The sequence below is a fragment of the Halostella salina genome, assembly GCF_003675855.1.
GTDB classification, from domain to species: domain Archaea; phylum Halobacteriota; class Halobacteria; order Halobacteriales; family Natronoarchaeaceae; genus Halostella; species Halostella salina.
The window spans coordinates 111,369-217,379 of record NZ_RCIH01000007.1 but is presented as its reverse complement, the minus strand read 5'-3'; the positions used below and the strand labels follow the sequence as shown (position 1 = coordinate 217,379).

The window sequence follows — 106,011 nt, the reverse complement described above, 5'->3', positions numbered from 1 at the left end:
ACCCGTGGGAGGACTTCTGGGACACCTTCAGGTCCAGCTCGTCGCTGACCGTCTCGGCGTCGTCGGCGAAGAACTCGTAGAAGTCGCCACACTGCATCGCCAGCAGGTCGGCGTCGGTCTCCTCCTTCAGGGCGAGGAACTCCCCGACGATCCCCGTCGCCTCTGTCATGTCTCTCCCTCTGGTCCGTCGCGGGCTAAAACCCTGCGGGTTTCCACAGGCTATATTCCCCCGGGTGGTCGTAGTGGCCACCGGTGCCACCGAAACGGGCGGGCGTCCGGGCGGGGTTCGCAGGCATGGTGTTTGCCCTCCTGCTGTCGGTCGGGGCGGGGTACGCCACGTCGTCGGTAGACCGGGCGGACGGCCCGCTGGTCGACGTCGGCGGCGGACTCGCCGACGCGGTCGGAAACGCCGTCGGGAGCGTCGTTCGGGGTGTCGTGCCCGACGTGGCCGCCGAGATGCTGTTCATGCTGCTTCCCGCGTGGGTCGGCTACCCCGAACTCGGCGCGCTCTCGGCGCTCGTCGCCACGCTGGTCGGGTGGGCGGTCGCCGAGGCGCACTGGGCCGGGTGGACCGTGGAGGCGGCGGTCGACTGGGTCACTGCGCTCCGCGGCGAGTGAGACAGCGCCGCGGTTCACTCCCCGACCGCGCGGTCAAGCGCCAGCACGCGGTCGACCAGTGTCCCGGCGTCGGGCGCGAGTAGCTTGACGATGGCCTCCTTGCCGACCTCGCCGGCGTCGGTGACTGCGACCGGCGTGTCCGGCACCGACTCGAACGCCCGTCGGGTGCCCCAGCCCATCGTGCTCCCCTCCCGCGTCTTCACGTCCTCCGGTTCCGCGCTCCGGTCGTACGCCGCGACGGTCCAGTCCAGACCGGCCAGCGCGTCCGCCACCGCGTCGTCGAACCGGCAGTTGACCGCGTAGCGCAGGCCCGGGTCGAACTCGCGGGCGGCGAGCAGGAACCGCGCGACGTGGCTCGACGCGCCGAAGCGGACGCCGCGGTTCGGCGCGACGCCCGAGAGGGTGCGGGTGATCCGTCCCTCGACTGCGGCCGTCTCCGCGACAGCCTCCGCGCGCGGCGTCGCGCCGACGACGTTCATGCCGACTTCGGGAACCAGCCGGGACACGTCGGCCTCGACGAACGCGTCGACGACCTCCGAGACGGCGGCGGCTGTCGGCTGGCGGTCGGCCCGCTCGCGCAGCGCCGCGAGGCCGTCGACCGCGCCCGGCCCCTCGCCCACGTCGTTGTGGTAGCGGACCGCCCGCTCGACGAGGGCGACGGCGCGGTCGACCGCTTCGGAAACCGAATCGCCCGCGGCAAGTCGGCCCGCGACCGCCGCCGAGAGCGTGCAGCCGGTGCCGTGCGTGGCGTCGGTGTCGATCCGCGGCCCCTCGAAGGTCTCGACGCCGTCCTCGGTGGCGAGCACGTCCCGGACCCGGCCGTCCCCGACGTGCCCGCCCGTCACGAGCGCCGCGTCGGCTCCGAGGTCCAGCAGTTCCTCGGCGGCTGCCGTCTGGTCGACTTCGTTGTCCGGGTCGATCCCGGTCAGAACGGCCGCCTCGTCGGCGTTGGGCGTCACCAGGGCAGCCTCGGCGACCAGTTCCTCGTACGCCCGCTCCGCCTCGCGTTCGAGCAGGCGGTCGCCCGACGCAGCGACCATCACGGGGTCGACCACCGCCGGCGCGTCGGTGTCGGCGACGCGCTCTGCGACGGCCTCGACGACCGGCGCGGTCGCGAGCATCCCCGTCTTCAGCGCGCCCACGTCGAAGTCCCGGACGACGGCGTCGTACTGCGCCGTCACCTCCTCGACGGGGAGGACGTGGGTTCGCTCGACGCCGCGCGTGTGCTGGGCGGTGACCGCCGTCACGGCGCTCGTGCCGAACGCGCCCGCCGCCTCCATCGCCTTGATGTCGGCCTGTACGCCCGCGCCGCCGCCCGAGTCGCTCCCCGCGACCGTCAGGGCGACCGGTCGGTCCATGGGTGCCGATGTTCGCATACGCGGTGGTATCACTTGGTAGTACAAAGCGGTGGTGGGATCGTGCTGTCGGGCCCGGATGGTCCGAGGGCGGCTACTCCCCGGCCAGCCGTTCGTACACCGGCCACGACGAGTCGCCGTCCGGTTCCGGGACGCGCTCGCCGTCGGCGACGACCCCCTCGCCGTCCGTGACTCTCCCCACATCTGCAGCCGCCAGCCCCTCGCCCCGGAGGGCGTCGAGGACGCGGTCGGCGGCCTCCGGCGGGGCCGTCACGAGCAGCGTGCCGGAACTCGTCGCGCGCCACGGGTCGAAGTCGAGGGCGTCCGCGACCGCTCGCACGTCGTCGGGCAGCGGCACCGCGTCGCGCTCGAACTCGACGCGGACGCGGGCCGCGCCCGCGAGTTCGTGGAGCGCGCCGTGGAGGCCGCCCTCCGTCGCGTCGTGCATCGCGGTGACCGGCCCGGCGGCGGCCGCGGCGACGGCCCCGCGGACGTGGTCGACGCCCGGGAGACGGGCGGCCGCGGCGTCCACTGCGGCGTCGTCCGCCGGGATCTGGTCCGGGTACAGCGACGCGAACATCGCGGCGGCCTCGACGCCCGCGCCGGTCGTGACGAGCAGGCGGTCGCCCGGCCGCGCGCCGTCCGGGCGCACCACGTCGTCGTGGTCGCCGACGGCCATCGCGGTCGCGCCGCCGACCCAGGGGAACGAACAGCCGGCGTAGCGCGCTGTGTGGCCCGTGACGACGGCGGTGCCGAGGTCGGTGAGGGCCTCGTCCATCGCGCCCCACACCGCGGCGAACTCGTCGTCGTTCATTTCGGGCGGCAGGTGGAAGGCGACCGAGAGATGCGACGGCGGCAGGCCGGAGACGGCCACGTCGGCCAGTATCACCCCGAGCGCGAAGCGGGCGGCGCGCTCCCACCCCAGGTCCGGGAGGACGGAGACGGGGTCAGTCGCTGTCACGACCGCCGTGCCGTCCGCGTCGATCACGCCGAAGTCGACGCCGTGGCGCGGGCCGAGCGCCACGTCCGCCCGGTCCGCCCCGAGCCGCGGGTAGATGTACCCCTCGAAGAACTCGCGGTCGACCTTCCCGGTGCCGGCCATACCGGCGGTCGGACCGGCGGCGACAAAGGGATGCTGGTCGCGGGCGGCCGGCACGGGGCGGTCGCCCGCCCGACACCGGGGGCGACGGTTTTGCGCCTCCGTGTCGTACGACGGTCATGGTGGACGAAACGACCGAACGGGAGATACTGCTCGCCGCGGCCGAACGACCTGACGATTTACCTACGGAACTGGCCGACGCCGTCGACGCCGACCCGGGGACCGTCCGCGACGTGCTCGCACGCACCGACGTGGACGAGGAGGTCGAGTCGGTCGCCGAAACGGACTGGTCGGACCCCGACCGCTGCCCGTTCTGCGGCGGGGCGCTTTCCGACCCCGGTGCCGGATTCGTGGACCACATAGAGGAGTCGCCGGACTGCGCCGAGCGGTTCGACCAGTGGCGCGACGCCATCGCTGGCGACGTCGGCAGCGAGTGGGGCGGCTGACCGCGACGGGCGAGCGACGCAGGTTTATGTAGGGTGACGCAGCCACCTCGGGCCCCGTGGCCCACCGTGCCCTCGTCGCCTACGAGCGCCCCGACGGCGACTACGACCTCCACCGCTCGCGCTGGGGCGGCACCGATTGCTCGCTCGCCCGCCGGATCACCGCCGGGACGCCGTTCGGCGGGCCCGGAGCCGCCAGCAGCCGCCGGAGTCCGGGGCCGCTCACTGGTTCCGCACCCGAAGCTGATCCCCGCCCCGTGGAGCGCCGGCCGACCGCCGTCGGCCGCGACTTCGACGGCGTCGTCGACGCGGTCGACCTCCGAACGCACGAGGCGCTGTTCGTCGTCGCTCCCGACTACAGGGTGACGGCGTACCTGCCGCTGTGGTTCGGTCTCCCCGGCGTCGCGCCCGACGTGTCGGCCGGCGCGCTCGTCGCCGTCGATCCAGACGGCGGGCCGTACGGCGGTCCGCGGGTCCGGCGCTGGTTCCGCGCGACGAAGGGCGTCGTTGCCGACCTGACCGACCGCGGTGCGCTCACCCGCGACGAGGCGGTGGCCTACCTCGCCGAGCGCGTTAGGCGACGCGCGGGCGACCGGCGGGAGGTGATCGCCGTGACGTAGCCCGAACGCGGGCCGCTTTTGGTCGCTCGCCCCCTACGCCGGGGCAGTGACTGCAAGCGGCCGACGTTCGACCGACGTGACGCTCCGGAACCCCAGCGCCGAGGAGGCGCTGGCGACCGTCGAGGACGGCGTCGCGGCCGGCGCGCTCGTCACCCTGTTCGGCCGGTGCACCGTCGACTACGACGGCCGCGCCGCCAGCCAGCTCGGCCCGGGCGACCGCCACGTCATGCTCAAGCCCGACGGGACGATCCTCGTCCACACCGACGAGGGACAGAAGCCCGTCAACTGGCAGCCGCCGGGCTGTACCCACGAGCCGTCGCTCACGGAGGCCGGCGAGCTCCGCGTCCGGAGCGTCCGCTCGTCGCCCGACGAGGAGCTGGTCGTCGCGTTCGAGCGCGTCGACCAGGTGTCCGCGTTCGACCTGACCGACGGCCACGAGCTGGCGGTCGAGGGGACCGAGGAGGACCTCCGGCAGCGGATCCTCGCGGACCCCAAACTGATCGAGGACGGGTTCGCGCCGCTGGCGACCGAGCGCGAGACGCCGGCCGGCGCGGTCGACATCTACGGCGAGGACGCCGACGGCCGGACCGTTGTCGTCGAACTCAAGCGCCGCCGCGTCGGCCCGGACGCGGTCGGCCAGCTCGGCCGCTACGTCGACGCGCTGGAGCGCTCGCTCCACGCCGACGCGAGCGTCCGCGGACTGCTCGTCGCCCCCTCCGTCACGGACCGCGCGCGGCGGCTGCTGGAAGAGAAGGGGCTGGAGTTCGTCGCGCTGTCTCCGCCGTAACTGTGGCGAGGGGCGGGTACCGTCGGGGCGTCAGTACCCCTCGCCGGCGGGGCTGGCGTCGAGCACTGCCACCCCGCCGAGCGAGAGCGCGTTCGGGTGGTGGCCGTCGAGCGGGTCGCGGTAGCCGGTCGGCTCCAGCACGGCGGCGACGACGGCCTGGTCCTCCGCGAGCGTCGGCATCGCGTCGGCGACGGCGTCGACGCCGTGGTCGCGGCAGTAGACGCCGACCGGTTCCCACGTGTGGCCCTCGTAGCGGCGGAACGCGACAGTGACTTCGTCGCCCGCTTCGAGCAAGCCGTCGCCCTCGTCGCGGTCGACGGCAGCGTCGTTCCGGTGACACCGCGCGCAGGGGACGCTGCCCCGCGCGTAGTCGGGGTCGACGCCGAGGCCGCCCGCGACCGTCCCGGTGAGTTCGCGGGCCAGGTCGTCGGGGTTCACGGCGGATCCGTCGGGGCGGGACGGGCAAGTGGCTGTCGGACCGCTACTCCAGTTCCCGCTGGAGTTCGTCGAGCAGCCGCAGCGCCTCCATCGGCGTCGTGTCGGCGACGTTCGTCGCGCGCAGCCGCTCGGCGACGGACAGCGGCACGTCCGGGTCGCCGTCGGTCGCGACGGCGGGGTCGTCGTCGGTCGTCCGAGCCGGGGCTTCGCCGGCGGCGTCCGCCGGCGGCGCGGTCCGCGAAGTCGCATCGCCGTCGGCCGGGCCCTCGTCGTCGAGCAGGTCACGCGCTCGGCCGACCACGGCGTCCGGCACGCCGGCCATGCTGGCGACCTCGACGCCGTACGAGGCGGTCGCTGCCCCCGGCCGGATCTCGTGGCTGAATGTCACCTCGCGGTCGCCAGCGTCGTCCGGGCCGTCCTCGGCGTTGCCAACGCGTTCGGCGGCGAAGTGGCGGTTGAACGCGCCCGGCAGGTCGGCGGCGACTTCGGTCAGGTCGTGGTGGTGCGTCGCGAACAGCGTCGTCGCGCCCACCTCGTCGTGGAGGTACTCCGTGACCGCCCGCGCGATGGCGTAGCCGTCGGTCGTGCTCGTGCCGCGGCCGACCTCGTCGAGCAGCACCAGCGAGTCCGGGGTGGCCGAGCGCAGGATCTCCGACAGCTCGGTCATCTCGACCATGAACGTCGACTGCCCGCCGGCGATATCGTCGCTCGCGCCGACGCGGGTGAACACGCGGTCCACGATCCGGAGTTCGGCCGACTCCGCGGGGACGAAGCTCCCGACCTGTGCGAGCACGGCGATCAGCGCGACCTGGCGCATGTACGTCGACTTGCCGCTCATGTTCGGCCCCGTCACGACCGCGACCCGGTTTTCGCGGTCGAAGGCGGCGTCGTTCGGGACGAACGACTCCTGGGTCCGCTCGACGACGGGGTGGCGACCGCCCTCGATCCGGATCCGGTCGTCGACCAGCTCGGGGCGGACGTAGCCGTACCGGGCGGCCACCTCGGCGAGCGAGACGAGCGCGTCGAGTTCCGCGACGGCGTCCGCGAGCCGCTGGATCCGCTCGGACTCGGCGGCCACGTCGCCCCGCACCTCGCGGAACAGCTCGTACTCCAGCTCGTCGGCGCGCTGCTCGGCCCGGATGATCTCGTCCTCCCGTTCCTTCAGTTCGGGCGTGTAGTAGCGCTCGGCGTTCTTCAGCGTCTGCCGGCGCGTGTAGTCGTCGGGTACGCGGTCGAGGTTGGCGTCGGTCACCTCGATGTAGTAGCCGTGGACCGAGTTGTGGCCGACCTTCAGCGAGTCGATGCCGGTGCGCTCGCGCTCGCGCGCTTCGAGGTCGTCGACCCACGCCTTCCCCGAACGCTCCGTCTCGCGCAGGTCGTCGAGTTCGTCGTCGTACCCCTCGCGGATCAGGTCGCCCTCCGTGATCTCGGCGGGCGGGTTCTCGCGGACGGCGTCGCCGATCAGCGTCCGCACGTCGGCGAGGTCGTCCATCCCCTCGCGGAGGTCACGGAGGGGGGCGCAGTCGGCGTCGGCGAGGTGCTCCTTCAGGTCTGGAACGGTTTCGAGCGTCTCCTGCAGCGACCGGAGGTCCCGGGCGTTCGCCCGGCCGCGGGAGATCCGGCCGACCAGCCGCTCGATATCGTACACGTCCCGCAGGCGCTCGTGGAGGGCCTCCCGCGTCCGGACGCGCTCGGTCAGCTCCGCGACGGCGTCGTGGCGCGCCGCGATCCGGTCGCGCTCGATCAGCGGGCGGCGGAGCCAGTCCTTCAGCTTCCGGCTGCCGACGGCGCTGGCCGTCTCGTCCAGCACGTCGACCAGCGTCGCGCCCTCCGCCCCGTGGACGCCGCGGCGCTCGAACAGTTCGAGGCTCTCCAGGGCGACGGCGTCCAGCAGCATGTACTCGCGCGGGTCGTACCGCGTCAGGTGGTTGAGATAGCCGAGGTGACCGTCCTGCCCGCCGCGGGCGTACTCGGCGTACGCGAGCAGCGCGCCGCAGGCCCGGATCTCGGCGTCGGCGGCCAGCAGGCGGTCCGGCGAGCCGAAGTAAGCGCCGACCTTCTCGCGGGCGGCGTCGCTCTCGAAGACGGCCTCGTCGTACGGCGTCACCATGCAGTCCGCGTCGAACGCCTCCCTCGCGCCGGTCCGCACGTTCGGGCCGACGATGGCCTCGGGCGGCGCGAAGCGGCTCACCTCGTCGGCGACCGTCGCGGTCGAGTCGGCGCTCGTCACGTAGAAGTCGCCCGTCGACACGTCGAGCAGGGCGAGCCCGTACTCGGCGTCCCCGCCCGCGCCGGACTCCGTCAGGCAGGCGACGAAGTTGTTGTCGTCGGTGTCGAGCAGTTCGTCCTCGGTGAGCGTGCCGGGCGTGACGATCCGCGTGACGGCGCGGTCGACGACGCCGGTCGTCTCCTCGGGTTCCTGCACCTGGTCGGCGACGGCGACGCGGTAGCCCGCGTCGAGCAGCGTCTCGATGTACGACTCGGCGTTGTCCATCGGGATGCCGGACATCGCGTACGTGCCGGTGCTGTCCTCGCGCTCGGTGAGTGTGATCTCCAGCAGGCGGGCGGTCGTCTCGGCGGCCTCGCAGAACGTCTCGTAGAAGTCCCCGACCTGAAACAGGACGAGCGAGTCGTCGTAGCGCGCACAGAGGTCGTGGTACTGGCGCATCATCGGCGTCAGGTCCTCGACCCGCTCGGCCATCTTCTCGGGGGGTCCCAGCGCCGGGTCCATGGGAGATTGCCGTGCCTCCGGGGGGATATACCTCTCGGAACCGCCGGCCTCCCGGTCGGGCGTCAGCCAGTAGACCGTCGCTCCGTCGACCACCGCCGTGTGCGACCGCTGCACGCCCCCGAAACCCGCAAAAGCGTTCGGCGGTTACGACCGACAATGACCGACACCGCCGCGACACCGGCCGACGCCGACTTCGACACGCCCGTCAGCGTCGACACCGGCGAGGAACTCGACGCGCTCCTCGACGCCCACGACCTCGTCCTCGTGGACTTCTTCACGAAGGGCTGCACGCTGTGTCAGGCGGTCGAACCCGTCGTCGGCACCGTCGCCCGCGCGACCGACGCCGTCGTGGTGATGTGTAACCCGCAGACCGACCTCGCTCTCATCGACGAGTACGACGTGCGGAGCGTCCCGACGCTCGTCCTGTTCGCGGACGGCGAGGCGGTCGCCCGCCACGCCGACGGGTTCGTCGGGGCCGAGGAACTCGTGGGGATGGTTGAGCGACATGCCCCCAGATAGACACTTCTCGCCGTCGCGGCCGTGCGCCCGGCGCTCACACCCGGCCCGCGTTCTTGTGTCGCCGCGGGCTACGTGAATCCACGATGAGCGACGCCCAAGATCCGGCCACTGTCACCGTCTACTCCGACTACGTCTGCCCGTTCTGTTACCTCGGGCGCAAGTCGCTGGCACAGTATCAGGAGACGCGGGACGGCGACCTCGCGATCGACTGGCACCCCTTCGACCTCCGCGCGGGCAAGCGCGGCCCGGACGGGGCGATCGACCACTCGGTCGACGACGGCAAGGACGACGACTACTACGAGGAGGCCAAACGGAACGTCCAGCGCCTCCAGGAGGAGTACGGCGTGGAGATGACGACCGAGATCGCGACGGACATCGACTCGCTGGACGCGCAGGTCGCGTCCTACTACGTGCGGGAGCACTACCCACAGGAGACGTGGCTGACCTTCGACTGGGCGATCTTCGACGCGCTCTGGCAGGACGGTCGTGACATCGGCGACGAGGCCGTGCTCACGGAACTGGCGGCCGACAGCGGGGTCGACCCCGACGAGGTGCGCTCGGCGATCGCCGACGATCAGCTCCGCGAGTCCGTGCGGGAGCAGTTCGACGCGGCGCGACAGCAGGGCGTCAGGGGCGTCCCGACGTTCGTCTACCAGGGTCACGCCGCGCGCGGCGCGGTCCCGCCAGAGCAGCTGGAGCGACTCGTCGAGGGCACGACGGCGTAGCGGTCGCGACACCGGCGACCGGCGTCAGGCCGGGTCGGAGAGCGAGTAGGTCACGCCGGTCGCCGCCGAGGACGCTTCCCAGAGCCTGCGGGCGGTCGACTCGTCGTACGACCGGTCGCTGGACCGCTGTTTCTCCGGGTGGCCGCGCATGTTCATGAACCCGCCCGGGCCGACGTAGTCGCCGCCGTCCACGGCCGGGTCGGTCGCCGCGTACAGCAGCGGAAGCGCACCGGCGGCGGGCGACTGCCCGAGGGTCGCGTTCGCGACCTTCATCAGCAGCAGGCGAAGCCGCGACCCGCTCATCTCCGGGCCGCGGCGCTGGAGGTTCGTGTCCGCGTACCCGGGGTGGCAGGCGACGCTCCGCACGTCCGCGTCGTCGGCGTCGCCCCCGCCGAGGCGACGGTCGAGTTCGTACGCGAACAGGACGTTCGCGAGCTTGCTCTGGGCGTACGCCTCCCACTTGTCGTACGACGCCTCGCCGTGCAGGTCGTCGAAGTCGATCCGGCCGCGCTCGTGGACGCCGCTGCTCTGGGTGACCACGCGGGTCTCGCCGGGCGTCTCACGCAGGTGCGGGAGGAGCAGGCCGGTCAGCGCGAAGTGGCCGAGATGGTTGACGCCGAACTGCCGTTCGAAGCCGTCGGCCGTCTCGCGGCGGGGGATCGCCATCACGCCGGCGTTGTTACAGAGGACGTGGAGCGGGAGGTCCTGCGCCTCGAACCACGCCGCGAACGCCCGGACGGAGTCGAGATCCGCGAGGTCCAGTTCGCCGACGGTCAGCGACGCGGCGGGCACGTCCTCGCGGACGTCCGCCTTGGCCGACTCGGCGCGCTCGACGCTCCGGCAGGCCATCACGACGTGTGCGCCCTTTCGGGCGAACGCTCGCGTCGCCGCGAGACCGACGCCGCTGTTCGCGCCGGTGACGACCACCGTCTTCCCGGACTGGTCCGGCATCGAGGACACGTCCCACGACTGGCTCATACGGACGCTTCGACCCGAAAAACAATCGTTCTGACGCTTGCGGTAGCCGTCACCGCGGCGGGGACTCCGACGCGCCCGGCCGACGGCGGTTACTCGATCTCGATGGTCCGGCCGCGGGCGGTCGCGCGCTCGACGACCGGGAGCCGGACTTCGAGGACGCCGTTCTCGTAGGAGGCGGCGATATCTTCCTCGACGATCTCCTTCGGCATCCGGAAGCTACGGTGGTACGTTCGCTTCCGGCCGCGCGCATCATCCTCGTGCTCGGCCGAGACGTTCAGCCGCCCCTCGTACCAGTTGACGGTGATCTCGTCTCGGTCGAACCCGGGCAGCTCGACGCTGAGGACGAAGTCGCCGTCCTCCTCGTACAGTTCGGCGTCGTTGTCTCCGACCTGCCCGAACAGCCGGGACGGCAGGTCGAGGCTCTGCGTCCAGGAACTGACGGGACTAGTCGGGAGTGCCATCGGCATCACCCAGTCAACGATATGCTCGCGGTTCGTAATAAATCTAATGGAAAATATAGGAACGAAATACAGGATTAAAATACTACTGCGGAGGGTTCAGGAGAAAGAAGCTGTTGCCCCTCGGACTCCGTCCGACTATCCAAATTATTTAACTGTTTGGGTGGCGTATCGCCGAACGGTCATGTCCCCGACCTGGCTCTACGGCGCGCTGGCGCTGGCGGTCGCGCTCCAGGCCGTCGCCGTGCTCCTGGGGCTGTGGGTTCGCCGTAGGCGGGAGCGCACCCGGGACGGCGACCGGTCGGAGGCCGCGGTCGCCTGTCCCGACTGCGGCGCGGAGAACGAGCCCGGGTATCGGTTCTGTCGGCGCTGCGTCGCCGAACTGCCCGGCGCACGCCCGACGACGCCGGCCGGCGGCCCGCCCGCGACCCGCGGGCTGGTTTGACCCTGCGCGTCCCAACGCTTTTGCCGATACGAGCGTAACGGACTGAGCGGTTAGCCCGTATCCGACGATGAACGACGACGACAGCCGCGACCGCGGCGTGCTCACACCGGCCGACAGGGCGTTCCTCCGGGGGGAGGCGACGCTCCGGAGCGAACAGTCCGCCTACGACGCGCGATACCGCATCCGTCGGCGGCTCAGAAACGCCGTCCTCGACCTCGCGCTCCTGTTCGAACGGATGGAGTCCCGCGACCGCGAGCGCGTGTTCGCGGACGACGACCTCGACGACGCGCTGGTCGACGCGCTCGCACTCCTGTACCGTGGCGTCGGCGACGGCGACCGCTCGCGGCGGGCGACGTTCGTCGAGGCGGTCCACCGCGCCGAACGCCAGTGCGGGGCGACCGCCGTCAGCGCCACGTTCGAGGTCGAGCGGACGACCGCCTCGGTCGACGAGACCGTCGAAAAGATAGCGCAGGGCGCGTACCGGGACCTCACCGAGGCGGAACTGCGCGCGTTCGCGCATCACTGCGGCGAACGCGAGGACGTGGACGTCGACGACCTCAGATGACGTCGTCGAAGTCGGTGTGGCCGTTGATCTCGACGCCGTCGTCGGTGATCTCGGCGAGGAACACGCCGTTGCCGGAGCCGGTGTCGCGCTCGGCGGCGCTCTTGACCGACCGAGCGGCGACGGTCTTGGCTTCCTCGTTCGAGAGCCCCTCCTCGTACTCCTGTTCTAAGACGCCGTAGGCGAGCTGCATGCCCGACCCGGTGACGGTGTAGTCGTCGGCCATGACGCCGCCAGCGGGGTCGATCGAGTAGACGTGGTGGCCCTCGTCGTCGACGCCGCCCAGAATGGGGTTGATGGCGAAGAACGGGCCGCCGCGGGCGAAGTTGCCCGCCAGCGTGGCCAGTGCGTTGATGCTCATCGACTCGCCGCGGCGCGCCTCGTACAGGTTCGCTTCCGCCCGCAGGCTCTTGATGAACGACTGCGCGCCGCCCACGGAGCCGACGAGGGTTAGCGCCGCCGTGTCGTGGATCTGTTCGACCTTCTGGACGTTCTTGTTCGAGACGAACCGGCCGCCGAGACTGGCGCGCATGTCCGTCGCGATGACGACGCCGTCCGCCGTGACGAGGCCGACCGTCGTCGTCCCCGTCTTGTTCACGTTGTCCAGGTCGTCCGCGGACAGGTCGTTCGTCGGGATCTGCCCGACTTCGGGTTCGGTCGGTCCGGGCCGTCCGCCGTCGATGCCGTCGGTGGTGAAATCGTCGTGCATGGTCAGTCCTCCGTCAGGAGGTCGAGTTCGGCGAGGTGCGATTCGACGCGGTCCTCGTCGAGTTCGTCGTACGCCTCGGTCTCGACGTCGACCGTCGCGACGCCGACGCCGCTCGGCTCGAAGCCGTCGTCGGTGACGGAGGCCAGCGCCTCCAGCGCGAGGTCGATGCCGGCGTCCAGGTCGGCCGCCTCCTCGTAGTTGTCCTCCAGGTACTCCTGGATCTCGCCGCGGTCGCGGCCGACCGCCAGCGCCTTCCACTCGTTGGGCGTGCCGCTGGGGTCGGTCTCGAACAGGCGCGGCTCGCCGTCGTCGATGCCGGCGATCAGCAGCGCGACGCCGAACGGGCGCGCGCCGCCGGTCTGGGTGTACTGCTGGATGTGGTCGGTGACGCGCTTGGTCAGCGTCTCGACGCCGACCGGCTCGCCGTAGCGGATCTGCTCGACCTGCGCCTGCTGGCGCGCGAAGTCGATGAGCTGGCGGGCGTCGGCGACGTGGCCCGCGCTCGCGATGCCGACGTGGTCGTCGGCCTTGTGCAGTTTCTCGATGCTGTTCGGTTCCATCAGCTCCGAACGAAGCTGTTTGTCGACGGCGAGGACGACGCCCTCGCTCGTCCGGACGCCGATGCTCGCCGTCCCGCGCTTGACCGCCTCGCGGGCGTACTCCACCTGATAGAGGCGTCCGTCCGGCGAGAAGATAGTGATCCCGCGGTCGTAAGCCTGCTGTTGCGATTGTCCTTGCATGATAGGAGCCGTTTGACCTTCACCTCGGGTAACGGTTGCGCTATTCAAGTACCTTTTGCCCAAGCTGGCTAACTCTCGGTCGTTGTTAGTCTACTTCGAACTAACCCGAGCGGTGGGGTCGTCGGACTACCCTCCCTAGGGGCCGGACGGACAAAAGCCCGTTTCCCCCTGCAAGGTTGGCCGATTGGTGGCGCTCGTCGGTTCCGGTGCGTCGCCTCGACTGGAGTGACCTGTCGTACCGGCTGCCCGTCGTGGCGTCGTCGACTGCGGTCGGCGGTTCGCCCTGGTATCGACGGCTGATAAGTTATGAAGATAATTTTTGCTGGGCCAAAAAATCCATCATGTTGTCAACGCTGCGGTTCCCGGTGTGTTGGCTAAACTGAACTGGGATAAGATTTTAGTGGAAATCCGTCGTAGACGGTTGTGGAGGTGGGAGTGAGATGAGCGTACAACGCGACGACCGAACGGCTGCGGCCGGACGGCCGCTGGACGTATCGCGCTACGACCTCGTTCTGGCCGTCATCCCGGCGGCGCTTTGCTGTGCGCTGCTGGTCGGCCACCTGCTCTCGCTCTCGCCACGGGTCGCCCTCGTCGGCGGTGCGGCGGTCGGGCTGCTCGCCATGGTCGACGGCCTGTTCCGCCATCCGCCACACGGCGGCGACCCGGTCTGAGACCGACGGAACCGACGTACCGGACGGATTCGGACGGTTCGTAACCGTGTTTCTCCGATAGCGGCGCAACCCGTTCGTCAGCGGAACCGCCGCAGCACCGGCGTTCGCTCGGCGACGAGGGCGTCGACCAGTTCGACCGCCTCGTCGGCCTCGTCGCGGGAGACGCCGTCGCCGTAGCGGGCGCGTTCGTGGAGGCGGGCGACGCGCCGCGCGCGGTCGTCGAGGCCGGCGAGCGACAGCGCCTCGACGTACTCCCGCGGCGTCTCGCCGGGGCGGCGAGGGCGGTACTCCTGCGCGAGCAGGGTTTCGAGCCGTTCGCCGGCCCGCTCGGCGGCGGCGTCCGGCGTCGGTGTCTCGCCTTGCCAGTGGAGCCGCAGCCCCCGGTATGCTCGTCCCGTGACGCCAGCCCGGTGTGCGCCCGCGAACAGGCCGACCCCGACGAACAGGCCCCAGGCGACCGTCTCCGGCGACGGCGGCTCCGGGAGCGACGGTCCGCCGTCGTCCCCCGTCCCGCCGCCGTCGGCCGGTGACCGGCCGGTCGTCGCCGACGCCGTCTGACTGTCGACGGGGGTTTCCGTCCCGTTGTCGCTGCTGTTGTCGATCGCGGGCAGGTTCCCCGACCCGTCGCTGACCGTCCCGTTGTCGAGCGGGGTTCCGTTGGTGGGATCCGAATCGTCGGGGGTTGACGTGGTCGTCTCGGTCAGCGGTTCCCCGGCGCTCTCCGCGGTGTCGACGCCGTCACCGCCCTCCTCCCGGGCCTCCTGAATCCGCTCGGTCTCCGCCTCGGACCGCTCGCTGCTCGGCGTGGGGTCGAACCGCATCCAGCCGTGCTCCGGGAAGTACACCTCGACCCATGCGTGTGCGTCCACGCCGCGGACGACGTACGTGTCGTTCCCGACCTCCTGTCCCGGCGTGTAGCCGGTGACCATCCGCGACGGGATGTCCTGAGTCCGCAGCATCGCGACCATCGTCGTCGCGTAGTACGTGCAGTAGCCGGCGTCCATCTCGAAGAGGAACGCGTCGGCGATGTTCCCGTCCGGTCGCTCCACGTCCAGCGAGTACTCCTTTGTCCGTTCGAGATACCGCTCGATAGCGACGGCCTTGTCGTAGGGGTTGTTCGCGTCCCCGACGACCTCGTCGGTGCGCTCGCCGACCCGGTCGGGCGTGTCGTCCGGGAGCTGCGTGTAGTCGCGCTGTGCGACGTAGTCCGGGTACTGCGTCCCTGCGCTTCGCAGTTCGCCGGCGGTCGGCCAGAGTACCTCGCTCTCGACGGTGTAGGAGTCGCCGGGCGTCAGCGTGGCGTCGGTCGCGAGCCCGCCGTGGTCGGTGACGGTCGCGAGGTCGGCGGCGTCGCCGCCGACGGAGACGGGGCTGGCGGCGGCGGGCATCGCCCGCATCGGCGACTCGACGGTGACCCGCTGTTCGACCGTCCGCGACGGGCCCGGCGGTTCGAGAAGCTGGCCGTCGTACGCCGTCGACTTCCCGGACCGGATCCAGCCATTGCCGGTGAAGCGGTCGTACGTGGCGACCCGCCAGTACGAGCTGCGGTCGCTCTCGACGGTGAACCGGACCTGCGGCGACAGCTCCGTCTCCCCCTGGATCGCCATGCGGTCGGTCGCCTCGGCGAGACCACCGGCCCCCGCCGCGCTCCCGCTGCCACCGGGCACCAGAAACAGCGGCTTGCTGCCGTCGCCGCCGACCGCCGGCACCCACAGCGACGCGACAGCCATGACGACGACCAGTACGACCAGGAGGTCGGCCTGCTCGACGCCCCCGCCGCGCCGGTCGAGTTCGCCGAACCCGACGGCGGCGACGGCACCGAGCACGCCGAACAGCGTGACAGCGATCCCGGCGTCGCTGGTCAACACGAGCACCAGCAGTGCGACGCCGCCAGCGGCGACCGAGAGGACGTACCGGCGGCGGACGGCGAGGTACGCGGAGAGAAACACCGGGGCGGGCGCGAAGCCGATCGACCAGACGTCGGCCATCGTCAGCCGGAGGACGGAGTAGCCCGTCAGCAGCGCCACGGCGTCGGAGATGATCCGTCCGGTCCCGTTCACCACGACCGCCAGCCCGCCCGGCGTCACGACGAGATAGTACGCGTAGCCGGCGGCGGCGAGTCCCAGGGCCACCACCGCCGCCGTCCGCTCGCCGACGACCTGCGCGACCGCCACGCCGAGTAGCGCCGCGCCGGCGACGACCGGAAAGAGGAGGCTGCTGTCCCCGACGACCGTCGCCAGGTCGTGCAACACGGCGACGTACGACGCGGTGAGCGCGGCGACGCCGCCGAGCGCGAGGAGGCGGTAGCCCGACCCCCCGTCACGCTCGCGACCGACGCCGGTCCGCGTGCTCATGGCGTCACCTCCTGGCCCGTGGCGGCGTGAGCCGTCGGGCTTCCGGCGACGAGCGCGTCGAACGTCGTGTGCCGGTCGCCGAGGGTGACGGCGGTCCCGCCGTCGCCCGCTGTGACGACGACTTCCGCGTCCTCGCGCCGCTCCGGCGACACCGTCCCGGGACCGGTGCGAGCAAGCAGAGAGAGGACGGCGGTGCGGTGGTCGGGACCGTCGCCGGCGTCGACGGTTCCGTCCGGGGCGTCGACCGCGACCGGGACGCCGCGGTCGAGCAGGGCGAGCGCGACGCTGGCCGCCGCCGACGCCATCTCGTCGGCGCGGTCCCCCCCGTCGGTCTCGGCGACGACGCGGACGGCGTCGGGGTCGTCCCCGGCGAACTCCCGGACGAGCAGGTCGCCGTCCGGCCGCTTCGCGCTCGACTTCCAGTGGATATCGCCGCGGGCGTCGCCGCGCTCGTACTCGCGGAGGCGGTCGAACCGCTCCCGCCCCCCGGCGGTCGCGGCGGCCCCGAACGGGAGGGAACCGCGCGCCAGCCCGTACACCGGCGGGTACGCCAGCAGCGTGTCAGTGTCCCGGTCGTCGAAGGTGCGCCGGGCCAGCCCGAGCACGTCGGTGACGGTCACGGACGCGGGGCCGATCCGGTGCTCCCCGCGTGCGTCGAGCGTCACGTCGTAGCTGACGGTCCCGCCGACCGTCGCCTCCCGCTCGACCGTCCTGTCGCCCAGTCCGGCGTCGGTCCGGTCGGTGAGGCCCACCGCGGTTGCGTGCTCGCCGTCGACTTCCACGGTCACCGTTCGCGTCTCGCCGACGAACCCGCCCTCGGGGACTTTCCGGCGCACCGACGGCCTGTCGGCCCGGACGACCTGGACGACGGCGGCGGCGAGCGCGACGAGCGCGGGGACCATGACGGCGTTCAGCGAGCGCGCGCCGTACGCCGTGGCCATCGCCAGACAGCCGGCGACCAGCCCGACCACCGCCCAGCCGCGTCGCGTGAGCATCAGTCCACCCGGACCGACTCCAGCGCCTCGGCGACCACGCGAGCGCCGGCGTCCGCGTCGCCGTCGGCGACCCGGATCCGGTGGGCGAGGACGGTCGGGGCCTCCGACTGCACGTCGTCGGGGATCACGTAGTCCCGCCCGTCGAGGACGGCTCTCGCCTGTGCCGACCGGAGGAGCGCGATGGACCCCCGCGGACTCGCGCCGAGCTGTGCGTGCTCGCGGGTGTAGCCGGCGAGCCGGCTCGCGTACTCCCGGACCGGCTCGTTGACGGTCGCGTTCGCCACGGTCGCCCGGGCGCGCCGGACCGTCTCGACGTCCGTCACCGGCTCCAGCTCCTCGATGGGGTGGCCGCCGACGACGCGGTCCAGCATCTTCGCCTCCTCGTCCTGGTCGGGGTAGCCGAGATGGATCTTCTTCGTGAACCGGTCGACCTCCGCCATCGGGAGTTCGTACGTGCGGCCGCCCTCGACGGCGTTCTGCGTGGCGACGACCGTGAAGGGGTCCGGCAGCGGCCGGGTGTCGCCGTCGACGGTGACCTGTCCCTCCTCCATCGCCTCCAGCAGCGCGCTCTGGGTCTTGGGCGGCGCGCGGTTGATCTCGTCGCCGAGCACGAAGTTGGCGAAGACGGGTCCGGGCTGGAACTCGAACTCCCGGGTCTTCTGGTTGAACACGTTGACGCCGGTGATGTCGGAGGGCAGCAGGTCCGGCGTGAACTGCACCCGGCTGAACGAGCAGTCGATCGAGCGGGACAGGGCCCGCGCCAGCATCGTCTTGCCCACGCCGGGCACGTCCTCGACCAGTACGTGCCCGTCGGCGAGGACGGCGGTGAGGACGTGCTCTATCTCGTCGTGGTGGCCGACGATCACCTCCTCGACGTTGTCGATGATCGCGTTGCTCGCTCGGGCGGCGGCGTCCACCGAGAGCGGGGCCGGGTCGGCGGTCTGGGTCCGCTGTCCTGCGTCGGATCCGTGTGCGTCAGTCATGGTGAGCGTGGCCGGCGGGCGGCACGCCGAGGGTGGGAACCGCCCGAATATCGTGTCGTTCCCTAGCGCGGCGAGGCTTGTAACGTTGCTGTTCGTAGATCGTTGACGTGTCCGTCGCGTCCGGGGATCACCACTCCTTGCAGTCGGCACACACCAGCCGGTCGCCGTCGCGCCAGCGTCGCTCGACCGCGTCGCCGCAGTCCGGGCAGGCTGTACCGTCGGGCGACCAGCGGTAGGTCGAGGTGGCGGGATTCGGTGTGTCGTCAGGTGTGGCCGGGTCCGCGGCGTCGTCCGGCTCCGACCCGTCGCCGTCGAAGTCCGTCAGCGAGGCGTCTTCGGTCACGGCCGACCCCTTGGCACGGGACGCTCTTAGTGGTGCGGGAAGCCGAACCACACAAGTATGGTCGTCCCGAACCGACGCCCATGGTTTCGATCGTCGACAACCTCACCGAGATGGTGTCGCTGTTCAGCGACGTGGCGACCTCCGACCCGCTCTCCGCGGTGCTGCTGGCGGTCGGGGCGCTGTTCGTCGCCGCGCCGTCGGCCGCCCTTGGCTACCTCGCCGCCGGCGCGTTCGTGGACCTGATCACCCCCGAGTCGCTCGGTCGATCGCCGCCCCAGCAAGGCTGACGGCGGTCTCAAGGTCCGGCCCCAGCGGCGCGCCGGCGACGATCCCGTCCGCGTACGCCAGAATCGCTTCCAGTTGCTCGGCGACCGCTTGCTCCGTTCCGGCGACCGAGAACGCGTCTATCATCGCCGGCGTCACCGCGTCGAACGCCTCGCGGAACTCGCCGGCTTCGATCTGCTCGCCGATCTCGCCCGCTAGCTCGGCGTCGATGCCATGGCGCTCCAGCACGGGCGGTGCGGCCCCGCCGACGATGAACGCGACGGGCGGCCGTGCGGCCTCCCGCGCCGCCGCCTCGCTCTCGGCGACGCTGACGCTCGCGTACGCCGTGAAATCGAACTCGCCGCGGTCGTCGGGGCGTTCGTCCAGCCCCTCCGCGACGCGGTCGGCGGCCCACGCGAAGTCGTCGGGGTGCGAGGCGTTCAGCAGCACGCCGTCGGCGTGTTTCGCGCTCATCCGGATCATGTGCGGCCCCTGCGCGCCGACGTAGACGGGGACCTCGCCGGCGTCGTAGTTCAGTTCGGCGTCGGTCGCCTCGAACGTGCCGTCGTGGCTCACCGTCTCGCCGTCCCAGAGCCGCTTGGCGACCTTGAACGACTCCAGCACGCGCCGGAGCGGTCGGTCCTGCTCGTAGCCGAGGTTCGACAGCGTCGAGCGGTCGCCGGCCGCGATCCCGAACACGCCGCGCCCGCCGCTGACCTCGTCGACGGTCGCGACCGCCGACGCTAGCTTCACGGGGTGGGTGTCGTACGGGTTCGACGCGGCGGGGCCGACCGCCACGTCATCGGTGGCGGCGGCGATGCGCGACAGCGCGACGAACGGGTCGCGGTTGTTGTAGTGACAGCTCGCCAGCACGGCGTCGAAGCCGGCGGTCTCGGCGCGTGCGGCGAGGTCGGCGATGCGATTCAGGTCGTGTTCGGGCGTGAGTTCGATCCCGTTCATGGCTCGTACTCCCACTCCTCCAGCGCCTGTCTGACGAAGTCGCTCTCCCGGTTCCGGAACAGCTCGTCGCTCCCGCCGTGGTCGCCGAACTCCCAGCCACGGGCGACCGCGACGGGCGTCCCGCCGTCGCCCTCGCCGGTGACGAGGTTGGCCGCGGCCGACAGTTCGTCGACGACGCTCTCGACGGTCACTTCGAGTTCGTGGCCGTCGCGGTCGGTCTCGCCGCGCCAGTCTCGGCTGGCGGGCATCCCGGCGTAGCCGAGCGCCACGCCGCGCTGGCCGTGCCGGAACGGCCGCCCGCTGGTGTCCGTGACGACGACGGCGGCGTCGGCCGAGAGGTTCGCCCGGATCCGCTCGGCGCTCGCCGTCGGGTCTTCGGGGAGGAGCAGCAGGTCGGCGTCGGGCACGTTCGAGCGGTCGATGCCCGCGTTGACGCCGACGTGGCCGAACCGCGTCTTCGACAGCAGAAAGGGCTCGTCCATCAGCAGCGCCTCGCTCTCCTCCAGCACGGCCTGCGCGAACCGGGGGTCCTTCTCGTCGCCCGTGACCGCTTCGATGCGCTCGGCGACCGCCTCGGCGCGCTCGCCGGGCGGGAAGTCCGAGAGGTCGGCGGTCCGGCCCTCGGCCTTCGAGACGACCGTGCTGGCGACGAGGACCACGTCGTCGTCCCGGAGGTCAGCCCGCTCCTCGACCAGGGCGGCGATGTCGTCGCCCTCGCGGACCTCCGGCAACCCCGGGACAGCGAACAGTTCCATGGCGGAGCGTCGGCCCGTCGCGGTAAAAAGCGCGCGGATGCTGGCAGGTACCCCCGGTGTCGGCGACGGCGGAGAGTCCGGGGCGATGCGTGCCCGGCGTACCCGGCCGTCACTCGCGGCGAACGGTCACGGCCACGTCGCCGTCGGACACGTCGACGGTCAGCATCGTCGCCTCCGTCGCGGGGTCCGCGCCGGTCGCGCTCCCGGGGTTGAGCAGGCGGACCGTCCGGCCGTTCGCCTCGACCGCCTCGTCGAGCAGCTGGTGGGTGTGGCCGGCGATCCCGACGACCGGCGGCCCGGCCCCCGCACTCTCCGCTTCGTCGGCGACGATGCCGGCGACGCGCTCGCGGTAGTTCCGCACCGCGCCGGTGCCGTGGACGACGACGAACGTCGCGCCGCCCGCCTCCAGGGTCGCCACCGCTGGCAGGTCGAGCGTCACGGGGTCCATGTTCCCGGAGACGGCGGTGAGGTCGTCGGCTAGCTCCGCCACCTCGTCGTGCGCCTCGGCGGCGTCGAAATCGCCCGCGTGGACGACGTGGTCGGCCGCGGCTATCCGGTCGCGGACCCACTCGGGAATCGCGTCAGCCCGCGTCGGCACGTGCGTGTCGCTGACGACGGCTATCTCGGGCATACCCGCACTTCGGGCCGAACCCCGAAAGAAGTTCCCGGTGGCGCGAGTACGCCGGCGTATGACCGACGACGTTGCGGTCCTCCTCCGGAACGGCGGCGACGTACTGCTGTGTCGACGGGACGACGGGACGCCGGACGACGCCGGCGAGTGGGACGTGCCCCGCGCACCGGCCGGCGACGACCCCGAGACGGCGGCCGCGGACCTCGCGGAGCGCGTCGTCGACGACGCGACCCTCGTTCGGAGCGGCCGCGCCGTCGACGCCGACGGCGGCGAAATCAGGCCGTTCCTGTTCGACTGCGACGGGGACACGGTCGAACTCGCGGCGCTCCCCGGCGACCCAGGAGAGACGGTGTGGACGACGCCGACGGAACTGCTCCGTCGCGACGCCGTGGCGGGCGCGTGGCGCGCCTACGAGACCGTCGCGCCGACGGTGCGCTCGGTCGCGGCCGACGACGAGCATGGCTCGGCGTACCTCTCCGTGCGGGCGCTGGAGGTCCTCCGGGACCGCGCCGCGGTGGTCGACGCGGAAGGCGGGGCCGACGACGCGGAACTGCGGGATCTGGCTGCTCGCCTCCGCCGCGCCCGCCCGAGCATGGCGGCGCTGCACAACCGCGTCAACCGTGCCGTCGCCGAGGGCGATGGGACGCCGGCCGGCGTCGAGGCGAGCGCGGACGGCGGGATCGACCGGGCGCGGCGGGCCGACGACGCGGCCGCGAGCGCCGCCGCCGACCGCATCGACGGCGAGCGCGTCCTCACGCTCTCGCGCTCGGGCACCGTCCTCGCGGCGCTCCGCGAGGGGCCGCCCGCCGAACTGTTCGTCGCCGAGTCCCGCCCCGGAAACGAGGGCGTCGGCGTGGCGGCGGCGCTGGCCGAGACGACGAGCGTGACGCTCCACACCGACGCTGCGGCCGCACACGTGCTCGCGAGTGCCGACGTGGACGCCGTGCTGGTCGGCGCGGACACCGTGCTGCCCGACGGACGCGTCGTGAACAAGGTCGGGACCCGTGCCGTCGCGCTCGCCGCGGCCCGGGAGGGCGTGCCGCTGTACGCCGTCGCCGCGAGCGACAAGGTGGCGACTGACGACGAGGTGCCCCTGGAGTCGGGCGACCGCACCGCGGTGTACGACGGCGACGCGCCGGTCGACGTCCGCAACCCGACGTTCGACGTGACGCCGCCGGACCTCGTGGACGCCGTGATCACCGAACGCGGGGCGCTGTCGTCCGATGCGGTGGGGGAGGTGGCCGACGAACTGGGGGACCTGGCAGTGCGAGCGCGGGAGTGAAATTAATCGCTCGGTCTGGAGAAAGCACTGCAGTTGATCGACCACTCATCACGGCGGCGAGAATCGGATGGACTCGCCGGGCGGGCAACTGCATTCCTCGGGCATGGGCAACCGCAGTACAGCGGAGGTGTTCCGGCGTGAGGTTCTGCCCCCACTGTGGCGGCCGGATGAAAACCGAGACGACCCCCGCCGGTATCCCGCGGCGCGTCTGTGAGAACGGCCCCCACCAAGCAGCGGAGGTGAACGCTGGCCCATGAGCGAGGCACAGGACACGCCGAACCCGTCGCTGACGGATGTCTCGACGGACGGACTCGACTTCCGTGCCGAACGCGACCGCCGGACCGAGAGCTGGGAGCGTGCCGACCCCTCCGAGGCGCTCATCGAGCGCGCCTCTCGCTTCGCCTACCGGGTCATGCTGAAGGGTGGCGACGCGCACCTCGTTGCCCTGGCCTACGAGGAAGGCCGCTACGTCGGCCGGTGCGACTGCAAGGGCTTCGAGTACCACGACGGCCCCTGCGCGCACCTCTGCACGCTCCGCAAGGCCGAGTTCATCGACGCCGTCGATGTCGAGTACGTCGACAGCCTCGACGATCAGCACGCTGCCGCGCAGGGGACTGGCGAGGTCTTCGCGGACGGGGGTGTTGCCGATGGCCGATAAGTGTAGGAGCGGTAGTGACCACAGTATCTCTAATGAGGAAATGGGGGCCAACGGAGCGCGGTTGGGAAAACGCTCCGGAGACCCCATTTATAGCTCGGACAGCTACTCATATAAGACTGAGTACCAGGCAGAGATCTGCTCAGTAGACACGGGAACTGAACGGGAGGGTCGGCGATGACGCGCGCACGCACCCGCCCGCTCACGCGAGTCCTCCGCACGCCCCCCGTGGGGGGCGTGCATACGGACTGTGTTTCGCGCCGCCGTCTGCGTATTATCCCGATCATACGAAACGGCGATCGTATGATCGGAGGTGGTGCCTGATGGCCCGGATGGACCACAACCCCGACAGCCGCGTCTCGTTCGGGCTCGACGATGAGTTCGTCGAGGCCCTCGACGAGATCGTCGACGACGAAGGGCACGAGAGCCGGTCGCACCTGCTCCGCGAGCTTGCGTACGGGCGCATCCGTGAGTGGCGCGACGAACCCGTCGACGACGAGACGCACCTCCCGAACGACGACCAGCACCGAGAGGTGTATCTCGCCGCGTTCAGACACTCCAACGAGCGGCTTCGGGTTCACGAGGCTCGCCACTTCGGGCTGATAGCTGAGGATAGCGGCGTCCGCAAGAACAACATCGCGGCCGCCTTCGGACCGCTCCGAGACCGTGGGTTCATCGCCAAGATGGGCCACCCGCCGGACTCTATCAACCCGCCGGATGTCTACCGCGTGAAGCCGCCAGCAGTCGACCCGGACGACTGGACCCACCGCGAGGGCAACGACGAGACCGACGTGTCCGACCTGCTCGAAAGCGCGGGGAAAGGTGCCTGTCTCAGTCACCACTGGCACGACGGCGAGTGTCTAAACTGTGGAGCCGACCGCGACGCCGTCGAGTCGCCCGTCGGGGAGTGTGACTCCTGCGGGGCAACGCTGTACCGTGAGGAAGGGAACCGCTGTGGCAGTTGCGAGGCCGTCATCGAGACGGCGGACCACCGCGCCGACGCGTAACTGCCCCGGCGTAGGAACTACTCTTTTCGGAGGTTCGTGACGGTCATCAGGTCGGTCAGGTGCTCGGTCTCGAAGTCGGAATCCGCAACCACGAGTTCGCTGCCTGTCGTCCGCGCAGTCGCCGCGATGAGGAGGTCCCGCTGTGCCAGCCGCTGTCCGTCGTCCATCAGCCTGTCTTGGATCCGTCCAGCTTCCAGCGCGATCTGCTCGGTCAGGTCGAGCGCCCGGACGCCGTCGAACTCCTGCCGAACCCCCGTTACGTCGGTCGTTCCCGACCCGAGTTCGCCGTCCACGACCTCGTAGACACAGAGCGTCGACGTGAACCAGGGCTGACTGCAGTCTTCGAGGTATGCGACGGTGTCTGGGACGCCGTTGAGCAGGTCGATAATGACCGAAGAATCGAGGAACGTCACCGTTCGAAGCTCTCCCGGGATTCCTTCACTCGCTCCCGCGCTCGCTCGGCGGTTTCGTCGTCCCAAGCGCCGATGTTGACCGGCTGTTCGCTGTCGGCAAGGCGGTCGATAAGCTCGTCAAACGTCTCGTCGTCCCGTTTCAGCCGCTCCAGCTTCGATTTCGTGTCATCGGACACCCGGATTGAGGTCCCCATATGTATACAGTCTGCATACAGGCTCAACAGCCTTTCGCCGCCAAGGTCCTGCCGTGTACCAGCATCGCACTACGAGTCGGACTCCTCGGCGCTCTCGGCCGCTTCTTGGAGCGCCTCGGACTCTTCCATCCCCGGCGGCGGCCGGTACGGGAGCCGGTCGAGCATCGCCCGGCCGAACCCGCGGAACCGCTCCTGTGCGTAGTACGCGGGGCACGACGCCCCGGCGAGGAACGCGGCCAGCACGAGCGCGAACACCTGCGGGTCCGGGAGTTGGGGCAGTTCGATTACCACGGGACCGTGGCCTCCCGAACGTTCCCGTTTGAGTCCTTCCCGCGGAGCCGGAACGCCCCGGCGCTTTCGTCCATCTCGACGGTCAACTCGCCGTTTTGGAGGTTGCTGTCCGTGACCGTGTCGCGTGTCCCTCCAAAGACTAGCTGGTCTGCACCGATACGGGCGAGTCCGGGCGTCCCTACAGTTGTCCCGGACCCGATGGCGATGGCCTCCGTGGCTCCTTTTGTGACTTCTGAGCCGGAGCCGATTGCGATACCGTCCGGTGCGGGCTCGAAGCCGTGGGGGCTGTTGCCGAACACCGATGATGCCTTCCCGATTGCGACGCTCCCGTCTGCGTCCGCCTCGGCAGAGATACCGACACCCGTTGCATCTGCGCCGTCTGTCGTCGTACTACTACCAATGGCAACCGCCCCCGATGGCTTGGCCCACGCCGAATTGCCGATCGCGACGGATTTCGTCCCGGTTGCATCCGATGCTGGCCCGATCCCTACCGCTTGCTGTCCTGCGACCATTCCATCCCCGATGGCGACGGGATCATACCCATCGCCGGTCGCTCCGTTCCCGATGACGACAGCGCCATTCCCGTCTTTCGTGTGCTCCGCCACCGCTTCAGGCACAACCACGGGCGGCCCGAGGTCGACGGTCGGCGGGTCCGGATTGAACCGGGTCATGACCACGCCTCCAGTTGTACCGTCGGGTCACTCTCTGCACTATCCGCCCGCGAGAGCCACACGTACCGTGTCGAGGCCGGGATCGACGCGATAGGCGAGACGCCCGACGTGTACGTGATGGTTCGATTCGACTGATCCGACTGCTTGAACGCGACGGCGATGTCGTCGTCGAACCGGAGGTCGATCGACTCCGCGATGAACCCCAGATCGACGCGTTCGCCGTCTCCATCCAGAGTGACGGTATCGGCGTAGTATTCGGCAGTCTGTGCGGACTCGCCGACATCGTTCTCGTGGTAGTCGTCACCGGACTGGGCCTGCACTTCGAGCAGGGACTCCTCCCGGAGTTCCAGCAGCAGCGCCGCGAGTAGCCGGTCGGTATCCGACTGAGCGATGTCGTCCGTCCACGAGGTCGCTCCGAGCCCGTACAGCGAGAGCAGCTGCTCCGTGACGCTGTTCGGACCGACGCTGGTGGGCTGGGAGTCACTCACGGGGCTCACCTCCGTCCGTGCGGGCCTCGATGGCCCGTTCGTTGGCCTTGCTCCGCTTGTCGATCCGTTCGACGCGGCCGATCAGGCCGTCGTCCTGCTCAACATCAGGTTCACCTCGGAGGATCCGAAGTGCCTGATGAGCATCCTGGCGGATGCCCCGGACGTAGTAGAGCCCGACAGCGCCGATAGCCGTGAGCGGGCCGCTGCCGTCAAGCAGCGCGGCCACGAGCGCCTTCAGGGCCACTTCCGCAGTCATGCGCCCACCCCCACAGTGAACAGTTGCCCGAGCACGTACACCGCGCCGAGCCCGCCGATGCCGAGGGCGAGAAGCTTCAGGTCCCGCCCCCAGTTGTCGGGGTTCGTCGGGTCGTTCGAGTCGGGATTGCGCCACTCGATGCCGGTACCCCACCCGCTCGACATGTCGCCGAGGTCGGCGGGGTCCCACGACGGCCCCCACAGGTCGGCGGAGTCACCCTCGCCGCCCCAAGTGCCCTCGTAGTCGAACAGGGTGTCGTAGATGCCCCGCTCGACTGTGCCCGGCTGAAGGACGAAGTCGCTCCGTTCGTCGCCCGTGAAGAAGTCGCCGAACCCACCGCCCTCCTCGTCGTCGAACTGGCGGCCGATGGACTCGTCGACCGAGCCTGCAAGGTGGTCGCCAACACCGGCGACCCCGTCGTAGGCCTCCCCGGCCACGTCGCCGAGGCCGCCGAAGTCGACCGTCGCCATCTACGCACCACCTCCCGGCGGACCGTTCGCGGCCGCCGCTGCGGGCGCGGCCGCTGCACCGTCGCCACCGACGACCGAGAGGCCGACCAGCACGGCCGCGAGCGCTCCCGCGCCCAGAAGGACGGTCCGCGTGTCGACGCCGCTCATCACGCCATCGAGCGCCGTAGCGACCGCGCCGGGACCGGACCGGTTGTCCGCCGTGGTCACGTCGACACCGCCCTCGGGGTCGCCAGGATTGTCGACCACAGTGCCGTGGTCACCCGTCTCGGTCCTGAGACCGCCTTCGTCGGTCAGTTCGGTGTTGCGTTCGTCCACGTCGCCGTGTTTGTCCTCGATGTCGCTGATCTGCTCGGACTGAGTCGGCCCCTCACGCTCGGCGGCACGGACGTAGCCGGACGGGATCTCGCCTGCCGCCCCGTCACCGTCGCCGCCAAAGTCCGTCGACCCGTCGGAGATGTCGCTCTCCGTGTACGGGTCCATCGCGGCGTCGATCCGGTCTTGCCACGCCTCGGAACCGGGTTCGGGGAGGTCATCGCTCACGCCGCCATCACCCCCGTCACGATGCCCGCGAGCCACGCGGCCCCGGCCACGAGGTTGAGGCTGGCCGCGAGCAGGAACACGTCCTCTTCGGCCATCCACTCGGGCAGCAGCGACCGGATAACCGACTCCGGATCGGACGTGCTCGAAGGCGTCGACTGGTTGGTCGCCCCGACCTCGTGCGGGGCCGTGTCAGAGAGACCACCGAAGCCCTGCATCGGGGATCACCCCATCGACCCGATGTTTGCGGCGTCCTCCTTGACCGCGGGGAGGAGCCCCTCGACGCGCTGCTCGGTCTGGAACTTGGGCAGCGATACCAGGGCGTTCGGGGCCTCCGTGTCCGTCGTCGCCAGTATGACCCTGTACGGAGCCTTGACCGCGATCTCGATGGTCGACTTCCGCGGGATGTACCGCTCCATGTCGCTCCCACTCACGTCGAAGTTGAGCGACTGTTCGATCTGGTCGCGGGTGTGCAGGATCGCCGTGTTCTGCGCCCAGAGCTTCTGACGGATGTTGACGCGGCCGTCGCTGACGACCTTGCGGATCTCGACCTCGGCGGGAGTCCGCGGCACGTAGTACGCGACCAAGTCCTCGGCGGTGCCGCTGTCGGTGTACGTGAACGAGTCAGCGGAGTAGTCGACTGAGTCCGCCTGCACACGTTCCGGGGTGTCGCCCGCCACACTATAGAGAACGAGCGCCTCGGTCGACGGAGTCTCCGCTATCGCGTGCTGGAGGTTGAACGTCTCCTGCGACCCGTTCCCCGAGGTGGTGAACATCTCCGATGTCGTGAGCGCCAGCTGAAGGTCGGCGTCGGGGTCGTCGCGGAGCGCGACCGCACGCTCGACCTGCAGCGTCATGATGACCGACATCTCGCCGGTCGTATTGAGTTGCCCGGCATCTCCTATACCGTTACTTACCTGCGGGTCGAAGTCGTCCCGAGCGAACGCACCGGGCGTCCATCCCGACCCGCGGAGCCGCTGCTTGAGCGACTTCATTCGATGTCGACCTCCTCGACCGCGCTCTGTTCGAGGTAGAACTCGCACGCTGCCGGGTCGACCTGCTTGGTGGACTTCACGAGGAGATACGCCTCGTCGATGTCGCGGACCTCCAGCGACGACGAGCCCAGTACGTGCTTGACGCTGTCGATGTTGTCGGTGTCCTGCTGCTGGGTGATGGACTTCTTGAGGTAGCTCTGGATGGTCTGGAACTCCTCGGAAACGACGTTGATGTTCTTGTCGGTCGGGCTCTTGTACCCGATGGCGACGGTCGTGTTGATAGGAAGCGGGTTGCCGTCCGTGTCCACGAACTTCCCGTAGATCGGCAGCCCGGTCTTCTCGCCCATCGCCACGTTGTTGAGCAGTCGGAGGCCGACGCCGTCCTCCGGGGAGATGACCATCACGGGCGTTAGCTGGCCCGGAACGTTCTGCGTGGCCTGGACGTACTCGCTCGACTCACCCAGAGCGCTGTAGAGGTTGGTCCCCATCAGAACTCACCCCCGAGCAGGGAGACGCCGAAGCGGTTGATGAGCCGGTCGACGACGTTGACGGCCGAGCCGGCGGCCATGACCTTCTCGTCGACGTACCAGAACGCCGCGCCGGTTGCGACGCCGTACGCCTCGTCGGGGATGCCCTGGTAGTCGGCGTAGTTCTCGACACCGGTACGGAGAACGTTCGGCGCGACGAAGCCGCCGGCGACGGCGGCCACGTTGATCGCTGCTTCCTGATTACTCAGCCGGTCGAACGCGCTGGCGAATTTCATTGCCATTGCGCTCTAAACGTGAGGTACAGGCCGTGATGGGGCTTCGCGCGGCAGCCGACGCCGGCCCGCGGCGGGCCGCGTCAGGCTGCCGTCACTCCGCCGAGCGGGCCCGTTCCCACTCGTCCATCAGCTCATCCATGACCGCGGTCTTGTCGACGGCGTGGCCGCGGCGCTTCTCGATGGACTCCCAGATCTCGCTGAACCGCTCGGCGCGACCGGAACGGAGCGTCAGGTCCTCTCGTGTTCTCATCTTAGTCCTCGAACGGGTGCTTGATTCGCTTCCTATCGCTACCGTAGTGGGTCGACTGCAGCTCCCACTGGCGGGAGTCGACGCGTCTGAGGGTGGTGTCGTCGCTGTAGATCCACTCCGAGCCGACCGTGTGCCCGGCGTCGTCAGTATGGCGCCGTAGCGTGAGCGGTTCGCCGTCGACGAGCAACTGGTCGGGGAGCGGCACGTCGACGCGGTCGGCGGTCGACTGGTGGACTTCGACGGGGTACTCGACACTCTCGATCTTTCCGAGGTCCGCCGGGGAGCGGAACCCTCCCAGAAGGCTCGACTGGCACTGCGAAACGATGTCCTCGTCGAGCTTCGCCCACCGCTGGGTGACCCAGACGACGATCATGCCGTCGCCGTGCCACGTCGTCGCCAGTGTGTCGTAGGCGTTCGGGTAGCTCCCTCGCTGGGGGGCAAGCCGGTGGGCCTCGTCGATGACGATGAACACCGTCTCGTCACGCTGGGAGAGCGCGACGAGAAGCGGCGCGATAGCCTCGCGCCATTGTTCGTCCGTGCAGCCCTTCCGGGCCAGTTGGAGGCTGCCGGAGCCGTCGAGGATGCGGTGCCAGTCGTCGATGTCGAGGTTCGTCGTTCCCGGCGGGACGGTGAGCCGCTGGAGAAGGCCGCTCTCGACGAGACCGCCGAACTCGTCCTTGTAGTCGACCATGATGACGCGGTCGACCTCCGGCGCGTTGCGCTCGGTGTAGGCCTGCGCGCCGTAGGACTTCCCCCAGTTCGTCTTCGCGCCGAACGCCGTGTTCATCCGTCCAGCTCGTCGGCGGCCGCGTCGGCCGTCTCCTGGGCGCGCTCGAAGCCCCCGGCGACGACGGCCTCCATCGTTTCCTCGACGCGGTCCTCGTCCCAGTCGACGACCAGGGAGACGAACTCGTCGAAACTGTCGAGGCCGTAGCGCGTGCGGACGTAGGCGGTCGCCAGTTCGCGGTCGTCGCCCTCGATGTCCTCGTCACGGAGGCGTTCGGCCCACTTCTGGGCGAGCGCGTCCGGGTCGGCACCGACGAACTCGGCCGCCTCCTCGCTTCTATCGACCGGCGCGAGGCGCTCGACGTACCACGACGGGAATTCGCCGGAGATGACTGCCAGCGCCAGTTCCTGTAGGACTGCCTTCCGGTCCTCGGCGGTGGGGATCTCCTCGACGCCGTCGACGCCGTCGACCGCGTCGGCGACGCCCTGGACGGACTCGACGGTCTCCTCTTCGATCTCGGTGAAGATGTCGAGGATCGCCTCGAACTGGTCGGACTGGACGAACTGGCGGGCCATCTGCTGTTTCATCGGGTTGCTCATGTTGCGGCCTCCATCGCGTTGCTGGCGAGTTGGCTGTCGGACGCGGCGACGCTCATGGCGAACATCGCGGTGCCGACGAGGATGCCCTGCGCGGGCGTCATCTCCGCGCCGCCGTGCTCGGCGGCCCACTGGTCGACGTAGGCGTCGAGGTCGCACTGCCGGGCCATCATCGCGTACTGGTCCATCGTGGTCTCGAAGTCGCCTACGCCCTCCCCGTACTCCTGTTTGGCGACTGTCGCTCCCATTCCGAGGGCGTTGCAGTACACGTCGCCGAGCGAAACGTCAGCGTCCGCTGCCGGTGAGGGGGCCGGCGAGGCGTCGTCGTCCCTGCTTTCTTCGTCGTCCGCTTCCTCGTCCGTGTCGGCGTCGGCGACCTGCTCGGCTACGTCGTCAGGCACCTCGACCATGTCCTCGTCGTCGAGGTCGGGGCCGTCCGCGTCGTCAGGGGCCGCCGGTTCCGTCTGCTCCTCGGGCTCGGGGTCCGCCCCTTCGACCTCCTCCTCGAGATCGTCGTCGCTCACTGGAGCCCACCCCCGTCACGGGAGATCGGGCCGCTCGGGTCGGGGCTCTGTTCGGTCGGGTTGTCGACCTCGACGCTGTCGGTCCCTTGGTCCGGTTCGCCACCGAGGAAGATCGCGGCGAGGCCGACAGCGGCCCCCGCTGTAGCGACTGCGACCCAGGGGATACCCCCCTTGCTCGACCCCTTCCGAGGGGGGTCGGAGGGGTCGCCGTTCCCCTTGCCGTCCCTGCCTTCGACCCCTTGGCCGCTGCCTGTGCCCCACTGGTCGCTCACGTCGTCGCTCATGTCGTCGGTGTCCTCCGTTTCAAGCCCCCCTTCAGGGGCCTCGGTTTCGCCTTCCGTCCCTCCCTTCTGGGGGTCGTCAGTCGCGGTCGTCTCGGATCCACCCCCTTCAGCCCCCTCGGAGGGGCCTTCACCCCCCTCGCCAGGGGGGTCGGCGGGTGGGTCGTCGTTCCCATCGCCGTCCCCGGCTTCGAGGGGGGTCGTCTCCCCCTTCTTCCGGGCTTCACGGTGGGCGTCGTCGCTCATCGCGTTGATGTGGCCCTGGACCGACTCTTTCGAGTCGAAAGGGGGGTCGTCGCTTCGCTGTCTGTGCCTTTCGCACCCCTCGACGGGGCAAAAGTAGCCGGTTGTCATGTGTTCCAGTCGATGTCGTCGGGCGTGAGTTTCCGGTCGCCCAGCTCCTCGAACGCGGTTCGGTCGCGGCCGAACTGGCGGTTGATCTCGTTGATGGCCGCCGCGGCCTCCTTGGACTCCGAGATAGCGATCTGGTACTGCTGCCAGAGCTTGTTCTTGAGGCCGTAGACGTAGCCGGGCACCTCGTCGGAGTCGTCGAGGATCGCGTCGACCTCGGCCTCGGAGAGCCCGCACTGCTCGGAGAGGAACTCGCAGGCCTCCGCGTCGCCGTGTTCGCAGTGGTCGGCGGCGTGGTCGCACTGACCGTCGAGGTGCTGCTCGACTTCGGAGAGGCGCTCGTCGGTCGAGATCTCCGCGTCGAGGCGCTTGCCGCCCCCTTCGGTGGCCGCTCGTTCGGCCACGTCGCGGTGCTCGTCGACGGTGAGAGTCGGGTCGTAGTGCGCGACCCAGTCGGAGACGCCCGCGTCGAGCATCAGCCCCTTCACCGAACGGGCGTGCGGCACCGACGCGCGGCCCTCGGAGAAGTCGATCCGTTGCTTCTCGTGTTCCTCTAAGGGGGCCTGCCCGCCCCTGCTGGCGTGCTCGTCGCGGCTGCTTCCGGCCTTGATTGCCGCTTCATCGAGCACGCGCTCGGGGGCGTCGGGGGCGATGGTGACCGTCTTCTTGCGGCGGTCGTCCTTGCTGCAGAGATGCTCCTCGTGGTCGTCGCGGAACGCGTTGGCCGCGCTTCGGTCGCCGAATTCTACCTCAGGCATCCGGGGATCCGAACACCTCCACGCGGCCCTGGTCGTTGGTGACCATGTCGGAGAAAGGGGTATGGGTGGGGGTAAAGGGCCGACCGTATGGGGGGTCGTCTCCCCAGTCGTCTCACCATTTTTACCCCTGCCGTGCGTTGGTTGTTGTGTATGTCGGGAGCGATGACCGCACAACGTAGGGCCGCGCAAGCGGTGGTTGACGATAGTGCTGTGACGCCGTTCGGGACGTGTTCGGCGCAGTGCCGGAGCGGGTCGATCTACGGCGTCATCCCATCAGAAATACGCGATACGCACGGCCTGGAGCAAGGGTCGACGCTGGCTGTGGGGTATCACGCGGAGACCGGGACAGTGTTGTTGACGCCGGTAGGAAAGAACGAGGACGTACCCTGGCTGAGTTCGTAGTCTCCGGCAGATTTCAGGTTTTTTGCCGAGGGTCTCTGCTATGGGTCGGGCCAAGGCCGGAAGTCTTCTCGATGGATAGGATTTCTCTCACTGTGGTCATGCTCGTTCAATACATGGTTCGCAACTTGGCGGCACTCCACTGGATTATTCGTTGAGCATGTAACCACGAGTTGTGACTTCTCTCTATTCACTGATTCAATCAACTCGTGTTCCATGATCCGTTCTTCTAACGTCCGAACACGGCCAGTCTGCTTCTCAGATATCGTCAGATAATATGGTGGTACAGAATGTTCTACCACTCTATCTGCGTGGTCATTAACCCGATTTGAAATGAATGATATTTTGGATCGCCTTTTCAGAACGCTGAAACTATTTAGACCTGCCCTGACCTGAACATTGCGGGAATGATTCCTACTCATCGCCCCTGATGTAACTCTGTACTGGACATGCCGAGGATCAAGTTGCTCAATTGCTTCGCGTATCCCCGCTCGTTTCTGGGATCGATAAGACATCCCTGACACCACGAGTGTCAATACAATTAGCCATCCTTGAAGACCGAGAATAGAATCCAATTCGGCTAGGGGAGCGATGACTTCATCGAAAATACGTTCTGCAAGTTCCACTAACCGATCCCTCATCTTTAGTCAAGACTCAAAAGCGAGGATTGTATAGATTGGGAATTGACATATCGTATCTACTGCTGTCGGAGAACACCGGGGTTTACGACAGACCGCACCTAACTCTACTATAGAAACACGCCTAAGTGGATCCTCTATATATTTAATCTGTTACGATGGTAGCAGATGAAACATTACTCCGGATTTCTACTGTACTAGTCTCGCTCACTGTTGTATCAGCTCCAATTCTTTATCCTAAGTATTCTCTTTTCACACGGAGAGCAGTAACAGGAGTCAAGCAGCTTAGAGAAGTTCGAGAAGAATACGAGGATGTCGATCTTACTTATATTGAGCAAGGAGAGACCGGGTTTAAGCAGTTAGTTGAAGCTGCAGGGGTAGCATTTGGGTATAGCGGGGATCCAGAGCGTATTTGTTTGGCAGTTGGCCGCCCAAGAGACCTGGGTGAGTTCACCGGCTTTGGTATGAAGCACGGTATCGGAGACAATGGGGTACTATATATCGAAGAAAAAGGAGATGAAGATGAATTGCTACGGTGGGAACCTTGGAGCCCCACTTCTACGCTTGAACTTGAAAAATTATCGCGCGGAGTTCAGTTACGGGCAAGAGAAAGAAGTCATACAATTACAGTATCCTTAGCCGTTCTCTGGGCAACTTTGTCTATTGTAACTGTAGTTTAATTACTACCAACACGTACTACTGTTGGAGGAGACCGGAATTCTTGACAAAGCTCGAACGGACTCAAAATAGGTTTTTGATCCGTTCTTTGAGCGGTTTATACTGCCACCCGCATCGGTGGCAAGTCAAGTAGTCATCACCGTCGTATCGTTTGATATAGGATTGGCAGTTCGGACAGGTACCTTTCTTCGGTGTTGTCTCGTAATAATCGCTCTTGAGTTGTCGATAGACCAGAGCTCGGCTTCCGCCGTTTGAAATCAGCCAATAAACCCAGCTATCCCCATCAATCTTCGAATATTCCCCACGGCTGCCACTCAAACCGAATCGATTAGGTACCTCAATCCAATCGGGGACATCGTCAGTATGAACTGAATCCTTCCAGTCATTACTTTGTGCCCACCCGAGACGTTCCATCCCCTTCTTTTCTGCTTCTTTGATAGTGGGCTCCATTTCCTGAGGAACAGCCCCTCCCAATACTTTCCGTGGGCTCATACCTATAGTTGGTTTAGCTCAAATGCCAAATAACCATCAGGTGAGAATATTCAATGAGTAGCATGTCTGATTCGAGGAGCTGAATATCGGATTTCTGGTTAATATGGCATCTGAGCGACCACTCATCCAGTACTGACTGTCGGAGAATGCCGCAGTCTCCGACACGATCACCCCGAAACCCCACCGAAAAAACTAGGATCCACCCCGGTCTATAACGGACTGTCGTCATGAAGATGGAGAACTACGACAGTCGGGAGGGGAAGAAAGTGTGGCTCACCGAGCAGCAGGTCGAGGAGTTCCTCGGCGACGCCGACGGCACCCAGCAGCGGATCGCGCTGGGGCTCGGCGCGCGGTGCGGGTTGCGCGTCGGGGAGATCGTCGACGTGACGCCCGCCGACGTGGTCGAAACGCCAGCCGGGGCGCGCGTTCGGGTGTGGGAGGGGAAAGGCGACAAGTACCGGGAGACGCCGGTCCCGCAGTCGCTCGCCTCGACGATCGAGGCCTACGCCGACGTGCGCGACGCAGCTGCGGACGTGCCGCTCGTCGACAAGTCGACCAGGACCGTCGAGCGGTGGGTGAACCGGACGGCCGAGCGCCGGTACGCGGCCACGTCGGACGTGGGCTGGAACAACCTCGGGCCGCACGACCTCCGGCGCACCTGGGGGACGCTGCTCGTTGAGCACGACGTCGAGCCGGGGTTAGTGATGGAGTGGGGCGGCTGGTCCGACTGGGACACGTTCCGGGAGCACTACCTCGGCGCGTACTCGCTGGACGCGGAACGGCGGCAGATGGAGAAGGTGCCTTGGTTATAGAACAAGACGAGTATTCTGACCCTTGTTTAGGGAGGCAATTTTGTCAGGTGGTTTATGAACCCAAGAGGGAACAAAAATAGAATAGATATTGTTAAACATAGGAACAATATAGATAATAATTCATTAGTCTTAATTGCATGTTTGAATATTATCTCCTCTGAAGCCACAAACGTATTTTTGATTGAAGGCGCGGCGTAAAGAGAAAACATCCCTAAAATAGCAACTACAATAAGGCCATCATCTAACCGAGGAAATACGGCAACAGAGGTGAGAGTGATCACACCAACTATTCTCCCCAGGAAAATGGAAACAATCGCTCCCAAATATGAAATATTGATGTCCTCTTTGTTTAAAATTTCAAATGTATCATACCCTGACCCAGTGAACAAAAACGCCAAGAGAGATAGAGAGAATAGGAAACCAACTGCTATGAGAGATTGTCGAACTATCTTTCCGCCAAGAAATTCGTAATCGGCTACCTCGTATTCTACAGTTGTGGGATGGGTGGTATTATCATCGTTAATATCGAACGGAATGGTTTTCTTTTCCCATAAATCGTATATTTTTAATCTTAATGATTTAATTGGTTCCCATAATGTTACGCCAGTTGCTATCAAAAGTATGCTGGATAATAGTAGGAGTGATAGAAGTAAGAAAATGGCCTCTAGTTCATTCATATTTTCTTGCAATACAAATGGCAAGACAGCTCTGCCAAGTAGGATCACAATCAGTGATAGAAACCATACTCTTGCCAGTATTTTTGAGAGATAGAATATTAGCAAACCCCTGGTGCTAAGTTCTCTTCTTGAGGAACCCCGAACTTTCTTAACTGAACTGTTGGCTTGTGTATCATCCAAAACCCACCCTGACGAATGAGGACTCTCTTTCAACTTCATAGATTATGCACCAGTAATAGCCTGGACAAGTCTGTCAAACCTATTCGGATGTGAAGTTCAGAGAGATCGCCTCGAGTCCGATTAGATTTCAAGGGTGGATCCCATTACGACCCTCTCACACCTTGTGTATAATATTTGCCACGCTAACTGATTCAAACAGAGCGCCTACAATGATCCCAAAGAGATGAGCGGAATACGATCCTCCAGATGTCGGGGATAGTATCTCATTTCCAATTAGCACTATAGCAGATACCCAGATTATCCAATCCACAATCTGAGATTCATTTATCGGGTAGAGATGAACAGAACGGTAAACGGTCTCGCGAGCTTGTAATCCATATGTCACCGCACTGATCCCAACGGAGTTGGTAATATGAATAGGGCTTCCTACGGTGTTTCCAGCAATCCCAACGAAGAGTACAAAGAAGAGGTAATCACCAGTCTCAGTTCGGCGCTCAACGAGAGAACCGAATATAAGCAGAAATAGCGAATTTTGAAGAATGTGACCATGATCAGAATGTACAAAAGGAGATATAACCCCAAATAGGGGTCCAAGCGTTGTCCTGAGACTCTGAAGATACTCGTAGGCTGCTCCGCTTCGTATTGAACCAGCTAATGCTACTTCTATGAGATAAATAAATCCTATAGCGACAGTCAAAGCAAGCGTGATACGGCATCTGTTCAGTCTAACGACCGCTTTGGAGCTACTTCGGGAGACCTGTTTCTTCCAAGACTCTGACGTAGTCATGGCGAAATCAGACAACCCGTGGCGACGGCCTCGGCAAATCCTCCGCGTCCAGCTCCCCGGCGAGGTACTCCTCACCTTTCGCCGTGATCTCGAACTGGTTCGAACCGCTGTGCATCGGAGCGATGAGACCAGCTGCCGAGAGCTTTCGACACCGTTCGTAGATCCGCCGTCGAGACGCATCGAAACCGATCTCTTTCTCCATCAGGGGAGGGCTTGCGAGGGACTGAGATGCGACGTACTCAATTATCCGTTCGTCGAGGGTACACATCCACTGAGCGGGGAACCTATCGCTCATCCGTTGGAACGTGTATCTTCGCTGGCCGTTGGTCCGTCGTTCGACGCGGTATCTATGTATGCCTCTGCCTCTGCATCGTACTCTTCATCGAGGTAGGCCTCTCCCTGTTCGGTGATCGTATAGACTCCGTTTCCGAGCGGTGCCAGTAGCCCGTGCTCGGCGAGCGTCTTACACCGCCGAGAGATGTGGGGTTTCGAGATCCGGATGCCCTCTGTGTCTCCCAAATTCCCCACTCTACCCGCTCCCTCATCGCGTATTGCCTCCAAGATACGATCATCCCATATTGTCATCCACGTACCTGAATGTCTCATTACTACCTCATTCAACGGTATGTTCTGTTAAGGCCCGGAAACGTGCTTTTTAGACTGAATCGTGCCTGTGGTACCGCTCCATTACATTTATGAAATAGCGGTTCATTTGTCGAGGCACGGGACCATAGCAGGTTGTTGATGACTCTCTTGGTGGTGTGAGGCCGGGCCGTGCTGGAACACGGCCCGTAAGGTTCCGAGAAACGCATGCACGCTGGAACCTCTACGGGGCTGGAGCCCCGTGCGATCCGAGAAGCACCGCACGCCGAAAATTCTACCGACACCACCCAGTCCGCCGACCACGAATCCGGGCGCTGCGCCTGCGGACGCCCGGTCGACGGCTACGACGCCCGGCGCGGGGAGCCGACCTGTGCCCGGTGCGCCCAGCTGTGCGCCGACGGCGGCCGCGTCGTCGAGCGCGACGGCAACGACGACCTCGGGTTCGAGTACGTCCACGACCCGGAGGATCCCGAGAAGTTCCTCGTCCGCTGCACGGACTGCGGCGAGATCGGCGACTTCTCCGACCGCGGCGACGCCCACAGCCGGGCCGAGTCGCACGGCCTGAACTGCGCGCCGACCGGCGTCACGCCCGTCTCGTCGAAGCGCGTCGTCAGCGACGGCGGGCAGGTCGTCCGGGCGGAACGTACCGGTGAACGGTACGCTCCCGAGACGCTCGGCTGTGCCACCTGCGGCGACGTGGCCGAGCGGATGACTTGGGGCAACTCGGAGCGCCGCGTCGACTACCGCTGCCGGCGGTGCGAGTGTGGCGGTCACCTCTGGCTCGACACCGACGGCACGGTGAGCAACCGCGTCGGCCCCGTGTTCCGCGCGCACCGAAGCGGCGTTCAGAGCGGGGTGAACGCATGAGCGCCGAAGCCGAAGGGGCCGACGACGCGCCGACGACGGAGGCCGAGACGTTCACGGCGACCGTCGAGGCGGGCGTGCTCGACTCCTACCTCGACTGCCTGACCGCGTTCGTCGACGAGGCGAAGGTCGAACTGACCGCCGACGGGCTTCACGTCGAGGCGATCGACGCGGCGAACGTCGCGGGCGTGTTCGCGGACCTGCCCGCCGGGGAGTTCGAGAGCTACGACGCCGGTGGCGGAGTCGTCGGGGTCAACATCGGCAAGCTACAGACGGCCATCGGCCTCGCCGACGGATCTGAGGCCATCGTCACGCTGTACCTGGACCCGGAGACGCGGAAGCTCGACGTCGATGGCAGCGACTTCAGTTACTCCGTCGGACTCATCGATCCGGACAGCGTCAGGCAGTCCCCGGACCGTCCGGACCTCGACCTGTCGAACCGGGTGACCCTCGGCGCGGACCAGTTCAAGCGCGCGGTTGACGGCGTCGAGAACGTCAGCGACCACGCTGGCTTTCACGTCGAACCCGACGACGAGGCGCTTTTCATCGTCGGCGAGGGCGACCTCGACGACCTGGAGTTCGAGTTTACCCGGGACGACCACCTACACGACTTCGACGCCGAGGGACCGTCGACCTCGCTGTTCTCCCACGAGTACCTCGACTCTGTCACCGGGAAACTCGCCGGGCCGGTGGACATCGACACGGACGACCAGATGCCGATCTGGCTCACGTTCGAGCGGAACGGCGCGACTGTCGAGTACATGATCGCCCCGCGGATCCGGAACACGTGACCATGACCGGACAAACTACCCTTGGCGGGTTCTCCGGCGACCTGTCGGAGCTGACGCCCGCCGAACGGTCGGCGTACCTCGCCGTCGAGCGAGGCGACTACGGCCCACGGGAGTACCAGCGCGAACAGGGGTACTCCTCGCCGGGAACGGTGAGCAATCTGCTCGCTCGCGCTCGGAGCAAGGTCGACGACGGGGGCAACGCATGAGCGACGACCTCGAACCCATCACGCCCGAGGAGGCCGTCGACCTCTACCTCTCGCACCGCGAGCCGGAGCTGAGCAAGAAGACGCTGCAGAACCACAGTTATCGGCTCGACGCGTTCGTCGAGTGGTGCGAGGAGACCGGGCTGACGAACCTGAACGACCTCTCCGGGCGCGACCTCCACCGCTTCCGCGTGTGGCGACAGCGCGACGTGAACCTCGTCACCCTCCGCGGGCAACTGGCGACGCTCCGCGTGTTCCTGGAGTTCTGCGCGTCGATCGACGCCGTCGAGCCGGGGATGCGCGAGCGCGTGAAGCTCCCGGACGTGGACCGCGGCGAGGAAGCCCGCGACGAGATGCTCGACGAGGACCGCGCCCGCGCCATACTGAGCTATCTGGAGCGGTTCAAGCGCGCCAGCCGCGAGCACGTCATCATGGCCGTGCTCTGGCACACAGGCATCCGCCTCGGCGGCCTTCGGTCGGTCGACCTCGACGACTACGAGCCCGCCGAGAAGTGCTTCTGGTTACGGCACCGACCGGAGACGGACACGCCGCTGAAGAATCAGGAGCCCGCGGAGCGGCCCATTGCGCTCGACGACTACTACTGCGACGTGCTCGACGAGTACATCGAGTACCACCGGCACGACGTTCGGGACGAACACGGCCGACGACCGCTCATCACGAGCGAGCAGGGCCGGCTCAGCCCCGGACAGATACGGTCGGAGGTGTACCGTCTCACTCAGCCGTGTCTCATCGGCGACTGCCCGCACGGCCGCGACCGCGCCAGTTGCGAGGCGACGGTGTACGGCCACTACTCGGAGTGTCCGAGCAGCCTGTCGCCCCACACCATCCGGCGCGGCGCGATCACGCACCAGCTCCGCGAGGACATCCCCGAGGAGGTCGTCAGCGATCGGTGCGACGTTTCCTCGGAGGTTCTTGACCGGCACTACGACCGACGCACGGACCGCGAGAAGATGGAACAGCGACGCGACTACATCACGGATCTCGACTCGTAACCATGACACAGAACACCCGTTCGACTCACCCGGTCGGAGTGGCAACACCAAATGACGGCCGCAGAATCGTCTATAGAACCAAAGAAGCCGAGAAAACGTTTCTTAGCAGTGGACTCGCCGGGGTACGACCTTTGATTTTGAAGCGGCGTGGGGTGGTCGAACGTCGGTACTTCTTCCCTCTCGCTGGTGGCTGGTGTGGGTTCATGCGTCCTCGATGAAGTCGCGCCGTAGTTCCATGCGCTCGTGTTCTGTCCGCTGATCGTAGTGCTGTTCGAGCACGTCCCGCGATACGTTCGAGCGGTCGCTGACGATCTCCTCCGGCGTGCCCTCGCGGAGCATCCGGGTGAGCGCCCCCCGGCGGATACCGTGGGGCGAGCGCGAGCTGGGACACTCGCTCGCGTGCCGCCGGGTCATGTAATCGCACGTCGTCGGATCCTCGTCGTGCGGACACTCGGCGACGACGCACGGCCGGGTCCACATGTAGACGACCGACCGGATAGCGGACTCCGTGAGTCGGCCGTGATCGGAGGAAATCAGCGGCTCGCGGCCGTGAGAGTCTTCGACCTGGATCCGCCGGTTCTCCATGTAGTCGCGGATCACGCGGGCGTAGTCGTCGCCGATGGCGATGACGCGGTTGGCCGCCTTCCCGTTCTTCAGCGGCGTGCCCGTCTCCGGTCGGTGGCGGACACGCAGGCACGGCGTTTCGAGGTCCACGTCGTCCACATCCAGCGTCCGAAGCGTCCCGAGCCGGACGCCCGTGTGCCACAGTATCGCCATGATGACGTGCGCCCGGCTCGCGTACTCGAAGCGCTCCAGATGCTCCAGTATCGCCTCGGCGCGGTCAACATCGAGCTTCACGTCCTTGCTCTGCTCCTCCTTGTCGACCTCCGGCAGTACGACCTTCTCCCGTAGACCCTGCTCGACGGCGTCGACGGACGCGCAGAACTCCAGGAACACGCGGAGGGTTGCGAGGTTCGTCCGGAGGGTCATCGTACCGATATCCTGCTTCGACCGCCACGTTCGGAAGCGGTGGAGGTCGCGGCCGGTCAGGTTGTTCAGGTTCTCGATCCCGCGTTCCTCGCAGAACTCAAGGAACGCGTCGAGCCGGTACTGGTGGTTCTGTAGCGACTTCTCGCTCAGTTCCGGCTCGCGGTGGTCCATGTACATCTCCACCGCTTCGAACGGACCGAGGGGTTCGAGATTCTCCGTCACGCGGTCCCGACCTCCCCGAGTTCGCTCTGGTCGTCAGCGAGCCCGCGCCGGTCGTCGGGCTGGATCTCGCGGTAGTCGCTCGCCCATTCGCCCATCTTCTCGCGGACAGCCTCAACACGGGTCTGAAGCGTGTCGATGTCCGGCGCGGTCACCTTGCACTTCTGCACGTCGTCGCCAGCGCCACGCTTCAGTTTGACCGTGTAGGTGAACGCGTCTTCAGGCATCCTTTCCACCGTCAGCGCGGATCGGTTCGTCGCGGCCGGGAGTGTCGGGACTGGCCTCGGCTCGCCAGCTCTCGTCAGCGACCCGCATCGGCCGGAACCCGGACTCGTCACGCTCGCCGTAGTGTTCGGTGGGAACGCGACGGATGGCGAGTGCGCGCTGGGGCGGGATCTTCGCGCGGTCGCCCGACCACTCGCGGACGGACACCCACCCAGAGTCGAGGATAGTGTGGTCGGCGACGTACACCGTCCCCTGGTTACGTACTTCGATGACGGCCGGACTGTGCGATTGCGGCAGGTTGTCGGGGTCGACGCGATCGCCGTTCATGGGTCGTCGACCTCCGTGCGGTCGCCACTCTTTTCGTCGCCGGTGCCGTCGTCTCGCTCGGGGGCTACCTGGGCACTGGACATGTTAGGCGGCCCCCGTCTTCCGTTCCTGCGTACTGCCGTTCTCGTCGGTACAGAGAACAGTGTTCTCCGGCTCGTCGAAGGGCGTGCCTTCGTTCTCCCGGATGCACTGGCGGACGTACTGTGAGTACGTCATGTCGTGTTTTTGGGCCTCTTCACGAATTCGCTCGTCCATCTCGGTTGGCATCGAGAGGGACACTGATAGGCTTCTTCGTGCCATTGCATTAGCAATCAATTAACTCCCGCTTATTATAGCTAACGGTGAGTTGGTAGAGATACAAGGAGACACCTATGTCGAGTTAGCGGAGGTATAATGCCAGTCGATGATTGATAATCAATTAACTAAAGATGGTCAAGCGTCGCTCGGGAGATTGGATGGTGTTAGCCGATGATAGGATACTTGAATATCTCGATGATGTGGAGGCGGCTACACCGTCTGAAATGATCAAAGACGGGTTTGTGAGGTATTCAAACGGATACGTTTCGCAACGGTGTTCTGAGTTGGTGAAACATGGGCTGATAAAGAGGTATGGACAAGGAGTGTACATGATAACAGACCGGGGTAGGGAGTATCTACGCGGCGAAATAGATACCTCGGAAAATGCACCTGATGAAGTGCCTTCGTCGGATGAGGGGCCGACGGCGGGAGACAACCACGAGCAGGTATGAGTGTCTCAAAGAGAAAGTCGGCCGACTGGATGCTCGCCCTTGACGAGAGGATCTTAGAGCAGATCGAGGCGGATGGGTGGACGACACCGGGATTGCTGTCGAAGGACCCAAAGTTTCCAGAGTACGAGGGCGTCATCAGCGACCGGTGCAAGCGGCTCCACTACGCGGAACTTCTCGACCCGATCCACAACGAGATGTACGAGATAACCGTCGAAGGGCGTCTATATCTGAAGGGCGAGCTGGACGCGCGCCACCGGCCACGACCGACCGCGAGCGCGGTCCATGAACGATGGTCGTTCCCGTCGTCGTGGACCGGATCGATGTGGTTGGGCCGCTGATTGACTAACTTGTAGCAAATAATTTATTTGCTTATCAATAGTTTTGATGTAGTTTCGGCCCGTTCAGGCTGGTATGGCGACGAACGGCATCAGCGCCCCCGAGGAGCTATTCAACGAGGTGGACGATAAGAAGATGCTCGCGGGCTGTACGAACCGATCCCAGTTTTTCCGTGAGGCGGCGCGCGAGAAGCTCGACGAGATAGACAGCACGGAGATCGACCTGTAGCGAGCGCCCTGTTTTGTCAAGTTGCGAGGTAATACCCACCAGCGCGCTCTATCGCCGGGTGGATGGCTTCGCTACCAGCGACACCCGAGGGGCTAACGGACCTCGGGTATAGTGACTTGCAGTCTCTCGCTGCCGATCACGGCTACGGCCGGATCGTCGGGGAGGAACGCGCCGACCTCGTCGAGTTTCTCGCCGCCGAGGCGTACCCGCGGGCGGACGGCGACGACAGCGCGGACAGCGTAGAGAGGGACAGCGACCGACAGCGCCAGCAGCGCGCGGACGGCGGGAGCGCGGCCGTCGCTGACAGCGCAAGCGACAGCGCCGATAGCGACGCCGGCGTCGACGCCGTCGAGGTCGGCCACGAAGGAACGGAGAAGCTCAGCCCCGAGGGAGCGCCGGAACCCGACCAGGCGGCCGTGAGTCCGCCGGACGGCGTCGAGGACGTGCTGGCCGACGCGAGCATGAGCGACATAGAGCCGGACCCGGACGCTGGCCGCGAGCGCCGGACCGGTAGCGATACCGACGAGAGCGCAGACGGCGCCTCGGATGACCCGGCCGACGGCGACAGCGCTGATAGCGACTCGGGGGGCGGGCCGCTGTCGGCGCTCCGCAGCTCGGACAAGTCGAGCGAGGACATCGTCGAGGAAGCCGACGATCCGGAGGAACGCGGCCGTCGCGCGGAGGTGCGCGAGCGGTTAGAGGAAGCGATGGACGGCGGCCGGAGCGGCCAGCGCGAGGCAACGCAGGAGGACGTAGAGCGCGAGGTAGACAGCGCTGACAGCGCCGACAGCGCGGCCAGCGGCGCGGCCGGGACAGCGAACGGGATCGTGATGAACGAGGAAATCGTCGGGTCGCTGATCGAGATGCCGTTCAACACGGCCGCGAGCATGACCGACTGGGAGGGGTGGGAACTCTCAAAGCAGGAGAGAGAGGCTAACGCGCGCCTGTTCGTGGCGATGTGCGATGAACAGAACGTCGACCTCAGCGCGACGACGATGTTCGCGCTGTCGATGGGGTCGGCGTTCTCCGGGAGGGCGATGCAGTACCGGCGGCAGAACAGCGACAGCGAGCAGATAGAGCCACCGCGAGAGCCGCCCGCAGACAGCGCCAGTAGCGAGACAGAGAGCGCGGACAGCGGCGGCGTAGACAGCGCTATCAGCGAATCGGACGGTTCAGACAGCGACGACTTCGATTTCAGCGACTCAAGCACTTGGGACTAACAATGCAGCCACTCATCAACGCACTTCACGACCTCACGGAACAGGCAGAGGAAACGGCAGACGAACGCGCGGATCGCCTCTCTCGCGTCGGCGAGCGGGCCGACGTGGACCCGGTTCGGCTCATGGACGTAGAGGACGACGTGCGGGGACTGGCCCGACTGGCGGCCGACCGGAACGCCGAGACAGTAGCGGAAGCGGAGGCGAAACTGCCGATGATAGCCCCGATGCTCGGGATCGACCCGGAGGTCGCCGAGGACCTGGGGGCCGAGACAGCGGTCGCGCTACTCGGACGCTACGCTGTCGAGCATCCCGAGATCACGGCGAAGACCGTCCGGACGCTCCATGAGTCGATGGAGCGGGCCGGGCTCTACGAGGACCTCGGGACGGAGACGCCCGCGCCTGGAGAGCTGCGCGAGACGCTGACGGTGGAATGACCCGCGATGGACGTAGACCTCACAGAGATCACGGTGATACTCGGACAGAAAAACAGCGGGAAGAGCGTTCTATTCGAGCATCTGCTAACGCGGACAGAGCGCTACGTCTGTCTCGACCCGAACGGCGAGCACGGGCCGCCCGGCGCTGTCTACGCGGAGAGTCCCGCCGAGGTCCTCCACTACTGGATGGACGGTGAGACGCAGATCATCGTCCGGGACATGCCGCTGACGGAGGACAAGTTCACCCAGTACCTCCGGGCATTCGGCCAGTTACAGCGGGCGTATCTGTACATCGACGAAGCTCACAACTGGATGTCATCGCACTACATCCCGGACACCCTCAAGGACCTGATAAAGTGGCACGTCACTCACAACAACTGTGCGTTAGTCTGTGCCGCTCACAAAGCCAAGGAGATCCACGATCAGATGTGGACGCAGACGGACAACTACTTCATTTTCTCCTACGGCGAGCACGAAGACGCGAAACTCGCCGACGTGAGCATCCCGAACAAGCGGAGAGTCCACACGCTCGACCCGACGAGCTACCGGTTCCTGTACTACAAGGACGTGGCCGGGGCGGACTCCGAGGTCCGCGGACCGGTCCCGATACCGGAGCATCTTCAATAGCGCTGGCTAATAGCCACCGCTACGCCGTCGCCCGGTTTCTCCCCAACTCTGTCAACTTACAAACGCCTTCTTGAAACCCGGCCGTAGGTACTACCGGATGGTTTCAGCAACCGACTCCAACGACGGCGGGTCATCCGGCGACAGTTCCGGCGGCTCGTCCGGCGGGAACGACCTCGTGGGCCGGGCCAAGGGCTTCATCACAAGCCCGCTCGGCGCTGGTATCGCACTCGGACTAATCGCGGCGCTCGGGGCGGTGTTCTACCTGTAACCATGACGTTCAACGTAGAGGAGCAACACGCGGTGATGGGCGGTATCGCGGCGGCAGGTATCCCGACGGCGGCGAACGCGATCGGCGTCGGCCTGGACGGGCTGATCGTGCAGCTCGCGGACGCCGTGTTCGAGGGTGATCGCGGGTCGGCGTCGTTCGTCTCGGGCGTGGGACTCTCCGCGGCCGGGCTGGCGATGATCGCCGCGATCATCTGGACGGACATCGACGACTTCCTCGGCATCCTGATCGGCGGCCTCGGGGCCGGGATGCTCGTGCTCGGCGCACAGGCGTTCAACGAGGCGCGACAGTAACCATGGCAGAAGACACTCTCAGCACCGAAAAGCAGTACGCAACGGTACAGAACAACACCCCTGGAACGCCGACGCCGGTCGTCGAGTGGGACGTTCCCGACGGCATGGCTATCGAGGTCCGACAGGGCCAGCCTGTGATCCTCGACGCCGAGACGACCAACGGGAACAACCCCGCGAACGCAACACGGCTCGGGCTCGCGTACCGCGAGCCCAACGACCCGCTCGACCAGTACACCGTCATCTCGGACATGGCGCTCTCGCCGTTCAACACGCTTTCGCTCAAGGATCAGCAATCCGGGGAGAACGCCCAGCGTCGGCGGATGCAGTTCGACCCGTCGCGAGTGCCCGAGGGACGCTTCGTCGCGGAGGACGCGGACAGCCTGGCGCTCGTCGTCAACGGTCCCGACGAACTCGACGCCGCGTCGCTGTTCGTGAACTACCCCATCCGCGTTCAGAACCGCTAACCATGGCGGGGAACAGGGGCCGAGTCGTCGAGGTCCGGGCCGACCAGTTCGAGAAGCAGAGCTATCAGGCGGGCAGCGAGGGGATCGTCGCCACGACCTCGGTGCCGTCGACGGTCGTCTGGCAGGTACCCGCCGGGCAGCCGATCGAGGTCGCCCTGGTGCGACGGCAGACGGCGACCATCGACGAGGGCACGGCGGGCCAGTCGGTGACGCTGTCGCCGGAAGCCCCGCAAGTCGACTTCATGGATGACCCAGTCGCCGGGGAGTACAGCGCCGACGCGTTCATCGCGGCGTATTTCGACGACTCCGGCGACGGCAACAAGGACACGCTCGTCACCGACTCGACGACCGTGCAGTACAACGGCACGTTCGTCGAGGACGGCGATTTCGTCGAGAGCTTCGAACTCGACGACACGAGCGGGAACGCGGCCACGAAGGAGGTCGACATCTACGTCGTGCAGCGCGAGGGGTACGCGAAGCTCCAGAAGCGGAGTACGGGCGGCATCCCGCAGAGCCTCCAGACGGAGGACAACATCACCTGGGCGTTCTCATCGCCGGACGACCCGGACACGGACCGGCAGGTGACGTGGGACGCGAAGAACTCGGGGCTCCGCGGCGTGGTGCCGCCGAAGTTCAACCTCGACGTGGTCTACTTCGACCAGACGAGCCCGGTCGCGCTCGACGAGGACCCGTCGAACCTGAAGCTCGCTATCCCGATGCGACAGCGCCAGCTTCGGGACGACGAGGACCCGCAGGAACTCCGGCGTCGCGTTGCCAGCGCGATGGCCGAGAACTGACGGCTTCACTCACTCATTTATGGTCCAACTCACCGACACCGATAGCGGTACAGACACCGGCGGCGAGAGCGAGGCGTGCAGCTGCAACAGCGACGGGGTCGCGTCGACGATCGTCGACGTGGCCGAACGCGTCGCGACGCTGCTCGACCCGTTCGCGCTCATCCTGACGGCCGCCGTGCAGGCACTCACCGCGTTCCAACTGACGAGGAAGCTATGAGCGGGACCGGACTCATCGGGCCAGACAGCGCCATCGACGACCTGCTCGCCGACTACTTCGGCGGTCGTCCGGAGTCGTGGCTGTATCAGGTGTTCGAATCCGAACAGGCGGCCCTCACGGCGGCCGTGCTGATGGAGCTACGGAACGACGGAACCCAACGCGAGGACCCCGACGACGCCGAAGCGCGCTACTACAGTAGCGGTATCGACCCGATAGATGTCGAGAGCGTTGAAGGAGACTCTATATCGTGGGACTTCAGCGCGAGCACCGTCGTCGTGAAGGACTTCGACGCGCCGATCGTCATCGCCCTGAAGAACACGAACAAACTCGACCGGGAAATCTACCTCACGCCGGATGATACGCCGTTCTCGATATCGGGTGCAAACGGCGTCAATACGTCTGAACTGTGGTATCGAAAGCCCGGCCAGCAGTACGATAACACGTCGATCCGGGTGGTGGCCCTGAAATAATGGCAACGCTCCCGGACGGATCGAGTGTTTCCCTTCACCATACGGAGGGATGGAACATTGACCCCCCGAGTAGCTTCGAGACACAGTACACGGAGGGGTGGAACATCAACCCGTCCGGCAATCTGGAGATTCAGCACACGGAGGGGTGGAACATCAACCCGTCCGGCAATCTGGATAGCCAGCACACGGAGGGATGGAACATCAACCCGTCCGGCAATCTGGATAGCCAGCACACGGAGGGTTGGAATTTCAACCCACCCGATAGCCAGGAAGTTCAGCACATCGAGGATTGGAATTACAAACCACCGGCAGTCGCTGAACTGGCGATATCAGCAGATAAACCGGAGATCGATCCTGGCGAAACTGTTGTCGTTTCAGGGAACGTGGTGTTGAACTCCGATCCGGCGGCAAACCATCCGATAAAAATCGGCGTTTCCGGCCCCTCACCCCTCGGGACTAAATCACACGAGACTGACGGCTCAGGCGACTTTAGCGTCGAAATTGGGCCGTTTGAGGAACCCGGAGACTACGATATCACGGTCGAATCGAACGGTATCAAAAAACAGCACACGGAGGACTGGGAATAAATGGCATACGCAGACTGGAACCACTACGACTCGAACAGTACGCATCAGATACAGCAGGCAACCGTTTCAGAAGGAAACGCTGCATTGCAGATAGATCATGGTGACCAAATCGACGGGGTGAAGGCCGAGATACTATCGGAAAGCGTGACTGATTCCCCATCAGAGGGACGGATCGAGACGATGGGATACGCGGATGGAACCTCGGCATACCTTGGGTTCCACTCCCGTTTTGTGGATACGGACAACTTCTATTTCGCTCTGGTATGGCCGTACACCGATGAAACGATCTTCGGTTACTTCGAGGGCGGAAACAGAACATACGACCGTCTAGACAACTCTGAAACTCTGTCAGAACTAACGTGGCACGAACTCCGTTACGACATCTGGGAAGATAGCGGGAGCGTTTGGCAGCGTGTGAGCTATCACGACGGAGCTGACTGGGTAATGCTGTCAGAAAAGTCAGATAGCGTTTACCACAATGGCGGCGGTGGCATGGGGGTCGGTGCAAAACCGTGGGCAGACGGAGCGGCCACCCAGTACTTCGATGATACGATGGTGTACTACTGATGGCCTCAGAAACCGTCACCATCACGGTTGAAGAGGTCGCGGGCGGCTTAATCGCTGCCCCGAGCGACAGCAGGATCGGCGCGCCGACCGGAACGAACGGCCGCGGACTGAATATAGAGTAAACATGGTCGACATAATCGGAGGCATCGGGGACGCAATCGGCGGCGTCGGTGACGCCGTCGACGATACCGTTCCCGACGCCAACATCGACACCAGCGAACCGGCGATCGAATCGCTCGACGTGCCCGGCGAGGTCCAACCCGGCCGGGCGTTCAACGTCGAAGTGACCCTCAGCAACAGCTCCGAAATCACGGTCCCGCAATCCGGAACGTGCCAGTCGGGGATCGTGGGGACCAACGTCGCCTGGAGGAACCCGTACCGAATCCGCGTCGACGGCGAGGTCGTCGCCAGCGGGAGCAAGTGCATCGACGGGTCGTCGCCCAACAAAACGGCCGTCGAGCGCGTGCGAATCGAGGAACCCGGCACCCACGTCGTGAAGGCCGAGGTGCTGAAGGTCCCCGACGAGACTGTCGACGACACGCGCGGCGCGGAGATCGAGGTCGTCGCAGGGGCCGACGACCCGAGCATCCCGACGGCCGGGGAGCGCGTGCAGGAGCAGATCAGCGACCTCCTGGGGGGGCTGAATAGCAGCGGGAAGATGCTCGCGGCCGGGGCCGTGCTGGCCCTGGTGCTCATCGCGGTGGTGGGATAAGATGAACATCCCAGCGCCGCCGGAGGGGACGACCGGCGACGAGTCCGGCCCCGTGCTCGACAGCATCGGGATCAGCGCGTTCGAGGTCCGTCATCCCGCCGACGCCGATCGGCGGTCGGAGCACGAGCCCCAGCTGCAAGCGGACGTGACAGCGCCGCCGGACGGCGGAAGCGTTTCCATCGTCTGGTACTTCGGCGACGAGCAAGTCGGCGACGATGCGACCGTTCTCGACGGCGGGGAGTCGGTGACGCTGACGGACCGGGTTGCGTGGTCGGAGCTGTCGCAGAAGGGTCTCATCGGGAGCCACGAGTACCGCGCGGAACTGACACAGACGGGCGAGACGGTCAGTTACGGGTCCGTCACGGTTCACGAGCAGGAAGGGCGCGCGGATGACACCGACTGCCCCGACGGCTACTACTACGACGAGGACACGAACGCCTGCCTCCAGTCCGCCGATGGGGACGACCCCAACGACCCCAGCGGCGGGGACGACCAGGGCGACAGCGACGAGCCCGCGGCGTCGCCGTCGACGCCGTCGTCGAGCGCGCTCGCACTCCTCCCGCCGGTCGGCGGGCTGTCGTCGACGATGACGACGCTTGCGGCCGCTGGCGGGCTCCTGCTGCTGGTGGTGATACTATGAACGTCGCCCGAACGCTCGGACAACTGGCCGGGCTGCTGACGGGCGGCGCGAAGATCGCCGGCGTTCCGGTCGGGGTCGCCGTCGTCGCCCTGGTGGCCGTTGTGGCCGTGATGACGTTATGACCCCGGTGACGGACCTCATCAGTCAGGTGGGGTTTCCGGTCGTCATGACGATGCTCATGCTGGCGCTGTACAGGGAGGAACGACGCGACCGCCAGGAGGAACGCCAGGAACTCCGGGACGAACGGCGACGGTTCCGCAAGGCCATCGACTCGCAGACGGAGGCGTTCGAGGCGCTGGCGCGCTCTGTCGCGCCCGAGCGGGCCGACGACGTGCTCACGGACGGCGGCGAACGCACGGACGACACGGAGGAAGGATCGCCGTGACGGCCGTCACGCTGGCGCTGTGGGAGGTCGGCATGATTGTCGCCGTGTCGGTGGGGCTCGCGGCGACGGACGCGGCGGCGCTGTCGCGCCTGCTGCTGGCGGCGCTGGCGAAACGGTACGGCGTCCGGCCGCAGGAGATCCGCGCCGTCGACGCCGCGACGGACGGGTCGGACCCCGACGAGTAGCCGCCTTTTGACAACTTCCGGACCATATTGTGATTCTCTCCCGTAGCCGCGGGTATGAGCCAACGAGCCAACGAGGCACAAGGCGAATTTGCGACGGAGGCCGTGGCGGACAGGTACGGGCTCGTCGTCGAGAACGGGCTGGTCGACTGGTACGACGCCGTCAACGACGGGACCGGCACCAAGTACGAGGTGAAGAGTACAAGCAAGCGGATCGGCGACGACTACCCGGCCGCCGGTCGGTTCCGCCTGTGGCGGGACCAACACCGGAGCCTGCAAGCATCGGACGCGTCGGGTGTCGCGTGGTACGCGTTCGTGCTGCTCGACGACGACGGGAACGTCGTCGAGATACAGCGCCGGAAGCCGGCGACGGTCGGCGCGATCGTTCGGGAGCGCGGCGGCTGGAACCTGGCGGGTCATACTGAACGCGACGGTCCCCAGCACAAACTCCCCTGGACGGAGGTCGTGGACGCATGAAAACGAAAGAGGTCGACGGCCAGGGCCGCCGGCTCTACGCTCTTCCGGAGTCGGAGCGGGAACAAGAGGCGCTGCTGACGCTCCAGAACATTCTCGACGAGACAACGGGCGTAATGGCGTGGTGGAGCTACGATCACGACCTCGGCGACAGCGAGAACCTGAGTGATCAGGCGCTGGTGGTATCGTGACGTGTACGCGGTCCCGCGACCGGTGCGACGAGTGCGGGCGCTCGGTGTGTCGTCGCTGCGGGCGCTGTTTCGAGCGCACCGTCGGCCCCGGTGGTCCTGGTGACTGGCGACACCGCTGTCCGGCGTTCGCGTGCCGGAAAATCAAGTTTCTGAAGCGGGCGAGCCCGTTCCGCGGGTTCTTCGCGTGATTACTCCTCGTCGTCGGCGTAGCCGCGCCCCTCGTTGTATCCGCGTAAGATGTGGTTGAAGAGCCACAACCCGGCGGGGATGATGACGAGGAAGAGCACCAAGAGGAACCCGATTTCGGTGCCGCCTGCGATTAGTGGAAACATGATATTTCGCGCTACTAATCCGTCTCATAAAAACATACCGACAGATGGGGTATCCGGATTATGTTTCCAGAAGAAAATATATATCTCCGGACATCGATTCCCGAAGTAACACATGTCAGGTCCTGCACTAATGGCATTTGGGGGGATCGTCGGTGCGGTGATCGGTCTATTATGGAGTGATCCGTTTCGCGACCGAGGAGGCAGGTACAAGACTCACCATCGAAGCCATGGAAGTTGGCTTTTGCAGGGCGCTACGGGTGGTATCATTGGGGCTGTTTTGACTCCTCCACTCTTTTTAGCCATAGCAAGTAACCCGTTGGTCGGTCCGGTGTTGTTTCTCCTGGGCACCTTCATCATTTACAAAAAATTCGTAGATCCTCGCTGAGTCATCTATATCTACTATTTATCGGGGAATCTGTCGAAAGCCGACACCGACCCCGTCGAAACCACTTCTCGGCGCGACCGCACGGGGTTGCACGCTCGCAGAATCGTTTTCCCGAATATGCACACGAGAGCGAATCGCCCGTGTGCATATCGCGCCGATCTCCGTCGCCAGCCCGTCCGATTTTCTCGGATAGCTGAGAGGAACACCCCCGGATCACCCCGATCTGGGGGGTTCCAGTGACCGCAAAAATCTAGGATATGGAGTTCGTGTGAACGAGATATGCGGATCAGAACCGACGGCGACTACTCGCACCGGAAGCTCACCATCGAGGACGCCGCCGACATCTGGGACTGTAACAAGACTGAGGCGGTGATGCGCTCCTGCGAGTTCTCGGAAGCGATGATCCGGAACCTGCAGGCGGCGCTCCAACATGAGGACATGACCGACGAACTTGCTGAAGTTCTCTCGACGCCGCACGTCGAGCTGACGCGCGAAGTAAAAACGTCGGTGGACGTGGATTAGGAAACCAGAGTCGTCTGGCCAGCCTCAACGAACTCCGGCCGCTCTTTGGGGTCGAAGTTCATCAGAAGACGCTCACGTACGTCCTTCGTGCTGTCTTCCCCGCGTGCACCGGCGGTGTGGGAGCTGACCAGCGTCTCGACGTGCCAGTCCTCGTACAGCCCTTCCGGGCGGTCGGTATAGGAGACCAGTGCGTCTCCCTCGAGCCCGACGAGCGCGTCGGCGAGCTCGGAATGTTCGAACTCGTCACCCGCGGGATACAGCTTCTCCCGGTCGAGATATGGCGGGTCACAGTAGAACAGCGTGTCGGCGCTGTCGTACCGCTGGATCACGTCCCGGAAGCTGTTGCGCTGTATCGAGACGCCCTGTAGCCGGTCGACCGTCGTGCGGATCTTCTTCTCGACGTTGGCCCAACTCTGCGATTCGCCGACGTGCGCGTTCAGCGTATCCCGCTTGAACCCGCTGTGGTTGTGGTACTTCGCTCCGAACTGCGAGTACCGGAGATAGAGGAACCGACCGGCACGCTCCACGGGGTCATCTGGTCGCTCGCCGCGGTAGAACGCCCGCCCCCACTCGTTGTGGAGCTCCTCAGAGAAGGGCGTCCGCCGGCACCACTCGACGAGCTCGTCCGTCTGTTCTCGGGCGACCTCAAAGAACTGGACGATGTCGCGGTCCAGGTCGTTGTAGACCTCGATGTCGCTCCGAGGCTTGTTCAGGAGCACCGCGGCCGATCCCCCGAACGGCTCGACGTAGACGCGGTGGTCGGGGAGCTGGTCGGTGATCCACTGCGCAATGTTCGTTTTCCCGCCGATATACGGGAACGCAGAGAGGGCCATCTAAGACTCACCCCCGTTGTGGTGAGTCTCCGTGTCTACATACCGGACGGATTCTAGTTGCTCCTTATCTGTATGGGGCCCCTGGCTGTATATGCGGGCCCGGAACAACTTGTCCCAACCAACGTTCCGGGCCCGCAGTCCTCTTTCAACAGTAACGTGCTCAGTACCGCTCATGAACGTACCACCTGGGAACCGTCTTCACCGCGGAACTGCGACCCCTGCGGGTGATCGTCTTCCTTCCGGTATTTCCACTTGCTCGGGTCGGCACACTCGGGCTTCACTCGGACAGCGACCTCCGCGTCGAGGTTCCGACCGAACACGCCGCCCACCTGGATGCGGACGTAGCCGCGGCGTTCGAGCGGGCGGAGCGCCCCGACGAGGTCGTTCTTACTGTATCGGGTGTCCTCGGCGACCATTCCGCCCTTCACCCGTAGGTTCAGGATGAGCTTCTGGTTGGCGTGCCGGAGGCAGGCCTGATACAGTTCGGCGAGGTCGGGGCGTTCAGGGACGTATCCCTCCTCGTCCTGACCGTCGCCGTGTTCGTCGAGGATGTCGTCGGCGGCGTCCCGAAGCAACTGTGCGCGGGACGTTCCGAGGTCGTCGGCCAGCTCGTCGAGTGCGTCGCGTTTCGACTCAGAGACCCGGAATTTCACCTGTGCTTTCCGGTCCTCCTCGTCGTGGATCTGCTTACTCACCGCAACCACCCCGGTTCTTCTCGGGTTGGCTGACAGAAGTGGTACCATTTCCGGACCGTCGTGGTACCATGGTGAAATCGCAGGACGGGGAACGGCCGGACCCGGCGATCGCAACGTGGGTACCATACCCCCCGGGGGATCCGCGGAGGGTTTCACGCGCTCCCGCGGGGGCGTCCGCGCGCGTCATCGGCGGCCCTCCCGGAAGTCCCGGAACGATAGTTGCTCGATGTCGAGTAGGGCGTCGACGGTGCGAAGACGGCCGACCTCGTCGAGTCGGCGGCGTTCCTCGGCGGTGAGCGAGTCGGCCGTCACCGCTGATCACCCACCGTGTCGCGGGCTCGGGACAGCAGGTTTCCGACGGTCCCCGGTCGGCGGTCGGTGTGACGGGCGTATTCGCGGACGCCTACGTCGCCGAGATCGCAGGTGAGGTAGGCGTCCAGTTCGGCAGGAGTGAGGTCGTCGGTCGGGAGGTCGGTACGGTCGTCGAGGGACAGCCAGCATGGTGGCGCTGGGTACTCGCGGCCGGTGTCGAGGTGATGGACGACGATCTCCCCGATGACCCACTGCCACCACAGGCTGGCGACGTGAGCGCACCACTCGTTGAACTGGAAGGCCTTGCAGTCGCACTTGGTGAGCAGGTCCGTCCCTTCGAGCGCGAAGGTGACGCGGTGTGGGTTCTCGCTACCGCTCAGGAACACCATGCGCTCTGCGTGGTTGATGGGGCCGCCGTCGTCCGTCTCCTCCTGAGCGCGCTGCCAGGGCGTCGTGAGCGTCCAGTCGTCGGGCATGGACAGCGTCGGAGTCCCACCGAGTCGGTTCGGCAGGTCGTCGCTCGGCTCCCACGTCGCGCTCTGTGGCTGGCTGCTCATGGCCGACACACCCCGTCCTCCAGCGCCGCACAGCGCTGCTGGTTGTGGTCTATCGGCATTCCGCAGTACTTGCAGATCGGCCGCCACTCCCTCTTAGAATCGCCCGACTGGGACGACCCGCGCCGGGATTCCAAACGGACTCTTTTCTCTGAGGGAGCCGTCTGAGAATCTATTTCGTCGGTATCGGGCGTTTCAGACCGTGTACTGCGGCTATCGGAACAATCGTCACGGCGGCGAGAATCGGATGGACTCGCCGGGATTTGAACCCGGGGCCTCTCCCATGCCAAGGGAGTGATCTACCACTGATCTACGAGCCCTCGAACGCACTAAACGATAGCGCGGCAGGTATTGATAAACCCGTCGGATCGGACGCCGTACGGCAGGCGCTCGCAGGACGGAACGACGTCGGCTCGCCACGCGGCCCGGAGTAGAAACCCTTTAGTCCGGCACCGCGGAACAACGGGTGGGAACAGCACGACCGCAAATCCGACGCGCCGTCGCGCTCTTTCGCGGCGGCTTGGGATTGCGGTAGTGCAGGCGCGTTGCGCCGAGACTACAGCGGTCTGTGCGGTTCCTATCCTCAAACTATGGCACGAATGCACACCCGACGCCGCGGCTCGTCCGGTTCGGACAAGCCGGCGGCGGACGAACCGCCGGAGTGGAGCGACGTCGACGACGAGGCGATCGAAGAGCGCGTCGTCGAACTGGCAGAGCAGGGACACGACCCGAGTCAGATCGGGATGAAACTGCGTGACGAGGGCGTGAAGGGCACGCCGATCCCGGACGTCAAGCTGGCGACCGGGAAGAAGGTCACGGAGATCCTGGAGGAGCACGACGCGACCGCCGACCTGCCCGAGGACCTGCGGAACCTCATGGAGCGCGCAGTGCGCCTGCGCGAGCACATGGAGGAGAACCCGCAGGACCACCAGAACAAGCGTGCGCTACAGAACACCGAGTCGAAGGTTCGTCGCCTCGCGGACTACTACCGCGGCGACGAACTCGACGAGGACTTCACGTACTCGTACGACGACGCGAAGGAACGCCTCGAATAGATGTCCACCACGGGTCGAACCGCAACCGCCGCGCCCGATGCCGTCGCCGCGACGCTCCGCGAGGCCCCGTTCGTCCGGATCCTCGCGGCCGCGGACGGCGACAGCGTCGCCGCCAGCGGCGTCGTCGCACGCGCCCTCGACTGCCCGTTCCAGGTCAGCGTGACCCGGACGGCGGCCGAGCGAGAGCGCCGTGTGGCGGCCGTCGCGGACGACCACCCGAGCGATGCGGCCGCGACGCTGGTCGTCGGCGACGACGCCGACGGGCCGGCGCTCGCAGGCCGCGAGACGCCAGCCAGCGTCACCGCCGCCGACGTCGCCCGTGAACTGGGCGCGTCGCCGGACCCGGTGCTCGCGCTGGCCGGCGTCGTCGCCGCCGGCGAGATGCCGGGCGCGGGTGAGAGCGCGAGCCTCCTTGCCGCTGCGGAGGACCGGGGCCTGGTCGAGCGCCGGCCGGGTGTCGCCGTCCCGACCGCGGACCTGACGGACGGGCTCGCGCACACGACGCTGGTCCACGCCGACTTCTCCGGGGACCCGACGGCGGCCGGCGCGGCCCTGGCCGACCTCGACCTGCCGGCGGAGCGGGACGAGACGGCACGCAGGGCCGTCGCTTCGCTGGTCGCGATCGCTGCGAGCGGGGGCGACGACACCCCGCCGCGAGCCGCGGCGGCGGCAGAGCGCGCGCTCCGGCCGTACGCGACGCCCGAGTCGCCGTTCGCGACGCTCGGCGGCTACGCCGACGTGCTGGCGACGGCCGCGGAGGCCGCCCCCGGCACCGCAGTCGCGCTGGCGCTGGGCCACGACGCCCGCGACGGCGCGCTGACGGCGTGGCGCGACGCGGCCGAGCGCGCCCACCGGGCGCTCCGCGAGGCGACGACGGGCCGGTACGACGGCCTGTTCGTCGCCCGCTACGACGCCGCGCCGGTCGCGACGACCGCCCGACTGCTCCGGGACTTCCGGTCGCCGGAGCCGGTCGCGCTCGTCGTCGGCGACGGCGAGGCGGCCGCCGCGGCGGTCGACGACCGCACTATCGGCGCAGCGATGCGGGCCGGTGCGGACGCTGTCGGCGGCGAGGCGGGCGGCGACGGACACACCGGCTACGCGCGGTTCGACCCGGACGAGGACGACGGGGCGGCGAGCCCCGACACCAAGGAGTTCATCGCGGCCTTCAGGGGGGCACTATGAGACGCGCGACGATTCGCACGGAGTTCGATCGGCCCGCCCTCGTCGCCGCGGCGGTCAGGCCCGACAACACGTCGGAGATGACCACGCGGGTCGAGGGCGACGCCGTCGTCACGCACATCGAGCGCGAGACGACCGGCGGGCTTCGGTCCTCCGTCGACGACTACGTCGTCAACGTCGACGTCGCCCGGCAGGTCGCACAGGCAGCCGACCAGTTCACCAACACACAACCATGAGCGAACGATCAGTCTCCAAGCAGAAACAGGAGAAGCGGTGGTACACCGTCCACGCCCCGGAGCAGTTCGACCGGGAGGAGCTCGGTGACACCCCCGCAGACGAACCGGAGAAAGTACAGGGCAGAACCATCGAGACGACGCTCGGCGACCTCACGTCGGACGCCGGCGAGAACAACACGAAGCTGACGTTCAAGATCACGGACGTCGGCAGCGACGCGGCCTACACCGAGTTCATCAAGCACGAACTCACGCGGGACTACCTGCGCAGCCTCGTGCGCCGCGGTGCCTCGAAGATCGAGGCCAACATCACGGTGCTGACGACCGACGACTACCGCGTCCAGGTCCAGCCCGTCGCGTTCACGACGAAGAAGGCCGACGCGAGCCAGGAGAAGGCGATCCGCCGGACGATGATCGACCTCGTCAACGAGGCCGCCGACGAGCGCTCGTTCGAGCAGCTCGTCGACAGCATCGTCGAGGGCCGCCTCTCCAGCGCCATCTACGGCGAGGCGAAGACGATCTACCCGCTTCGCCGCGTCGAGGTGCAGAAGACGACGCTGGAGGCCCGTCCCGAGGAAGTCGCCGCCGAGGAGGAGACGGCTGTCGACGTGGAAGAGGACGAAGTCGAAGTCTAAGCCGACCGTTTCACCGACCGCTTTTTCCGAACGCCGCGACCGGTAGCGGCGTGACCGTCAGGCGAAGTACTCCACGTCGATCCGCGTCTGGCGGACGTAGAGGTCGATGCTGTCGCCATCGCCGTCCTCACCACAGCGGACCTCGATCTCGTCGCCGTTCGAGTCCACGATCTCCCAGCCGTTGCTGTCGTCCCCGAAGTAGTCGCTCCAGGCCTCGGCCTTCTCGGATTCGACCGTCACGTCGACGTAGTCGACTTCGGTGGTGTTCTCGCCGGTCCGGTTCACGGGGTACCGGAGACTACTCTTGTCGAGTTCGGCGAGCACCTGTGCGGTCCCGTCGCTGCTCAGTGACCCGTTTTCGGCGTTTAGCAGTTCCACAACCGACACCATCGCATGCGAGTCCCCACATTGGTATCGGGGTTCGGATAGCATGATATGCCGACTCCCCCCGCCGTTGCGGAAGACCGCCCCGTTCTCGTACGCGACGGTGGTGCCTTCGTACTCGTAGGTTAGCTGTCCCACGCCCCGAGATCCCATCACCTGTCGCTTCGGCGTCGAGACGGCGACCCTCGTGTCGTCGCTCACCGAGAGCGTGCCGCCAGCGAGACGGAGCTCGCTAGCCCGCGCCTCGACGTGGGTGTCCTCGATCTCGCCGACGTTGTTCGAGAGCGCGACGAACGCCCGTTCGGCGTTTCGCTGCTGTTCGTACTCCTGGTAGTCGGTGAGGTTGGAGTAGCCGAACGTGTACGTTATCCCGACGCTCGTGATGATCAGGGAGAAGATGATCACGAACGCGATCATGTCGCTCACGCCGCGGTCCGTTCCTCTCATGGCTGGTCCTCGATAGTTATCGTGGGGCTGCCATCCGTGGAGTCATACACGATCCGAACGTCGCCGCCACTCGCAGAACCGGGCTCGATGGACGCGTGATCGATGTGGACCGGAACGACCTGGTCGTTGTCGAGCACCGACGTCGACAGTACGAGGCAGGCATCGGTCTCCGAGTCGTCGATCAGCGGCCCGCTACAGTCGTCGTCGGCTCGCAAGGCGATCGTGTACGTCGCTCCGCTCACCCTATCGGGATACGTCGTGTCCAGTCTGATCCGCTCGTCCGCACCGTCGGTCGCGGTCCGGTCCAACGCCGAGATCTCCGCGCCGATCCGGTTCCCGACCGTGTCCAGTTCGTCTCTCGCAGCGCCCTGTTTCTGGTTGTCGAGGACGTTCCCCGCCGTAATGAGCAGTCCTGTCAGCAGAATCGTCACGATACCGATGGCGAGCACGTGCGTGACTGCGACCGAGACTGCACGGTCGTCGCCGCGGATCCCCCTCATGGTGCGCCCTCCCTGACCGTGACCGTCTGGTTGCTCTCGTAGCTGACCCCGCCGCTCTCGTAGGTCAGGTCGAGGTTGGCCTCATGGACGTAGTAGACAGCGTAGGGCGACGAACTCCCGTCGCGGCCGTGATACGGATCAAGGTCAGACGAAGACATGCGCTTTGGGACACTGAAACTATAGTCTCCACCCGCTTGGTCGCCGTTTTCGAAATCAATTTCGTACGGCGCTGAGAGTGTGTCTAGCCCGTCAAAGCAGGGGGTTCCGTCAACGGTCCCCGTGGAAACATTCATTCTTATGGTACCTCCACCGGAGACGGAACAGGTTGGATCCATCCCATCGTCAGTCTGATTGACCACGAGCTCTCCGGATCCGTCTTTCCACATCTCCACTCGGGTTGGACTCCCACCGTCGGACAGTACCAGAGCAAAGTCCGTTCCGGCCGTACTAACCTCCGACATCGAGACTTCCATCGTGAAGTTCTGCACATCGTAGCTGTCGACCGCTGTCCAGTCAGAACCCTCTTTGCTGCTGTATTCAGCCCCGCTATCCTGCACTACGTGCGTCCCGAACCTACTCTCGCCCTCGTCGAACTCCACGTCGACGTACGTCGGGCCGGTCTCCGCATACGTTTCGGCAAGCAACCTGCTGTACGTCGTCGATACGTTCTCGTCGACGTCGCCGACGAACTCGGTGTTGCCGTCGGTACCGTTCTCGACGGCACGGATCAGTTCGGGCACCTCGTCGGTCACCTGTCGCTGGAACTCGTCAGCATCCTCGACCTCCGAGACGGGCCCTCGGGTCGCGATGCTTTCGGTGAACAGGACGGTGTTGAACACCACCACGAGACCGAGGACGATGAACGCGATGGCGATGCTGCCGACGAGCACCAGCTGTGCCCTGTCGCCCGGCGTTCGGTCGTTCATCAGCCCCATACGACGATTCGCACCTCCGCTACGGTGTACACCGGACTGTCAGGGGCAGTGTCCCCGACGGGGAAATCGTCGGATTCCTCCACTGTATCCCCGGTCCCCGGGACGATATCGTCGTCGTATATCGTCACCGTCCTCGTCGCTACGACGGAGCTGTCGGCCGGGACGCCACGGTACACCATCGAACGGGTTCTGCCGTCCACGCCCGCGTTAGTATCCGCGTCATCAACGTCGCGGAACTCGACGATCACGTTGTACACGCGCCCCCGTTGAACGAACGTCGCGTTCAAGGTTTCACCGAACCCGCCGGGCGGGTCGCCGGGTGCGTACCCGGTCGCCGCCGAATCGCCGTACACGCCGTCGGACATGTTCAACACCTGGTGCTTCAGCGTGCCGTTGTTCGCTTCTTGGGCGAGGATGTCCTCGGCCTCGCGTTCGATCCCCGCCTGCACGTCCCGGTCGACCGTGCCGGAGGTCGTGGGGGTAATGATGATCGACTGGAGCGCGAACAGCACGGCGGTCAGGATCAGCATCGAGCCGATAAAGCCCTCCAGCGTGAACGCCTGTCCGCGGTTGTCTCCGAACATGTTACCACACCCTCACCACCAGTCGGCAGGTCGGGCTACAGATGGTCCCGCTGTCGAACGTGACGATGCGGCTCGCGCTGGCCGAGGGGCGGCCATCGTAGTCGTCACCACGCTTCAGTTCGGTCCCGGAGACCTCACGGATGACCGTCCCGTTCTGGGTACGGATCGTCACGTTGACGCGGGTGACCGTCGACAGCGCGTATCGGTCCCGGAGGTCGTCGCCGCCGTTCCCTTCGTCAAAGAACTCGCTTGTGTCGGTCGCGCGTAGCGTTCCGACCTGGCCGTCGGCCGAGAAGCCGTCGACGAACGTCGACGCGACCCGGTCCGCTTGCGCCGAGTCGCCACTGGTGACCTCCTCGTCAAACGGCGTGAAGATAGTCGGGAGGAACGCAAAGAGGAACGCGGTCGTCAGCAAGAACACGCTGATCCCGACCGCGAAGTCCTGGGCCGTCTGCCCGCGCTCGTCGCCGATCATCCGACCACCGTCCACACAGCGAGGGCGATAGTCTGGAGGATGATGACGAACTTCAGCCCGCCCATCAGCTCCGCTTCGCGCATGTAGCCGCTGATCATGCCCGAGAGGATCGCCTGCAGGGTCACCGCGTGGAAGAACAGCAGCGACAGCTGGTCGGTGTTGACGCCCTCGCTGAGGCTCGCGGAGCCGGCCGCTCCGCCTCCGGCGCCGGCGGCCGCCCCACTCCCGCCAGAACTGCCGCCCAGTCCCGCCATCACGTCGAGGAACTGGGTCTTGAGGATCGCCATCACGGCGAGCAGCGTCAGGTACGTCATGATGATGATGACCATCTGCATCCTGGTGCGGGACTTGCGCTCGCGCTCGATGTCGTCCTGGTTCTCGCTGGCCTGAGCCGCGGTCGACAGCACGTCCGTGATCTGGCTGGACGCCTCCTGTGACTTGCTGATGAGCTTGACGGTCCGGGCGAGCCGCGGCAGGTGGTACTTGTTGTTGAACTCGACCAGCGCCGCCTTGAGGCTCATCCCGTAGTTCACCTTGGCGTGGATCTGCTCGAACTCGTGGGCGAGCTTCCCCGAGGTGGTGTTCGCCACCGTCTGGAACGACTCCAGCAGCGTTAGCCCGGTGTCGTTCGCGCTCGACAGCTTCCGCAGGTTGTCGGAGATGTCGGAGGTGATCGCACCCCGCGACCGGATGTTCCACTCCCGGAAGATGGTCAGCGGCGTGAGCACGAGGTACGTCGGCATGTACACGTAGATGAACGTCCCCCAGACGGGCTGGTCGATCATCCCGTCGATCGACGTCGGGGCCGCCCCCGACGCGATCGCGGTCACGAGGACCACGAGAGCAGCCGGGACCGTCAGCGCCAGGGTGTACAGCGGGTTGTCCCGGAAGAAGATGTGTGGCCGTGCCAGCACCTGCTTCGTCTCGTAGGTCCCCTCCTTGTTCTTGATGCGGTCGAAGACGCTGTGTTCGCCGGTGAACGCCTCGACCAGCCCTAGGTCGAGCAGGCCGCCGTCGCGGGCGTTCTTCAGGCGGTCGCTGCTGCCCGCCGGTTCGAGGTAGCCGTCGCCGACTTCGTCCTGCTTGACCGTCGACACCATCACCAGGAAGCCGACCCCGGTAACCGGGATCAGGCCGTACACGGTCGCGTACAGCATGGTGTCACGGGCCTGCCCCATGATCCCCATGATGACGAGGATGATGATGAGCAGGAGCGGGAACAGCGACAGCGTCATGTACATCTCGCCGAACAGCTCCAGAGTCTCCAGGGTCATCTCCTGTTGCTGCTTGGCGGTCCGCATGTGCTTGTCCTTCTTCTCGTCAAGGAACGACTGCATGTCGCCGCCGCTGCTGACGATAGAGAGCATGTCCGTGAGGAACTGGCTCAGTTCGTCGCTGGGCGTCTCCATCGCCTGCGTCCGGAGGGCGGTCCGGTAGTCGGTGTCGAAGTACTCCGTCTCCTGGACGATGTTCTTGAACTCGTAGGCGACCTCGCCGTACGTGTCCTCGGCCTCGGCCATCGCCTCCAGGATCTCAAGCTGGTTCAGCCCGCCGACCGACAGCGCGTACATGAAGGAGACGGCGTCGGGCAGGAGCATGTTGATCTCGCGCTTGCGGGCCGACGCCCGGGAGTACGGAACCGCGACGAACGCACCGAAGCCCATGCCGAAGCCGATAGTCCCGAACACGAGCCCGGTAACCACGACGAGCGACGGGATCTTCAGCGCCTGCACGATCGCCAGCAGCGTCTCGTTGGGGATCTGTGCGCCGAGGATCAGCCCCACCTCGACGACGCCCATCACGAACAGGATGTACCCGAGCAGCGTTCCGATGAGCCAGAGGAACCCACCCGCCAGCGCTCCGATCCCGAGCGCCCGGGAGAGGTACATCTCCACGGGGTCGGTCATTCGCGCCTGTGCGAGTTTCGTCTCTACCCCGGCGACGAAGTCACTGTTCTCGTCGAACAGCATGCTGTACAGCGGATAGAACGCGTCCCCAAGCGGGTCGTCGCTGGCTCCGAACCCGCCGTCGCCGCTCGAACGCGTGTCCAGACTCATTGCTCGTCACCGTCGCCGAAGATGGACTCGTCGTCCTCCTCGTCGTCGGGGCTGAAGATCGACTCGCCGTCGCTTTCGCCGAAGATCGACTCCTCGTCCTCCTTGAAGATGGACCCGTCGTCGTCCCCATCGTCGCCGAAGATCGACTCGCCGTCACCGTCGTCGCCGAAGATCGAATCATCGGTATCGTCCTCCTCGTCGCCGCCGAACACGGCCCCGTCGTCGCTGTCGTCGCCTTCGGTCCCGCTGTCGCCGAACACCGAATCGTCGTCGCTCTCGCCGAAGACGGAGCCGCCCTCGTCGTCGCCGAACGCGTGCCCGTCGTCCGTATCGCCGTCACCGCCGAACACCGGGCCGTCGTCGCTGTCATCGTCGTCCGCGTCGAACGGCGACTGACCGGCGTCGTCGGGGGTATCGGACGGCGTCCCGTCGGCGTCCGGTCCGGGGGCAGCGCCGTCGGTCGCCGCGGTATCCGCGTCCGCGCTCACGTCGTCGTCGACTTCCCCGCCGGCCTCGCCGTCGTCCGGATCCACAGCCTCGCCCTCCTCGGGGACCGCGTCCTCCGCGTCGTCCGGGACCGGCGGTTCGCCGTCCTCGGTCCCCGGTGGGCCGTCAGCCGCCGACGGTCCGTCCTCGTTCGGTCCGGCGCTGAACACTGCGTCATCGTCGTCCACCGGCTCGTCGTCGGCCACCGTCCCGTCGGCGGGGGCCGGTGATGCGTCGACCTCCGCATCGTCGTCGGTCGGGTCGGTGAACGTCGCGCCGTCGCCGGCCGCCGCGTCGGACTGCGCCTCCGCCCCGTCGGTCGTGTTCGCGTCGGCCGGGGCGTCGTCGGTCTCGGACAGGGCGGCATCGTCCGGGGCGGCGTCGGGCGAACTCGCCGTCTCGTCCGCATCGTCCGGGGAGGGACCGGCGTCCTCGCCGGCCGCGGCGAGCGCGGGCGTCTCGTCGTCGCTTTCCGTCCCGTCCGCGGCCGACTCGTCCCCTTCGATCGCGGGGCGGTCCTCGTCCGGGGCGACGTCGGTCGTCGCGTCCGTGCGTTCCTCGTCGGCGTCCGCCGACGCGTCCGCGGCTTCGCTGTCCTCGTCGCCGAACCCGTCGTCGCTCAGCCAGTCCGGCCCCTCGTCCTCGACGGCCTCGTCGTCGCCCGACGTTCCGAACGTGAAGTCGTCCTCGTCGCCCAGCCCGAAGTCGGCGTCCCCCTCGCCGAGGTCGCCGCCGAACTCGAAGTCGTCCGCGTCCGCGCTGTCGGCCGTGATCGTCGGCTCCTCCTCGCCGCTGACGCCGGAGAGCGCGCTGCCGAGCCCGCTCGGCACTTCGCCGCGGAACTCCTCGAAGATCCGCCCCTCGGCGCGTTCGAGGATGTCGGTCGCCTCGTTGTATATCTCGTCGCCCGCGTCGGGCCGCGGCACGAGCGCCTCCTTCTCGGGGTCCACGTCGATCAGTACGGACTCCATCTCGCGGAGGTCCTCCAGACTCTCCTCCAGCTGGTCGTTCGCGATCAGCGTCAGGATCGTCTCGGGATCGTTGATGAACGCCTGGACCGTCGCGGCGACCTTCGTGTACTCGTTGAGGCCGTTCTTGATGAGGTAAGCGAGGATGACGCGGCGCTTGAACAGTTCGTCCTCAAGCTTGTCGCGGCTCCACCCGCGGTCGAACTGGATCTCGTCTAAGGTGTTCGAGTCCCCCATCTTCAGGAACTCGTCGGTCTCGGCCTGCCACTGGTACACGTCCTGGACGTTGATCTCGTCGTTCTCGGCGTCGTAGTGGTTGATCTCGGTCAACGACTTGTTCCGGCGGACCTTGTTCCCCTGCACCCGGGTCTGGGTCTGGATGGAGACGAGATCCAGCGCCGTGAACATCGTCTTCGAGACGTTGATCGGGTCGGTGGTGAACCGCTTGAGCACCTCGCCGACGGAGTCGGCGTGGAACGTGGTGTAGGTGGTGTGACCCGTCGACATGACCTGGAACAGCGTCCGGCCCTCCTCGCCGCGGATCTCGCCCATGACGATGTAGTCGGGGCGCTGGCGGAGCGCGGCCTCCAGCAGGTCGAACTCGTCGACGTCGCCCTGACTGTCGTCGGAGAAGGATGGCCGGGTGACGGAGGCGATCCAGTTGCGCTGTGGCAGTTCCACCTCGCGGGTGTCCTCGATGGAGACGATCTTCGTGTTCGAGGGAATGAACAGCGAGATGGCGTTCAGGCTCGTCGTCTTCCCGGACGCGGTACCGCCCGCGAAGATCAGGCTCTTGTGGTTCTCGATACAGAGCCAGAGGAACGCCATCTCGTCCAGCGAGAACGTGTTCCAGTTGATGAGGTCGACCGGCGTGAACGGCACGTCCTTGAACTGGCGGATGGTGTAGTTCGTCCCGTGGTCGGACACCTCGCGGCCGAGGGTCAGCTGTGAGCGGGAGCCGTCCGGCAGGGTCGCGTCGACCTGCGGCCGCCGCTTGCTGATCCCCTTCCCGGACCGCTGGGCGAGTTTGACGACGAAGTCGTCGAGCTCCTCCTCGCCGTGGTAGATGTTCGAGATGATCTGCTCGTAGTCGGTGTGGTAGACGAACACCGGCGAGTGGTAGCCGTTACAGGAGATGTCCTCGACGTTGATGTCGTGTTTGATCGGGTCGATCCGCTCGTACCCGATGAAGTCTCGCTTGAGCAGGTACAGCAGCTTCTCGACCTGGTACTCGTTCAACTGGTCCGGGTCGTCGGCGAGGATCGCCGGCTCCGGCCGGACCGATATCCCGTCGAGACCGCCCTCGGTCTCGACGCGGTCGTCCGTGTCGTCGGTCCCCACGAGCGCCCTGATCTGGTCGACGAAGGACCCCTGGCTGCCGCTGTCCGGCTCGTCGAACAGGTCGTACCGTTCGAGCAGCCGGCGGGTCTCCTTCTCGATGACCGCCTTCCGGCCCTCCTCGCCGCCCTCGACGGTGACCTCCTCGTCGGCGTACTTGATCGCCGTGCGGAGCTTGCCGGTGAGAAACTCCTGTAGCTCCTCCTCGATCTCGTTCAGGTTCGGCTCGATCGCGTAGTACTTCTTCTCGTTTTCCTTCTCGGAGTGGAACAGGATAACGAATGAGTAGGGCTTGTTGACCCAGTACCGGTCCTCCTCGCGGAAGTGGGACTTCTTTTTCAGCGGCACCTCCTTTTCGAGGTCGTAGCGGTTCGCGACCGTGGTGTGGCCCTCCTGGGTGCTGAAAAAGTCGTCCTCGGCCTCGGGGTCGAGCCGCACGTTGACGGTTCGCTCGTCGACCAGGTCGTGGAGTTCGTCCGCGAAGTCCTGCCCCTGGCTCAGCAGTCCCTCGATCTCGTCGGGGTCGTGGCCGAGCGCCTCCTCGCGGTCGAACTCGATGACGGTGCCGTCGGCGTCCCGCGGGAGGTCGCCGTCCTCCTCGTAGTAGAACTCCCACTTGTAGTGTTCCCACCAGTACTCGTCCTTGACGACCGGCGTCGACCAGATGTCGTCCTTGAAATCCTCCCAGAGTCGTTTGGCCGGCGGGGCGGCCTCCTCGGTGATCCGCTCCGCGAGGTCGTCGGGATGAAAGCCGAGGTACTCCTCAGGGTCGAACTCGACCCCGTCCCAGTCGTCGCCGGTCGGCGGACCGACCTGCTCGTCCTCCGTGCTGTCGAGCCCGAACGACCCCCCCGAGTCGCTCGTCGCGTTCGTCGGGTAGACACGGCTCACCTCGTCGCCGTGCCCGTGCTCCTCCATGAAGTCGGCCCACGTGTACTCCCCGACCGCGACGCGCTGGCCGTCGTCGGCGGCGTCCTCCGGCGGCTGTTCCTCTCCCGGGGGTCGCTCATCCGGACGTTCCCCCTCCGGCTGTGGCGTCGAGTCGTCCCCACCGTCCCCCTGATCGGCTGCCGACTCGTCCACCTCCCCTTCGAGCTGTCTCGGATCCGACTTGTCGGCGTCGTCGATAGCCATTGGATACTCCCTCTTTCCGACTAGTCAAAAAACCTTTTACCAATTATCAGGTCCGATAATTCGGACGGGACGCCCCACCGGAATTTCCCGGGACGGGATCGGGTCGGACGGGTGTTGCTTAAACGTGTGAACGCTCTAAGACGATCGGCCGTCCGGCCCGTTGCCGGCCGGCCACGAACGCGGTTCTCGACGGCGCGGTTGATTGGTTGAAATTCCTATGAATTGGCTGTCCGACTGCCCGAATCACGGGATTCGAAGCTTACGCCTCCCACGGCTCGCTTCGCTCGCCGGTGAGCGGACGTGGTGGGAGTGAGCAAACGCGAAGCGTTTGCGAGCTACGCCACGGCCGTGCGGAGCGAAGCGACGTACAGCCGTGGCGGGATTCGAACCACGCCGTCGGCTCACTCCGTTCGCCGCCGTCAGATTCGAATCCCACGCCGCTCACACGGCTCGCTAGCGCTCGCCGGTGAGCGGACGTGGTGGGAGTGAGCAAACACGAAGCGTTTGCGAGCTACGCCACGGCCGTGCGGAGCGAAGCGACGTACAGCCGTGGCGGGATTCGAACCGGAGCCAGACGGTCGGCCTCGCTACGCTCGGCCGCTGCGACTGGCAGGGTTCGAATCCCGTGCCTCGCGGTCGCTCACGTCCGTTCGCGACACGCAACGGACGTGGCGGGATTCGAACCCACGCTCTGGAGGTTAGGAACCTCCCGCCCTGATCCACTAGGCCACACGTCCGCCGAAAAAGGTCGTCGTTACTGCGTCGTGTCGGTGTTGGTGTCGGTGTCTTCGCTGGTGACGGGTTCGGTGTCGACGAAGTCGCTGTCGTCGTCGCTGCTGAACTCGTCGTCGCTCTCCGTCGAGTCCGTGGACGTGGTCCCCTCGCGCATCTCCTCGAGTTCCTGTTCGACCTCCTCGCGGCCCTTCTGGAACTCGCCCATCGCCTCGCCAGTCGACCGTGCGAGCTTCGGGATCTTGTTCGCCCCGAACAGCAGCACGGCGATCAGGAGGATAACGACGAGTTCGGGCCCGCCGGGAAGCCCCCCGACGAAGGCCGGTGCGGTTACAAGTGCCATCTCTACCCGTGGCTTACCCGCTGGCAATTATAGTCTTTTTGCTCGGGAGGCCCGTCGAGCGGGCCGACAGGTCGGGAAAGCGAAATTGACTTGCCCGCGCTGGCTGAACGCCCGTATGTCATGGTCGAAACCGGCGACGACGCACCGACGTTCACCGCACCGCTTGCCAACGGCGACGTCGACGAGTTCACGCTCTCGGCGGCGCTCGACGACGGTCCCGTGGTTCTCGCCTTTTTCCCGGGGGCGTTCACCAGCGTCTGCACGACGGAGATGTGTACGTTCCGCGACCAGCTGTCGGCGTTCGAGGACATCGGCGCGGACGTGTACGGCGTCAGCGTCGACTCGCCGTTCGCACAGAACGAGTTCCGCGAGCAGAACGACCTGAACTTCGGCCTGATCAGCGACATCGACAAGGAGATCATCGACGCCTACGACGTGCGCATGGACTTCGCCGACCTGGGCGTCCACGGCGTCGCCAAGCGCGCGGTGTTCGTGATCGACACCGACGGGATGGTCGCGTACAAGTGGGTCAGCGACGACCCCGGCGTCGAGCCGGACTACGACGAGGTCGCCGCCGCGGCCGAGGACGCCGCGTAACGGACGCCGCCCCGTTGCCCTTTTGCCGTCGCTCCACGAACCCCGTTCGTATGGCTGACACAGCGAGCGACGGAAACGGTCGCACGTACGCCCCGGACGCGGACCACGCCTTCCCCGACGACCGGCTCAACGCCGTCCTGGAGTTTCTCGACGACGACCCCGAGGTGCAGACGTATCTCGACGCGCAGAACGTCAACCCCGTGCAGCGCAAGGGGTACAACGACCACGGGTCGAAACACATCAGCATCGTCCGCAACCGCGCGCTCTGCCTGTACGACCTGCTGAAGGAGGCGGGCGTCCCGTTCAACGGCGCGGCCGACCAGGGGCTGGACGAGGCCGACGAGTCCGTCATCATCGCGCTGGCCGCGACGCTGCACGACATCGGCCACGTCGTCCACCGCGACAGCCACGCCTACTACTCCATTCCGCTGGCCGCGGACATCCTGGACCGTATCCTCCCGGAGTTCTACGACACCGAGGACGCGGTGCGGGTGAAAGGGGAGACGCTCCACGCGATCCTCTGTCACCACACCTCGGAGGACCCGCTCACCACGGAAGCCGGCGTCATCCGCGTTTCGGACGCGCTGGACATGGAACGGGGGCGCTCGCGGATGCCCTACGAGATGGGCGGGCGCGGAATCAACACGCTCTCCAGCCAGGCGATCCGCAACGTCTCGCTCCAGCGCGGCGACGAGCGCCCCGTGCTGGTCGAGATCGAGATGACCAACGCCGCGGGCGTCTACCAGGTCGACAACCTCCTGAAGGCGAAGCTCCGGGACTCCGGGCTGGAGGACGACGTTCGCATCGTCGCGGTCAACATCAACGAGGACACCGACCAGCTGGTCGAACGGATCGAGCTCTGAGATTTTTTGGTGTGTGTTACCATAACACTCATGCGCTCCGCAGTCGTACCGCCCCGTATGACCCCGAGCAAGCTACGCCAGCGGCTCGCGGAGTCCGAGGGGGCGGTCGACCCGGAGGAGTACGTCACCGCCCTCCAGTACGTCCGCGGGGATCCGGAACGGCAGTCGGGCAGGTAAGGACCCGTTAGTCGCGGGCGTTTCGCCGGAACGGTCGACTCCTTTTACCGCGTCAGCGGCGTCGCTCCGACCGGGGGAACACCATGGCAGACTCACCAGGCAGAGACACGACCGGCGAACGGACGGAAACGACCGATGACCGAACGGCCGAGGACCGACACGCCGACGACGGGAGGCACGTCGACCTGCGCGGGTCGAAACTGCTGGCCGGGTTCGCGTCGCTTGTCGGGGCCTGGCTCGCGGTGTCGCCGTTCGTGTACGGCGACGCGGCCGGCATCTCGCTGGAAGCGGCTGGCTGGAACAACGTGATCGTCGGGGCGGCGATATTCCTCGTCGCCGGCTACAACTACTACCGGATGTCGAACGGTCTGAACGTGAGCGAGGCCGCGGCCGGCCTCGTCGCGCTGCTCGGCCTGTGGCTCATCGTCGCGCCGTTCGTCGTCTTCGACGTGTCGACGGGGATGCTGTCGAGCACGGCGGTCAGCGGGCTGGTCGTCGCGGCGATCGGTGCGTACAACGCGTACAGGGGACGCGAAGCCCGCGACCGGCCGGCGGCCGCCCGGGCGACCTGATCGGAACCCGGCCGCCGACGGGCGAGCGGATCGGTCAGTCCGCCGGCTGCTCGGCCGTCGCCGACCACGCCTCGTCGACGCGTCGGGCGGCGATGTGATACTGCGTCGCGGCGACGGCGAAGGCGACCAGTGCGAGGGCGAACAGCGCCGGGAACAGCAGCGATACGCCGTGGACAAGGCTGTTGGCGAACTGTGCGGCGGCGACGAGGACGGGGAGAGCGGTGTAGGTGAAAGCGCGGCCCGGGTCGGCGCGGGCGAGCGCGAGCAGTTCGGAGCCGGACATGGTAAGCGTCTCTTATCGGGCGTTGGCTGCCGGCGCTATGAACTTTCCCATCCGGTAAGCGTCGCGTCGGGGACGTGTCCAGCCATGGATAGACCGGCCGTCGGTGACGGCGTCGCGGGACGCTACAGGTAGTCGTCGACGAGCAGGTCGAGTCGCTCCCGGGTGTCGTCGGGGACCGCCTCGGCCGGCGTGTTGAGCGTGCCCTCCAGCGCGGAGCCACAGCCGCAGTCGCGCTCGTCGGGCAGCGTCCGGATGGCGTGCTCGACGATCGCCTTGATCGCTTCCTCGTTGGCGGCGGCGTTCTCCAGCACCTCCGCGAGGCGGTCGTCGGTCTCGCCCTTCCAGACCCCCCAGTCGGTGACGCCGGTGATCGTCGCGTAGCACAGTTCCGCCTCGCGGGCGAGTTTCGCCTCCGGGATGGTCGTCATCCCGATCACGTCCCAGCCCTGTGCCTTGTAGAACTCGCTCTCGGCCTTCGTCGAGTACTGCGGCCCCTCGATGCAGACGTACGTCCCGCCCTGCTCGACGTCGGCGTCCGTCTCCGCGGCCTCGGCGGACTCGACGAGGTGGTCGGCCATATGCGGGCAGTACGGCTCCGCGAACTCCATGTGCGACACCAGGCCGTCGCCGAAGAAGGTCGGCTCGCGGTGCTTGGTGCGGTCGAACGTCTGGTCGGGCACCACGAGCGTCCGGGGCGGCAGGTCCTCGCGCAGGCTGCCGACGGCGTTGCTCGACAGCACGCGGTCGACGCCGACCTGCTTCAGCGCGTGGATGTTCGCGCGGTAGGGTACCTCCGTCGGGGAGAACTGGTGGTCGCGGCCGTGCCGCGGCAGGAACGCGACCTCCTCGCCCGCGAGGTCGCCGACCGTGATCGGCGCGCTCGGGTCGCCGAAGGGTGTCGTCACGTCCTCCTCCCGCACGTCCGAGAGCGGGAGCGCGTCGTAGATGCCGGAACCGCCCATGAAGCCTATCATGGTCGCGACTGCGAACCGCGCGGTCTTAAAAGGGGATCACTGCCGGAAGTCGGGTCGACGGGGGACCGGTCGGTGGTGCGGGGCCTACTCGGCGAGCGACCACGCGCCGTCCTCGCCCTCGACCACGTCGCGCCGCTCCATCTCCGCGAGCACCTCGTCGAGCCGGTCGGGCTGGGCGATCTCCATCTCGATGCGCTGGACGTCATGGAACTCCGCGAGGTAGTGCCGGATGTCCTCGCGGTCGAACGTCTCCTGGTCGGCCTGCTCCATGACCCCGGAGATCAGGTCGACCATGTCCTCGATGAAGTTCCAGGGGTAGACGACCCAGGTCCACTCCTCCAGGCGCTCGCCGACGTGATCCGGCTCGAACTCGCTGGACTGGAGCAACTGGAGCGTCGCGGTGCGGACCTGCCCGGGGTTGCGGTCGTTGACGTACTCGTAGGCGCGCTGGATCGACCCGCCGGTGTCGGCGATGTCGTCGATGATCAGCACGTCCTTCCCCTCGACGCTCCCCTCCGGCATCGGATAGCGGACCTGCGGCTCGCCGGCCTTCTGTGCGGTGCCGACGTAGTGTTCCATCTTCAGGCTCGTCAGGTCGTTCAGCCCGAGGAAGTCACAGATACACCGGCCGGCGAACCAGCCGCCGCGGGCCAGCGCGACGATCACGTCCGGCTCGAACTCGTCCTCGCGGACCTCCTCGCTCACGTCCCGGCAGAGCCCGTAGATGTACTCCCAGTTGGTGATAGTGCAGTCGAAGTCCTCCGGCAGGTCGCTCATGGGCGTGAGTCGCGCACGTCGCCACTTAACCGTTTCATCTCCGGCCGCCCGCCGTCCGACCGGCGGAGGCCGACGGCGAGCGTCACACCAGATTCATGCCCCGGGCGGGCGTCCGGACTGGCATGGACACCGTGCGCGCGCTGCAGGTGGATGCGTTCACCGACGAGCCGCTGACTGGCAACGCGGCGGGGGTCGTCCCCGACGCGTCCGGGCTGGTCGCCGAACAGATGCAGGCCGTCGCCCGCGAACTCGCGGTGAGCGAGACGGCGTTTCTCCTGCCGAGCGACGACGCCGACCGGCGGGTGAGGTACTTCACGCCGACGCAGGAGGTCGACCTCTGTGGCCACGCGACGGTCGCCGCCCACGCCCACCTGTACGCCGACGGGGCGATAGCCGCCGGGACCCACACGCTGGAGACGAACGTCGGCGTCCTCGACATCGACGTGACCGACGACGGGGCGGTCTGGATGACACAGGACACCCCGACCGTCCGGCCGGTCGACGCCGATTACGACCGGCTCGCGGACGCGCTCGACGTGCCTGTCGGCGCGCTGCAGGACGTGGGTGCTGACATGCCGACGGCGGTCGCCTCGACGGGCCTTCCGTTCCTCGTCGTCCCGGTGAACTTCCTCGAACACGTCGGCGACGCCGACCCGGACATGGCCGCCGTCGAGGCGATCTGCGACGAGTACGACGCGACGGGGCTCTACCTGTTCACGTTCGACGCGCTGTCGGGCGACGCGACGCTCCACGCCCGGATGTTCGCGCCGGGCGCGGGCGTCCCGGAGGACCCCGTCACCGGCACCGCCAGCGGCGCGGCCGGGGCGTACCTCCGGGAGGTGAGCGCGTTCGACGGGGAACTCCCCGAGGAGATGACCTTTGAGCAGGGTCACTTCGTCGACCGCCCGGGGCACGTCCGGGTGCGCGTCGGCGACTCGGTCCGCGTCGGCGGCGACGCGGTGACGGCGCTCGACGGCACGCTGTCGGTGCCGGACGCCGACGAGGACGAGATTCTGGAGGCGTAGCGGCCGCGCTGGCGCTGGAGCGACCCGGCGGCGCTACAGCTCCGCGCCGCAGTTCATGCAGAAGGAGACGTCGTCCTTGTTGGGGTAGCCACAGTCGGGGCACGCGACGCCCTCGGGCGTGTCGTCGGTCCCGGCGTCGTTCGGCTCCGTGGCCGTCGACGCGCTGCTCGACGAGCCGTCGGCCGCCCCCGACTCGGTGCCCGTCCGCTGGTCGCTCGATTCCTCGGCCGGAGCCGTCCCGGTGCGGGTGCTCCCCTCGTCACCCGAAGTCGGCGTGCCGGTCCGCGTCTCGGTGTCGGAGTCGGCTCCCGCGGACTCCTCGGAGGACCCCGTGTCGGACGCTTCGGCAGGACCGCCTGCGCTGGACGCGCCGGCGGGACCGCCGGCGTCGGACGGTTCCGCGGGGTCGCTTCCCGGCCGGTCCGCGGCGGCCGTCTCGCCAGTCGAGTCAGTCGGTCCACCGGCCGGCTCGTCGAAGCCACCGGATGACCCGCCGGTGTCGGTCGTTCCCCCAGACGGCTCGTCGAAGCCGGACCGGTCGTCGGGGCCGCGTGCGTTGCCGCCGGCGGGCGCGGCTCCTGCGGCGGGCTCCGTCTCGGCCGGCTCGGGCCGGGGCGCGCCGGCAGGAGCGGCCTCGGCAGCGCCGCCCGCGGTCGCCTCGTCGACGGCTGACGAGAGCGTCCAGTAGAACCCGATCGCCTTCCCGACCTGCCAGACGAGGACGCCGACGACGAGCGATCCGACCGCCAGCGGGACGTTCGCCGCCTCCTGTGCCTCCTGTTGCTGTGCCGGGTAGTTGTTGATCACGATGCTTATCGCCTCGCCGAGCCCCGACGAGAGCCCGAAGTAGGCGATCCCCATCCCGACGATGAACGACAGCGTTGCGATACCACGGTAGTAGCCGGCCCACTTGACGGCTCGTTTCGCTTCCATACTCCCTGTGACAGTATTCATCAGTTAAAATATCTTGGGCGACCGGAGTGGTACTCGGATCCGAGTTGGAATTTTTCACCAACGTTCGCAAAGTACTTTGGTGCGGTCGTGGTCCCTCCGGGTACAGCATGCCAGTACTGTCTCTGGAGGCGATCGGGGCGGGCGACGTCGACACCGTCGGCGGCAAGGGTGCGTCGCTCGGCGAACTGACGGGCGCGGGACTCCCCGTCCCGCCGGGGTTCGTGGTCACTGCGGGCACGTACCGGACGTTCATCGAGGAAGCCGGGATCGACGAGGAGATCTTCGAGGCCGTCGACGTGGACGTGGAGGACTCGGCGGCGCTCTCGGCGGCCGCCGACCGCGCGCAGGAGCTGATCCGGAACGCGCCGTTTCCCGACCACCTCCGGTCGGAGGTACTGGAGGCGTACAGCGGGCTGGGCGACGGCGACGCGTTCGTCGCCGTCCGCTCCTCGGCGACCGCCGAGGACCTCCCCGACGCCAGCTTCGCGGGCCAGCAGGAGACGTTCCTCAACGTCACCGGCGAGGCCCTGCTGGAGCGCGTCCGGGAGTGCTGGGCGTCGCTGTTCACCCAGCGGGCGATCTACTACCGGCAGAACCAGGGCTTCGACCACTCCGCCGTGAACATCGCGGTCGTCGTCCAGCGGATGGTCGACGCCGAGAAGAGCGGCGTGATGTTCACCAGCCACCCCTCGACCGGCGACCCGCGGATGATCATCGAGTCGGCGTGGGGGCTCGGCGAGGCGGTCGTCTCCGGTTCGGTGTCGCCGGACAACTACGTGCTCGACCGGGAGTCGGGGACCGTCGAGGAGGCCACCGTCGCCGAGAAGAAGGTGATGCACGTCCGCGACGACGACACCGGCGAGACCGTCGAGCGCCCGGTGCCCGAGGACCGCCGGAACCAGCGGGTGCTCTCCGACGCCGAACTCGACCGCCTCCGGGAACTGGGCGAGCGCGTCGAGGACCACTACGGCACGCCGCAGGACGTTGAATGGGCGATCTACGACGGCGAGGTGTACATGCTCCAGTCCCGCCCGATCACCACCATCGACGACGGGGAGATCGGGGAGGTCGACGGGTCCCAGATGGACGACGGCATGGAGCCCGAATCCGACGCACAGGCGACCGACGGAAGCGGCGTCGTCGAGAGTGCTGGCGAGGATGGCGGCGCGGACGACGGCGGCATCCTCGTCCAGGGGCTCGGCTCCAGCCCCGGTACGGCCAGCGGCGCGGTCCGGCTCGTCGGCAAGCTTGACGAACTGGACAAGGTCGGCGAGGGCGACATCATCGTCACCGAGATGACGACGCCGGACATGGTGCCGGCGATGAAGCGGGCGGCCGGCATCGTCACCGACGAGGGCGGGATGACCAGCCACGCCGCCATCGTCTCGCGCGAGCTCGGCGTGCCGGCGGTCGTCGGCTCCGGCAACGCGACGACGGTGCTGTCGGACGGCCGGGAAGTGACGATAGACGGCGACAAGGGCGCGGTTCGGGAGGGACGGAGCGCCGCCGAAAGCGGGGACGAGCGCGAGCCGATCGAGGACGCGCGGCCGGAGACGCCGGTCAAGCCGATGACCGCGACGGAGGTCAAGGTGAACGTCTCCATCCCCGAAGCGGCGGAGCGCGCCGCAGCGACCGGCGCGGACGGCGTCGGCCTGCTCCGGATCGAGCACATGATCCTCTCGCTGGGGAAGACGCCGAAGAAGTACGTCGCCGACCACGGCGAGCGCGCGTACGTCGACGAGATCGTCGACGGCGTCCAGCGGGTCGCCGACGAGTTCTACCCCCGCCCCGTGCGAGTGCGGTCGCTCGACGCGCCGACCGACGAGTTCCGCGAACTGGAGGGCGGCGAGGACGAACCGGACGAGCACAACCCGATGCTCGGCTACCGGGGCATCCGCCGGAGCCTCGACACGCCGGAGGTGTTCAAACACGAACTGACGGCGTTCCGACGGCTCTACGAGATGGGGTACGACAACCTGGAGATCATGTTCCCCCTCGTCAACGACGCCGAGGACGTGCTCCGCACGAAGCGACTGATGGAGGAAGCGGGCATCGACCCGGACAAGCGGACCTGGGGCGTGATGATCGAGACGCCCGCCTCGGCGCTGGGCGTCGAGCGCATGGCCGAGGCCGGCATCGACTTCGCCAGTTTCGGCACGAACGACCTCACCCAGTACACGCTGGCGGTCGACCGCAACAACGGCAACGTCGCCGACCGGTTCGACGAACTCCACCCCGCGGTGCTGGAGCTCATCGGCAAGACGATCGAGACCTGCCGCGAGCACGACGTTGCGACGAGCATCTGCGGGCAGGCCGGCTCCAAGCCCGAGATGGTACAGTTCCTCGTCGACGAGGGCGTCAGCTCCATCTCCGCGAACATCGACGCCGTCCGGGACGTGCAACACGAGGTCAAGCGCGTCGAGCAGAAGCTGATGCTGGAGTCAGTCCGGTAGCGCAACCCTCCCCGCGAGCGGACGCTTTTTACCTCGGGCCGCGTCAGTAGCCGGTAATGCGCTGGAAGCGAGCCGCGGCGGTCGGTCTCGTGGTTTCGATGGTCCTCCTCGCCGGCTGTAGCGGCATCTTCGGCGGCGACGCGACCGAAACGCCGACGAGCGACACGACGGCGGGCGAGGTGACGAACGACACGCCGGCGAACGCCACGACGCCGCCCGGGGTCGCCGGCGGCGAACTCGCGAACGCGACCGCCCTGACCGCGGCCCACAACGCCAGCCTCTCCGGCGAGGCGTTCGCACTGCAGATCACGCAACGCAACCGCCTCTCACAGGGCGGCCAGAACGTCACGACCGGCGCGGACCGGGCCGTCGCCGTCGGCGACGACGGCAGGTTCGTCATCCGGGCCAGCAACAGCCGGGTGAATCAGACCGTCTGGGGCAACGAGTCGGTCGCCGTGAGCCGGACCGTCACCGGCGGCGAACCCGCCTACGAGACGATGGACCCCGACCAACTCCGACCGCAGCTGTCGGGCCACCTCCTGCTGTCGAACTACCTGTCCGCCGGCTCCTACGAGGTCGCATCGACCGAAACGGTCGACGGGGAGACGGTGACGACGCTCCGGTCGACGGGGTACACCGGCTCCGACGCCATCGGCATCGACCCGGCGAACGTCAGCGTCTACGAGTCGACGGCCACGGTCGGACCGGACGGCCGAGTCCGCGAACTGGCGGTCCATCTCGAAGGATCCAGCGGCGGGAGCAACGTGACCCTCGACGTGCGGTTCGAACTCGACGCCGACGGGTCGGTCGACGTGTCGCGCCCGGGCTGGACCGACGAGGTCTAAAGGATAACGGATAAACCGCCGTCGCCGGTACGCTACGCCATGCGAGCCGAGCCGCAGGATTTCGGCCGGGTCCTCTCGTCGATGTGCACCGAGCCGCATCCGGCCGCGCGCGAGGCCGCCGAGCGCTTCCTGGCGACCAACCCCGGCGACCCGGGGACGTACGAGGCGGTCGCCGACCTGGAGGAGCGCGTCGTCGACGACCTCGGAGCGATCGTCGGGCTGGACGACCCCGTCGGCTACGTGGCCAGCGGCGGCACCGAGGCGAACATCCAGGCCGTCCGGGCCGCCCGGAACCTCGCCGACGCCGCGAATCCGAACGTCGTCGCCCCCGAGAGCGTCCACTTCTCGTTTCGGAAGGCCGCGGGCGTGCTGGACGTCGACCTCCGCCTCGCGCCGCTGTCCGACGACTACCGGGCCGACGTGGACGCGGTCCGCGAACTGGCCGACGACGACACGGCGCTCGTCGTCGGCGTCGCCGGCACGACGGAGTACGGCCGCGTTGACCCGATCCCCGAACTGGGTGCGGTCGCGCGGGACCACGACGCCCTGTTCCACGTCGACGCCGCCTGGGGCGGCTTCTTCCTCCCCTTCACCGACCGCGAGTGGAGCTTCGCGGACGCCCCCGTGGACACGATGACGATAGACCCCCACAAGGTCGGGCAGGCGGCGATCCCCGCCGGCGGCTTCCTCGTCCGCGACGAGTCGCTGCTCGACGCGCTCGCGGTCGACACGCCGTATCTGGAGTCGACCGGTCAGGCGACGCTGACGGGGACCCGGAGCGGGGCGGGCGTCGCGAGCGCGGCGGCCGCGATAGACGAACTGTGGCCCGACGGCTACCGCGAGGGGTACGAGCGCGCGCAGGCCGACGCCGAGTGGCTGGCCGCCGCGCTCACCGACCGCGGCTACGACGTGGTCGAGCCGACGCTCCCCCTCGTCGCGGCGGACGTGCCCGAGCGGGAGTTCGAGGCGCTCCGCGACGCAGGCTGGCGGATCTCGCGAACCGGCGACGACGAGCTCCGGATCGTCTGCATGCCCCACGTCACGCGGACGATGCTGGAGTCGTTCGTCGCTGACGTCGACTCGGTCCGGCCGCGACGAAACGTCAACACTTAGGATGCGAGGGTCAACGGTTCGACCGTGACCGGACCAGTCCCTCACGCGCCGGCCGACGCGATGGGGACCGTGGCGGGCGTCGCGGCCCAGCTGTTCGGCCCAGCCCTCCCCGCTTCGAGCATCGCGGCCGAATTGTTCGGCCCGGACTTCAGCGCCTTCCGCGCGGCCGTCGAGACGGCGACCGGCGTGAGCGGGCTCGTGTTGATCCTCGTCTACTCGTTTCTGATCGCCTTTATCCTCCCGTTGCCGAGCGAGGTCGTTCTCTTCCCGGGGTACGCCGGGATGGGGTTCGGTCTCCCCCAGAGCGTCGACTTCGCGCTGATCCTCCTCACGAGCGGCATCGGCAAGGCGGCCGGGAGCGTGTTCGCGTTCCACATCGGACAGGAGGCCAAACAGTCGGGACCGGTGATCCGCGCGCTCCGGAACTCCCGGTTCGACGTGGTGTCGTGGTCGGAGAACCGGACGGTCGAACTCGCCCGCGAGTACGGCTATGCGGGGCTCGCCCTCGCGCTCTGTGTCCCTGGCTTCCCCGACACCATCTCCATCTACGCGTTCGCGGTGCTGGAACGCGACTACTACCGGTTCGCTGCGGCTACCTTCGCCGGGAGCGTCGGCCGCCTGCTCCTCACCATGGGCGGGATCGGGCTCGGTATCTCCGTGCTCGGCCTGTAGCGCGGTCCCCGGCTCCGAAGCGCTTATCCTCGCGCTCGGCCAACCTCGCCCCGTGTTCCGAACCGACGGTCGCCGCGCTCGTTCTATGCGCCCGTAGCGGCAGGACCAGTCGGGAGGACCGTCGCGCCCGGGCCGGTCATGCGGCCGTCGCGCGGCGCTGAAACCCGCGGCCACGAACGCACCGCCCGCACAGCGACGCCGACGCGACCACGCACCGATGTACACGACCGAGATCCGCGGGCTTTACACCCGCACCGGCAAGAGAGCATAGCATGAGCCACGAGGACTTCCCCACCGAGGACCCCGCGGTGGTGACCTGCGGGCTGCCGTACGCCAACGGCGACCTGCACATCGGCCACCTGCGGACGTACGTCGGGGGCGACGCCTTTGCGCGCTCCCTCGAAAAGCTCGGCCAGGAGACCGCCTTCGTCAGCGGGTCGGACATGCACGGCACGCCGATCGTCGTCAACGCCGAGCAGGAGGGCGTCGACCCCGAGGACTTCGCGCTGGACTGGCACGAGCAGTACGCCGAGACGTTCCCCGAGTTCGCCGTCGACTTCGACAACTACGGCCACACCCACGACGAGACGAACACGGAGCTGACCCTCGACATCGTCGAGAAGCTCGACGAGGCGGGGTACGTGTACGAGAAGGAGATCAAGGTCGCGTGGGACCCCGAGGACGACCAGCCCCTCCCCGACCGCTACGTCGAGGGGACCTGCCCGTACTGCGGCGAGACCGCCCGCGGCGACGAGTGCGACGAGGGCTGTGGCCGCCACCTCGAACCCGGCGAGATCGAGGACCCCGTCAGCACGATCACCGGCAACCCGGCGGAGTACCGCGACCGGACGCACAAGTTCTTCCGCGTCTCGGAGCTGTCGGACTACCTCTCGGGCTTCCTCGACCGACTGGAGGGCACCGACAACGCCCGCAACCAGCCCCGGCAGTGGATCGAAGACGGCCTGCAGGACTGGTGTATCACCCGCGACCTCGACTGGGGGATCGACTACCCGGACGTCTCCGCGTCCGACGAGGACGCGGAGGCCCGCGGGACGGAGTCCCGCGCTGAAGACGATCTGGTGCTGTACGTCTGGGTCGACGCGCCCATCGAGTACGTCGCCTCGACCAAGCAGTACAGCGAGCGCGTCGGGCGCGACGAGTACGACTGGGAGCAGGCCTGGAAGGAGTCGGGCGAGATCGTCCACGTCATCGGCCGCGACATCATCCAGCACCACACGATCTTCTGGCCCGCGATGCTCCACGTCGCGGAGTACCAGGAGCCGCGGTCGGTGATGGCCAGCGGCTTCATGACGCTGAACGGCGACGGCTTCTCCACCTCGCGGAACCGCGCCGTGTGGGCGCGGGAGTATCTCGACGAGGGGTTCCACGAGGACCTCCTGCGGTACTACCTCGCGACCAACGGCGGGTTCCAGCAGGACGTGGACTTCTCCTGGGAGAAGTTCCAGGACCGCGTCAACGGCGAACTCGTCGGCACCGTCGGCAACTTCTGGTACCGGAGCATGCTGTTTGCCCACCGGAACTACGGCGGTACGCCCGACGCCGACCTCTCCGGCGAGGTCCGGGAGCGTGTCGAGGACGCCGTCGACGAGTTCCGCGCGGCGGTCAACGACTACTCGCCGCGCGAGGCCAGCGAGGCCGCGGTCGACCTGGCGCGCTTTGGCAACGAGTACATCCAGCGCAACGAGCCCTGGAAGCTCGTCGACGACGCGCCCGACGAGGCCGCGCAGGTGATCCGCGACTGCGTCCAGATCGCCAAGGCCGTCGGCGTCCTCATGGAGCCGTTCACGCCCGGCAAGGCCCAGGCCCTCTGGGAGCAGCTCGGCGAGGACGGCGACGTGAGCGAGGCCACCGTCGAGGCGGCGCTCGAACCGCCGGCCGACGAGTTCGCGGAGCCGACGGAGCTGTTCGACGGGATCGAGGACGAGCGCGTCGCCGAACTGAACGAGAAGCTCGAGGCCCGCGTCGCGGAAGCGACCGAAAGCGACGAGGGGCAGGCCGACGAAGCCGACGGCGAGATGAGCGACGCCGACATCGAGATCGAGCCGCTTGCCGACGACCGCATCGGGTTCGAGGAGTTCCAGGAACTCGACATGCGCGTCGGCCGCATCGAGACCGCCGAGGGGATCGAGGGCGCGGACGAACTCGTCCGACTGGAGGTCGACGTTGGCCCGGAGACCCGCCAGATCGTCGCGGGGCTGAAACAGCTCCACGACGTGGACGCGCTCCCCGGGACGAACGTGGTCGTCCTCGTCAACCTGGAGCAGGCCGAACTGTTCGGCGTCGAGAGCAACGGGATGGTGCTCGCGGCGGGCGAGCAGGCGGACCTGCTCACGACCCACGAGGACGCCGAACCCGGCACAAAGATCAGGTAGGAAACGCCCGCTATCGGCCGGGAACGGCCCGTGTTCGTCGCGCGCGGAACACCGCACTTTTTGACGGGGACAGGCGTACCGCCACGCATGAGAAACGCGAAGATCGTCTGTACGCTCGGCCCGGCCTCCGAGTCCCGGTCGACCATCCGGGAGCTGGCCGACGCGGGCATGTCCGTCGCGCGCCTGAACGCGAGCCACGGCTCGCGCGAGGACCGCGCCGCCGTCATCGACCGCATCCGCGAGGTCGACGACGCCACGAAGGACCCCCTGGCCGCGATGGTCGACCTGCAGGGCCCCGAGATCCGCACCGCACCGCTCGACGACTCCATCTTCCTCGAAGAGGACACCGAGGTCCGGTTCGTGCAGGGCGACCACGCGAATTCCGAGGAGGTCGGCCTCTCGCTCCCCATCGAGGGCGTCGGCGAGGGCGACCGCATCCTGCTCGACGACGGCCGGATCCAGACCACCGTCCTGCGCACCGAGGGCGACGCGGTCGTCGCACACGTCGACGACGGCGGCGAACTCCCCGGCCGGAAGGGCGTGAACATCCCCGGCGTCGACCTGAACCTCGACGTGGTCACGGAGAACGACCGGAAGGACCTCGAACTCGCCGCCGAGAAGAACGCCGACTTCGTCGCCGCCTCGTTCGTCCGCGACGCCGACGACGTGTACGAGGTCAGCGAGGTGCTGGAGGAACTCGACGCCGACATCCCGATCATCGCGAAGATAGAGCGCGCGGGGGCCGTCGAGAACCTGGAGGAGATCGTCGACGCGGCCTACGGCGTGATGGTCGCCCGCGGCGACCTCGGCGTCGAGTGCCCGATGGAGGACGTGCCGATGATCCAGAAGCGGATCATCCGGACGTGCCGGGACGCGGGCGTGCCGGTCATCACGGCGACGGAGATGCTCGACTCGATGGTCTCCGCGCGGCGGCCGACCCGCGCCGAGGCCTCCGACGTGGCCAACGCCGTCATCGACGGCACGGACGGCGTGATGCTGTCCGGCGAGACGGCGATCGGCGACCACCCGGTGCGCGTCGTCGAGGCGATGGACCGCATCGTCCGGCAGGTCGAGCGGAGCGAGGAGTACGCCGAACTCCGCGAGCAGCGCGTGCCGACGGCCGGGGACGCCCGCACCGACGCGATCGCCCGGTCGGCCCGGTACCTCGCGCGGGACATCGGTGCCGACGCCATCGTCGCGGCCAGCGAGTCCGGCTACACCGCGCTCAAGACCGCGAAGTTCCGGCCCGCGGTCCCCGTCGTCGCGTCGACGCCGAACGACCGCGTCCGCCGCCAGCTCGCGCTGTCGTGGGGCGTCAACCCCCAGTACGCGCCGCTGGCCGACGAGGGGGCCGACGCCGTCATCGAAAACGCCGTCGGCGCGGCGCTGTCCGCCGGCGTCGCCGAGAGCGGCGACACCGTCGTCGTCCTCTCGGGGATGATGACCGAACTTGAGGGCGCGAGCACGACGAACATGCTGAAGGTCCACGTCGCCGCCGAGACGCTGGTGACCGGCCGGAGCGTCGTCGTCGGCCGCGTCGTCGGCCCGGTCGCTGGCTCGGCCGACGGGGACCTGTCGGCCGTGCCCGAGGGAGCGATCCTCGCGCTCGACGAGTCGTTCGAGGGCGAGTTCGACGGCGACGCGGAGAAACTCGGCGGTATCGTCGACGCCGCGTCCGGGATGACCGGCTACCCGGCGCTGGTCGCCCGGGAACTCGGCATCCCGATGATCAGCGGGGCGGCGCTCGACGCCGCGGACGGGACGGTCGTCACGCTCGACGCCGAACGCGGCGTCGTCTACGAGGGCGACGTGGAGGCCGCACAGGCCGACCGACCGCGGTGAGCGACGGGGCAGCCTGATCGGCCACGGTGAGCTCCACCTCGGACGGTCTGGGCCAGTCCGTTTCGCGTCGACTGTCGACGGTTGCGGACCACGCCCCGGAGCGAACCATCGCAGCCCGTTAGAGACGTGCACCAATATCCCTTTACTCCACACGGCACTACGTTCAAACGACAGTATCGGGGAGCGGACACCGAACGCGCGACGCGGCGAGGGCTGGCCACGGATCTCCCAGCAAATGACAACTCACGACTACTGTGACGACGGGACGAACGGGCGAACCGACAGCGGGAACGATGGACCGACGCGCCGACGGCTGATCGGCATCGCGGGTACGGCCGCGGCAGTCGGGATCGCAGGCTGTCTGGGCGGGAGCGACGACAATGCGGCCGCACCCGCGGCGGTCGACGTGCCAGCGAACGCCGAGTGCGACGTCTGCGGGATGGTGATCACCAGGCATCCCGGTCCGACCACGGAAGTGTTTTACGCCGACGAGCAGCCAAACGGGCACGACAACCCGGCGCGGTTCGACAGCACGTGGGAGGCGTTCCAGTTCGACTTCGAGCGCGAGGACTGGACACGCGAGGCGTTCTACGTCACCGACTACTCGACCGTCGACTACGAGGTCCGCACGGATGGCGGCCAGCAGCTCATCTCCACGCACACGACCGCCGACGCGTTCGTGGACGCGACAGAGGTCACGTTCGTCGTCGCCTCGGAGGTGGTCGGCGCGATGGGACGGGACCTCATTGCGTTCTCGGACCGCGCCGACGCGGAGGCGTTCCGGTCCGACCACGGCGGGGAACTGGCGGCGTTCGACGATGTGACGCCGGCGATGATCGCCGAGCTCGGGATGTGACCCGGTGATGCTCGGGCGCGACCTGACGGTGCTGCTCGCCGTCACGTTGCTCGCGTTGAGCTACTCGCTCGTCGTTCCCGTTCCGGGTGGCGAGGGGCTCGAACCCGCACCGTTCGAGGATACCTACGACCTCGGCCTCACGGGGACCGACATCCGGGAGGCCGACGAGCGCGGGCTGTCGGTCCCGCGAGTCGAGGCGTACTACTCCGGCTTCGAGTACGTGGTCGGATTCAACGGGATCGGGTCGTACGTCGCCGAGCAGTCTCGCACGGGCCACCAGCGGCAGTTCGGCCGGACGGTGGCCGTCTTCGTCTCGGACTACACCGACACGAACGCCACGCTCACCGACGAGGGGTATCTGCAGACGACGCGATACGCGGGGTTCGTTCCGGCCGACGGGACGTTCGTCGTCGTGGACAGCCGTGCGCGCCTCCCGAGCGGACGGATCGCTGTCCCCTTCTCCGAGCGCGCGGCCGCCGAGTCGTTCGCCGACGAGTACGGCGGTCGGGTCGTCCCGTGGTCCGAGGTTGCATCGGCAGCCGACCCCGGGAACCCGCTGACGCGGGAGCGGTTCCGGTCGGCCGTCGAGAACCGCTCGACCTGGGCGGACGACACCGTCGCGTCCGCGCGGTCGCTCCGTGACCGTCCGACCGCGGTCGTCGTCGGGCGGGATGCGCCGACGATCGAGGCGGCCGTCGCCGAAGCGCCGCCGAACACTACCGTCGAGGTGCCAGCTGGCACGTATCGGACCGACGGCCTCGCGGTCAACAAATCCGTGACCATCGAGGGAGTCGGCCCGGCGACCCACATCCGCGGCGACGGGAACGGGACCGTCGTCCGGATCAACGCCGACCGCGTCGGCCTCGTGGACCTGCGGATAGACGGAGTCGGCGACGTCGGGAGCAGGCGGGCCGAGCTCAACGAGTCCCAGCTCGAGGACCTCGGCTGGTCCGAGAACGTCGAGCTGGCGTACGGCCGCGGGGATGCGGCGGTCGCGCTGTCCGCGGCGAATCGCTCGCTCGTCGAGGACGTCGCCATCGACACTCCAGCGTCCGGGATCATCGTCCTCCACAGTCGAGGCACGGTGATCCGGGACGTGGACCTGAACCTGAGCGGCGGCACCGAGGCGGGGTTCATGGGTCTGGTTGCGATGTACGACGAGATCGTCGTCGAGGACAGCCGGTTCCGGGGTGGACGTGACGGCATCTACACCCACCGCAGCGACGGCATCGTCGTGCGCGACAACGAGTTTTCCGGGGGCCGCTTCGGCGTCCACGAGATGTACACGTCCGGCAGCCTCGTGCGGAACAACACCGTTCGCGACGAGCGGACCGGGATCATCATCATGACGCGTCCCACCGGGAACCTCGTGGTCGGGAACGACGTCCGGGACTCCGAGATCGGCCTCTCGGTCGCGGGGTCGAACTCCTACTACGCCGGGAACGTTCTCGCGGACAACGGTCGCGGCCTCGACGTGCTCGGCAGACAGTCGCTGATCGAGCGCAACACGATCGTCGCAAACGGGATCGGGATCCGGAGCGGGTCGGGGCTGCCGACGAACCTCGTCACCGACAACGACATCGTCGACAATCGACAGGCCGTGACGGCCGGCCGCGGCCCCCTCCGCGTGTGGACCGTCACGGGTGCTGGGAACTACTGGGGCCCGATGCCGAGCGCGGACGGGGACGGCGACGGGATGTACGATCGAACCTACAGGCCTACGGGCGGTGTCGACCGCCTGCTTCAGGACACGGCGGGGTCGTGGACGCTCGCGCGGTCCCCCGCGATCGGCCTCGAACGCGGCGTGGAGGACAGCGTCCCCGGGTTGCGTTCGACCGGGGTCATCGACACGGCGCCGCGAGTGCGGCCGGCCCGCCCCGACGTGCTGACGACGGTCCGCGGGACGACCAACGCGACGGCCGGGGGGGGGGACGCATGACCGAGACGCCGACCGACGCGCCGCTGACGCTCGACGCTGCGTCGTTTGCCTTCGGCGACGTGACGGTGCTCGACGACGCCGGGGTCGAACTTCGGGCGGGCGACCTGACGGCGCTCGTCGGGCCGAACGGCTCCGGGAAGACGACGGTGCTCGAACTGCTCGCCGGCCTCCGCGCGCCGGACTCGGGCGCGGTCGGTCGCCCGACCGGGACCGCTCGTCCGGTCGCGTACCTCCCGCAGCAACCCCGGTTCCGGGCGGGCTTCAGCGTCGCCGAGACGCTTGGATTCTACGCCCGCCTCGTCGATGCCGAGGTCGACACGGACGCGCTGCTGGAGCGGGTCGGCCTCGGCGACGCGCGGGACCGCCCCGTGACCGCACTCTCCGGCGGAATGACCCGGCTGCTCGGCGTCGCCCAGGCGCTCGTCGGCGACCCGCCGGCGCTCGTGCTCGACGAGCCAACGAGCGGCCTCGACCCGGACGTCGCCGACCACATCTTCGACGTCGTCGAGGCGATCGCGGCCGACGACCGACTCGTCGTCATCGCGTCCCACGACCTCGCTGCCATCGAAGAGCGCGCCGACCGCGTCCTCGCGCTCGGCGGCGGCGAGTTCGTCCTCGACGGGCCGCCGGCGGCGCTGTGCGACGCGACCGACAGCGACAGCCTCCGCGAGGCGTTCTCCGCGTCGGTCGGTGGGGAAGCCCGTGGAGCGGTCGACGTTCGGGCTGCACGCTCGGGAGGTGACGAGTGATGCGGCGACGCGACCGCGTGTTCGCCGTCGTCGACCGGGAGCTCAGGACACTCCTCCGCAGTCGGACGGTCGTCGCCGTCGCCGCCGTCTTCGCCGCGGTCGTCGTCGGTCTCGGCGGCGTGGCGCGGGGGTCTCCCGGCGGCTACGTGTCGCTGACGTACGACCTGCTGTTGCCGGTTGAAGTGCTGGTGCCGACGCTGGCGTTCGCGTACGTCTACCGGTCCGTGCGCGGCGACGACGAGCGGGGCGAACTGGCCGTGATCCGGACGTACGACGTGTCGCGGGCGGACTACGTGCTCGGCGTGTTCGTCGGCCGCACGGCCGCCCTGCTGGTGGTCGTGCTGGCCTCCCTCGGCGCTGCCGGGGCCGTCGCCAGCCTCGGGACCGGACCCACGTCCTCGTTCTTTGCGACCCACTCCGCCGGGGACACGCTCGTGGTCTACGCGCGCTTCGTGCTCTTCGCCGCGGTGTACGCGGTCGTCGTCGCCGCGCTCGCGCTCGCCGTCTCGGCGGCGACGCGGACGAAGCGCGAGGCGCTCGCCGCCGCCGTCGGGGTGCTGCTCGCCGTCGCGGTCGGGATCGACCTGCTGCTCGTCACGCTCGTCTCCGCCGACGTGGTCGGCGGGGGCGCGATCGCGGGCCTCAACGGACTGAGCCCCGCAAGCGGCTTCCGCGGGCTGGTGCTCGAACTCGCGATCCGGCCCGCGCTCGCGGAGCCGCCCGCTGCTGCGACGGCATCACCCGTCGTGAGCGCTCTCGGTCTGCTGACGTGGGTCGTCGCCGCGCTCGGCCTTGCGACCGCGGCGGTGTGGCCCGACGTATCGTAGTGCGGGGGACCGGCGAACTTTTGCGTCCGGCGGTCCCACGGTGAGACATGGCTGACGACTCCGCGTCCGGGCGCGACACCGGGACCGACGACCCGGGTCCCGACGGGTGGGCCGACGACGACCCAGGGCCCGGCGACCCGGCGAGCGAATCCCCCGACGACGCCGAGGCCGAGGAGTGGAAGTTCGAACTGGACGAGGTCGACGATGAGGGGATCGTCGACGAGCGCGAGGCGATCGAACCCGGCACGCCATCGCTGGAGAACGCCGCCTTCGTCGTGCTCGGCGCGCTCGTGACGGTCGGCATCATCGTCCGCGTGGTGATGGTTTTCGCCCCCTGACCGGGAGCAACCTGCGAACGCTGCCGCGCCGTCTGCAAAAATGTTAATCAGTCACGGGCCCTAGGGCCGAGCATGGCTCCGACGCTACTGCAGATCCTCGGTGACGGGGGCAGTCTTCCACTCCTCCTGACTATCGCCGGGTTCGTCCTCGTCGTTCTGGAGGCGTTCGCTCCGGGTGCACACTTCATCGTCCTCGGCGTGGCGCTGCTCCTGGCCGGGCTGCTCGGTCTCGCGCTCGGGAGCCTCGCGACGCCGCTGGTGCTCGCGGGGCTGGTGTTCGTCATCGGCGCGGCGACGCTGTTCATCTACCGCGAGTTCGACTTCTACGGCGGGAAGGAGTCGGGGCGGACGAGCGACTCTGACTCCCTCTCGGGGAAGGTCGGGCGCGTCACGGAGCGCGTCACCGAGACCGGAGGGCAGGTGAAACTGCAGGACGCCGGCTTCAACCCGTACTACCAGGCCCGGAGCCTCGACGGCGAGATACCGGAGGGCGAGGAGGTCATCGTCGTCGACCCGGGCGGCGGCAACGTCGTCACGGTCCAGTCGCTCGAAGCCGACCACCGCGACGACATCGACCGCGAACTCGCGCGCGAGCGAACCGACCCCGCGGAGCGCGCCGCGCCCGACGGCGACGGGAGCGACGCGGCGCGGACCGACGACGCGACTGACCGCGCCGAGGGGGACACAGGCGTCGACGACCCCGGCGCAACCGACGAGGAGACCGACACCGAACCGGAATCGACGGGGTAGATCGGCCGTTCGGACGGGAACGCTTTTTACGTCACTGCCCTAAGGGAAGATTATGTGGTATCACACCATCCTCCAGGTGACACCGACGCTGACGGTCGTGGCGTTGCTGTTCCTGGTGCTTGCCGTGGTGACCGTGTACAGCATGGTCGAGATCGTCGACGCAACCGAGAAGCGCGCGTTGACGGTGTTCGGCGAGTACCGGAAGCTGCTCGAACCCGGTATCAACATCGTCCCGCCGTTCGTCAGTAACACGCACCGCTTCGACATGCGGACACAGACCCTGGACGTGCCCCGCCAGGAAGCGATCACCCGCGACAACTCGCCGGTGACGGCCGACGCCGTCGTCTACATCAAGGTGATGGACGCCAAGAAGGCGTTCCTCGAGGTCGAGAACTACAAGCGCGCCGTCTCGAACCTCGCGCAGACGACGCTGCGTGCCGTGCTCGGCGACATGGAACTCGACGACACGCTCAACAAGCGCCAGCAGATCAACTCGAAGATCCGCACCGAACTCGACGAGCCCACCGACGAATGGGGGATCCGCGTCGAGAGCGTCGAGGTCCGCGAGGTCAACCCCTCGAAGGACGTCCAGCAGGCGATGGAGCAGCAGACCTCCGCCGAGCGCCGCCGCCGTGCCATGATCCTCGAAGCGCAGGGCGAACGGCGCAGCGCCGTCGAGAAGGCGGAAGGTGACAAGCAGTCCAACATCATCCGCGCACAGGGTGAGAAGCAGAGCCAGATCCTCGAGGCGCAGGGTGACGCCATCTCCACGGTGCTCCGCGCGAAGTCCGCCGAATCGATGGGCGAGCGCGCGGTCATCGACAAAGGGATGGAGACGCTCGAAGCGATCGGCCAGGGCGAGTCGACCACCTTCGTCCTGCCCCAGGAGCTGTCCTCCATGCTCGGCCGGTACGGCAAACACCTCACCGGCAGCGACGTGAAGGAGGGCGAGGCCGACCTCGACAGCCTCGAGTTCGACGCCGAAACCCGGCAGATGCTCGGGCTGGACGACATCGACGAGATCCTCGGCCAGATCGACGAGGAGGCCCAGATGGACGTCGAGGCGATGGAACAGGAGGCCCAGGCCATCAAGCAGGGCGAGGACGCGGCCAGCATCCGTGACCCCGACGAGGTCATCGAGGACATGGATCAGAACTTCAACGCCGACGCCGGGTCGCCCGGCGACGACGAGAGCGAATCCAAGAACGACTAGCGAAGGGGTTTTACCCCCCACCGTGTAACGCCACCCTAATGGACGGTCCCCGCGACGTGGACGAGAGCAAGCGCGCGACGCTCCGCCGGTTCGCAGCCGTCGGAGCCGCCAGCCCGCTCGCTCGCTTCCGCGACGGGGACTCGACCGAGTCCGAGAGCAGTAGCGACGCGCGCGACGCCATCGCGGGCTACGTGACGACGACGCCGGGCGCGCACTTCTCGAAGCTCCGTGACGACCTGCAACTGGGCACCGGCGAGACCCAGCACCACCTCCGACAGCTCGAGTCGGCGGGTGCCGTCGAGAGCCGGAAGGACGGCGACTACCGTCGCTTCTACCCGGCCGGCCGGTTCTCCGCGTTCGAGCAGGTGGCGCTGGGCTACCTGCGCCGGGAGACGCCCCGCGGGATGCTCGTCGAACTCCTCCGGGACCCGACGGCGACGGGGTCGGAACTGGCGGACGCGCTCGACGTGTCCCGGCCGACGGTCAGCAAGTACGCCGGCGAGCTAGAGGAGGCCGGTCTGCTCTCCCGCGAGGACGGCTACGCGGTCGAGGAGCCGGAGACGGTGCTGACGCTTTTGGTGCGGTACGCGGACTCCTTCGGTCCCGACGCCGCCGCGCTCGCGGCGGACGCCGACGGGCTGATCCGGTTCGATCCCTGATTCGGCCTCGTCCCCGGTTTCGACGCGGCCACGTACGACCTACGCCGTCACTTTCCACGTCGTGCTGGACGAGTACCCCCACTTCTCCACGTCCACGTCGGCGTCGCCGTCACGGATCGCGGTCATGTTGGTGCCGACCTCCTTGGCGGTCATGTTGAGGTCCTCGCCGATGAGCCGCGATTTGAAGTACGTCTTCGTGTCGGCGTGCTCGCGGAGGTAGTCGAGGATGCGCTCCTGCTTGTCGGTGAGGTCGGCGGCGACTGGTGTGGCGGTCGTGCTCATACTACCGGGGAGGATGGTGACGACCTTAGGGGGTTTGGTACGCCCGGTTAATCCGTCGCTTGCTTGCGGTTTCCGGGATCGGAAATCCGGTTCTTCGGTGGGTGGAGGCGCGGGTTGGTACGGGCGGGAAACGGTGGCTTACCCACCGGTCCCGGTTTCCATCGCGGTTCGGCGCGACCGGTATCCAGAAAATTCTTACACGCGCGGTTGCGATGGCCACCAATGAGTCCCCCGGCGGTCGAGGTCAGCGTCGTTCTCCCCGCGTACAACGAGGAGGCGACGATCCGAGAGACGGTCGAGACGACGCTTTCCACCCTCGCCGACTTCCTCCCGGCGGGCACGTTCGAGGTGCTGGTCGCCGAGGACGGCTGCGACGACCGGACCCCCGAGATCGCCGACGAACTCGCCGCCGCGGACGAGCGCGTGCGCCACGTCCACAGCGACGAGCGTCTGGGCCGGGGCGGCGCGCTGGAGCGGGCGTTCGAGGAGGCGGACGGCGACACGCTCGTCTACTTCGACACGGACATGGCGACGGATATGCGCCACCTGGAGGAGCTCGTCGAGAGCGTCCGCTCCGGCGAGTACGACGTGGCGACCGGCTCGCGCTGGATCGAGGGGCGCGAGGCCGACCGCCCGGCCAAGCGCGGCGTGCCGAGCCGGGGGTACAACGCGCTCGTCCGGCTGTTCCTCCGGTCGAACCTCCGCGACCACCAGTGCGGGTTCAAGGCGTTCGACCGCGCGGCGCTGGAGGCGCTGCTCGACGACGTGGACGACGACCACTGGTTCTGGGACACGGAGGTGCTCGTCCGCGCCCAGCGGTCGGGCTACCGCGTCAAGGAGTTCCCGGTCGACTGGACGCCGAAGGGCGACACGAAAGTCGATCTGGTCCGCGACGTGTTCGGGATGGGCAGCGCGATCCTCCGGACGTGGTGGCAGGTCGCCGTCTCGCCGCGGATCGACCGCCGCGTGACGCTGGGCGCGGGGACGCTGCTGGTCGTCGTCGCGCTCGCGCTGATGACGCAGTATCTCGACCCCGAGCGAGTCATCGACAGCATGGCCGGGGCCGACAGGGGGCTGGTGGCGCTCTCGGCGGTCATCTACCTGCTCTCCTGGCCGCTCCGGGGCGTGCGCTACCGCGACATCCTCGCGGAACTGGGGTACGAGGAGCGCGTCGGCTTCCTCACGGGCGCGGTGTTCATCAGCCAGACGGGCAACCTCGTGTTCCCCGCGCGGGCCGGCGACGCGGTCCGGGCGTACGTGGTGAAGGCCCGCCGGTCGATCCCGTACCCGACGGGCTTCGCGTCGCTGGCGATCGAGCGCGTGTTCGACCTGCTGACGATCGCCACACTCGCCGGGGCGGTGTTCCTCGGTCTCGCGGCGACCGGCGGCACCGGCGGGCTGGAGTCGACGCTGTTCGGCAGCGGGCGCGAGGCGGGCCAGAGCGGGCGCTACGCGGTGACGGTCGCCGCCGGCGTCGGAGCCGCGGCCATCGCCGGCGTCGCGCTCATCGTCGCCACCGCCCGCTCGGACCGCAACCTCGTCCGCGAGGGCGTGACGCGGCTCAGTTCGGACAGCTACGCCGAGTACGTCGCGGGCGTCGTCGAGCAGTTCGCGGGCGACGTGCAGGCGGTCGCCGGGAACGGCCGCGCGTTCGTCCGCGTCGGTGCGTCCAGCCTCCTCATCTGGGGGCTGGACGTGGTGACGGCCATCGTCGTGCTCGCTGCCTTCGACGGCGTCGATCTGGCGCTCCCGACGCTGCTCGCGGTCGGCTTCTTCGCGGTGAGCGTCGGCAACCTGGCGAAGGTGCTGCCGCTGTCGCCGGGCGGCGTCGGCCTGTACGAGGGCGCGTTCACCGCGCTGGTCGTCGGCCTGACGCCGATCGGCTGGGGCGTCGCACTCGCGGCCGCCATCGTCGACCACGCCGTGAAAAACGTCGTCACGATCGTCGGGGGCGTCGCCTCGATGCTGCTGTTCAACGTCTCGCTGACGACGGCCGTCGAGGAGAGCGCCGACGCCCGCGAGACCGCCGCAGTCGACACCGATTAGCGCGGTCCCGCGACGCGATCAGTACAGGTCCGTGACGAACGGGCCGAGCGCGCCGGCGACGGCCGTCGAAAGCGCCCCCTCACGGTCGACCGCGCCGTCCGTGAGCGCGCCCGCCGCGCCGCCCTCCCGGGCGACGCCGTTCCGGTCCAGCACGTCGTCCATCACCGGGCCGAGTTCCTCACCGTCGTCGACTCTGGCGGCGATGTCGTCGGGAAGTCGCAGGCTCGGCCCGCCGCCGCGGCCCGTCCGGGTTCCGTCGGTGACGGCGGCCCACATGATCAGGAACAGCCCGTCGACGCCCGGCGGGCGCGGGTCTCCGCGCCGGTTACCGTCTCGGCGCGGCCGCGGGGCTGTTCGCTCACGCCCGAGTCGACCGGAACCGCTTCGACCGACGCGCCGCGTCCCGCGAGGACTCGTTCCGTCGCCGCTACCTTGACCGGGTTACCGCTGCCGACGCCGACGTCCATACTCGCCGGTTCGGCTCCAGCGACGAGAGCGTTGCCGTTCGGCGGTCGGGACACTCCGGGCCGGTCCCGACCGGCACGAAAACGCCCGTTTCAGTCCGAAAACGGACGTTATTCCGAAGCATATAAATAGTTTGCCCCCGAATGTGGAAAGTAAGGAACCATCTCCGGGATTTTTCCGAGCGATCTCCCCGGGTAGCTTCCGCCCTCTCGTACAATGACCGAGAACACCCGAACACGCGTACGCGGCTCCGAGGAGGAGCGCGAGACGGAACAGACCGACGAAACGCTCAGCTGCCCGGAGTGTAGCGGCCAGCTGGTCAACGACGAGGAGCACGGCGAGACGGTGTGTCAGGACTGCGGCCTCGTGGTCGAGGAGGACTCCGTCGACCGCGGCCCCGAGTGGCGCGCCTTCGACGCACAGGAGAAAAACGAGAAGTCCCGCGTCGGCGCGCCGACGACGAACACGATGCACGACAAGGGGCTGTCGACGAACATCGACTGGCGCAACAAGGACGCCTACGGCAACTCCCTTGGCTCCCGCCAGCGCGAGAAGATGCAGCGCCTGCGCAAGTGGAACGAGCGCTTCCGCACCCGCGACAGCAAGGAGCGCAACCTGAAGCAGGCGCTCGGCGAGATCGACCGCATGGCCTCCGCACTGGGGCTTCCGGAGAACGTCCGCGAGACGGCGAGCGTCATCTACCGTCGCGCGCTCGAGGAGGACCTGCTCCCCGGCCGCTCCATCGAGGGCGTCTCGACCGCCTGCGTGTACGCCGCCGCCCGGCAGGCCGGCGTGCCGCGCAGCCTGGACGAGATCTCCGAGGTGAGCCGCGTGGAGAAGAACGAGGTCGCCCGGACGTACCGCTACGTCGTCCGCGAACTGGGGCTGGAGGTCCAGCCCGCCGACCCCGAGAGCTACGTCCCGCGCTTCGCCTCCGGACTGGACCTCTCGGACGAGGCCGAACACCGCGCCCGCAAGCTCCTGCAGAACGCCAAGGAGAAGGGCGTCCACAGCGGCAAGTCGCCGGTCGGCCTCGCGGCCGCCGCCGTCTACGCCGCCGCGCTGCTGACCAACGAGAAGACGACCCAGGCCGCGGTCAGCGAGGTGGCCGACATCAGCGAGGTCACCATCCGCAACCGCTACCACGAACTGCTGGAAGCCGAGGAGAGCCTCGGCCTGGCCTGACCGGACGGATTCGGCCCTCTTCTTGCGTTCGGTCGCGGTTCAGTAGCCGTCGCTATCGTCGCCGACACGGCCCCGAACGCCCTCGACGCGCTCGCGCCTCGCCCGTGCAGTCCGCCATGGCCCGCCACCCACCGCCGACCGCCTGCCCTCCCCCGGGTCCGGACACGCTCCGCAGGGCGGAGCGGTCCGTCCCGGCCGCTGGGTGGTGGACAGGGGCGTCGGCGGGACCTTCGTCGCCGACCGGCCAGTTTTAAGTGAACTACCGTCGAATCGGCAAAGATGGCGCAGAAAGTTCTGCTGGACGTCGACCCTGGCACGGACGACGCTCTCCTGCTCGCGATGCTGCTCGAAGCGGACGACTGGGACGTGGTGGGTCTCACCACCGTCGCAGGCAACACGACCGTCGAGAAGACGACGCACAACGCCCTCTCCATCCTGGAGTTTCTGGACCGGACCGACGTGCCCGTCGCCCGCGGCGCGCATCGCCCGCTCGTCGACGAGCACGAGAACGCGGAGTGGGTCCACGGTCCGGACGGCATCCGCGGCGACCTCCCGGAGCCGACCGCGGAGCCGGTCGACGCCGAGGCCTCAGACTTCCTGCTTGAGACGGCCCGCGAGTACGGCGACGACCTTACCGTCGCGGCGGTCGGGCCGCTGACGAACGTCGCCGTCGCGCTGGCCCGCGATCCGACCTTCGCGGACCGGATCGGCGACCTCTACTTCATGGGCGGGGCGGCGCTGACCAGCGGCAACGCGACGCCGGCCGCGGAGTTCAACGCGCTCGCCGACCCCATCGCTGCCGACCGGGTGGTGCAGGACGCCGACCCGAAGATGGTCGGGCTCGGCGTCACGGAGCCGGCGATCATCCCCGAGGAGACCGTCGAGTCGTGGCGCGCCGCCGCGGAGCCGCTGGCGACCGTCGGCGAGTGGTGTAACTACCCGGACAAGCTCATGCACGACGGCGGCTACTCCGTCCCCGACGCCGTCGTCGGCGCACACATGGTCGGCGACGTGCTGGAGTTCGAGGACCTCCCGCTGGCCGTCGACACCTCCCACGGCCCCAGCCGCGGCGCGACCATCGCCGACACCCGCGACGAGGCCGAGAACAGGGAGACGCCGAACGCCGCCGTAGCGACAGATGTTGACGTCGAGGCGTTCCGGGCCGTCGTCGCGGACCTCGTGGAGTCGCTCTAAACGACCCGGTTTCGAAATTCCTCATCCGATGCGATCCGTTCGACGTTCGTCCGGACCAGTTCCGCGACGTTCCGGTGGTAGTCCCGCGTCGACCCGGCCATGTGGGGCGTGATGATGACCTCGTCCATCCCCCACAGCGGCGAGTCCTCGGGCAGCGGTTCCGCCTCGAACACGTCGAGCGCTGCGCCCGCGATATCCCCCGACTGCAGCGCGTCGACGAGCGCCGACTGGTCGACCACGTCGCCCCGGGCGACGTTCAGGAGGTACGCGTCCTCCCGCATCGCGTCCAACTCCGCAGCGCCGATCATGCCCTCGGTCTCGTCGGTCAGCGGCACCGCGAGCGCGACGAACTTGGCGTCGGCGATGGCGGTCCGGTACTCGTCGCTCGGATACACCTCGCGGACGCCCGGCACGTCCTCGGGCGTGCGCTTGACGCCGGTCACGTCCATCCCGAGGCCGTCGGCGCGGTCCGCGATCCCACGGCCGAGCGCCCCGAGCCCGACGACACAGATCGACTCCCCTGCGACGGTGAACGGTTCGTGCCACTCGGGCCGGTCCCACTCTTGGCGGCCCTGCGCGTCGACGGCGTCGTGCAGGCGGCGGGCGAAGGCGAGCACGTAGCCGGCCACAGTCTCGCCGACGCTGTCGTAGTGGACGCCGCTGCTGTTGGTCAGCGCGACGCCGCGGGCCTCGAACGCCTCCAGCGGAAAGCGGTCGTAGCCGGCCTGGACGGAGTGGACCCAGTCGACGGCGTCGAGGTACGCGTCGCGGTGTGCGAACGTGACGACGGCGTCGCAGTCCGCGAACTCGTCGGGGTCGTCGCCGACGACTGCGACCTCGGCGTCGAGGGCGGAGAGTTCGCTGGCGAGTTCGTCCGGCGGGAAGATGGCGCTCACCGACTCGTGGATCCCCAATCGACGGAGTTGCATGCGACACCTTTCGCGGAAACCGCCGTTCAATCTTGCGCCGAAAACGGACCGTACTTCGCCTCATAGTGTTTCTTCTCACTGGTGACCGGTAGTCGCCCGCACCGGTACTGGCGACAACCGGCAATTGGCGAGCAGAAACACTAGCAGGCAGTGAGTGGTGGCTCGGTGAAGTACCTCGTCACAAGGGGCTCGGTGGGGGTAACTGTCTTCATCGCCACCGGGCGTCCGTTGCGGACGCAGGTACAAAAGCGTCCGCAACCGGGCGTGGTCGCCGGCCACACCGATTTATACCGCTCCGCCCACAGTCGTCCGTATGAACGGTCGCGTTCGCGCCATCCACGTCGCGCCGGAACAGGGGGCCCCGCCGGAACCGGTCGAGGAAGTCGAGGCGGTCGCAGACGCCGGACTCCGCGGGGACCGGTATTTCGACGCCGACGGCACGTTCGCCGACCGGGACGGGGGCGACCTGACGCTCATCGAAAGCGAGGCGCTCGCCGCCGTCGAGCGGGACTACGATATCGAACTCGCGTCCGGCGTTCACCGCCGAAACGTCACCACCGAGGGCGTTCGGCTCAACCACTTCGTCGACCGACGCTTCCGCGTCGGCGACGCGGTGTGTCTCGGCACCGAACTGTGCGAGCCGTGTTCGTATCTGGAGCGCCACCTGGAGAAACAGGGCGTCCGCGAGGCGCTCGTCCACCGGGGCGGGCTGCGGTGTCGCATCGTCGACGGCGGGTCGATCGGCGTGGGCGACCACGTCGAGCCGTCGGCGCACGCCGCCGAAAGCGATGGATAAAAACGAGTAGCGCCCGTTCTCTTGGCTATGACGGACCACATCGTCGGTGGTCTGCAGGACCAGGCGACCGTCGCCGAACGGGTCGAAGCCGGCGCGGCACCCGACTGGGTCGCCGACCACTGGAACTCCTTCCGTGACGGACTGCTCGGCGAGCGAAACGGGACGCCGTTTCCCTGTTTCTTCGGGGCGGAGTCGGTCGAGAACGGCGACCCGCTGTACACGGCGGTTCCCTCAATGACGGACAAGGACGCCTTGCTCGACCTCGCCCGGACGCTCCGGACGTATCTCGGCACGTACCGCGACCACAGCGAGCGAGCGTCGCTGGTCACGTTCTTCAGGCCGCCCGAACGGCAGCTCTCGGAGGCCGAGTACCACGAGCGGCTCTGGCACGTCCTCCAGTTCCTCCACGTCCACGACCCGGAGCCGTGGCCCGAGGACATCCCGACGGACCCCGACGACCCGTACTGGGAGTTCTGCTTCGCCGGCGAGCCGATCTTCCCGACCTGCCGCGCTCCGTTCTACGGGACGCGCAAGAGCCGGTACTGCCCGGTCGGGCTGGAGATCACGTTCCAGCCGCGAGCGCTGTTCGAGGACCTCGGCGTGACCGGCGACACCGAGGCGGGCCAGCAGGCCCGGGACGTGATCCAGGACCGACTCGAAGGCTACGACGGCGTCTGTCCGCACGCCGACCTCGGCGACTGGGGCGTCGAGGGCGACCGGGAGTGGCCCCAGTACATGCTGTCGGCGGACGACGACCAGGCACCCGACGAGTGTCCCATCGCGGTCTCACGGGAGCATCCGAAGTCCGACTTGCTGCTCGACCCTGACCGCCCGGACGGAGCAACGACCGCAGCCAACGGGAGCCGATGACGCTCGATCCGGACGAGGACCCCGTCCTCCTGCTCGTCGATTTCCAGCGCGGCTTCGACGAGTCGGGATGGGGCGAGCGCAACAACCCGGACGCCGAACGGCAGGCAGAGCGACTCCTCGATGCCTGGCGGGACCGCGACCTGCCGGTCGTCCACGTCCGGCACGATTCGACTGAATCGGGGTCGCCGCTCCGCCGCGGCGAACCCGGGTTCCGGTTCAAACCCGGTCTCGAACCGCGCGACGACGAGACCGAGTTCGTCAAGCGCGTCAACGGCGCGTTCGTCGACACCGACCTGGCCTCGTGGCTCCACGAACACGACTACGGAACCCTGGTCGTCTGCGGGCTGACGACCGACCACTGCGTCTCGACGACGACCCGGATGGCCGAGAACCGCGGGTTCGACGTGGCGCTGGTCCGGGACGCGACGGCCGCGTTCGACCGTTCGCTCGACGGTGAGATGTTTGGGCCGGAAACCGTTCACCGCACGGCGCTGGCCCACCTGAACGGCGAGTTCGCGACGGTCGTGGACACCGACGCCGTCGTCGACGCCGTGTCGGTCGACTCCCGCTAACGGCCGCGGTACCGCCACGGAACGATTTATTCCCCGCCCCGTGCATTCCACTGCATGGAGATCCAGCACACCGCGGTACAGGTGTCGGACTTGGAAGCCACGAAAGCGTTCTACGAGGACGGACTCGGCCTGAAACACGCCTGGGACTTCCACACCGACGACGGCGTTCACAACTACTACGTCACCGGCGACGAACTCGACACCGAGATCCAGTTCGTCCACGACCCTGACGACGACGGTACGGTCGAACCGGACGGTATCGTCCACCTCGCGGTCCTCGTCGACGACGCCGACGCGACGCTCGACCGCCTGGTCGAGCGAACCGACTGCGAGGTTCTGAAGGGTCCGCTGACGATCGACGCGGCAAACGCCCGCGCCGCGTTCGTCGAGGACCCGGACGGGTACGAGGTCGAGATCTTCCACCGGATCGAATAGCCTCTTGGGCTGTCGGCTACCGGTTACAGTCAGTTCGGCCCGGTGTTGTATTCTCCCATCCTGGAGAAACATTCTTCCTGATCACTATATTTATAAACTATTAATCCGAGTAACTAATTGCGGAACGAATGAAGGAACTGGCTATCGCTCTACTCGTGGTGTCGGTCGCTGTGAGCGGCCCGCTGGCGGGCGTCTCGGTCGATAACGAGCCGCCACTCGCCGACGCGGGGCTTGACCAGACCGTGTCGCTCGGGTCGACCGTGTTGCTCGACGCGACCGGATCACGCGATCCCGACGGTAACATCTCGGCGTACAGCTGGCAGATCACGACACCGAACGGAAGCACGATCACACCCGACTGTCGCAGTTGCGGACGCACGGCGTTCAGGCCGACGACCACCGGCACGTACACCGTACGCGTGACCGTCACCGACGACGACGGCGCGTCGAGGAACGACACGCTGTACGTGAACGTTACTCCGGGCGACCCGCCGAGAGTCGACGTGACCGGTACGGAAAGCGTCGATACGGACTCGACGGCGACCTACACCGCCGACGTTCGACGCGGTGGCGCCCCGCTGGATCGCGTTCGCTGGCGGGTCGACGGGACGGTCGTCGAAGAGAGCCCTGTCGCTCCCGACACCGACACCGTCACCATGACACGGACGTTCGACACCCGTGGCGACCACACGGTCGAAGCGGTCGTCCTCGACACCGAGGACCAGCGGGACTCGGAGACCGTTTCGACGACAGTTACCCGTCCGTTACCGCCGACACCGGATCCGTCGGACCCTTCCGGAGACGACCCGACCGGACCCGACGACTCCGCACCGGCCCTCGAGCCGACGTTGACCGGCGAGCAAACCGTCACGGGTTCCGCGCCGTTCCGAGAGCAGTACACGGTCGACACGCGTCAGCCGACGGGGCAGGTGGCGCAAGTCCGTTGGTTCCGTAACGGCGAGCCAGCGGGAACTGGTGTCGACCAGACCGTCTCCTGGGATCCCGGCCGGCACACTCTGGTTGCGGTTCTCACCTATATGGACGGTCGCGAGCGCACGGCGACGTTCGCCGATGGAACGAACCGGGTGACCGTCGACGCTCGCCCGACCGCGGAGTTCCGGCGGATCGACAACGGGAGCACGCTCTCAGGGGCCGTCACCGCGACTGACCCGAACGGCAACCTCGAACGTCTCCGGGTGGCAGTCAACGGCGAGACGGTCGCGGCGTGGGACGCGTCCGACCAGTTCCGGACGGGTGATGTAAGCGAGCGAACGCTCGGATTCCTCACCGAAAACGTCTCGCTCGGTGCCGTCAACAACGTCACCGTCACAGCGATCGATGCACGGAACCAGCGTTCGACTACCACCCAGTCGGTGACGCCGGTCGCCGAACCGGAGATCGTCAGAGCCGAATTTATCAACGGTCCTGTCGACTCGTATCACGAGCGCATCGACGCGAGCCGGTATGCTGCCCATCACGTTGTGGAAGTCGACCTCGACGGTTTGGAGCCGAGTGATGTGTCGGTGGAGACTCATCCAGTTAAAAATGATCTAGAAGAAGTAGACAATGATGGATTCGGGCGCCACACCGAATATGATACTGCCCAAGATAGACTGATCGTACATACGTATTGGGCTGGTCCTTCTCCCAATTCTTATAAAACAACTTCCACTATCGAATCAGATGATATAGAAAAAACGAGTATAGATCAGAACGCAAAAAATGCAAGATTTAACATCACACCCAGCCCACCGGAAATCCGAATCGACATCACCCACGGCGGCAAGTATAATGAGGTCAGGCATCACGGGATGCTCGTTGACGCACGCGATTCGTTCGATCCTGACGGAACGGAACTTGAGTTCGAATGGGGAAAAGGTGCACATGGGACCGGAATCGAAGGTATTGGCAAATTCGACTCGTTCATGGGAGCCAACCTCACAGTTAGAGACGGGCACGACCTACAGAGTAAAATACCCAGTTCGTTCCAAAATTACTACACCCCGAGTGTAGCAAAGATCGAGGAGACGACCGAAGGTCCGTACAATGCTACGGACACCGTACAATTTAAACTCTACACCGAACGGTTCCATTTCACGAAGGTCACATTCCATGAAGACCATGGTATCGATGTAACCCCGTCTCACGGCGCTGATGTCGTGGCGGTCGAATCGAATTTCATCGAAGAGCGGGAAGAGAAAATCAGTCCGGATATTGATAAGAGCGGTGAACAGTTCGTCGTAACGGTCGAAGCCGAGGCCGGATCGTTCACGGACGGTCAATCGTCTCCGGAAGTAACGTTATACAACAAAGTCCATCCGGAAACGACACGCAAGTCGAGCCGATTGACGACGGAAAGTCCGGTCTTTAGTACTGGAGCGGTTCGACGAACGAATCTCTCGGTCGACGATCGGATGTATATCGCCGAGATCCCATACCGCACACGGCGACAGGTGATGTCAGCCGAGCGCCGGGACGAGTTACTCGACAACGGATATCGGCTCGACAGAACGGACACCCACGGCACCGAGTACGTCGTTGAAAAACGGGTGCAGGTACAGGAGCCGAAATATGAGGAGCAAACACGCGAGTTCAGTGCGAAGATCGCACGAAATCGACTGACGGATCGGAACGACGAATGGAAGCGGGCTGGGAGACAGTTCAGCCAGGAGACGCGAACCTACACTGAAACCGAGTGGCGGGATAGTCACGGTGGCAGCGGCGAATACACCGGCCAATCACGACGGATACAGACTGACTCTCCGGAGTATCAGACCGAACGGAAGTACGTCTACTCCACGTCGGTCCAGCGAACCCGAACCGTTACCGAAACGCGAACGATCGAAGTTCCGAAAATCATTGGCGACGGAACGCGCTCGGTTACGAGGACGGTTAAAACGGAGGAAACGTACACGAAACGAGTAAGCCACTCGTACTGGAGTTCACGCCCACGTGACCCTTCACATTCACAGGTTGCTACCCGGGAGACCCGTGTCTCACCAGCTGAGTACGAGACTCAGTATCAGTACGAGTATGAGACGGAGGAATCGGTTGAGGTAGTCGAGTACCTAGCAATGCGCCGGGTGCAGACGCAGCAGGCGGAGTACCAATGGCAGCAGTACGACGTGCTCACGAACAGAGCCGTTGCCAAGGAAATCGCCAGCAGGGACAAAGACTATCGACTCGGCGGTACCCGGCAATCGAAACGATGGATACTGAGCAAACAGACTTCGGTCCGGCGGATCACCGTCGACCAGTACGAGGATCCCGAGCGGATCGTCGAAACCACAGCCACTGTCAGTGGCGACATAGTGAAGATGTATACACAACTGAACGGGGAGAAAACTCGCCGAGAACACATCGCTACGTTCTCAAACGAGTACACTGGACCCGGCGTCGTCTCTACGGAAACGATCCTTGACAGCGTCACGGCAGACGACGAACTCCCCTGTACCCAAAATGGATACTACTCGGAGTGTGAAACATGAACCGGATACACTACGCAGTGGTTGGTGTATTATTGCTTGGGATCAGTGCGGCCTTCGTAGCCGTCCCCAGCACAGCTACAGATCTTGTCAACCCCGATCCAATAAACGAGACTGAAAACCTCACATCTGGGAATGGGATTAATTACAAAGTTAGATTTGATAGCACAGAAAATAAAATCCATGTCTTCGCGGAGAACTCGAATGACTTCAAACAGCCCGCGAGTTTTTATATAGATGTAGATGATCAGACCAATCAACATCGAACACTTGAGCTCGCCTCTGGTGAAACCTGGAACAGATCTTGGAACGTGTCGAACAGTATAGACGCGATGCAAGATAACCACACAGTCGAATTCATCGCGTACAATGCTACAACAAAGTTCAATTTCACACGGGAAATAGACGCCTCTAACTCTCCGGGGGTCCCGACTCCCCGAATCACAGACATCGAACTCGTCGAGGCAAAGGTGTACGGTGAACAGACGACAGCAGTCAGAGTGGCCGTGGAGAACCCGGCGAAGCAACTGTACAGTTCGATCATCATCGTGAACACCCGCGAGACGACGTACAGCCGCAGGGTAGCAAACGCCGCGCCACAGAACGACACTACGAGACTGGTCCCATTGGAAGAGGACCCGGATACACTCATCGCGGGTGAGGTGCGGTTACACTACGGGAACCTCTCGGTAGCCGAGGAAGGCTTCGATCAGCGCGAGTTCGTCGGCCGAGTCGACGGTGAACTCGCTGTGTACAACCGAACGTACGAACCGATCGAACCGCACTGGAGCCGAAACCAGACGTATCACTACGAGAACGAATCGGTCGAGCAGCAAATCGAGGCAAACGAGGAACACACCACGCTCGACTACGCTATCGTCGCCGCAGGTGGGCTAGTCACCCTCCTGCTGGCGGTCCGACTGGTCCGGCGCTAGTTCACTCGTTCCGCGGACTGCTCGGGTGGTAGTCGGTATCGTACTCGCCCACGTCGCCGTCGACGCGGTCCGGGTTGATCCGACCGCCGAGCAGCATGAAGTCGACGAGCGTCAGCGCGAGCATGGCCTCGACGACGGGGACGCCACGGGGCGGGAGCACGGGGTCGTGGCGGCCGATGACCTGTTCCTCTTTCTCCTCGCCGGTTTCCCAGTCGACCGTATGCTGCGACTTGGGAATCGAGGTCGGTGCGTGCAGCGTCACCTCGCCGTAGATGGGTTCGCCGGTGGTGATGCCGCCCTGGAGGCCGCCGTGGTCGTTCTCCGCCGGCACAGGCTCATCGTCTTCGCCGAACTCCCAGTGGTCGTTGCGCTCGTAGCC

At 66.9% G+C, this 106,011-nt stretch carries 136 protein-coding genes, 2 tRNA genes and 1 pseudogene (2 of these 139 running past the window's edge); 73 read left to right on the top strand and 66 right to left on the bottom strand.

Annotated features, from left to right (window positions below):
• On the bottom strand, window positions 1-169 hold the 5' portion of the coding sequence (gene mutS / locus D8896_RS14875; RefSeq protein ID WP_121822900.1) for a DNA mismatch repair protein MutS. The gene continues 2,537 nt to the left of window position 1, outside the view; the window shows 169 of its 2,706 coding nt (coding positions 1-169); its start codon is at window positions 167-169; the stop codon falls past the left edge of the window.
• 83 nt (window positions 170-252) lie between these two features.
• Here mutS (D8896_RS14875) and D8896_RS14870 point away from each other — a divergent pair, with 83 nt between their 5' ends.
• A complete protein-coding gene (locus D8896_RS14870) occupies window positions 253-618 on the top strand; it encodes a hypothetical protein (RefSeq protein WP_121822899.1) in 366 nt (121 codons plus the stop codon).
• A gap of 14 nt (window positions 619-632) precedes the next feature.
• Here D8896_RS14870 and thiD read toward each other — a convergent pair whose 3' ends face one another.
• The gene (gene thiD, locus D8896_RS14865) at window positions 633-1,994 is read right to left on the bottom strand and encodes a bifunctional hydroxymethylpyrimidine kinase/phosphomethylpyrimidine kinase (RefSeq protein ID WP_121822898.1); all 1,362 of its coding nucleotides are present in this window, start codon (window positions 1,992-1,994) and stop codon (window positions 633-635) included.
• 73 nt (window positions 1,995-2,067) lie between these two features.
• Window positions 2,068-3,075 (bottom strand): AIR synthase-related protein, encoded by a 1,008-nt coding sequence (locus D8896_RS14860; RefSeq protein WP_121822897.1) that lies wholly within the window; start codon window positions 3,073-3,075, stop codon window positions 2,068-2,070.
• A 248-nt stretch (window positions 3,076-3,323) separates the two neighbouring features.
• Here D8896_RS14860 and D8896_RS20160 point away from each other — a divergent pair, with 248 nt between their 5' ends.
• From D8896_RS20160 to nucS, 3 genes are read left to right on the top strand one after another with little or no spacing between them, the layout of a single operon-like run.
• Window positions 3,324-3,518: a DUF7501 family protein gene (locus D8896_RS20160; RefSeq protein ID WP_121822951.1), complete on the top strand. Its 195-nt coding sequence runs from the start codon at window positions 3,324-3,326 to the stop codon at window positions 3,516-3,518.
• A 56-nt stretch (window positions 3,519-3,574) separates the two neighbouring features.
• The gene (locus D8896_RS14850; protein WP_121822896.1) at window positions 3,575-4,135 is read left to right on the top strand and encodes a DUF6735 family protein; all 561 of its coding nucleotides are present in this window, start codon (window positions 3,575-3,577) and stop codon (window positions 4,133-4,135) included.
• A gap of 46 nt (window positions 4,136-4,181) precedes the next feature.
• Window positions 4,182-4,922 (top strand): endonuclease NucS, encoded by a 741-nt coding sequence (nucS, locus tag D8896_RS14845; protein ID WP_121822895.1) that lies wholly within the window; start codon window positions 4,182-4,184, stop codon window positions 4,920-4,922.
• A gap of 30 nt (window positions 4,923-4,952) precedes the next feature.
• On the opposite strand, the gene D8896_RS14840 is transcribed toward nucS, so the two are convergent.
• Together D8896_RS14840 and mutS (D8896_RS14835) are read right to left on the bottom strand one after the other, a co-directional pair.
• Window positions 4,953-5,360 (bottom strand): hypothetical protein, encoded by a 408-nt coding sequence (locus D8896_RS14840; protein WP_121822894.1) that lies wholly within the window; start codon window positions 5,358-5,360, stop codon window positions 4,953-4,955.
• Window positions 5,361-5,403: 43 nt separating this feature from the next.
• Window positions 5,404-8,091: a DNA mismatch repair protein MutS gene (mutS, locus tag D8896_RS14835; protein WP_121822893.1), complete on the bottom strand. Its 2,688-nt coding sequence runs from the start codon at window positions 8,089-8,091 to the stop codon at window positions 5,404-5,406.
• 156 nt (window positions 8,092-8,247) lie between these two features.
• On the opposite strand from mutS (D8896_RS14835), the gene D8896_RS14830 reads away from it, so the two are divergent.
• A complete protein-coding gene (locus D8896_RS14830) occupies window positions 8,248-8,610 on the top strand; it encodes a thioredoxin family protein (RefSeq protein WP_121822892.1) in 363 nt (120 codons plus the stop codon).
• A gap of 83 nt (window positions 8,611-8,693) precedes the next feature.
• Window positions 8,694-9,335, top strand: coding sequence for a DsbA family oxidoreductase (locus D8896_RS14825; RefSeq protein WP_121822891.1), 642 nt, complete (start codon window positions 8,694-8,696; stop codon window positions 9,333-9,335).
• Window positions 9,336-9,359: 24 nt separating this feature from the next.
• Here the strand turns inward: D8896_RS14825 and D8896_RS14820 are convergent, their stop codons facing one another.
• A complete protein-coding gene (locus D8896_RS14820; protein ID WP_121822890.1) occupies window positions 9,360-10,313 on the bottom strand; it encodes an oxidoreductase in 954 nt (317 codons plus the stop codon).
• 89 nt (window positions 10,314-10,402) lie between these two features.
• The gene (locus tag D8896_RS14815; RefSeq protein ID WP_121822950.1) at window positions 10,403-10,774 is read right to left on the bottom strand and encodes an Hsp20/alpha crystallin family protein; all 372 of its coding nucleotides are present in this window, start codon (window positions 10,772-10,774) and stop codon (window positions 10,403-10,405) included.
• A gap of 181 nt (window positions 10,775-10,955) precedes the next feature.
• On the opposite strand from D8896_RS14815, the gene D8896_RS14810 reads away from it, so the two are divergent.
• Together D8896_RS14810 and D8896_RS14805 are read left to right on the top strand one after the other, a co-directional pair.
• The gene (locus D8896_RS14810) at window positions 10,956-11,216 is read left to right on the top strand and encodes a DUF7577 domain-containing protein (protein ID WP_121822889.1); all 261 of its coding nucleotides are present in this window, start codon (window positions 10,956-10,958) and stop codon (window positions 11,214-11,216) included.
• A 67-nt stretch (window positions 11,217-11,283) separates the two neighbouring features.
• The gene (locus D8896_RS14805; RefSeq protein WP_121822888.1) at window positions 11,284-11,781 is read left to right on the top strand and encodes a hypothetical protein; all 498 of its coding nucleotides are present in this window, start codon (window positions 11,284-11,286) and stop codon (window positions 11,779-11,781) included.
• On the opposite strand, the gene psmB is transcribed toward D8896_RS14805, so the two are convergent.
• Both psmB and psmA read right to left on the bottom strand, forming a co-directional pair.
• Window positions 11,774-12,487 carry an archaeal proteasome endopeptidase complex subunit beta gene (psmB, locus tag D8896_RS14800; RefSeq protein ID WP_121822887.1) on the bottom strand — a complete coding sequence of 238 codons (714 nt, stop codon included), beginning with the start codon at window positions 12,485-12,487 and terminating at the stop codon, window positions 11,774-11,776. The genes D8896_RS14805 and psmB overlap by 8 nt on opposite strands.
• Window positions 12,488-12,489: 2 nt before the next feature.
• Entirely contained in the window at window positions 12,490-13,227 is a 738-nt protein-coding gene (gene psmA / locus D8896_RS14795; protein ID WP_121822886.1) for an archaeal proteasome endopeptidase complex subunit alpha, read from the bottom strand.
• A 440-nt stretch (window positions 13,228-13,667) separates the two neighbouring features.
• Between psmA and D8896_RS14790 the strand changes: the two genes are divergently transcribed.
• The gene (locus D8896_RS14790) at window positions 13,668-13,898 is read left to right on the top strand and encodes a hypothetical protein (RefSeq protein WP_121822885.1); all 231 of its coding nucleotides are present in this window, start codon (window positions 13,668-13,670) and stop codon (window positions 13,896-13,898) included.
• Between the two features lie 77 nt (window positions 13,899-13,975).
• Here D8896_RS14790 and D8896_RS14785 read toward each other — a convergent pair whose 3' ends face one another.
• From D8896_RS14785 to D8896_RS14770, 4 genes are all read right to left on the bottom strand, one after another.
• Window positions 13,976-16,252, bottom strand: coding sequence for a transglutaminase TgpA family protein (locus tag D8896_RS14785; protein ID WP_121822884.1), 2,277 nt, complete (start codon window positions 16,250-16,252; stop codon window positions 13,976-13,978).
• Window positions 16,249-17,247 carry a DUF58 domain-containing protein gene (locus tag D8896_RS14780; protein ID WP_121822883.1) on the bottom strand — a complete coding sequence of 333 codons (999 nt, stop codon included), beginning with the start codon at window positions 17,245-17,247 and terminating at the stop codon, window positions 16,249-16,251. The genes D8896_RS14785 and D8896_RS14780 overlap by 4 nt, the downstream gene beginning before the upstream one ends.
• On the bottom strand, window positions 17,247-18,230 hold the full coding sequence (locus D8896_RS14775; protein ID WP_121822882.1) for an AAA family ATPase: 984 nt from the start codon (window positions 18,228-18,230) through the stop codon (window positions 17,247-17,249). Before D8896_RS14775 ends, D8896_RS14780 begins: the two co-directional genes overlap by 1 nt.
• A gap of 127 nt (window positions 18,231-18,357) precedes the next feature.
• A complete protein-coding gene (locus D8896_RS14770) occupies window positions 18,358-18,573 on the bottom strand; it encodes a DUF7573 domain-containing protein (protein WP_121822881.1) in 216 nt (71 codons plus the stop codon).
• An 80-nt stretch (window positions 18,574-18,653) separates the two neighbouring features.
• Here D8896_RS14770 and D8896_RS14765 point away from each other — a divergent pair, with 80 nt between their 5' ends.
• Complete coding sequence (locus D8896_RS14765) at window positions 18,654-18,860, top strand: hypothetical protein (RefSeq protein WP_121822880.1); 207 nt, start codon at window positions 18,654-18,656, stop codon at window positions 18,858-18,860.
• Here D8896_RS14765 and D8896_RS14760 read toward each other — a convergent pair.
• The 3 genes from D8896_RS14760 to D8896_RS14750 form a co-directional block, all read right to left on the bottom strand.
• Window positions 18,817-19,797 (bottom strand): 5,10-methylenetetrahydromethanopterin reductase, encoded by a 981-nt coding sequence (locus D8896_RS14760; RefSeq protein WP_121822879.1) that lies wholly within the window; start codon window positions 19,795-19,797, stop codon window positions 18,817-18,819. The two genes, D8896_RS14765 and D8896_RS14760, sit on opposite strands and share 44 nt — an antisense overlap.
• Window positions 19,794-20,552, bottom strand: coding sequence for a coenzyme F420-0:L-glutamate ligase (locus tag D8896_RS14755; RefSeq protein ID WP_121822878.1), 759 nt, complete (start codon window positions 20,550-20,552; stop codon window positions 19,794-19,796). Before D8896_RS14755 ends, D8896_RS14760 begins: the two co-directional genes overlap by 4 nt.
• A 109-nt stretch (window positions 20,553-20,661) precedes the next feature.
• Entirely contained in the window at window positions 20,662-21,183 is a 522-nt protein-coding gene (locus tag D8896_RS14750; protein WP_121822877.1) for a metallophosphoesterase family protein, read from the bottom strand.
• A gap of 58 nt (window positions 21,184-21,241) precedes the next feature.
• Here D8896_RS14750 and D8896_RS14745 point away from each other — a divergent pair, with 58 nt between their 5' ends.
• The 3 genes from D8896_RS14745 to D8896_RS14735 all read left to right on the top strand — a co-directional run bounded on the left by D8896_RS14745 (window position 21,242) and on the right by D8896_RS14735 (window position 24,127).
• Window positions 21,242-22,465 (top strand): initiation factor 2B, encoded by a 1,224-nt coding sequence (locus D8896_RS14745; RefSeq protein ID WP_121822876.1) that lies wholly within the window; start codon window positions 21,242-21,244, stop codon window positions 22,463-22,465.
• A 253-nt stretch (window positions 22,466-22,718) separates the two neighbouring features.
• On the top strand, window positions 22,719-23,123 hold the full coding sequence (locus D8896_RS19760; RefSeq protein WP_205596838.1) for a hypothetical protein: 405 nt from the start codon (window positions 22,719-22,721) through the stop codon (window positions 23,121-23,123).
• Window positions 23,124-23,443: 320 nt separating this feature from the next.
• Window positions 23,444-24,127 carry a ribbon-helix-helix domain-containing protein gene (locus tag D8896_RS14735; protein WP_205596837.1) on the top strand — a complete coding sequence of 228 codons (684 nt, stop codon included), beginning with the start codon at window positions 23,444-23,446 and terminating at the stop codon, window positions 24,125-24,127.
• 17 nt (window positions 24,128-24,144) lie between these two features.
• On the opposite strand, the gene D8896_RS14730 is transcribed toward D8896_RS14735, so the two are convergent.
• The 18 genes from D8896_RS14730 to D8896_RS14650 form a co-directional block, all read right to left on the bottom strand.
• Complete coding sequence (locus D8896_RS14730; protein WP_121822874.1) at window positions 24,145-24,540, bottom strand: PIN domain-containing protein; 396 nt, start codon at window positions 24,538-24,540, stop codon at window positions 24,145-24,147.
• Window positions 24,537-24,734: a DUF7557 family protein gene (locus tag D8896_RS14725; protein ID WP_121822873.1), complete on the bottom strand. Its 198-nt coding sequence runs from the start codon at window positions 24,732-24,734 to the stop codon at window positions 24,537-24,539. The genes D8896_RS14730 and D8896_RS14725 overlap by 4 nt, the downstream gene beginning before the upstream one ends.
• Window positions 24,735-24,803: 69 nt before the next feature.
• Window positions 24,804-25,025 (bottom strand): hypothetical protein, encoded by a 222-nt coding sequence (locus tag D8896_RS14720; RefSeq protein WP_121822872.1) that lies wholly within the window; start codon window positions 25,023-25,025, stop codon window positions 24,804-24,806.
• Entirely contained in the window at window positions 25,019-25,696 is a 678-nt protein-coding gene (locus D8896_RS14715) for a hypothetical protein (protein WP_121822871.1), read from the bottom strand. The genes D8896_RS14720 and D8896_RS14715 overlap by 7 nt, the downstream gene beginning before the upstream one ends.
• Window positions 25,693-26,184 (bottom strand): hypothetical protein, encoded by a 492-nt coding sequence (locus D8896_RS14710; protein ID WP_162991588.1) that lies wholly within the window; start codon window positions 26,182-26,184, stop codon window positions 25,693-25,695. The genes D8896_RS14715 and D8896_RS14710 overlap by 4 nt, the downstream gene beginning before the upstream one ends.
• The gene (locus D8896_RS14705) at window positions 26,177-26,440 is read right to left on the bottom strand and encodes a hypothetical protein (RefSeq protein WP_121822869.1); all 264 of its coding nucleotides are present in this window, start codon (window positions 26,438-26,440) and stop codon (window positions 26,177-26,179) included. Before D8896_RS14705 ends, D8896_RS14710 begins: the two co-directional genes overlap by 8 nt.
• Window positions 26,437-26,910 carry a hypothetical protein gene (locus D8896_RS14700; protein WP_121822868.1) on the bottom strand — a complete coding sequence of 158 codons (474 nt, stop codon included), beginning with the start codon at window positions 26,908-26,910 and terminating at the stop codon, window positions 26,437-26,439. Before D8896_RS14700 ends, D8896_RS14705 begins: the two co-directional genes overlap by 4 nt.
• Entirely contained in the window at window positions 26,911-27,450 is a 540-nt protein-coding gene (locus D8896_RS14695) for a hypothetical protein (protein WP_121822867.1), read from the bottom strand. It lies immediately after the preceding gene.
• On the bottom strand, window positions 27,447-27,665 hold the full coding sequence (locus tag D8896_RS14690) for a hypothetical protein (protein WP_121822866.1): 219 nt from the start codon (window positions 27,663-27,665) through the stop codon (window positions 27,447-27,449). The genes D8896_RS14695 and D8896_RS14690 overlap by 4 nt, the downstream gene beginning before the upstream one ends.
• Before the next feature lie 6 nt (window positions 27,666-27,671).
• The gene (locus D8896_RS14685) at window positions 27,672-28,442 is read right to left on the bottom strand and encodes a hypothetical protein (protein WP_162991587.1); all 771 of its coding nucleotides are present in this window, start codon (window positions 28,440-28,442) and stop codon (window positions 27,672-27,674) included.
• Window positions 28,439-28,930 (bottom strand): hypothetical protein, encoded by a 492-nt coding sequence (locus tag D8896_RS14680; protein ID WP_121822864.1) that lies wholly within the window; start codon window positions 28,928-28,930, stop codon window positions 28,439-28,441. Before D8896_RS14680 ends, D8896_RS14685 begins: the two co-directional genes overlap by 4 nt.
• Window positions 28,930-29,211, bottom strand: coding sequence for a hypothetical protein (locus tag D8896_RS14675; protein ID WP_162991586.1), 282 nt, complete (start codon window positions 29,209-29,211; stop codon window positions 28,930-28,932). Before D8896_RS14675 ends, D8896_RS14680 begins: the two co-directional genes overlap by 1 nt.
• Window positions 29,212-29,296: 85 nt before the next feature.
• On the bottom strand, window positions 29,297-29,455 hold the full coding sequence (locus D8896_RS19520; RefSeq protein ID WP_162991585.1) for a hypothetical protein: 159 nt from the start codon (window positions 29,453-29,455) through the stop codon (window positions 29,297-29,299).
• A gap of 1 nt (window position 29,456) precedes the next feature.
• A complete protein-coding gene (locus D8896_RS14670) occupies window positions 29,457-30,242 on the bottom strand; it encodes a P-loop NTPase family protein (RefSeq protein WP_121822862.1) in 786 nt (261 codons plus the stop codon).
• On the bottom strand, window positions 30,239-30,781 hold the full coding sequence (locus D8896_RS14665) for a hypothetical protein (RefSeq protein WP_121822861.1): 543 nt from the start codon (window positions 30,779-30,781) through the stop codon (window positions 30,239-30,241). The genes D8896_RS14670 and D8896_RS14665 overlap by 4 nt, the downstream gene beginning before the upstream one ends.
• Window positions 30,778-31,302 (bottom strand): hypothetical protein, encoded by a 525-nt coding sequence (locus tag D8896_RS14660; RefSeq protein ID WP_121822860.1) that lies wholly within the window; start codon window positions 31,300-31,302, stop codon window positions 30,778-30,780. The genes D8896_RS14665 and D8896_RS14660 overlap by 4 nt, the downstream gene beginning before the upstream one ends.
• The gene (locus D8896_RS14655; RefSeq protein WP_121822859.1) at window positions 31,299-31,937 is read right to left on the bottom strand and encodes a hypothetical protein; all 639 of its coding nucleotides are present in this window, start codon (window positions 31,935-31,937) and stop codon (window positions 31,299-31,301) included. The genes D8896_RS14660 and D8896_RS14655 overlap by 4 nt, the downstream gene beginning before the upstream one ends.
• Complete coding sequence (locus tag D8896_RS14650; RefSeq protein ID WP_121822858.1) at window positions 31,934-32,692, bottom strand: hypothetical protein; 759 nt, start codon at window positions 32,690-32,692, stop codon at window positions 31,934-31,936. The genes D8896_RS14655 and D8896_RS14650 overlap by 4 nt, the downstream gene beginning before the upstream one ends.
• A 1,195-nt stretch (window positions 32,693-33,887) precedes the next feature.
• On the opposite strand from D8896_RS14650, the gene D8896_RS19515 reads away from it, so the two are divergent.
• On the top strand, window positions 33,888-34,409 hold the full coding sequence (locus tag D8896_RS19515; protein ID WP_162991584.1) for a hypothetical protein: 522 nt from the start codon (window positions 33,888-33,890) through the stop codon (window positions 34,407-34,409).
• A gap of 61 nt (window positions 34,410-34,470) precedes the next feature.
• Here the strand turns inward: D8896_RS19515 and D8896_RS19510 are convergent, their stop codons facing one another.
• Entirely contained in the window at window positions 34,471-34,899 is a 429-nt protein-coding gene (locus D8896_RS19510; RefSeq protein WP_162991583.1) for an Rcat domain-containing protein, read from the bottom strand.
• A gap of 227 nt (window positions 34,900-35,126) precedes the next feature.
• Here D8896_RS19510 and D8896_RS14640 point away from each other — a divergent pair, with 227 nt between their 5' ends.
• Window positions 35,127-35,711, top strand: a complete 585-nt coding sequence (locus D8896_RS14640; RefSeq protein ID WP_121822856.1) for a tyrosine-type recombinase/integrase — start codon at window positions 35,127-35,129, stop codon at window positions 35,709-35,711.
• Between the two features lie 26 nt (window positions 35,712-35,737).
• Here D8896_RS14640 and D8896_RS19505 read toward each other — a convergent pair whose 3' ends face one another.
• The 4 genes from D8896_RS19505 to D8896_RS14625 all read right to left on the bottom strand — a co-directional run bounded on the left by D8896_RS19505 (window position 35,738) and on the right by D8896_RS14625 (window position 37,961).
• Window positions 35,738-36,607 (bottom strand): hypothetical protein, encoded by an 870-nt coding sequence (locus tag D8896_RS19505; protein ID WP_162991582.1) that lies wholly within the window; start codon window positions 36,605-36,607, stop codon window positions 35,738-35,740.
• Window positions 36,608-36,722: 115 nt separating this feature from the next.
• Entirely contained in the window at window positions 36,723-37,355 is a 633-nt protein-coding gene (locus D8896_RS14635; protein WP_121822855.1) for a rhomboid family intramembrane serine protease, read from the bottom strand.
• A gap of 7 nt (window positions 37,356-37,362) precedes the next feature.
• Complete coding sequence (locus D8896_RS14630) at window positions 37,363-37,557, bottom strand: hypothetical protein (protein WP_205596836.1); 195 nt, start codon at window positions 37,555-37,557, stop codon at window positions 37,363-37,365.
• A gap of 89 nt (window positions 37,558-37,646) precedes the next feature.
• Window positions 37,647-37,961 carry a PhiH1 repressor gene (locus tag D8896_RS14625; RefSeq protein WP_121822853.1) on the bottom strand — a complete coding sequence of 105 codons (315 nt, stop codon included), beginning with the start codon at window positions 37,959-37,961 and terminating at the stop codon, window positions 37,647-37,649.
• A 204-nt stretch (window positions 37,962-38,165) separates the two neighbouring features.
• Between D8896_RS14625 and D8896_RS14620 the strand changes: the two genes are divergently transcribed.
• Genes D8896_RS14620 through D8896_RS14605 form a run of 4 tightly spaced genes read left to right on the top strand, consistent with a single transcriptional unit; the run spans window position 38,166 to window position 40,829 of the window.
• On the top strand, window positions 38,166-38,825 hold the full coding sequence (locus D8896_RS14620) for a hypothetical protein (protein ID WP_121822852.1): 660 nt from the start codon (window positions 38,166-38,168) through the stop codon (window positions 38,823-38,825).
• A complete protein-coding gene (locus D8896_RS14615) occupies window positions 38,822-39,613 on the top strand; it encodes a beta clamp domain-containing protein (RefSeq protein ID WP_121822851.1) in 792 nt (263 codons plus the stop codon). Before D8896_RS14620 ends, D8896_RS14615 begins: the two co-directional genes overlap by 4 nt.
• A 2-nt stretch (window positions 39,614-39,615) precedes the next feature.
• Window positions 39,616-39,819, top strand: a complete 204-nt coding sequence (locus D8896_RS14610) for a sigma-70 family RNA polymerase sigma factor (protein ID WP_121822850.1) — start codon at window positions 39,616-39,618, stop codon at window positions 39,817-39,819.
• Window positions 39,816-40,829 (top strand): tyrosine-type recombinase/integrase, encoded by a 1,014-nt coding sequence (locus tag D8896_RS14605; RefSeq protein ID WP_121822849.1) that lies wholly within the window; start codon window positions 39,816-39,818, stop codon window positions 40,827-40,829. The genes D8896_RS14610 and D8896_RS14605 overlap by 4 nt, the downstream gene beginning before the upstream one ends.
• Before the next feature lie 201 nt (window positions 40,830-41,030).
• Here D8896_RS14605 and D8896_RS14600 read toward each other — a convergent pair whose 3' ends face one another.
• The 4 genes from D8896_RS14600 to D8896_RS14585 form a co-directional block, all read right to left on the bottom strand.
• Complete coding sequence (locus tag D8896_RS14600; RefSeq protein ID WP_121822848.1) at window positions 41,031-42,041, bottom strand: tyrosine-type recombinase/integrase; 1,011 nt, start codon at window positions 42,039-42,041, stop codon at window positions 41,031-41,033.
• Complete coding sequence (locus D8896_RS14595; RefSeq protein WP_121822847.1) at window positions 42,038-42,265, bottom strand: hypothetical protein; 228 nt, start codon at window positions 42,263-42,265, stop codon at window positions 42,038-42,040. The genes D8896_RS14600 and D8896_RS14595 overlap by 4 nt, the downstream gene beginning before the upstream one ends.
• The gene (locus D8896_RS14590; protein ID WP_121822846.1) at window positions 42,258-42,590 is read right to left on the bottom strand and encodes a hypothetical protein; all 333 of its coding nucleotides are present in this window, start codon (window positions 42,588-42,590) and stop codon (window positions 42,258-42,260) included. The genes D8896_RS14595 and D8896_RS14590 overlap by 8 nt, the downstream gene beginning before the upstream one ends.
• Window positions 42,591-42,674: 84 nt before the next feature.
• Window positions 42,675-42,890: a CopG family antitoxin gene (locus tag D8896_RS14585; protein WP_121822845.1), complete on the bottom strand. Its 216-nt coding sequence runs from the start codon at window positions 42,888-42,890 to the stop codon at window positions 42,675-42,677.
• A 155-nt stretch (window positions 42,891-43,045) separates the two neighbouring features.
• Between D8896_RS14585 and D8896_RS14580 the strand changes: the two genes are divergently transcribed.
• From D8896_RS14580 to D8896_RS14495, 22 genes are all read left to right on the top strand, one after another.
• Window positions 43,046-43,339, top strand: coding sequence for a winged helix-turn-helix domain-containing protein (locus D8896_RS14580; protein WP_240452038.1), 294 nt, complete (start codon window positions 43,046-43,048; stop codon window positions 43,337-43,339).
• Window positions 43,336-43,677 carry a hypothetical protein gene (locus tag D8896_RS14575; protein WP_240452037.1) on the top strand — a complete coding sequence of 114 codons (342 nt, stop codon included), beginning with the start codon at window positions 43,336-43,338 and terminating at the stop codon, window positions 43,675-43,677. Before D8896_RS14580 ends, D8896_RS14575 begins: the two co-directional genes overlap by 4 nt.
• 73 nt (window positions 43,678-43,750) lie before the next feature.
• Window positions 43,751-43,903, top strand: coding sequence for a CopG family ribbon-helix-helix protein (locus D8896_RS19500; RefSeq protein WP_162991580.1), 153 nt, complete (start codon window positions 43,751-43,753; stop codon window positions 43,901-43,903).
• Window positions 43,904-43,965: 62 nt separating this feature from the next.
• Window positions 43,966-45,123, top strand: a complete 1,158-nt coding sequence (locus tag D8896_RS14570; protein WP_162991579.1) for a hypothetical protein — start codon at window positions 43,966-43,968, stop codon at window positions 45,121-45,123.
• Window positions 45,124-45,125: 2 nt separating this feature from the next.
• Window positions 45,126-45,557: a hypothetical protein gene (locus D8896_RS14565; protein ID WP_121822841.1), complete on the top strand. Its 432-nt coding sequence runs from the start codon at window positions 45,126-45,128 to the stop codon at window positions 45,555-45,557.
• 6 nt (window positions 45,558-45,563) lie between these two features.
• Window positions 45,564-46,184: a hypothetical protein gene (locus D8896_RS14560; protein WP_121822840.1), complete on the top strand. Its 621-nt coding sequence runs from the start codon at window positions 45,564-45,566 to the stop codon at window positions 46,182-46,184.
• 97 nt (window positions 46,185-46,281) lie between these two features.
• Complete coding sequence (locus D8896_RS19495) at window positions 46,282-46,452, top strand: hypothetical protein (protein WP_162991578.1); 171 nt, start codon at window positions 46,282-46,284, stop codon at window positions 46,450-46,452.
• A gap of 2 nt (window positions 46,453-46,454) precedes the next feature.
• Window positions 46,455-46,763, top strand: coding sequence for a hypothetical protein (locus D8896_RS14555; RefSeq protein ID WP_121822839.1), 309 nt, complete (start codon window positions 46,455-46,457; stop codon window positions 46,761-46,763).
• 2 nt (window positions 46,764-46,765) lie between these two features.
• Window positions 46,766-47,227 carry a hypothetical protein gene (locus D8896_RS14550; RefSeq protein WP_121822838.1) on the top strand — a complete coding sequence of 154 codons (462 nt, stop codon included), beginning with the start codon at window positions 46,766-46,768 and terminating at the stop codon, window positions 47,225-47,227.
• Between the two features lie 2 nt (window positions 47,228-47,229).
• Complete coding sequence (locus D8896_RS14545) at window positions 47,230-48,024, top strand: hypothetical protein (protein WP_121822837.1); 795 nt, start codon at window positions 47,230-47,232, stop codon at window positions 48,022-48,024.
• A 19-nt stretch (window positions 48,025-48,043) separates the two neighbouring features.
• On the top strand, window positions 48,044-48,241 hold the full coding sequence (locus D8896_RS14540; RefSeq protein ID WP_121822836.1) for a hypothetical protein: 198 nt from the start codon (window positions 48,044-48,046) through the stop codon (window positions 48,239-48,241).
• Complete coding sequence (locus D8896_RS14535) at window positions 48,238-48,711, top strand: hypothetical protein (RefSeq protein ID WP_121822835.1); 474 nt, start codon at window positions 48,238-48,240, stop codon at window positions 48,709-48,711. The genes D8896_RS14540 and D8896_RS14535 overlap by 4 nt, the downstream gene beginning before the upstream one ends.
• Window positions 48,711-49,298, top strand: coding sequence for a hypothetical protein (locus D8896_RS14530; RefSeq protein WP_121822834.1), 588 nt, complete (start codon window positions 48,711-48,713; stop codon window positions 49,296-49,298). Before D8896_RS14535 ends, D8896_RS14530 begins: the two co-directional genes overlap by 1 nt.
• Complete coding sequence (locus D8896_RS14525; protein ID WP_121822833.1) at window positions 49,299-49,865, top strand: hypothetical protein; 567 nt, start codon at window positions 49,299-49,301, stop codon at window positions 49,863-49,865. It abuts the gene before it with no gap.
• On the top strand, window positions 49,865-49,987 hold the full coding sequence (locus D8896_RS20030; RefSeq protein ID WP_259372653.1) for a hypothetical protein: 123 nt from the start codon (window positions 49,865-49,867) through the stop codon (window positions 49,985-49,987). Before D8896_RS14525 ends, D8896_RS20030 begins: the two co-directional genes overlap by 1 nt.
• Before the next feature lie 2 nt (window positions 49,988-49,989).
• A complete protein-coding gene (locus D8896_RS14520; protein WP_121822832.1) occupies window positions 49,990-50,577 on the top strand; it encodes a hypothetical protein in 588 nt (195 codons plus the stop codon).
• 1 nt (window position 50,578) lies between these two features.
• The gene (locus D8896_RS14515) at window positions 50,579-51,217 is read left to right on the top strand and encodes a hypothetical protein (RefSeq protein ID WP_121822831.1); all 639 of its coding nucleotides are present in this window, start codon (window positions 50,579-50,581) and stop codon (window positions 51,215-51,217) included.
• The gene (locus tag D8896_RS20025; protein WP_259372652.1) at window positions 51,214-51,339 is read left to right on the top strand and encodes a hypothetical protein; all 126 of its coding nucleotides are present in this window, start codon (window positions 51,214-51,216) and stop codon (window positions 51,337-51,339) included. Before D8896_RS14515 ends, D8896_RS20025 begins: the two co-directional genes overlap by 4 nt.
• A complete protein-coding gene (locus tag D8896_RS14510) occupies window positions 51,336-51,602 on the top strand; it encodes a hypothetical protein (protein ID WP_121822830.1) in 267 nt (88 codons plus the stop codon). Before D8896_RS20025 ends, D8896_RS14510 begins: the two co-directional genes overlap by 4 nt.
• On the top strand, window positions 51,599-51,787 hold the full coding sequence (locus D8896_RS14505; RefSeq protein WP_121822829.1) for a hypothetical protein: 189 nt from the start codon (window positions 51,599-51,601) through the stop codon (window positions 51,785-51,787). The genes D8896_RS14510 and D8896_RS14505 overlap by 4 nt, the downstream gene beginning before the upstream one ends.
• Window positions 51,788-51,841: 54 nt before the next feature.
• Window positions 51,842-52,261, top strand: a complete 420-nt coding sequence (locus tag D8896_RS14500; protein ID WP_121822828.1) for a hypothetical protein — start codon at window positions 51,842-51,844, stop codon at window positions 52,259-52,261.
• Entirely contained in the window at window positions 52,258-52,449 is a 192-nt protein-coding gene (locus tag D8896_RS14495; RefSeq protein ID WP_121822827.1) for a hypothetical protein, read from the top strand. The genes D8896_RS14500 and D8896_RS14495 overlap by 4 nt, the downstream gene beginning before the upstream one ends.
• Window positions 52,450-52,637: 188 nt before the next feature.
• On the opposite strand, the gene D8896_RS19490 is transcribed toward D8896_RS14495, so the two are convergent.
• Window positions 52,638-52,781: a hypothetical protein gene (locus tag D8896_RS19490; protein ID WP_162991577.1), complete on the bottom strand. Its 144-nt coding sequence runs from the start codon at window positions 52,779-52,781 to the stop codon at window positions 52,638-52,640.
• Window positions 52,782-53,445: 664 nt separating this feature from the next.
• Here D8896_RS19490 and D8896_RS14490 point away from each other — a divergent pair.
• Window positions 53,446-53,688 (top strand): DUF7692 domain-containing protein, encoded by a 243-nt coding sequence (locus D8896_RS14490; protein WP_121822826.1) that lies wholly within the window; start codon window positions 53,446-53,448, stop codon window positions 53,686-53,688.
• On the opposite strand, the gene D8896_RS14485 is transcribed toward D8896_RS14490, so the two are convergent.
• The 5 genes from D8896_RS14485 to D8896_RS14470 all read right to left on the bottom strand — a co-directional run bounded on the left by D8896_RS14485 (window position 53,685) and on the right by D8896_RS14470 (window position 56,402).
• On the bottom strand, window positions 53,685-54,521 hold the full coding sequence (locus tag D8896_RS14485; RefSeq protein WP_121822825.1) for a DNA adenine methylase: 837 nt from the start codon (window positions 54,519-54,521) through the stop codon (window positions 53,685-53,687). The two genes, D8896_RS14490 and D8896_RS14485, sit on opposite strands and share 4 nt — an antisense overlap.
• A gap of 170 nt (window positions 54,522-54,691) precedes the next feature.
• Window positions 54,692-55,216, bottom strand: a complete 525-nt coding sequence (locus D8896_RS14480; RefSeq protein WP_162991576.1) for a ribbon-helix-helix protein, CopG family — start codon at window positions 55,214-55,216, stop codon at window positions 54,692-54,694.
• Between the two features lie 183 nt (window positions 55,217-55,399).
• Window positions 55,400-55,528, bottom strand: a complete 129-nt coding sequence (locus tag D8896_RS20020) for a hypothetical protein (RefSeq protein WP_259372651.1) — start codon at window positions 55,526-55,528, stop codon at window positions 55,400-55,402.
• Window positions 55,525-56,085 (bottom strand): SWIM zinc finger family protein, encoded by a 561-nt coding sequence (locus tag D8896_RS19755; RefSeq protein WP_205596835.1) that lies wholly within the window; start codon window positions 56,083-56,085, stop codon window positions 55,525-55,527. The genes D8896_RS20020 and D8896_RS19755 overlap by 4 nt, the downstream gene beginning before the upstream one ends.
• Window positions 56,086-56,330: 245 nt before the next feature.
• A tRNA-Ala gene (locus D8896_RS14470) sits at window positions 56,331-56,402 on the bottom strand.
• Between the two features lie 270 nt (window positions 56,403-56,672).
• Between D8896_RS14470 and D8896_RS14465 the strand changes: the two genes are divergently transcribed.
• Genes D8896_RS14465 through D8896_RS14450 form a run of 4 tightly spaced genes read left to right on the top strand, consistent with a single transcriptional unit; the run spans window position 56,673 to window position 59,184 of the window.
• On the top strand, window positions 56,673-57,137 hold the full coding sequence (locus D8896_RS14465; protein ID WP_121822823.1) for a 30S ribosomal protein S15: 465 nt from the start codon (window positions 56,673-56,675) through the stop codon (window positions 57,135-57,137).
• Window positions 57,138-58,319: an exonuclease RecJ gene (locus D8896_RS14460; RefSeq protein ID WP_121822822.1), complete on the top strand. Its 1,182-nt coding sequence runs from the start codon at window positions 57,138-57,140 to the stop codon at window positions 58,317-58,319.
• On the top strand, window positions 58,316-58,552 hold the full coding sequence (locus D8896_RS14455) for a KEOPS complex subunit Pcc1 (protein ID WP_121822821.1): 237 nt from the start codon (window positions 58,316-58,318) through the stop codon (window positions 58,550-58,552). The genes D8896_RS14460 and D8896_RS14455 overlap by 4 nt, the downstream gene beginning before the upstream one ends.
• The gene (locus D8896_RS14450; protein ID WP_121822820.1) at window positions 58,549-59,184 is read left to right on the top strand and encodes a 30S ribosomal protein S3ae; all 636 of its coding nucleotides are present in this window, start codon (window positions 58,549-58,551) and stop codon (window positions 59,182-59,184) included. The genes D8896_RS14455 and D8896_RS14450 overlap by 4 nt, the downstream gene beginning before the upstream one ends.
• 57 nt (window positions 59,185-59,241) lie before the next feature.
• Here D8896_RS14450 and D8896_RS14445 read toward each other — a convergent pair whose 3' ends face one another.
• The 9 genes from D8896_RS14445 to D8896_RS14405 form a co-directional block, all read right to left on the bottom strand.
• On the bottom strand, window positions 59,242-60,015 hold the full coding sequence (locus D8896_RS14445; RefSeq protein ID WP_121822819.1) for a DUF7289 family protein: 774 nt from the start codon (window positions 60,013-60,015) through the stop codon (window positions 59,242-59,244).
• Window positions 60,012-60,515 (bottom strand): DUF7266 family protein, encoded by a 504-nt coding sequence (locus tag D8896_RS14440; RefSeq protein ID WP_121822818.1) that lies wholly within the window; start codon window positions 60,513-60,515, stop codon window positions 60,012-60,014. The genes D8896_RS14445 and D8896_RS14440 overlap by 4 nt, the downstream gene beginning before the upstream one ends.
• Complete coding sequence (locus tag D8896_RS14435) at window positions 60,512-61,441, bottom strand: DUF7261 family protein (RefSeq protein ID WP_162991575.1); 930 nt, start codon at window positions 61,439-61,441, stop codon at window positions 60,512-60,514. Before D8896_RS14435 ends, D8896_RS14440 begins: the two co-directional genes overlap by 4 nt.
• Entirely contained in the window at window positions 61,441-62,034 is a 594-nt protein-coding gene (locus D8896_RS14430; RefSeq protein WP_121822816.1) for a DUF7288 family protein, read from the bottom strand. The genes D8896_RS14435 and D8896_RS14430 overlap by 1 nt, the downstream gene beginning before the upstream one ends.
• Window position 62,035: 1 nt before the next feature.
• On the bottom strand, window positions 62,036-62,509 hold the full coding sequence (locus D8896_RS14425) for a DUF7287 family protein (RefSeq protein ID WP_121822815.1): 474 nt from the start codon (window positions 62,507-62,509) through the stop codon (window positions 62,036-62,038).
• Window positions 62,506-64,566: a type II secretion system F family protein gene (locus tag D8896_RS14420; RefSeq protein WP_121822814.1), complete on the bottom strand. Its 2,061-nt coding sequence runs from the start codon at window positions 64,564-64,566 to the stop codon at window positions 62,506-62,508. Before D8896_RS14420 ends, D8896_RS14425 begins: the two co-directional genes overlap by 4 nt.
• The gene (locus D8896_RS20155; RefSeq protein WP_121822813.1) at window positions 64,563-68,492 is read right to left on the bottom strand and encodes an ATPase, T2SS/T4P/T4SS family; all 3,930 of its coding nucleotides are present in this window, start codon (window positions 68,490-68,492) and stop codon (window positions 64,563-64,565) included. The genes D8896_RS14420 and D8896_RS20155 overlap by 4 nt, the downstream gene beginning before the upstream one ends.
• Window positions 68,493-69,155: 663 nt before the next feature.
• Window positions 69,156-69,229, bottom strand: a tRNA-Arg gene (locus tag D8896_RS14410).
• A gap of 17 nt (window positions 69,230-69,246) precedes the next feature.
• A complete protein-coding gene (locus tag D8896_RS14405; RefSeq protein ID WP_121822812.1) occupies window positions 69,247-69,567 on the bottom strand; it encodes a twin-arginine translocase TatA/TatE family subunit in 321 nt (106 codons plus the stop codon).
• 120 nt (window positions 69,568-69,687) lie between these two features.
• On the opposite strand from D8896_RS14405, the gene D8896_RS14400 reads away from it, so the two are divergent.
• From D8896_RS14400 to D8896_RS14390, 3 genes are all read left to right on the top strand, one after another.
• A complete protein-coding gene (locus D8896_RS14400) occupies window positions 69,688-70,164 on the top strand; it encodes a redoxin domain-containing protein (protein WP_121822811.1) in 477 nt (158 codons plus the stop codon).
• A 50-nt stretch (window positions 70,165-70,214) separates the two neighbouring features.
• Window positions 70,215-71,027, top strand: a complete 813-nt coding sequence (locus D8896_RS14395) for an HD domain-containing protein (RefSeq protein ID WP_121822810.1) — start codon at window positions 70,215-70,217, stop codon at window positions 71,025-71,027.
• A 260-nt stretch (window positions 71,028-71,287) separates the two neighbouring features.
• Window positions 71,288-71,776 (top strand): SPW repeat protein, encoded by a 489-nt coding sequence (locus D8896_RS14390; protein WP_121822809.1) that lies wholly within the window; start codon window positions 71,288-71,290, stop codon window positions 71,774-71,776.
• A 34-nt stretch (window positions 71,777-71,810) separates the two neighbouring features.
• On the opposite strand, the gene D8896_RS14385 is transcribed toward D8896_RS14390, so the two are convergent.
• The 3 genes from D8896_RS14385 to D8896_RS14375 form a co-directional block, all read right to left on the bottom strand.
• A complete protein-coding gene (locus tag D8896_RS14385; protein ID WP_121822808.1) occupies window positions 71,811-72,059 on the bottom strand; it encodes a hypothetical protein in 249 nt (82 codons plus the stop codon).
• A gap of 122 nt (window positions 72,060-72,181) precedes the next feature.
• A complete protein-coding gene (gene mtnP / locus D8896_RS14380; protein ID WP_121822807.1) occupies window positions 72,182-73,033 on the bottom strand; it encodes an S-methyl-5'-thioadenosine phosphorylase in 852 nt (283 codons plus the stop codon).
• 84 nt (window positions 73,034-73,117) lie between these two features.
• Window positions 73,118-73,810: a phosphoribosyltransferase gene (locus tag D8896_RS14375; RefSeq protein ID WP_121822806.1), complete on the bottom strand. Its 693-nt coding sequence runs from the start codon at window positions 73,808-73,810 to the stop codon at window positions 73,118-73,120.
• Window positions 73,811-73,932: 122 nt separating this feature from the next.
• Here D8896_RS14375 and D8896_RS14370 point away from each other — a divergent pair, with 122 nt between their 5' ends.
• Window positions 73,933-74,835: a PhzF family phenazine biosynthesis protein gene (locus tag D8896_RS14370; RefSeq protein WP_121822805.1), complete on the top strand. Its 903-nt coding sequence runs from the start codon at window positions 73,933-73,935 to the stop codon at window positions 74,833-74,835.
• 33 nt (window positions 74,836-74,868) lie between these two features.
• Here D8896_RS14370 and D8896_RS14365 read toward each other — a convergent pair whose 3' ends face one another.
• On the bottom strand, window positions 74,869-75,768 hold the full coding sequence (locus D8896_RS14365) for a zinc-ribbon domain-containing protein (RefSeq protein WP_162991574.1): 900 nt from the start codon (window positions 75,766-75,768) through the stop codon (window positions 74,869-74,871).
• Window positions 75,769-75,896: 128 nt separating this feature from the next.
• On the opposite strand from D8896_RS14365, the gene ppsA reads away from it, so the two are divergent.
• From ppsA to D8896_RS14295, 14 genes are all read left to right on the top strand, one after another.
• Window positions 75,897-78,242: a phosphoenolpyruvate synthase gene (gene ppsA, locus D8896_RS14360; RefSeq protein WP_121822803.1), complete on the top strand. Its 2,346-nt coding sequence runs from the start codon at window positions 75,897-75,899 to the stop codon at window positions 78,240-78,242.
• Window positions 78,243-78,298: 56 nt separating this feature from the next.
• Window positions 78,299-79,087, top strand: coding sequence for a DUF7537 family lipoprotein (locus tag D8896_RS14355; RefSeq protein WP_121822802.1), 789 nt, complete (start codon window positions 78,299-78,301; stop codon window positions 79,085-79,087).
• Between the two features lie 39 nt (window positions 79,088-79,126).
• A complete protein-coding gene (gene mfnA / locus D8896_RS14350; protein WP_121822801.1) occupies window positions 79,127-80,200 on the top strand; it encodes a tyrosine decarboxylase MfnA in 1,074 nt (357 codons plus the stop codon).
• A 60-nt stretch (window positions 80,201-80,260) separates the two neighbouring features.
• Window positions 80,261-80,872 carry a YqaA family protein gene (locus D8896_RS14345; RefSeq protein ID WP_121822800.1) on the top strand — a complete coding sequence of 204 codons (612 nt, stop codon included), beginning with the start codon at window positions 80,261-80,263 and terminating at the stop codon, window positions 80,870-80,872.
• Between the two features lie 272 nt (window positions 80,873-81,144).
• Window positions 81,145-83,265, top strand: coding sequence for a methionine--tRNA ligase (metG, locus tag D8896_RS14340; RefSeq protein ID WP_121822799.1), 2,121 nt, complete (start codon window positions 81,145-81,147; stop codon window positions 83,263-83,265).
• Between the two features lie 87 nt (window positions 83,266-83,352).
• Window positions 83,353-85,107 carry a pyruvate kinase gene (pyk, locus tag D8896_RS14335; RefSeq protein ID WP_121822798.1) on the top strand — a complete coding sequence of 585 codons (1,755 nt, stop codon included), beginning with the start codon at window positions 83,353-83,355 and terminating at the stop codon, window positions 85,105-85,107.
• 235 nt (window positions 85,108-85,342) lie between these two features.
• Window positions 85,343-85,963, top strand: a complete 621-nt coding sequence (locus D8896_RS14330; protein ID WP_121822797.1) for a nitrous oxide reductase accessory protein NosL — start codon at window positions 85,343-85,345, stop codon at window positions 85,961-85,963.
• 7 nt (window positions 85,964-85,970) lie between these two features.
• Window positions 85,971-87,902, top strand: a complete 1,932-nt coding sequence (locus D8896_RS14325; RefSeq protein ID WP_121822796.1) for a NosD domain-containing protein — start codon at window positions 85,971-85,973, stop codon at window positions 87,900-87,902.
• The gene (locus tag D8896_RS14320) at window positions 87,899-88,651 is read left to right on the top strand and encodes an ABC transporter ATP-binding protein (protein ID WP_121822795.1); all 753 of its coding nucleotides are present in this window, start codon (window positions 87,899-87,901) and stop codon (window positions 88,649-88,651) included. Before D8896_RS14325 ends, D8896_RS14320 begins: the two co-directional genes overlap by 4 nt.
• Window positions 88,651-89,478: an ABC transporter permease subunit gene (locus D8896_RS14315; protein ID WP_121822794.1), complete on the top strand. Its 828-nt coding sequence runs from the start codon at window positions 88,651-88,653 to the stop codon at window positions 89,476-89,478. The genes D8896_RS14320 and D8896_RS14315 overlap by 1 nt, the downstream gene beginning before the upstream one ends.
• A 47-nt stretch (window positions 89,479-89,525) precedes the next feature.
• Window positions 89,526-89,816, top strand: coding sequence for a DUF7312 domain-containing protein (locus D8896_RS14310; protein ID WP_121822793.1), 291 nt, complete (start codon window positions 89,526-89,528; stop codon window positions 89,814-89,816).
• Between the two features lie 72 nt (window positions 89,817-89,888).
• A complete protein-coding gene (locus D8896_RS14305; protein WP_121822792.1) occupies window positions 89,889-90,566 on the top strand; it encodes an NfeD family protein in 678 nt (225 codons plus the stop codon).
• Between the two features lie 52 nt (window positions 90,567-90,618).
• Window positions 90,619-91,779 carry an SPFH domain-containing protein gene (locus tag D8896_RS14300; RefSeq protein WP_121822791.1) on the top strand — a complete coding sequence of 387 codons (1,161 nt, stop codon included), beginning with the start codon at window positions 90,619-90,621 and terminating at the stop codon, window positions 91,777-91,779.
• A 38-nt stretch (window positions 91,780-91,817) separates the two neighbouring features.
• Window positions 91,818-92,438 (top strand): winged helix-turn-helix transcriptional regulator, encoded by a 621-nt coding sequence (locus tag D8896_RS14295; RefSeq protein ID WP_121822790.1) that lies wholly within the window; start codon window positions 91,818-91,820, stop codon window positions 92,436-92,438.
• Window positions 92,439-92,477: 39 nt separating this feature from the next.
• Here the strand turns inward: D8896_RS14295 and D8896_RS14290 are convergent, their stop codons facing one another.
• A complete protein-coding gene (locus D8896_RS14290; protein WP_121822789.1) occupies window positions 92,478-92,720 on the bottom strand; it encodes a DUF7123 family protein in 243 nt (80 codons plus the stop codon).
• 222 nt (window positions 92,721-92,942) lie between these two features.
• Between D8896_RS14290 and D8896_RS14285 the strand changes: the two genes are divergently transcribed.
• Complete coding sequence (locus D8896_RS14285; protein ID WP_121822788.1) at window positions 92,943-94,766, top strand: flippase-like domain-containing protein; 1,824 nt, start codon at window positions 92,943-92,945, stop codon at window positions 94,764-94,766.
• A gap of 18 nt (window positions 94,767-94,784) precedes the next feature.
• On the opposite strand, the pseudogene D8896_RS20150 reads toward D8896_RS14285, so the two are convergent.
• Window positions 94,785-95,233 (bottom strand): annotated as a pseudogene (locus D8896_RS20150) (DUF84 family protein).
• A 214-nt stretch (window positions 95,234-95,447) separates the two neighbouring features.
• Here D8896_RS20150 and D8896_RS14275 point away from each other — a divergent pair.
• Both D8896_RS14275 and D8896_RS14270 read left to right on the top strand, forming a co-directional pair.
• Entirely contained in the window at window positions 95,448-96,416 is a 969-nt protein-coding gene (locus tag D8896_RS14275; RefSeq protein ID WP_121822787.1) for a transcription initiation factor IIB, read from the top strand.
• A gap of 279 nt (window positions 96,417-96,695) precedes the next feature.
• Window positions 96,696-97,610 carry a nucleoside hydrolase gene (locus D8896_RS14270; protein ID WP_121822786.1) on the top strand — a complete coding sequence of 305 codons (915 nt, stop codon included), beginning with the start codon at window positions 96,696-96,698 and terminating at the stop codon, window positions 97,608-97,610.
• Here D8896_RS14270 and ddh read toward each other — a convergent pair.
• Complete coding sequence (gene ddh, locus D8896_RS14265) at window positions 97,607-98,539, bottom strand: D-2-hydroxyacid dehydrogenase (RefSeq protein WP_121822785.1); 933 nt, start codon at window positions 98,537-98,539, stop codon at window positions 97,607-97,609. The genes D8896_RS14270 and ddh overlap by 4 nt on opposite strands.
• Window positions 98,540-98,852: 313 nt before the next feature.
• Between ddh and D8896_RS14260 the strand changes: the two genes are divergently transcribed.
• The 6 genes from D8896_RS14260 to D8896_RS19485 all read left to right on the top strand — a co-directional run bounded on the left by D8896_RS14260 (window position 98,853) and on the right by D8896_RS19485 (window position 105,632).
• A complete protein-coding gene (locus tag D8896_RS14260; protein ID WP_121822784.1) occupies window positions 98,853-99,335 on the top strand; it encodes an MOSC domain-containing protein in 483 nt (160 codons plus the stop codon).
• 27 nt (window positions 99,336-99,362) lie between these two features.
• A complete protein-coding gene (locus tag D8896_RS14255) occupies window positions 99,363-100,205 on the top strand; it encodes a YqcI/YcgG family protein (protein WP_121822783.1) in 843 nt (280 codons plus the stop codon).
• On the top strand, window positions 100,202-100,777 hold the full coding sequence (locus tag D8896_RS14250; RefSeq protein WP_121822782.1) for a cysteine hydrolase family protein: 576 nt from the start codon (window positions 100,202-100,204) through the stop codon (window positions 100,775-100,777). Before D8896_RS14255 ends, D8896_RS14250 begins: the two co-directional genes overlap by 4 nt.
• A gap of 54 nt (window positions 100,778-100,831) precedes the next feature.
• Window positions 100,832-101,212, top strand: coding sequence for a VOC family protein (locus D8896_RS14245; RefSeq protein ID WP_121822781.1), 381 nt, complete (start codon window positions 100,832-100,834; stop codon window positions 101,210-101,212).
• 128 nt (window positions 101,213-101,340) lie between these two features.
• Window positions 101,341-104,700, top strand: a complete 3,360-nt coding sequence (locus D8896_RS14240) for a PKD domain-containing protein (RefSeq protein ID WP_121822780.1) — start codon at window positions 101,341-101,343, stop codon at window positions 104,698-104,700.
• Entirely contained in the window at window positions 104,697-105,632 is a 936-nt protein-coding gene (locus D8896_RS19485; RefSeq protein WP_162991573.1) for a hypothetical protein, read from the top strand. Before D8896_RS14240 ends, D8896_RS19485 begins: the two co-directional genes overlap by 4 nt.
• A gap of 1 nt (window position 105,633) precedes the next feature.
• On the opposite strand, the gene aroC is transcribed toward D8896_RS19485, so the two are convergent.
• A protein-coding gene (gene aroC, locus D8896_RS14225; RefSeq protein WP_121822777.1) for a chorismate synthase crosses the window boundary here: on the bottom strand, window positions 105,634-106,011 show its 3' portion. It continues 774 nt past the right edge of the window; only the last 378 of its 1,152 coding nucleotides appear in the window; the start codon falls outside the window, past its right edge; it ends in the stop codon at window positions 105,634-105,636.

Coding starts and splice junctions, on each gene's coding strand:
- thiD (WP_121822898.1), bottom strand. CDS start 1,994: ATGCGAACATCGGCACCCATGGACCGACCGGTCGCCCTGACGGTCGCG.
- D8896_RS14860 (WP_121822897.1), bottom strand. CDS start 3,075: ATGGCCGGCACCGGGAAGGTCGACCGCGAGTTCTTCGAGGGGTACATC.
- mutS (WP_121822893.1), bottom strand. CDS start 8,091: ATGGACCCGGCGCTGGGACCCCCCGAGAAGATGGCCGAGCGGGTCGAG.
- D8896_RS14830 (WP_121822892.1), top strand. CDS start 8,248: ATGACCGACACCGCCGCGACACCGGCCGACGCCGACTTCGACACGCCC.
- D8896_RS14825 (WP_121822891.1), top strand. CDS start 8,694: ATGAGCGACGCCCAAGATCCGGCCACTGTCACCGTCTACTCCGACTAC.
- D8896_RS14820 (WP_121822890.1), bottom strand. CDS start 10,313: ATGAGCCAGTCGTGGGACGTGTCCTCGATGCCGGACCAGTCCGGGAAG.
- D8896_RS14815 (WP_121822950.1), bottom strand. CDS start 10,774: ATGGCACTCCCGACTAGTCCCGTCAGTTCCTGGACGCAGAGCCTCGAC.
- D8896_RS14810 (WP_121822889.1), top strand. CDS start 10,956: ATGTCCCCGACCTGGCTCTACGGCGCGCTGGCGCTGGCGGTCGCGCTC.
- D8896_RS14805 (WP_121822888.1), top strand. CDS start 11,284: ATGAACGACGACGACAGCCGCGACCGCGGCGTGCTCACACCGGCCGAC.
- psmB (WP_121822887.1), bottom strand. CDS start 12,487: ATGCACGACGATTTCACCACCGACGGCATCGACGGCGGACGGCCCGGA.
- psmA (WP_121822886.1), bottom strand. CDS start 13,227: ATGCAAGGACAATCGCAACAGCAGGCTTACGACCGCGGGATCACTATC.
- D8896_RS14790 (WP_121822885.1), top strand. CDS start 13,668: ATGAGCGTACAACGCGACGACCGAACGGCTGCGGCCGGACGGCCGCTG.
- D8896_RS14785 (WP_121822884.1), bottom strand. CDS start 16,252: ATGAGCACGCGGACCGGCGTCGGTCGCGAGCGTGACGGGGGGTCGGGC.
- D8896_RS14780 (WP_121822883.1), bottom strand. CDS start 17,247: ATGCTCACGCGACGCGGCTGGGCGGTGGTCGGGCTGGTCGCCGGCTGT.
- D8896_RS14775 (WP_121822882.1), bottom strand. CDS start 18,230: ATGACTGACGCACACGGATCCGACGCAGGACAGCGGACCCAGACCGCC.
- D8896_RS14765 (WP_121822880.1), top strand. CDS start 18,654: ATGGTTTCGATCGTCGACAACCTCACCGAGATGGTGTCGCTGTTCAGC.
- D8896_RS14760 (WP_121822879.1), bottom strand. CDS start 19,797: ATGAACGGGATCGAACTCACGCCCGAACACGACCTGAATCGCATCGCC.
- D8896_RS14755 (WP_121822878.1), bottom strand. CDS start 20,552: ATGGAACTGTTCGCTGTCCCGGGGTTGCCGGAGGTCCGCGAGGGCGAC.
- D8896_RS14750 (WP_121822877.1), bottom strand. CDS start 21,183: ATGCCCGAGATAGCCGTCGTCAGCGACACGCACGTGCCGACGCGGGCT.
- D8896_RS14745 (WP_121822876.1), top strand. CDS start 21,242: ATGACCGACGACGTTGCGGTCCTCCTCCGGAACGGCGGCGACGTACTG.
- D8896_RS19760 (WP_205596838.1), top strand. CDS start 22,719: ATGAGCGAGGCACAGGACACGCCGAACCCGTCGCTGACGGATGTCTCG.
- D8896_RS14735 (WP_205596837.1), top strand. CDS start 23,444: ATGGCCCGGATGGACCACAACCCCGACAGCCGCGTCTCGTTCGGGCTC.
- D8896_RS14725 (WP_121822873.1), bottom strand. CDS start 24,734: ATGGGGACCTCAATCCGGGTGTCCGATGACACGAAATCGAAGCTGGAG.
- D8896_RS14715 (WP_121822871.1), bottom strand. CDS start 25,696: ATGACCCGGTTCAATCCGGACCCGCCGACCGTCGACCTCGGGCCGCCC.
- D8896_RS14705 (WP_121822869.1), bottom strand. CDS start 26,440: ATGACTGCGGAAGTGGCCCTGAAGGCGCTCGTGGCCGCGCTGCTTGAC.
- D8896_RS14700 (WP_121822868.1), bottom strand. CDS start 26,910: ATGGCGACGGTCGACTTCGGCGGCCTCGGCGACGTGGCCGGGGAGGCC.
- D8896_RS14690 (WP_121822866.1), bottom strand. CDS start 27,665: ATGCAGGGCTTCGGTGGTCTCTCTGACACGGCCCCGCACGAGGTCGGG.
- D8896_RS14685 (WP_162991587.1), bottom strand. CDS start 28,442: ATGAAGTCGCTCAAGCAGCGGCTCCGCGGGTCGGGATGGACGCCCGGT.
- D8896_RS14680 (WP_121822864.1), bottom strand. CDS start 28,930: ATGGGGACCAACCTCTACAGCGCTCTGGGTGAGTCGAGCGAGTACGTC.
- D8896_RS14675 (WP_162991586.1), bottom strand. CDS start 29,211: ATGGCAATGAAATTCGCCAGCGCGTTCGACCGGCTGAGTAATCAGGAA.
- D8896_RS19520 (WP_162991585.1), bottom strand. CDS start 29,455: ATGAGAACACGAGAGGACCTGACGCTCCGTTCCGGTCGCGCCGAGCGG.
- D8896_RS14670 (WP_121822862.1), bottom strand. CDS start 30,242: ATGAACACGGCGTTCGGCGCGAAGACGAACTGGGGGAAGTCCTACGGC.
- D8896_RS14665 (WP_121822861.1), bottom strand. CDS start 30,781: ATGAGCAACCCGATGAAACAGCAGATGGCCCGCCAGTTCGTCCAGTCC.
- D8896_RS14655 (WP_121822859.1), bottom strand. CDS start 31,937: ATGACAACCGGCTACTTTTGCCCCGTCGAGGGGTGCGAAAGGCACAGA.
- D8896_RS14650 (WP_121822858.1), bottom strand. CDS start 32,692: ATGCCTGAGGTAGAATTCGGCGACCGAAGCGCGGCCAACGCGTTCCGC.
- D8896_RS19515 (WP_162991584.1), top strand. CDS start 33,888: ATGGTAGCAGATGAAACATTACTCCGGATTTCTACTGTACTAGTCTCG.
- D8896_RS19510 (WP_162991583.1), bottom strand. CDS start 34,899: ATGAGCCCACGGAAAGTATTGGGAGGGGCTGTTCCTCAGGAAATGGAG.
- D8896_RS14640 (WP_121822856.1), top strand. CDS start 35,127: ATGAAGATGGAGAACTACGACAGTCGGGAGGGGAAGAAAGTGTGGCTC.
- D8896_RS19505 (WP_162991582.1), bottom strand. CDS start 36,607: ATGAAGTTGAAAGAGAGTCCTCATTCGTCAGGGTGGGTTTTGGATGAT.
- D8896_RS14635 (WP_121822855.1), bottom strand. CDS start 37,355: ATGACTACGTCAGAGTCTTGGAAGAAACAGGTCTCCCGAAGTAGCTCC.
- D8896_RS14630 (WP_205596836.1), bottom strand. CDS start 37,557: ATGGAGAAAGAGATCGGTTTCGATGCGTCTCGACGGCGGATCTACGAA.
- D8896_RS14625 (WP_121822853.1), bottom strand. CDS start 37,961: ATGAGACATTCAGGTACGTGGATGACAATATGGGATGATCGTATCTTG.
- D8896_RS14620 (WP_121822852.1), top strand. CDS start 38,166: ATGCACGCTGGAACCTCTACGGGGCTGGAGCCCCGTGCGATCCGAGAA.
- D8896_RS14615 (WP_121822851.1), top strand. CDS start 38,822: ATGAGCGCCGAAGCCGAAGGGGCCGACGACGCGCCGACGACGGAGGCC.
- D8896_RS14610 (WP_121822850.1), top strand. CDS start 39,616: ATGACCGGACAAACTACCCTTGGCGGGTTCTCCGGCGACCTGTCGGAG.
- D8896_RS14605 (WP_121822849.1), top strand. CDS start 39,816: ATGAGCGACGACCTCGAACCCATCACGCCCGAGGAGGCCGTCGACCTC.
- D8896_RS14595 (WP_121822847.1), bottom strand. CDS start 42,265: ATGCCTGAAGACGCGTTCACCTACACGGTCAAACTGAAGCGTGGCGCT.
- D8896_RS14590 (WP_121822846.1), bottom strand. CDS start 42,590: ATGAACGGCGATCGCGTCGACCCCGACAACCTGCCGCAATCGCACAGT.
- D8896_RS14585 (WP_121822845.1), bottom strand. CDS start 42,890: ATGGCACGAAGAAGCCTATCAGTGTCCCTCTCGATGCCAACCGAGATG.
- D8896_RS14580 (WP_240452038.1), top strand. CDS start 43,046: ATGGTGTTAGCCGATGATAGGATACTTGAATATCTCGATGATGTGGAG.
- D8896_RS14575 (WP_240452037.1), top strand. CDS start 43,336: ATGAGTGTCTCAAAGAGAAAGTCGGCCGACTGGATGCTCGCCCTTGAC.
- D8896_RS19500 (WP_162991580.1), top strand. CDS start 43,751: ATGGCGACGAACGGCATCAGCGCCCCCGAGGAGCTATTCAACGAGGTG.
- D8896_RS14570 (WP_162991579.1), top strand. CDS start 43,966: ATGGCTTCGCTACCAGCGACACCCGAGGGGCTAACGGACCTCGGGTAT.
- D8896_RS14565 (WP_121822841.1), top strand. CDS start 45,126: ATGCAGCCACTCATCAACGCACTTCACGACCTCACGGAACAGGCAGAG.
- D8896_RS14560 (WP_121822840.1), top strand. CDS start 45,564: ATGGACGTAGACCTCACAGAGATCACGGTGATACTCGGACAGAAAAAC.
- D8896_RS19495 (WP_162991578.1), top strand. CDS start 46,282: ATGGTTTCAGCAACCGACTCCAACGACGGCGGGTCATCCGGCGACAGT.
- D8896_RS14555 (WP_121822839.1), top strand. CDS start 46,455: ATGACGTTCAACGTAGAGGAGCAACACGCGGTGATGGGCGGTATCGCG.
- D8896_RS14550 (WP_121822838.1), top strand. CDS start 46,766: ATGGCAGAAGACACTCTCAGCACCGAAAAGCAGTACGCAACGGTACAG.
- D8896_RS14545 (WP_121822837.1), top strand. CDS start 47,230: ATGGCGGGGAACAGGGGCCGAGTCGTCGAGGTCCGGGCCGACCAGTTC.
- D8896_RS14540 (WP_121822836.1), top strand. CDS start 48,044: ATGGTCCAACTCACCGACACCGATAGCGGTACAGACACCGGCGGCGAG.
- D8896_RS14535 (WP_121822835.1), top strand. CDS start 48,238: ATGAGCGGGACCGGACTCATCGGGCCAGACAGCGCCATCGACGACCTG.
- D8896_RS14530 (WP_121822834.1), top strand. CDS start 48,711: ATGGCAACGCTCCCGGACGGATCGAGTGTTTCCCTTCACCATACGGAG.
- D8896_RS14525 (WP_121822833.1), top strand. CDS start 49,299: ATGGCATACGCAGACTGGAACCACTACGACTCGAACAGTACGCATCAG.
- D8896_RS20030 (WP_259372653.1), top strand. CDS start 49,865: ATGGCCTCAGAAACCGTCACCATCACGGTTGAAGAGGTCGCGGGCGGC.
- D8896_RS14520 (WP_121822832.1), top strand. CDS start 49,990: ATGGTCGACATAATCGGAGGCATCGGGGACGCAATCGGCGGCGTCGGT.
- D8896_RS14515 (WP_121822831.1), top strand. CDS start 50,579: ATGAACATCCCAGCGCCGCCGGAGGGGACGACCGGCGACGAGTCCGGC.
- D8896_RS20025 (WP_259372652.1), top strand. CDS start 51,214: ATGAACGTCGCCCGAACGCTCGGACAACTGGCCGGGCTGCTGACGGGC.
- D8896_RS14510 (WP_121822830.1), top strand. CDS start 51,336: ATGACCCCGGTGACGGACCTCATCAGTCAGGTGGGGTTTCCGGTCGTC.
- D8896_RS14500 (WP_121822828.1), top strand. CDS start 51,842: ATGAGCCAACGAGCCAACGAGGCACAAGGCGAATTTGCGACGGAGGCC.
- D8896_RS14495 (WP_121822827.1), top strand. CDS start 52,258: ATGAAAACGAAAGAGGTCGACGGCCAGGGCCGCCGGCTCTACGCTCTT.
- D8896_RS19490 (WP_162991577.1), bottom strand. CDS start 52,781: ATGTTTCCACTAATCGCAGGCGGCACCGAAATCGGGTTCCTCTTGGTG.
- D8896_RS14490 (WP_121822826.1), top strand. CDS start 53,446: ATGCGGATCAGAACCGACGGCGACTACTCGCACCGGAAGCTCACCATC.
- D8896_RS14485 (WP_121822825.1), bottom strand. CDS start 54,521: ATGGCCCTCTCTGCGTTCCCGTATATCGGCGGGAAAACGAACATTGCG.
- D8896_RS19755 (WP_205596835.1), bottom strand. CDS start 56,085: ATGAGCAGCCAGCCACAGAGCGCGACGTGGGAGCCGAGCGACGACCTG.
- D8896_RS14465 (WP_121822823.1), top strand. CDS start 56,673: ATGGCACGAATGCACACCCGACGCCGCGGCTCGTCCGGTTCGGACAAG.
- D8896_RS14460 (WP_121822822.1), top strand. CDS start 57,138: ATGTCCACCACGGGTCGAACCGCAACCGCCGCGCCCGATGCCGTCGCC.
- D8896_RS14455 (WP_121822821.1), top strand. CDS start 58,316: ATGAGACGCGCGACGATTCGCACGGAGTTCGATCGGCCCGCCCTCGTC.
- D8896_RS14450 (WP_121822820.1), top strand. CDS start 58,549: ATGAGCGAACGATCAGTCTCCAAGCAGAAACAGGAGAAGCGGTGGTAC.
- D8896_RS14445 (WP_121822819.1), bottom strand. CDS start 60,015: ATGAGAGGAACGGACCGCGGCGTGAGCGACATGATCGCGTTCGTGATC.
- D8896_RS14440 (WP_121822818.1), bottom strand. CDS start 60,515: ATGAGGGGGATCCGCGGCGACGACCGTGCAGTCTCGGTCGCAGTCACG.
- D8896_RS14435 (WP_162991575.1), bottom strand. CDS start 61,441: ATGAACGACCGAACGCCGGGCGACAGGGCACAGCTGGTGCTCGTCGGC.
- D8896_RS14430 (WP_121822816.1), bottom strand. CDS start 62,034: ATGTTCGGAGACAACCGCGGACAGGCGTTCACGCTGGAGGGCTTTATC.
- D8896_RS14425 (WP_121822815.1), bottom strand. CDS start 62,509: ATGATCGGCGACGAGCGCGGGCAGACGGCCCAGGACTTCGCGGTCGGG.
- D8896_RS14420 (WP_121822814.1), bottom strand. CDS start 64,566: ATGAGTCTGGACACGCGTTCGAGCGGCGACGGCGGGTTCGGAGCCAGC.
- D8896_RS20155 (WP_121822813.1), bottom strand. CDS start 68,492: ATGGCTATCGACGACGCCGACAAGTCGGATCCGAGACAGCTCGAAGGG.
- D8896_RS14405 (WP_121822812.1), bottom strand. CDS start 69,567: ATGGCACTTGTAACCGCACCGGCCTTCGTCGGGGGGCTTCCCGGCGGG.
- D8896_RS14400 (WP_121822811.1), top strand. CDS start 69,688: ATGGTCGAAACCGGCGACGACGCACCGACGTTCACCGCACCGCTTGCC.
- D8896_RS14395 (WP_121822810.1), top strand. CDS start 70,215: ATGGCTGACACAGCGAGCGACGGAAACGGTCGCACGTACGCCCCGGAC.
- D8896_RS14390 (WP_121822809.1), top strand. CDS start 71,288: ATGGCAGACTCACCAGGCAGAGACACGACCGGCGAACGGACGGAAACG.
- D8896_RS14385 (WP_121822808.1), bottom strand. CDS start 72,059: ATGTCCGGCTCCGAACTGCTCGCGCTCGCCCGCGCCGACCCGGGCCGC.
- mtnP (WP_121822807.1), bottom strand. CDS start 73,033: ATGATAGGCTTCATGGGCGGTTCCGGCATCTACGACGCGCTCCCGCTC.
- D8896_RS14375 (WP_121822806.1), bottom strand. CDS start 73,810: ATGAGCGACCTGCCGGAGGACTTCGACTGCACTATCACCAACTGGGAG.
- D8896_RS14370 (WP_121822805.1), top strand. CDS start 73,933: ATGGACACCGTGCGCGCGCTGCAGGTGGATGCGTTCACCGACGAGCCG.
- D8896_RS14365 (WP_162991574.1), bottom strand. CDS start 75,768: ATGGAAGCGAAACGAGCCGTCAAGTGGGCCGGCTACTACCGTGGTATC.
- ppsA (WP_121822803.1), top strand. CDS start 75,897: ATGCCAGTACTGTCTCTGGAGGCGATCGGGGCGGGCGACGTCGACACC.
- D8896_RS14355 (WP_121822802.1), top strand. CDS start 78,299: ATGCGCTGGAAGCGAGCCGCGGCGGTCGGTCTCGTGGTTTCGATGGTC.
- mfnA (WP_121822801.1), top strand. CDS start 79,127: ATGCGAGCCGAGCCGCAGGATTTCGGCCGGGTCCTCTCGTCGATGTGC.
- D8896_RS14345 (WP_121822800.1), top strand. CDS start 80,261: ATGGGGACCGTGGCGGGCGTCGCGGCCCAGCTGTTCGGCCCAGCCCTC.
- metG (WP_121822799.1), top strand. CDS start 81,145: ATGAGCCACGAGGACTTCCCCACCGAGGACCCCGCGGTGGTGACCTGC.
- pyk (WP_121822798.1), top strand. CDS start 83,353: ATGAGAAACGCGAAGATCGTCTGTACGCTCGGCCCGGCCTCCGAGTCC.
- D8896_RS14330 (WP_121822797.1), top strand. CDS start 85,343: ATGACAACTCACGACTACTGTGACGACGGGACGAACGGGCGAACCGAC.
- D8896_RS14325 (WP_121822796.1), top strand. CDS start 85,971: ATGCTCGGGCGCGACCTGACGGTGCTGCTCGCCGTCACGTTGCTCGCG.
- D8896_RS14320 (WP_121822795.1), top strand. CDS start 87,899: ATGACCGAGACGCCGACCGACGCGCCGCTGACGCTCGACGCTGCGTCG.
- D8896_RS14315 (WP_121822794.1), top strand. CDS start 88,651: ATGCGGCGACGCGACCGCGTGTTCGCCGTCGTCGACCGGGAGCTCAGG.
- D8896_RS14310 (WP_121822793.1), top strand. CDS start 89,526: ATGGCTGACGACTCCGCGTCCGGGCGCGACACCGGGACCGACGACCCG.
- D8896_RS14305 (WP_121822792.1), top strand. CDS start 89,889: ATGGCTCCGACGCTACTGCAGATCCTCGGTGACGGGGGCAGTCTTCCA.
- D8896_RS14300 (WP_121822791.1), top strand. CDS start 90,619: ATGTGGTATCACACCATCCTCCAGGTGACACCGACGCTGACGGTCGTG.
- D8896_RS14295 (WP_121822790.1), top strand. CDS start 91,818: ATGGACGGTCCCCGCGACGTGGACGAGAGCAAGCGCGCGACGCTCCGC.
- D8896_RS14290 (WP_121822789.1), bottom strand. CDS start 92,720: ATGAGCACGACCGCCACACCAGTCGCCGCCGACCTCACCGACAAGCAG.
- D8896_RS14285 (WP_121822788.1), top strand. CDS start 92,943: ATGAGTCCCCCGGCGGTCGAGGTCAGCGTCGTTCTCCCCGCGTACAAC.
- D8896_RS14275 (WP_121822787.1), top strand. CDS start 95,448: ATGACCGAGAACACCCGAACACGCGTACGCGGCTCCGAGGAGGAGCGC.
- D8896_RS14270 (WP_121822786.1), top strand. CDS start 96,696: ATGGCGCAGAAAGTTCTGCTGGACGTCGACCCTGGCACGGACGACGCT.
- ddh (WP_121822785.1), bottom strand. CDS start 98,539: ATGCAACTCCGTCGATTGGGGATCCACGAGTCGGTGAGCGCCATCTTC.
- D8896_RS14260 (WP_121822784.1), top strand. CDS start 98,853: ATGAACGGTCGCGTTCGCGCCATCCACGTCGCGCCGGAACAGGGGGCC.
- D8896_RS14255 (WP_121822783.1), top strand. CDS start 99,363: ATGACGGACCACATCGTCGGTGGTCTGCAGGACCAGGCGACCGTCGCC.
- D8896_RS14250 (WP_121822782.1), top strand. CDS start 100,202: ATGACGCTCGATCCGGACGAGGACCCCGTCCTCCTGCTCGTCGATTTC.
- D8896_RS14245 (WP_121822781.1), top strand. CDS start 100,832: ATGGAGATCCAGCACACCGCGGTACAGGTGTCGGACTTGGAAGCCACG.
- D8896_RS14240 (WP_121822780.1), top strand. CDS start 101,341: ATGAAGGAACTGGCTATCGCTCTACTCGTGGTGTCGGTCGCTGTGAGC.
- D8896_RS19485 (WP_162991573.1), top strand. CDS start 104,697: ATGAACCGGATACACTACGCAGTGGTTGGTGTATTATTGCTTGGGATC.